This is a genomic window from Devosia salina (genome assembly GCF_019504385.1).
Classification (GTDB): Bacteria; Pseudomonadota; Alphaproteobacteria; order Rhizobiales; family Devosiaceae; genus Devosia; species Devosia salina.
In genome coordinates this window covers 1424676-1536575 of the sequence record NZ_CP080590.1, presented here as the reverse complement: position 1 = coordinate 1536575, position 111900 = coordinate 1424676, and the positions used below count along the sequence as shown (strand labels likewise).

Sequence of the window (111900 nt, the reverse complement as noted above, 5' to 3'; positions counted from 1 at the left end):
ATATCGATGGACTGGCCGACCCGGCGGCCTATCTCGAACGGCTGTCGCAGGCGCTACCCGGCACGCCCATATGGGTCGAAAAAATCCTGGTGGGCGAAGAACGCCTGCCCGCAAACTGGAACACGGTCGGCACGACCGGTTACGAAGCTGCCCGCCTGCTGGCGCGCGCGCTCACGCACAGCCGAGGTATTGAAGAACTGGATCAAATCTGGCGCGATCTGGTCCAGGAGCCGGACAGTTTTCCGCAGGCGCTGACCCGAGCCAAGAAAGAAATCCTCGAGTTCGAACTCGCGGCTGAACTGCACCAGCTCGTCGCCTTGGCTGCCGCTGCGCTCCAGGCCTCACCGCTCGCAGAACCGGGTCCCGAGACGCTGCGGGAAGCTGTCATGGCCCTGCTCGGGGCCGTGCCACGCTACAGGACCTATATAGACAGCAACGGCATCGAGGAAGCTGACCACGCCATCGTCACGCGAATGAGTGAAACGGCAGCAATGGGCCTGCGTTCGGAGGTCGGCGTCAAGGCGGTGGCCTCGCTTATGCTTTCGCCAGATACAGCGCAAGCGCGAGCCTTCGCCTTGCGTTTCCAGCAGGTGTCCGGCGCTCTTCTCGCCAAGGCGCAGGAAGATACCGCCGGCTTCCGGTGGTCACGCTACCTGGCTGCCAACGAAGTTGGCGCCGAACCCGCCGAGCCGACCGTGGATCAACGGGAGGCCGACCAGTTCCTGTCTGGTCGAACCCCTTGGGACATGAACCTGAGTTCGACGCACGACACCAAGCGTTCCGAGGACGCGCGCATGCGCATGGTGGCAATCAGCCATCAGCCGGAGGGGTTCAAGGCCCTCTACCTTCGGGCCTGCGAGCTACGCGAAGCTGCCGAGGTCACCCCGGCCTGGCGCTGGTACATTATCCAGACCTGTCTGGCCATCTGGGACCCAGCCGACGCGCATCTCGACGAGCGTTTGCGCGATCATATCCGCAAGGCGATGCGTGAAGCCAAGCAAGCCAGTTTCTGGACCAGGCCCAACGAGAATGCGGAAAACAAGGCCATCGCTTTTGCCCACGCGGCGGTTGCGCTATGGCGCGACGCTCTGCCGATCGAACTCAAGCAATTGGTGTCGAGCGCTGACACGCTGATCCTCGCCCAGCTTGCCCTTAAGGCCCTCCTGCCGGGCTTTCCCGACATTTACCGTGGCAGCGAAACAGTTTTCCTTGCCCTCACCGATCCGGACAACCGTCGCCCTGTGGATTGGGGCACCCTTGCCGCCGGCACCTTGGACAGCAGGATTGCCACGGCCAAGATGAACCTGACCCGTGAACTGCTTGGGTTGCGCAAGACCGAACGCGAATTCCTCGAGCGGGCAGCGAGCAAGGTCGTTCTCAGCCCGGACAACGTCTTGTTGCGTCGGAGCGACGGGCAGCGGGCTTTGATTGCAGGTTTCTCCACTGATCTGCCTGCCAATATCGAACCGATCTGGCACACCGAGATCGACCGTCAGGTGATCTTTGTCGGATGGGACACCGAAATGTCCGAGGCATAGCCGATCTGCCGGAACTGGCGTGGAGTCACCCACGTTCACAAGCAACTCTCCAGCGGACCCAACCCGCTCCACCCCAGGAACCACTCCAATGCGTAAAGCGCAAAACACCAAGCCGACCTTTGATCATCACGCCGGCCGGCCTGATATCCTGGGCGCGGAATTCATGGGCGAAGGCACCAATTTCGCCCTGTTCTCCGAGCACGCTCAGCGGGTCGAGCTGTGTCTGTTTGACAAATCGGGAGCCAATGAAATCCACCGCCTGGATCTGCCGGCCATGGAAGGCGGCATCTGGTTCGGTTATCTTCCTGGCATCATGCCCGGCCAGGTCTATGGCTACCGCGTTCATGGTCCCTATGCCCCCGAAGAGGGCCATCGCTTCAATCCCAACAAGCTGCTGCTCGACCCCTATGCCCGCGAACTCAAGGGCGAGATCATCTGGGACGATGCTTTGCATGGCTATACAATCGGCGAGGATGACCTGAGCTTTGATGAGCGCGATAGCGCCCCATTCATGCCCAAGGGCGTTGTTGCCGATCCGGCATTCGACTGGGACACCGACCGGGCCCTGCGAATCCGCTGGCAGGACACGGTGATCTACGAAGGGCATGTGCGTGGCCTCACCATGCTGCATCCCGATATCCCGCAAGATCTGCGCGGCACCTTCCAGGGGTTGGCGAGCGATCCCACCATCGAACATTTGCACAAGATCGGCGCAACCACCATCGAACTGCTGCCGGTGCACGCCTTTGCCAATGATCGCTATCTGGTCGAGAAGGGGCTCTCAAACTATTGGGGTTATTCCACCCTTTCCTTCTTCGCCCCGCATGCCCGGTATCTGCACACCGGTCAGATCCGCGAAGTGAAGCAAGCCATCCGAAAATTTCATGCCGCCGGTATCGAGGTTATCCTCGACGTGGTGTTCAACCATACCTGTGAAGGCAACGAACTGGGTTCGACTCTCTCCTTCCGCGGCATCGACAACGCCAGCTACTATCTACTATCGCCCGAAAACCCTCGGCACAGTTTTGACACGACCGGTACCGGCAATACGCTGAATGTCGCCCATCCCATGGTTCTGCGCATGGTGCTAGACAGCCTACGCTATTGGGTGCAGGCCATGCATGTCGATGGGTTCCGTTTCGACCTTGCTTCCACCCTGGGCCGGGAATCGGAGGGCTTCGAGCGGGATGGCTCATTCTTCAACGCCTTGCGACAGGATCCGGTGCTGGCCGGTGTCAAGCTGATTGCCGAGCCGTGGGACATTGGTGACGGGGGCTACCAGGTCGGCGGCTACCGTTGGCCGTTCCGGGAATGGAACGACAAGTTCCGCGACGATACGCGGGCATTCTGGCGCAAGGATCCGGGCCGGATCGCGGCAATGTCCGAACGCCTGTCAGGTTCGCCTGTCCAGTTTAATCACAGCCACCGCCCGGCCACATCAAGCATAAATTTCGTTGCCGCCCACGATGGTTACACGCTTTGGGACACCCTGAGTTTCAACGAGAAGCACAACGAGGCCAACGGCGAAGACAATAATGACGGTCACGACCACAACCTGTCGGACAATATGGGCGCAGAGGGCGAGACCGACGACGAAGCCATCCTGCAAGCCAGGCTGCGCCGAGCAAAGGCCATGCTGGCTACCGTTCTTCTCAGTCAGGGCGTACCGATGATCCTTGCAGGAGACGAATTCGGCAATAGCCAGGGTGGAAACAACAACGCCTATTGCCAGGACAATGAGATCAGCTGGCTCGACTGGAGCAAGGCGCGGCCGGAACTGATTGAAGCCGTTTCGGTCCTGAGCAAGTTGCGCAGGGAGACGGGCCTGTCCCGCGCCCGTTTCGGCGTCGCGCAGAACGATGGCCCTGACGACAATCCGGTGCTGGAATGGCTCCACCCCGATGGCAGAGCCATGGGAGACGCCGATTGGCAAGACGCCGAATTGAGGTGCTTCGGCCTGAAGATCGTCTCCGCGCTCGATCCCGAACTGCTCATCGTGCTCAACGCGGGCGACGACTGCCAATTCCAGTTGCCCGAGGGTAAATGGACAAAGCGACTGGACACCTCGACGGATGATTTTGAAGGGACTGTGGCCGCAGATGGATCGGTGACGGTGCCGTGGCAAGTGGTCCAAGTTTACGGGCGTTGAGCACCATCCATGTGATTATGCACACGGTTTGATTGCGGGGCTGGTGGTGCCTCAGCCGACAGGCCGAACTAAGAAACCACCACCCTACGGCGCCTAAGGGAATCGCGTCATTGCCCTGCTCCGACCTTTGATCTTGTTCGTTTGATGCTTGAGGTCGCACCTGCCGCTTTCTCCAACTTCGTAGGTGGCGGTGAACTGACACAATGCGCGGGGGTTGCACAGCGAGTTCGTAAAGACCTTCGAGCGACCTGTATTGGGGATCAGTTACGCCGCTCCGTCGCGTTTCCTGTTTTCTAACCATGTGATCTGGCGTGATCACAAGCCTCGGGAAAGACCCGAGGAATTAAGCCCTCGGCAAGCATCCACGTGGAAAGTCTGCGGCAAAGAGGAGGCAAACCGTGGAACGGTCGAAGCTTAGTCGGACATACGATCACAGGAATTGTGCTCCCGTCGTATCAGATTGCGCGGTTCCGATCGGACGGAGAACGAATGCATGTAACGGGTCGCGGATGAACAAACCCCTGTGGGAAAGTGGAGCTCACAGGTGACGCTGACTATTTCGCCTGAAGTTCGAAGCGATCTCGACGAAGACGTCGCCACGCTGTCGAGGCTGCTCGATCAAGCACCCTTGCCCAGCTACATTTTGAATCTCAGAGGCGTTGTTCTTTACGCCAATAGACCCGGAGACGCGTTGTTGGGCCGGGGAAAAACAGGATGTTTGGGCATATGTTTGGAACAAGCCGTTTATCCCCCTGATCTTGATGAAGCCAGGTGGCTAGCAGAGGCATTGCTGGAGGGGCGTCGCCCTTCATATCGAGCCGAGCATCGCCTGGTTGATGCCGATGGTCGCTGCTTCTGGGCCAGCATTTCGCTGTCGCTATTGAGCGATTGCTCTGGGCGACCAAAATACCTTTGGCTCCAAGCTGCTGACATTAACGAGCAGAAGAACGCTTTGCTCGAACTGGTAGATGCAGAGAGACGCTGGAACTTTGCGCTGGAAAGTGCCGGCCAAGGGGTCTGGGAGTCTGATCTGGAGCGCGGCACCGTGTTTTACTCTCCTACTTGGAAGAGAATGCGCGGATACGGCGAAGACGAGCATGTTGACAGCTCTCGGGAGGCCTGGATTGAACGCGTCCACCCCTTGGATCGAGAACGCGTGCGCATCCATATCCTTCAGGCCGACCAATTGCCACGCAATGTGTTCGAATACCGCGAGCAGCACCGCAATGGGCATTACATCTGGATTCAAAGTCGGGGCGCCCCGGTCGAATTCAATGAACAGGGTCGTCCTGTTCGCTTCATTGGCACCGATACCGATGTTACCGAACTCAAACGAGCCGAAGCACGTAGCAACAAATTAGCAAAGCGGCTGGAACTTGCCCTGATTGTTTCTCAAATCGGGGTATTTGAAGCCGATATCGCTTCAGGACAGCTGATTTACGATCGACGTCTGCGAGACATCTATGGTTTTGACCAACACAAGCTGCTCTCGATCACGGACTTTCAGGCAGCAATTTTTCCTGACGACGCAGAACAAATCCTATCGGAAAACACGGAAGCTATTCGCCGCAAGGGCGATTTTTCGTCCACGTTTCGCATCGTGCGTACAGATGGTGAGGTGCGCACACTCATGTCCCACGTGACCTATTTTGACGATGACGGAGTGAGCAAGCTTGTCGGGACCAACTGGGACATCACCGACGATGTGAAGCTTCACGAAAGCCTTGTTACTGCCAAACGGCTGGCAGAGACACGAAATGCCGAACTGCAGATCGCAAAGGATCAGATAGAACGCCAGGCGCTAACGGACCCGTTGACGGAATTACCCAACCGCCGGTTCCTCGAGCAAATACTGGGCGATCTCTATCGGGACAAACAGCTTCCCACATCCATCCTCCATATCGATCTCGATCACTTCAAGGAAATCAACGACAGTGCAGGTCATCTTGCTGGTGATGCGGTTCTGAAACACGCAGCCCGGACCATTTCGGACCAAATCACCTCCGCAGAGTTCTTGGCCCGAAGCGGTGGCGATGAGTTCGTTGTTGTATGCCCAGGTGCGGCAGACCCGACCCATCTGAAACGCCTTGCAGGGAACATCCTCTCAAGCCTGGCAATGCCTTTCTATTTCTCGGGTAGGCCCCTGCGCCTCGGCGCGAGCATAGGTATCGCCACCCAAACGTCGGCCTATCGTAGCTTGGATCAGCTTCTGGGCGATGCTGATGCGGCGCTCTATCGCGCAAAAGCCGGAGGTGGTGGCCGGCATGACTACTTCACCGAGGACCTGCGCTCCGAGATCGAGTTAGCAAGGCGCACTGCGGAAGAACTCCTTGAAGCCATAGAGACCAACCAATTCGTGCCCTACTACCAACCAATCGTCGACGCCAAGACGAACCAAGTGGTCAGTTTGGAGGCTCTCGCTCGGTGGCAGCACCCCTCTCGCGGTGTTCTGGCTCCCGCCCATTTCATGAAATTTGCAGAAGAACGTCACGTTCTGAGCACTATCGACGGCATGATCCTTGAGCAGGCGGTGGCGCAAATGCAGGAATGGCGCCATAGGAAAATCACTATTCCTTCAATCTCGGTCAATGTCTCCCTCAACCGCCTAGCCGACGAGCAACTGGTCTGCTCGCTGCAAAAACTGGACTTCGAACCGGGGACGCTTAACTTTGAGCTGCTCGAGTCCATATTCCTTGATGACGAAAAGGACAAGTTCTGCACGAATATCGAGGCTATCAGGAGGATGGGTATCGGCATCGACATCGACGACTTTGGCACCGGTCACGCCTCTTTCCTGAGTCTTTTTCGACTCAATCCACGACGGTTCAAAATAGACCGTCAACTGGTTCAGCCGATCATCGAAAGCCAGGAAAAGCGTGCGGTCATAAAGTCCATCATCGGAATGGGTAAGACCTTGGGTCTTAACGTCGTAGCCGAAGGCGTCGAGACAATCGAGCATGCCAATCTTCTGCGCCGGCTGGGTTGTGATTATCTACAGGGCTATGCCTTTGCCCGACCGATGCCGGCCGACGAGCTCGAAGGCTGGCTCCGTCATTGGGGACATGAAGACCGAAACTAGTGAACTGCAATATCAGTATTGGACAGATCGCGGCAGCTTGCTCGTTTTACGGGTGAGGCTCGCTCTTTGCCCCTCATTATGCAGTTGGCTGGTCAGCGCGGTATGTCGATTATTACCTTCGCGGCCAATGTATTTGGTGTCCGCTCTTGGGATGCCTTCTCGACGACCCCGGTGACCATTTTGGGGCGCGTTACAGACCGGCCGCTCAAGCTTGTCTGGGTTGTCTTGATTGGCCTTCAACGCGCCGGGGCCCAGCGTTCCCGAAGGCTCCGTCAAAGTCCCCTACTCTATTGACTTGCCGGTGGTTCGCTCAAATTGCAGAGCAAAATGTGCGGCCAGAACCTCTTCATGAACTCCCGCCTCGATCGCTTTTTCCCGGATATCGTCAAGAGCCTGAAACAAGCCAATCGAGCGAACCAGCTCGGCCTGTTTGGAAATTTTTTCGCGAAGATCTTCAGGTAGGGCGCCTGCATCAATGTGACCGTGCGTTGTCTTTATCCACCGCTGAACGGTCCGGGGATTCACCTCGAGAAATCGACCAATTCTGCTTGAGGTGAACCTGATGAAGAGGTCCGCCAGATCTCGAATCACTTTGCCATCTTCCGCGGACATATGCGCCCCTTTCGTCCCCTCTCAAGCCCAGGCACCGTTTTACCGAAAAACGCCAAAACCATCAAATCAGATGTTTCGTCGGATTTTTGTTGACAGGATTATCCTGTCGATCTAGGCTCTCAACATCGGCGATGGAACGGCCTTGCCGAAGGACACACGATCCCAAAGCGGTTTTGACTGCAAGGGACAGGAGACAGACATGACGGAAACGTCCAACGCCACCATGGCGGCTTCGCTCGATCTTGGTCGAGGCGTTATCACGGAAAAGCTTCAGTTCATTGGACAGGTTACGGGCGGTGGAGCCCACGGTCCAGGCCACGTTTTGCGGCAGATTGGCTATAGCAGTTCGGTCGCGGTCTATTTCACTACGGATAATCGCTCCGGCTCCAAGCGCTCCGGAAGTTGTATTTGGCAGCTGGACGCGGATGAACTCTACACGCTTGATGGTGTTGCCACTGGCAGTCGTGCTAGCAGCAAGTTCTACGTGAAGACAGACGACGGCGTAGCCGTGGAGCTAAGCCAGTCAGAATTCGAAGAAGAACGGCAGCGACGCTGGCCCCTCCAGCACCAGCAGGCCATTGAGGCACTGGAAAAGCGCAAACGCGACGAGGCATCTCGCATGAAACGGGAGGCCGAGCAGGCCGAGGCCCGGCGCATCGAACTCGAAGCTCTCGCTGAGATTAATGCGGAGCGGGCAGCCCAGATTGACGCCCACGGGCAGCCAATCGAAGGCGAACTCCCGCAATTGAGCGGCACGTCAAAGCAGATTGCATACGCGCTGAACATTCGCAGAGCGTTCGCAGACATTCATCCTGGTCACCGGGCTCTGAAGTCGGCGACCACGGCCAAATACTGGATCGAGAACCATCGCGGTGCGCTCCACGGCCGATAGCAAGAAGGCAACGAAATGATCGAAGTCCCAGTTGGCAAGCCTGGAGATCGGCAACGACGCATTGAACTGGTGGCTATGATCTGCTTCGGCCATGACCCCCTGGACCCAGGTCAACCCATTCGGGGCTGGCAGGCGCGATTGTCCAAAGCGATGGGCATGGGGCGAACGGCTGTGCACGACACTCTCAAGAAGGGTGAGAGCGCAGTGTTCGATCGCAAACTTCGAATCTTCGTTGCTGGCCGGCGGATCGCGATGATGGAAGAGATTGAGGCTCTCAACACGATCGAGCAAATCCTTGGGTCTTCGGACCCAACCTCAAAGCTTGCCTACCGTGACCCTTGGGAGGAAACGAAATGAACGTCAGTATCAGGATCAAGGCCGCCAGAGAGGCCACGACAGCCATTCGCGTCGACTGGTTTAGCGCGGTCGAGGCTTTGCGCACCGGCGGTGACACCAACGGGTACGGCGCTCTGTCAGACCCTTCGGACGCCATATGTCGGTTGCTCGAGGCCAGGTCGTCTCTCGAGAAAGCAATTGCTGCTTTTCGCAGCGTCGATTGGCCGACAGACGACGATTACGACGAACAACAACAGAATGAGAGCGAAGAAGCCCGCAGGCGTCTTGCCGAGACCGGCTTCGAAATTTGACCTGCGCAAGGGGCCCGGTCGCCGGCACCGCCAGCCCTGTTCACCTCGCCGGCTAGTACTACGACAATGGAGTTTTGAAATGAAATCCGCTACCAGAAACGCCCTGAAGGCCGTGAACAACGCGCAGAACGTGCCGGCTCACTATCAGGGACATTATCGCCCATCGCCTCGCCAATGAAACACTGGTGGACGAAGTGGCGCGGTCCGAACTGCCCACCGAACACTCCCCGCTTCCCCTGGAGGTCCGCGCCTTTCGTAGCCGGCTGGACGGCACCGAGCATCTGGCGCTGCTCCGTAGTCCTTTGGGGCGTACACCGCTGGTGCGCCTGCATTCGGAATGCCTGACCGGGGACGCGCTCGGATCATTTCGATGCGATTGCGGGCCGCAACTGCAGGAGGCCCTGCGCCAGATCGCCACCGGTGACGGCGGCGCCCTGATCTACCTGCGCGGTCAGGAAGGCCGCGGCATTGGGCTTGCCAACAAGATCCGCGCCTATGCCCTGCAGGACCTGGGGCACGACACCGTCGAGGCCAATACCGCGCTGGGTTTTCTCGCCGATGCCCGCGACTACGGCATTGCCGGGCAGATCCTGCACTCGCTCGGTATCGACCGTCTGCGGCTGTTGTCGAACAATCCCGACAAAGCCCTGTCCCTCGAAAAATTCGGCATCCACGTCGCCGAGCGCGTGCCGCTCGAAATCCCGGCCAATCCCTATAACTGGCGCTATCTCGCGACCAAGCGGGACAAATTCGGCCACACCTTCACCCACCAGGACCATGAGAACCAGAATGCCTGAAAACGCACCCCGCCTTGCCATCGTCGTCAGCCAGTTTAACTTGGAGGTCACCCATGGGCTGCGCGATGGCGCACTAGCCTATCTCGCCGAGAATGGTGTTTCGGTCGCGCCGGACAACATCTATTCAGCGCCAGGCGCCTTCGAAATTCCGCTCATCGCCAGGCGGCTCGCGCAGTCCGGCTTCGACGGCGTCATTTGCCTGGGCTGTGTCATCAAGGGCGATACGGCCCATTTCGAATATATCAGTGAGGCCACCGCTCATGGCCTGATGCAGGCCGGGCTCGAAACAGGCAAGCCCATCACCTTCGGCATCCTGACCACCTATACCGACGAGCAGGCCATCCTGCGCAGCCGCAAGGACGAGCACAACAAGGGCCGCGAAGCCGCGGCTGCCTGCCTGGAAGCCCTTCGAGCACTCGACGCGATCGGCGACTAGCCTCTAGTATCGAGCGATGCGGCCCTGCCGTTCTTTAAAGTCGGCAGGGCCTGTTGACGGTTCGTTTTTGGACCATGGCCGTGCCCAGCAAGCGGCGCAGATCTTCTTTTCACGCCCGGCGGCAGATTTCGAGACCGTGCCGGTCCTGCAGACCGTGCAGTCATGGCAGGGGTTTCCCTTCCTAGCGCGTCTCTCGACGCGATTCGGCGTGCCGATCTTTGCGTCGCAGCGGCGTCCAGACCATGAGCATGGGCGAGGCCAAGGCCGGCGGTGGCCGGGGCCTCAGCGACATCATCTACGTCAAGCTGGGCCGCTCGATCATCGGCGAAGCTTTCCGGGCGCAGGCGAACTTGTGTTAGCAAGAGAGCTTTTGACCCCGGAAGGAAGGTCTTTTGCCGTGATGCTGGCCGTTGTCGCCAGTCCGCTCCTAGACGCATTCATCAAGGAGCGGACATTGAGCGAACGGACGTCCTGAGCGGATGGATAGCTCGGGAGCAGTGTCGTCGGTCACAGCTTAGCGCTGAAAAGAGGCAGTTCCTATCCGCGCCCGCGATAGGTCGGCACACCTGTCTCGGGAAGCCAGACATGTTGTGGTACAATGCCAGTCTGCCAGAACACATCGATTGGGATGCCACCACGCGGGTACCAGTACCCTCCGATCCGGAGCCATCGGGGCTCCAGCAGGCTCGTCAGCCGGCGTCCGATCGATACTGTGCAGTCCTCATGGAAGGCGCCGTGGTTGCGGAACGACGTCAGGTAGAGCTTGAGCGATTTGGACTCCACCAGCCAGTCGCCCGGAACATAGTCGATGACCAGATGGGCAAAATCTGGCTGACCTGTCACAGGGCACAGAGAAGTAAACTCCGGCACCGTAAACCGCGCGACATAGTCTGTATCGGCCTGTGGATTGGGCACGCGCTCCAGAATGGCGAGTTCGGGGCTGTCTGCCGCCTTGGTCTCACGACCAAGCTGCGTGACTTGAAGAGAGAAGTCGGTCATGCCAGTGCTCCAGCGAGTTGCCGTTCCTGCCGCTCATCATATGAGCGTAGCCAATAGATGAAGGGAATGGCGACCAGAACCATCAAGCCTTTGCCAACGATCTGCCCCCACATCAGCTCAATACTGCCGAATGCCAGCTGCAGGAAGATCAGGGTGTCGAGAAACAAGCCGACCATGCTCGAGGCGACGACAGCCAGCACCAGGCCTCGGCGCTGCAATGGAGTATAAACACCCAGGTCGGCCAGCTCTGAAACAAGAAACGCAACCACTGAGGCAAACACCAAAGCAGGCGGGGCGACCAGCACCGACAATATAGCCCCAAAGGCAATTGCAGTAATGGTCCAAGCCAGGCCGAGGCGCCGCTGCACCAGATCCCGCAGCACAAAGGCGAGTCCTGCCACCATGACACCGCTCGGCGCCAAAAGTCCCGGAGCGACGGGAATCAAGCATGGGCCATCGGGAGGGCAGACAGTTCCCACATTGCCGATCATCCAGTTGGCGAGTGGAACAGTTAAGGCGAAAGCGGCAAACAGGGCAAGGCCCTCGATCCGCCGCCGCGTATCAAGACGAGATAACATTGAGTTCTCCTGCGGTCAGGCAAAACAGACCTGCGCCGGATTGCGATAGCCGCAGCCAGCACCGGAGTGCAAGAGCCTGCGCCGGGACAGGGAGATGCTGGTACTGCCAATATGGTGTCTTGAGAGACTCAAGACAGGCGGCGGGGCCTCCCGTCCCTTGTTGTGGCGGTCCTCGGTTACTTGATGAAGGACGAACGGCCTATCATAGCCCGCACTATGCGTTTATGGCCGTTTCCATCATTGACGTTTACTGGGGCTTTAGGAACCACCGGCGACGCTAGTCAGCCACCCTTCGCATTCCAGCGGTTCTCAAAAACCAGGTCCGCCAGCGGGATACGCATCCGCCATCCCTTCTGCTCTAGTTCAGGTGATGCGAAGAAGCTATCGACTCTGCCGACGCAAAGGTAAGCGACCAGCCGGATCGGCTCGGGGATATCCAAGACCACCTTGACCTCGTGCTCCTTGAGGATACTGACCCAGCCGACTCCCAGACCCTCTGCTCTGGCCGCCAGCCAGAGGTTCTGGACGGCACAGACCGTGCTGAACAGGTCCATGTCGGGCATGTGCGTGGCGCCCAAGACGACCGGGCCGCCGCGTGTGCCATCGCAGGTCACGCAGATATTGACCGGCGCGCTGGTGATTCCCTCAAGCTTGAGGGCCCGATAGGCGTCCTGACGATCCTGGGGGAACATCGATGCCGCTTCGTCATTGGCGCGCGCAAAGATTTCGGCAACCCGCCGCTTCTTCTCGGCATCGCGTATCACGAGGAAATTCCAGGGCTGCATGAAGCCCACGGAGGGCGCATGGTGTGCGGCATCCAGGATCCGCATCAGGACCTCGTCGCCCACTGCATCGGGCAGGAACTGGCCGCGCACATCCCGCCGGCTATAGATGGCGCGATAGACCGCTGCGCGCTCGGCGTCGGAAAATGGTCCGCCCGCGGCAAAGTGTGGTTGAAACGCAGGCTGATCGGTGGTGTCCGGCATGACATTGCCCCTGTTGAAAAAAACACAGGAGCTGGGGTCCAGCCAGCTTCAAGAGGTCATCTGGCCGGTCTTCTGACTTGGGATCATCCCCGGCGGACGCCTTCCCGGCTTGCGCCAGTGGCATATGCCCGACAGGTCCCCCGCACAGCGCTGGGCACGTCGCGGATTTCAACCGCGTTCCCGATTCTCCCGCCGAAGCGGGCACCAGACTCGGTGCGTATACCCCCCGAGCCGCGCTGTTGGCAAGGCGGAGTTGACGGGTTGACATTGGCATGACGATGCCGTCTTCTCGCGGACGTCCGAGGGGTGTCCAGGTTCGCAAGAGTCTGGTCTGAGATGGCTGAGAGGCCGAACCCTTTGAACCTGATCCGGGTAATGCCGGCGAAGGGACGGGATCGTATCCGCCACCAGAGCTGCGCCCGGGTTTCCGTTTTCACGAGAAAACATGGAGACCCATCGTGAACAAGACCATCAACGCCGAGGCGCTGAGCGCCAATGGCATATCCACCACACCGCTTTCCGCGTCGCGTAAGATCTATGCGAGCAGCCCGCTCGCCACCGATATCCGCGTGCCCTTTCGCGAGATCGCCATCGACGATCCCAACGCCCCGGCGTTTCGCGTTTACGACACGTCCGGCCCCTATACCGATCCGGCCATCGCCATAGATCTCAAGCGCGGCCTACCGCGCCTGCGCGGAAACTGGATTGCCGAGCGTGGCGACGCGGAACCCTATGCGGGCCGCGCCATCAGGCCCGAAGACGACGGCCATGTATCCCCGGAACGGGCCGTCGCGCATTTCCCCCTCGCCCATCAGCCGCTCCGCGGCAGGGCCGGGCGGCCGGTCACCCAACTGGACTATGCGCGCGCCGGCATCATCACCAAGGAGATGATTTTCGTCGCCGAGCGGGAGAATCTGGGGCGCCAGCAGATGTTGGAGGGCGCCGAGGCTCGCCTCGCCGATGGGAACAGTTTCGGCGCGGCCATTCCGCCTTTCATCACGCCGGAATTCGTGCGCGACGAGATCGCCCGCGGCCGGGCGATCATTCCGGCCAATATCAACCATCCCGAAATCGAGCCGATGGTGATCGGGCGCAATTTCCTGGTCAAGATCAACGCCAATATCGGCAATTCCGCCGTGTCGTCCTCAGTCGAGGAAGAGGTGGAAAAACTGGTCTGGGCCATCCGCTGGGGCGCCGACACGGTCATGGATCTCTCGACCGGCCGCAACATCCACGCCACCCGCGAATGGATCATCCGCAATTCGCCCGTCCCGATCGGCACGGTGCCGATCTACCAGGCGCTCGAAAAGGTCAACGGCAACCCCGCCAAGCTCGATTGGGACGTGTTCTCCGACACGCTCATCGAACAATGCGAGCAGGGTGTCGATTACTTCACCATCCATGCCGGCGTGCGCCTGGCCCATGTGCCGCTGACCGCCAGGCGCGTCACCGGCATTGTCTCGCGCGGCGGCTCCATCATGGCCGGCTGGTGCCTTGCCCACCACAGGGAAAGCTTCCTCTACGAACGCTTCGGCGACATCTGCGATATCATGGCCAGGTATGACGTGTCGTTTTCCCTGGGCGATGGCCTGCGCCCTGGCTCGATTGCCGATGCCAATGACGCAGCGCAGTTCGCCGAGCTCGAAACGCTGGGCGAGCTGACCAGGATCGCCTGGGACAAGGGTTGCCAGGTGATGATCGAAGGGCCGGGGCACGTCCCGATGCACAAGATCAAGGAGAATATGGACAAGCAGCTGCGCGAATGCGGCGAGGCTCCATTCTATACGCTGGGGCCCCTGACCACCGATATTGCGCCGGGCTATGACCACATCACCTCGGCTATCGGCGCCGGCATGATCGGCTGGTTCGGTACGGCCATGCTCTGCTACGTAACGCCCAAGGAACATCTGGGCCTGCCCAATCGCGATGACGTCAAGACCGGCGTCATCACCTACAAGATCGCGGCGCATGCGGCCGATCTGGCCAAGGGACATCCGGCGGCGCAGTTGCGTGACGATGCGCTGTCAAAGGCCCGGTTTGAATTCCGCTGGCAAGACCAGTTCAACCTTTCGCTCGACCCCGATACGGCACGCAGCTTCCATGACGAGACCCTGCCCAAGGAGGCGCACAAGACCGCCCATTTCTGTTCGATGTGCGGGCCCAAATTCTGCTCGATGAAGATCACGCAGGATATCCGCGACATGGCCGCCCGCGAGGGTGGCATGGCGGAGAAGTCGCGCGAGTTCCTCGACCAGGGGGGGAAGGTCTATGTCCCGCTCGATTAGCCGCGCTCCCCTGCGGGCAACAGTGATCGGGGCAGGCGTCGCCGGGCTGACGACCGCCCTGACCTTGGCCGAGCGAGGCCTTGCGGTGGAGGTGTTCGACCGCAATGCGGGGCTCGGGCCGGGGAGCTGTTCCTGGCATGCCGGGGGCATGCTTGCGCCGTGGTGCGAAATGGCATCGAGCGAGGCCGTGGTCGGCCGTCTTGGCGCCCAATCCATTGACTGGTGGCGTGAACGCTTCCCCGCCACTGTGTCGAAAGGCACGCTGGTGGTTGCGCCTGGGCGCGACCTGGCCGAACTCGATCGCTTTGCCCAGCGCACCGAGCGGTACCGGTGGCTCAACGAGACCGAGATAGCTTCCCTGGAACCTGACCTGGCCGGTCGTTTCCGCAAAGGCCTCCACTTCCCCGGCGAAGCACATCTCGATCCGCGCCTCGCGCTGGCGGAGCTGGTGGAGCGGTTGGCAGCTCTGAGCGTCGCCATCCGGTTCGACACCGAACTCGAGCCCGCAGCGGCGCGGGGCGATCTGGTCTTTGATTGCCGGGGGCTTGGCGGGCGGATCGACATGCCAGCACTGCGCGGCGTTCGCGGGGAGATGGCGCTGATCCGCTCACGCAGTCTGTCGCTGTCCCGGCCGGTGCGCCTTTTGCATCCACGCCTGCCGATCTATCTGGTTCCGCGCGGCGAAGGCGTCTTCATGCTGGGTGCGACCATGCTCGAAAGCGAGGCACGGGGCCCGGTCAGCGTGCGCTCCATGCTCGACTTGCTGGGGGCTGCCTTCACCCTCCATCCGGCGCTGGGGGAGGCGGAAATTCTCGAGCTTGGGGCAGATCTCCGCCCTGCCCTTCCCGACAATCTTCCCCGGGTGGAGCGAACGGGACGCGTCATTCGCGTCAATGGCCTCTTCCGCCACGGCTTCCTGCTTGCCCCGGCCCTCGCGCGGATTGCCGCCGGCGCGGCCTTTGCCCCCCATTTCGACACGGAGCTTCTGCATGCGAATTCGGCTTAACGGCGCCGAGAAGCAGCTTGCCGCCAGCCGCCTCGACGAGGCGCTTGATGCACTGGGCTACAAGGACGCGGTCATCGCCACCGCCGTTAACGGTCGGTTCGTGCCGGCGGCCCGGCGCGCGGACACGCAATTATACGATGGCGACAGTCTCGAAGTGCTCGCCCCTATGCAGGGAGGCTGAGGCATGGAGTTTTATGGTGTCACGCTGTCCTCCCGGCTGCTGCTGGGCACGGCCCGTTATCCCTCGCCCAAAATCCTCGAGGCGGCAGTGCGCGCCTCGGGGGCCGAAATCGTCACTGTGTCGCTCAGGCGCGAAGGCGGCGACCAGCGGGCCGGCCAGGCTTTCTGGTCGCTTATAGGCGAGCTGGGCCTCCGCGTCCTGCCCAATACGGCTGGCTGTCATTCGGTCAAGGAGGCCGTAACCACGGCCCACATGGCTCGCGAACTCTTCGGCACGACCTGGATCAAGCTCGAAGTGATCGGCGAGGCCGATACCCTCCAGCCCGATGTCTTCGGGCTGGTGGAAGCTGCACGTATCCTGGGCGAGGACGGGTTCGAGGTCTTTCCCTACACGACCGAAGACCTGGTCGTGGCCGAACGCCTGCTCGAGGGAGGCTGCCGAGTATTGATGCCCTGGGGCGCCCCGATCGGATCGGCGCGCGGGCTGAACAATCTCTTTGGCTTGCGCGCCCTGCGCGCCCACTTCCCCGATGTACCCCTGGTGATCGATGCCGGTCTCGGCCTGCCCTCGCATGCGGCAGCGGCGATGGAAATGGGCTATGACGCGGTGCTGCTCAATACTGCCGTCGCCGAGGCGGGTGACCCTGTCCGCATGGCCGAAGCCTTTGCCCTCGCCGTGGACGCGGGGCGGCTTGCCCATACCGCATCGCCCCTCGAGCCGCGCGACATGGCGGCGCCTTCGACCCCGGTCCTGGGCAAGGCAGTCCTCGCATGATGCTCGATCGCTTCTATCCCGTCGTGCCCGATGCGGATTGGGTCGAGCGTCTTCTGGCCTCGGGCGCAAAACTGATCCAGCTGCGGATCAAGGATTGTCCCGAACCCGCGCTGCGCGCTGAGATCGAGCAAGCTAGGGCCACATGCATGGCAGCGGGTGCGCAGCTCGTGATCAATGACCATTGGCAGGTGGCCATCGATACCGGGTGCGATTTCGTGCATCTGGGCCAGGAAGACCTCGCCGAGGCCGACATGGGGGCGCTGCGCCGCGCGGGGATACGCTTCGGCATCAGCACCCATGACCATGCCGAATTGGACAGAGCCCTGATTGAGTCCCCTGACTATGTGGCCCTGGGGCCCATCTATCCCACCCAGCTCAAAAAGATGCCCTGGGCGCCGCAGGGGCTGGCGCGGATCGCAGAATGGAAGCGCCTCGTGGGCGCGCGGCCGCTGGTGGCCATTGGCGGGCTGACCGTGGCGCGGGCCGAACTCTGCCTGGCGGCGGGCGCCGATTGCGTTGCGGTCGTTGGAGACATCGTGCGCCACCCCGACCCAGCCGGTCAGGCCGGTGCCTGGCTGGCAGCAACGAGGCTTTGACATGACCGATCGCTACATCCGCCAGATGACGCTGGCCGAAATCGGCGCCGATGGACAGGCGAAGCTGGCCGCTGCCAGCGTCCTCGTGGTTGGCGCCGGGGGCCTTGGTTCGACGGTCCTGCAAATCCTGGCCGGTGCCGGAATCGGCGAAATCGTCATCCTCGACCATGATCGTGTGGACGTCACCAATCTGCATCGGCAGCCGCTCTACGGCATGGACGATATCGGTGCGCCAAAGACGGAGGCGGCGCGAAAGGCGCTGCTTCGAGCCAATCCCGCAATCACCGTAACAGCCAGACCGGAGCGCCTGACGCCACACAATGCCGCCGCGCTCGTCGACAGGGCGACCGTCGTCATCGATGCGGCCGACAATTTCGCCGTGACCTATATCCTGTCCGACCGCTGCCGGGCTGCCGGCAAGCCATTGGTCAGTGCGTCGGTGCTTGGCTTCTCCGGTTATGTCGGCGCCTTTTGCGGCGGTGCGCCAAGTTATCGCGCGGTCTTTCCCGATGCGCCAGCGGTGGCCGGCAGTTGCGCCAGCGTCGGCGTGCTGGGGTCAGCCGTATCGATACTGGGGAGCCTCCAGGCCCATATGGCACTTCACGTGCTGCTCGACCTTAAGCCAGGCATATTAGGCCGGGTTGTCAGCTTCGACGGCCACACCCTGCAATTTGGCGGCTTCAGCTTTGCCGATAGTCCTGAGCCTCTGCACGCCACCGCGTTCATCGGGCTGGCAGACCTCGTGCCCGACGATATTGTCGTCGACCTGCGCGGCGTCGCTGAAGCGCCGACCCTGCCGCGAGCAGATGCGCTTCGTCTGGCCCCAACGGAAATTGACCAACTGGCATCGGCATATGGTGGTGCCCGCATCGTCCTCTGCTGCCGCAGCGGGCAGCGGGCTCTGCGCGCTGCGGGGCGGTTGCAGTCCATGGGCAGGCACAACCTGGCGCTGGTCGCGCTGGAAGGCGATCCGTCGTGATACCCGTTGCTTTGACCATTGCCGGTTCGGATTCGGGCGGCGGCGCCGGAATCCAGGCCGATCTCAAGGTCTTTGCCGCTTTTGACGTCTTCGGGACCAGCGCGATTACAGCGGTGACGGCGCAAAACAGCATGGGCGTGTCTGCGATACACTCGGTCCCTCCAACAGTTGTAGCGTCCCAGATCGAGGCGGCGTTCGCCGATCTGCCGGTGGCGTCTGTCAAGATCGGCATGCTCGGGAATGCCGAGGTCATTGACGCGGTCGCCGAGACCTTGAGCCGGCATGACGCCAACCGGATTGTCCTTGATCCGGTGCTGGTGGCAACCAGCGGCGCGCGCCTGCTCCCGGAGGAGGCTTTGGCCGCACTGGTCACTCTGCTGTTGCCGAGGACCCTCCTGCTCACCCCCAACCTGCCTGAGGCTGCGGCCTTGACTGGCTCGCCACTTGCCATGGACGAGACTGCGAGGATCGTTCAGGCCAGGGCCTTGCTGGCGATGGGGCCCAAGGCTGTGCTGATCAAAGGGGGACACGCTGCGGGACCGCGCAGTACGGACCTGCTCGTCGACGCCGACGGCGTGACACGCTTTTCAGCGCAGCGGCAAGGCGTGGGGGAGATTCATGGCGGGGGCTGCATGTTTTCCTCCGCGGTCGCAGCCGGCCTCGCCAGAGGCTGGCCACTGACCGCCTCGGTCAGCCAAGCCAAAGGCTTTATCTCGAGGGCCATAGCAGCGGCACCAAGCCAGGCCCTCGGCTCCGGTGCCCGGTTATTGCACCCGGCTCGGCGGCCTGGGAGGCGTCTTGGCCACAACGCCGCAGCCCCTTCGAGTTCCATTCACAAGTTGCCATTTCTGGCGTAGAGGGAAGACAGAGCAATCTCCGGTCGCAGCCTTACCCGGTCAAAACAAGGATCAACATTTTGAAAACTCTCGTCATCTGCTCCGGCGGATTGGACTCGGTTTCGCTCGCGCACAAGGTGGCGGCCGAGCAAACTCTCACAGGCCTCGTTTCGTTCGACTACGGACAGCGGCACAGCAAGGAACTCGGCTTTGTCGCGGCCTGCGCACAACGGCTTGGCGTCCCGCACCAGGTCATCGACATCCGTGACATCGGCCGCCAACTCAGCGGTTCCGCGCTCACCGACGATGTTGCCGTTCCCGACGGCCACTATGCCGAAGAATCGATGCGGATCACGGTGGTGCCCAATCGCAACGCCATCATGCTGGCGATAGCCTTCGGTGTCGCTGCGGCGCGACAGGACGAGGCAGTCGGCGTTGCCGTCCACGGCGGCGATCACTTCATCTATCCCGATTGCCGGCCTGATTTCATTGACGCCTTCCAGGCGATGCAGGACCGTGCGCTCGACGGCTATGCCAACGTCCGCCTTTACGCGCCGTTCGTAAACGTGTCCAAGGCCGACATCGTGACCGAGGGCGCACGGCATGCAACGCCCTTCGATCAGACCTGGTCCTGCTACAAGGGCGGGGAGATACATTGCGGACGTTGCGGCACCTGCGTCGAGCGTCGGGAAGCCTTCGACCTGGCCCGGCTGCCGGATCCAACACCCTATGCCGATGCCGACTTCTGGCGTGATGCCGTAGAGGCGAAACGCGCATGACGTTTCGCATCACCAAGGAATTCCATTTCTCGGCATCCCATCAGCTCGCGTCGCTTCCGCCTGACCACCAATGCGCTCGGCTGCATGGGCACAACTACATCGTGGAAGTCGAACTGACCGCCGATGAGCTGAACGAGCATGGCTTCGTGCGCGATTACCAGGACCTGTCAGTCCTCAAACGGCACATCGACGAGGCATTCGACCATCGCCATCTCAACGATGTGCTGGGCCATGATCGGGTCACTGCCGAATATCTCGCCCAATACTTCTATGACTGGTGCAAGCAGCGACTGCCCGAAGCCTCTGCCGTACGCGTCAGCGAGACCGCCAAAACCTGGGCGGAGTACAGGCCGTGAGCGCCGTGGAGCCGCCCGGTATCCGCATCAGTGAGATCTTCGGGCCGACGATTCAGGGCGAAGGCGTATTGATCGGCCAGCCGACCGTGTTCGTGCGAACCGGTGGATGCGACTACCGTTGCGCCTGGTGCGACAGCCTGCATGCCGTAGACAGTCGCTTCCGTGACGACTGGCGGCCAATGTCGATAGAGCAGATCTGGGCACAGGTCCGGGTCCTGTCGGGCGGCGAGCCGCTGATGGTGTCGCTGTCCGGCGGCAATCCCGCGATCCAGCCGCTGGGCGACCTGATCGCACGCGGCCACCAGGACGGCTATCGCTTCGCCCTGGAAACGCAGGGTTCGATGGCCCGGGACTGGTTCTCGATGCTGGACGTCCTGGTGCTGAGCCCCAAGCCGCCATCAAGCCGGATGAGCGTCGACAGGGCACAATTCGAGGCTTGCCTCGACGCCGCGCAAGGCAAGCCGCTGACGGTGCTCAAGTTGGTGGTTTTCGGCGATGCGGATTATGACTTTGCTCGAGACGTCGCAGCCCGCTATCCGCACCTGCCGACCTATCTCCAGCCGGGCAACCACACGCCGCCCTCGGCCGATGCGGTGGACGGCCCCGTAGACATCGATGGCGTCATGCAGCGCATGGAATGGCTGGTGGACAAGGTTACTCAAGACCGATGGTTCCAGGCGCGGGTATTGCCACAGCTTCACGTGCTGCTCTGGGGCAATAAGCGCGGCGTCTAGGGATTTGCAAACAAGTCTGTCCAAGCATGCGAGGATTCAACGTGTCGGCATACGGGTTCGAGTCGCCTGACCATGCGCGACATACAGGTATTACGCGATGCCAGGAAGCGGATCGCGATGCTCACAGCGTACGACCACGTCATGGCAGGTCTGCTCAGCCAATCCGGCATCGACATGATCTGGGTCGGAATGGCAGCTATCGGGACGTCGCAAACGCGGTCTGAATGACCGCTGTGGGGCGCTTAGCGGAAGGTGGAAGCCATTACCTCAACGCGTTGAGCGGCCACTACTTGTGCTCGGTCTCTGGAAGAGCGGCATAACTTGACGGGCTCATGTCAATGAGAAAGAAGTACCTCCACCCCTGCCCCAGCGGCGTTCAAGATGCCTGCTCATCATCGCCATCGGTATAGAGCAAGGGCCCCAGCCAAGCTGGAGCCCCGAACTATTCCACCCGTGCAGCAAACACTAAGCACGAGCAATCTACACCATCATCAAAAAACCGGCCGCCTACGCGGCTACAGATGACACGCCAAATAATCGGCGCTGTCACTTTCCTACCGGCCGCCTGAGCGGCTACACGTGACGCACGAGCATATCGACGCCATCACCATCCTATCAGCCGCCTTCGCGGCTACAAATCAAACACGAGATCGATGTCAAATCGATGTAGTCACGATCCCTTCAGCCGTCTGCGCGGCTACGAAGTGATGCCGAAGAGCTAGAGCTGAAACGTCAGCCACAGTCAGTACTCTCAGCTGCCTACCTGCCGCTCACAAGCGAGATCGTTCTGAATCTCAGGCCCAAGTTTCCCGTCAACAATCTTTGGCGCATGCTCGCCCTGGCCGACGAGAACTACGATCGAGTGCTACCAATTCTCCGATCCTACGAACGGACCAATGCGTCGCCCCCGCACCACATGCTCGCCCGCGGCTTCTGCCACTACCTTCGTCTCATCGTCGATTTAGGACTGGCGCGTGGCTACTACCGGGAGCCGTACACCGGCTTCTTCAAGCCCAAGGTAGAGTTCGGCACGACCGTCGCTCGTCACCTCGCTCGAGGCGACGAACTCAACGTAGCCGGCGCCGTGTTTGCGTTCTCCGCCAATCTGCCAGTAAACGCCGTGCTCAAGTCTGCCTGCATGGACTTTCTGCGGTTGATCCCTCGGGACCAGAAGTGGTCGATCGAGCGAAGGCTGTTTCTCGAGGCGCTCAACGCCCTATACCGAGTACCAGCAGCGCCGATGCGGTTCGGCGAGCAAGTCCTCGCCGAAGGAGTGCCAAGGTGGATTCGCGACCATTACCGCGGTGCCTTGACGGTTTATGCCATGCTGCTCGGCTACACCCAGGTGGGTTTCGGCTACGATGCCCAAGGCAGTGAGATGCCGTCTTTCCTGTTCTCGCTCGACGACATCTTCGAGAGCTTTGTCCGGAACACGCTCCGCGACGGCCTCCGAGAAGCCCATATCTCGGTGGTCGATGGGAACAAGAAAAAGCACCAGCGTCCTCTCTTCAGAGACAACAAGGTATTTCCGATAAAGCCTGACGCTATTATGCGTCGCGACAAGAAGGTGTTGGGCATCGGCGAGGTAAAATACAAGCCGAAAATCGATGAATCTGACCGCTACCAAGTCATCAGTCATGCAGTTTCGTTGGAAGCACCTGTGGCGTTCTGGATTTCACCTGCCTTGTCAGCTGCCCAGGCGGGCATGAATTACGTTGGCGCCATTTCCACTGGCACCAAATTCCACCACTATCGTCTCGACATCTCTGGGGATATCGATGCCTCAAGGCAGGATATGGTCGAAAAGATATCGGCCTTATTGCCGACCTAGGCGGCTCAGATCTCCACCACCAGATCCTCCGTCCACCCCGTCTCCTCATACCAATCGTCCCCTTCATACCCCCTTGGATTGCACACCACCCTTGTGTCGCCGACCATATAGTCCGACGCCCTGTGCAAATGTCCGTGCACCCACAATTCCGGCCGATATCGCTCGATCGTCCCTTCGAGATCGCTCGCAAAAGACGCGTCGGCCACGCCGGGCGTTCGGCCCCGGATCGATTTCGGAGACGGCGCATGATGCGTGACGACGACCGTCGGGCCCGGATGCGGCGTCGACAGCACGGCCTCGATCGTGGCGCGGTGCTGCATGTGCGCGGCGCGAGTGTCCTCCGGCCAGATCGTGTCGCTGCCGTCTGGCTTCCAGACATGCTGGTATTCCGGCATATGCTGCGCGGCCCAGGCTTCGCTCGCATAGCGATCGCCGACAAGTTCGAAATCCGTCCAGAGCGTCGCGCCGACGAAGCGGATGCCGCTGATGACGGCGGCTTGGCCCGACGACAGGATGTGAATGCCGCGAGCCAGCAGGTCTTCATTTCCACGATCCCAGGCATTGATCGCGGCGTCATGGACGTCATGATTGCCGGGCACAAAGATGAGCGGCGTCGGGGACAAGCGCGCCAACATCAGCAGCGTCTGCTCCGTTTCGCCGGCGGACTTATCGACGTCGCCGGCGATGATCATGACATCGTGCTGCGGAACCCGATTGGGAACCCAGTACAAGCTGTCCATGTGAAGATCCGAGACGATCCAGAGCTTGAGCCGCGCACTACTCATACTCGTGGCTCCCACAACGCATCCGATACCAGCCGCTGTCTTTGAGTGTCCGACCCAAGGCGCCGCATTTCTCGCACAGGCACGCGCTCAGGTGCTCGGCCGCGTCGACGATCTGGCCGCCGACGACGCCCTCCAGTCCGTGCGTGTACCAACGTAAGTCCCCGAATTTTTCCTTGATTTGGCTCGTCCGCGGGTCGCCGCCGGTCTCCTCGATCATGTCGACAGCGGCTTCAATGAGATCGCACCAGCCCGACCGGTGCTCCGGCCAAACGCCAAGGCGGTCGTGCAGCCGCGCGTCGACGACTGACCTGACGGGATCGGGGATCGACGCCGTTCGCGGATCATATCGCTGCCACCGCCGGCGCTGAGCCCGCAAGGCCAGATCGACCAGGACTTCCCGGGAGAACGGCGGCGCGGGACTATATTGTGTCCGCCCGATTTTGCCCGGCGGAATCCCCGGGCTGATCGTCGCCGTGAGCGTGTCCGGCGTCCGCCCGACGACGGCGAGCGAAGCCAAGGCGGGGTCGCCCTGGAGCGCGCGTTTGATGAGCGCCCTGGTCTCACTGATGATATCGACAGTCATTCGTCATCTCCTTCATCGTCTGAGCTCCACCGCAGTTCTTCCGGGATCTCGCTGTTCGCGATCGCTTCAAGCTCGTCTTGCGACAGCTCGTCGACGCCGATGACGATCCGTCCGCCGCCGAGCAGATGCCGGCGGCGCTCGTAGTCTTCATCGCTCTCGCCAGGATCTCGCCGGAGCTCGTACTCGACGACATCCGCACCGCCGAGCACGTCTTCGGCAGCGGCAATGCCCGCTTCGGCGAGAGCCTCGATGAGCATGTGCTGCCAAGGTTTGCCGTTACCGGCATGGAGCAGCGCGCGCACTGTGATCGGCCCCGGATGCTCAAGAGCCGCCCGGGCGATGTCGGCGACGTCGGCATGCCGGCGCTCGATGATGCCGACAGCGACGCGGAATGAGCTGCGGGCGATCGCGCGATCGCGTTCACGGATGACCATCAGCACCTCCCCATGATCTGCTCGCGCCCGTTCAAGATGGCCCCCACGATGCGCGTGAGTTGCCTGATCGATCCCCCCTGCCACGCGTCCCGCACGAGGTCCATCTCGTCCTCGGCCAGGGGCGCATACCACCTGCGATCGACGCCCTGCTGGGCGGCGATACGACCAATGATCTGCTGCGTGAGCACATACAAATGCTCCCAGTCGGGGTTCGGCATCTGGAGAACGCGCATTCGATCGCGCACTGGCTCAGGCACGCCTTCGAGCGAATTCGCCGTGGCGAAGTGCGAGACCATGCTGAGATCGACCTCGACTTCCAACGCGAGGTCGCGGTACCTTCGTGCCTGGTCGGCCTCGAGCATGGGCAGCAAAGCGTCCGCGGGTGCCCCGTTGTGCCGGCTTGACGATGCCTTTTCGAGCTCATCCCAGATGATGCCGACGGACGACATGCCCGCCCGCTTGATCAACTGGAGCGGCGCGCTCTCGCGAGCGCTCGACCACTGTGCAGACGTCCCCATCAACGCCGCGTCGTGCAAGCCGGCGAACGACTGCAGCTCACACGGCAGCCCGACAGTCTCGAAGATCGCGCGGGCCAGTGACGACTTCCCGGAGCCCGGGGCGCCGACGAGGAGCGTGGGCCGGAAGCGGATCGATTGCCGCGACGACAGATCGCCCAGGATGACATCGATGATCTCCTCGGAGTGCGGCCACTGAGCGACGAGCGATCGACGATGAGCCGCGATGTCGCCCGTTGCGATGGCAGGCAGCTTCACGCCGACTTTGCCCTGCCAATCCTTCCAGATGTCCTTCCGCCATCCGGTCGTAGGGATCGGCGTCTCAGGGATGACGACGACGCCAGGCGCGAGGGGCGGCCCTTCTTGCTTCTCGATCTCCGAGCGGTCTTCGTAAAGTTCCCTCAGGAATTCTGCATCAGTGTGCGCCGCGGGCTTAATCTCCTCGACGGGCTCCTGGACTTGCGCCGATGCCTTGGCCGCCTCGGAAGCGGCAAGCTTCAGATCGCTAAGCAGGAGGTGATCGCACTCGATGCTGTGGACGCCGAGCGCATGATATTCCTCCATGCTGCTCTTGTTCTTCAGCATCAGCCCAAGAACCGTTGCGTCCGACCAAGCGTCATGGAATCCAGTGCGGAAATACGTGTCTTCGGCGATGTGCTGAGCGAGCGCGTATGCGGCTTCGCGGTCGTCTTGATCGCCGCGATCATCGAGACACGCTTGGTAGCACCGCATCCGCCATTCGTCGTCGTATCCTGCAGCGGCCATCCACTGCCGGACGGGCTCGATGGCCGCCGACGTGCAAGTATTCCGCAGGACGGCGAGGGCCTGGCCGATATCGACGCCGGACTTCGCGGTCGCGTTCTTCACGATGCGCTTGCCGGGCTCTCGAACTGGCTCCGGGAGCGACATCCAGGAATCGCACCATGTCTGGATGTCGGCGACGATGCTGCCCTTGAACCAGGGCGATCCCTCGATGAGATCGTCCAGGGTCGGCAGCAGGCCGTCGCGAATATGCTGATGATGTGCCACGCGCTCAGCGTGAACGCGTTTCGCGGCCCCCGAGGCCGCACGTTTCTCCGATGTCATGTGAGGAATATCTTGAGCGTCGTGGACGTCTGCTCATGCAGTGTCGACCCGACGTGCGCCACCGACGGCTGGGCCCCGGCGTCACAGAATGGGCGTTATAGCGTCGCTGGGGCTGCGTGTCCGGAGGGAATCTTCCGGGGCATTTTCATCAAAGCTCGCGGGGATTGTGTGGACTAGCGGTAGACGCGGGAATGCCTCGGCTGCAAGTGCATGATTTTATTGGCAGATTAGACATAATGTATGCAGGTGCATATTTCTCATTGACGTATGCACCTGCATACTTCATCTTAAGTGCATAGGCAGCGCAGACGCGGTGCCAGCAACATAAAACTGGGGCATGCCGCCCTGATATAGGAACCAAAATGACCAAGTCCAAGACCATCGTCGTCCTCGCGAAGGCCGATCTGAAGAACCCGGCAGCGAAGCCCAGCGAAGAGCTGATCGCCGCCGTCGCCGAGGGCAATGGCCGCGCCCAGAAATTCGTCTACAGCGCCGCCGAGATCGTCGATCTGGCCCGTCGCGCCGAGCGCCGTCTCGAACGCTCGGGCCTGCCCCTGGCCGACCGCGTCGGCTTCGAGGCCTCTTTCGAACCCGAAGGCCCGGGCAAGGCGTACAAGTTCACGGCCACCGGTCGCGGCGTGGCGCTTCGGCGGGCGACCAAAGGCTGGGTGCTGGTTCGCATCTACGAGATCAACGTCTATCCCGGGCAGATCGAGCATATCAGGTACCGCGCGACCCCCACGCAGATCGAGGAAATGCAGCGCCGCGCCGTCGCCGATCTGACCCCCATTGCCGCCTGATCAAACCATGGCGCCGGCAGGACCGGCGCCACCCCAGGAGTGAAATTCATGCATAGCAACACCCTCGAAGCCAATCTGTCGCCGGTCCCCGCCGAGGTCATCGACACCACCGTCTATATCGGCAAGAGCAGAATCACGCAGGATCTGGTCTTCGTCGGTCGGGTCTGCGGCGGCGGCGACTGCGGCCCCGGGCGCGTGATCGAGATCACCGACTATGACCGGCGCACCCAGCTGCGCTGGGAACAGGACCTGCGCAGCGGATCGAAAAAGTCTGGCTGCATCACCGTGCAGCTCGAAGAGGACTCGCTGTATCGTCTTGAATACGTCGCAACATCGCACCAGCACATGGGGACCTTCTTCGTGTGCACCGACGGCGGTATCGCCCGCGTGATGAGTGGCGTCGAATTCAACCGGCTCCGCAAGAGCCGCTGGCCGGAGGCGCACAAGCGCTACCTGGCAACGAAGAGAAGGGAACGCGCCCAATGAGGGGCCATGAAATGAAGGCCATCCGCAAGCGGCTTGGCTTGAGCGCAATCCAACTGGGTCGCGCTTTCGGTTACACGGGCACGGCAGGCACAACGGCTGTCATGATCCGAAAATACGAAAGCGACGCCCGCCCTATCCCCATCTATCTCGAAAGGCTCCTGCACATGTACGAAGAACACGGCATCCCCGACGAGTACATCGATGAACGGCCCTTCAAGCTGGAGGCCCTGAGGAAACAGATCAAGGAGGCCACCAGCATCGTCGGCATGTTCCCCGAGATCAACGAATTCGCGGCCCTGGCGCGAGATCTCAAGAGCGAAGACTTCGACATCGATGACGAGCCCGAACTGCCGGATTTCGATACGAACTCCGCGGTGCACGACATCGACTGGAGCGAATGGGACGGTAGCGGACAAGAGGGCGTAGCAGCCGATGAGACGCACGTGCTGTTTCGGAACCTCGGCGAGAAAGAAGAATACTCATACCGGGAAATTGCGGAGATCATCGAGGACGACAACGCAAGATAGTCGACAGGGGCCCCACGGGGCCCCTTCTCTATTCCGCCGCCAGCATCCTCAGCCCCGATCCCTTGTAACGCCGCTCCGCGATCGCCCCCTTGAGCTCGTCGATGGGCTCCAGGCCTTCGACAGCCCGGGCGACATCCTCCTCCACGGCCGCTGCCCATTTCCGCATGATGGGCCATTTCTCGTGCGTCCCATCGTGAAGGCTATAGTGCTTGCCCGTCACATCCGTCCGCAGCCCACCTTCACTATGATCGAGGATCATTTTCGATGACAGCCGGCTCCAGCCGAGCACGCGCTCGCCATACGTACCAAAGATCCGCCGAACGTCGTGGGGGCTGTTCTCGACACCGGGCATAAAGCCCATGGCATGAGTGAGTGTCGACGGATCGAGATGCGTCAACGGCATCCCGCGTCGACGGGCCCGCGTCTGCGGAAACAGGTATTCTGGTTTTGACGCATCCGGGTCGTCATCGAGGCGACGGTGCCACGCCGCTTCAACAATTGCCATCGCTCGCTTCACGCACGCCCAGGCCGACGCCGGCAAAGGCACGACATGGGCTTCGCCGTCCGACCGTTTCCGATCATCAGCATAGACATACCAAAGGCCTTCTTCGTCGCCATTGAGCGCGCGGAAGTCCTCAATCATAGGCGACGCCACGGCGCGGCGTCGCTGTGCCGTCCAAACGACGAGCTCCACGGCGCAGCCGATAATCGGATCGATGGCACCGCTGCGCGCAATGGCGATGATGCGGCCCAGGTCCTCCAGCGTAGGATCGGCAACCATGCGCTTCGATGGGCGCCGCGTGCGCTCCGGGGCCTTCAGTCCACGCATGACGCCTGGGGTCACGCCCGCCGCATCGATCTGCTGGTCTTTTTCAAGCCAGCTCCACATCGCCGACACCACCCTAGCCGTGTTGGCAGCGTGGGTCTCTCGACCAGAACGATGGATCTTGCCGACGACGCCGGCCATCTCGGCACGTGTGATCGTCGGCAGGGGGCGCTTCAGGAATGGTTCGAATTCGGCGGCGCAGATCTTCTGCCGGTAGTCAGCGGCAGTGATCGGCGATTTCGTGCGCTTCATCTCGCCCAGGAACTCCGCCCGCCCCTGCTCGAAACTCCACTTGAACACGTCGCGGGGCCTCTCGGGCGCCGGTGCCATCGTGGCTTCGGCGATCTTGCCGGTGCGCACCAGCAATCGCTCGATCCACTTCGCATCGGGCATCCCGGATCGATCGCGCAACATCGCCTGCCCTCGGCCAACAATGTCGCGGGCTTCGGCGATGGTCCACGTCTCGATGTCGCCAAGGGCCAGTCGGGTGTCCTTGCCGTTGACGGCGAACCGGAATTGCCAGACTGCGCCACTGGGCCCGACTCGCAGGACGAGTCCCTTGGCACGCGCATCGGAGACCTCATAGCGCTTGGAGCCAGGGCGAGCGTCTGCCTTGGCCTTGGCGACTACGGCGGCGGTAATGGTGGTGGGCATTGGGACGACCTTTCGATCCAATGCGGCCATTGGGACGACATTGGGACGACCGCCAAGAAATACGGCATTCGCCCTGGCTGCAAGGCCTCAGCAGAAATCTTCGTTAATTCACAAGAAGCTATCTCGGATTAGCTTCAAATTGCCGACCGCTCAGAACCCTCGAACATGAGGCGATGTCCGAATTCCTAATCCTGGGGTCGTGGGTTCGAATCCCGCCGGGATCACCAGCCGATTCGGTCCCTCCCGCTCGCACGCTGGTACTCTCGCGGCCATTCTGGTGGCCCCAGCACCCTGCGGCCGGTCGTTCACAAACTTGTTACCGGGCTAATCCGTCTGGTCTAGACGCTGAATCAGCGTCGAGTTAACGAATTGAGGGCTCCAACTATTCGTCGGGGAGAGCACGTCTCTCCGGTCATCCCGCATGGATCACCTGTCGCCCGCGGGCGCAGGAATTCGTTAACAAATGTGTTGGCACACTCAGTCCCGCTTCATTATGGGACACGCCCATGTTTGCTCACGCCTTCAAAGTTTCCCTTGCGGCGGCACTCGCTGCCTTCACGTTTTCAGCCACCCCGACTTCAAGCTATGCAGCATCGGCGGCACCGCTGGGCTTCCAGCTGTTCTGCCTGCAGCAACCTGCGCAATGCCGTGGCGGTGGCAAGTCCCAGGTGGCGCTGACCAGCGAGATGCTCGCGAGCATCCGGCGCGTGAACAGCCAGATCAATCACTCGATCCGTCCCCGAAACGACCCCGGTCCCGATGTGTGGACCCTTGGAGCGACCGCCGGCGACTGCGAGGACTATGTGCTGACCAAGCGCAATGCGCTGATGAATGCCGGCCTGCCATCGAGTGCCCTGCGCCTGGCGCATGTTCGCACCCGGGAGGGCATCGATCACGCCATCCTGATCGTCAAGACCGACCTCGACGATCTGGTGCTCGACAATCTGGTGGGCGATGTGCTGCCACTGAGCAAGGTCTCCTATCGCATACTCGCGGTCTCCAGTGCCGACCCGATGGTGTGGACGCCCTGACTGATACGGGGTCTGCGGACTAGAGCATTCCCGTTCTGATTGAATCAGAACGGGAACTCTATCTCTTTGTTTTGTCACGCTTTCGAACCGCAAAAGTGGTGTCCACTTTTTGCTGAAAGCGCTCTAGGGCAGCACCACGGTCAGATCGTCCGCTGTGAACTGCCAATAATGGGCGGTCCGGAATTCGAGCCGCGTTATCCCGTCGAAATCAGCGGCGAGATAGGTCGGGCCGAGTGCCGAAAGTGTCATCTCCTCGTGATATGCGGGCTGGTCGCCCTTGAATGCGGTGATCAACAGGGTCTCGCCCTCGGCTTCCAGCGATGAGGCGCCGAAATAGCCGCCAACGAAGTTGAAGGGCTTGCTGCTGCTGATCGCGGCCGGATGACCTGACCCATTATAGGCGAGGAATTCTCCCGACATGACGCCGTTCCGGTATCCTTCCGGGTCGTAGAACTTGCGGTGGGTCATGACGAAATTGTCCCAGCCCAGCCCGCCATAGCCCGATGGAATCTTGAGGACACCCTCGCTCTGCAGATCATCAAAGGTGATCTTTTCGCTAGCGCCGACCGGATCGGGCGAAGACCACCAGGCCTGGGCGACCTGGACCGGGGTCGTATTCACGTCGAGGTCGCGCCCCGGGGCCAGCTTGTTGTGCCAGGCCCCCTGCTCGACCGCAACCGCGAAGCGATGCGCGCTATCGGCATGCAGGCGGCGCGTGGCACGATCGGGACCGGCAAGGACGATGTCGGTGGTGCTGGGATCCGGAAAAGTTCCAAGGAGCCGCAGTTCCGGCGCGAGCCCGACAAGGTGCGGCGCGGGGTCAGCAATCAGATCTGCCGGACTACCCGGACGAGACTTGAATTCGGTGGTCTGAACCGCATTGCCGGTCGTGACAAGCCAGTGGGACGGAACCCGAACGGTGAATTCATAGGTCCCCTCGAACATGATCGCGGCATCCGACTGCGTGCCCGACATGGTGAAATTGGCAAAGCCCGCCCCGTTGGACACCGCCCATATGGGCCGTCCCATGCCTTCCGCATCGACGATGATGCCTGACATGGGCTGGTCACCGAGATCGTAGAGGCCGTTTCGGTTGATGTCCCGAAAGACGAAAACCGAGATGTTGAGGTTGCCTTCCCAGTAGCTCGACCAGTCCGTGCGTGGTGGATAGTAATCGTCCTCGGCCAGAGCCGGGACAGCCGCCAGAACGGCCAGGGCAGCCAGACCAAAGGCAAGCGGGGGAAATTTCCCCCCGCCTTCCCGAGGGGGAGAGGGTTTCCCCTCTCCTCGTCCTGCCCCGTTGACGGCGTGAGCTGGCTTGGCCAGCACAGTCGCGTCAGTCCTTGCCATGGCCGCCGTTCCCATGGCCGCCATTGCCATGGCCACCGTTGCCGTGGCCACCGTTGCCGTGGCCGCCATTGCCATGGCCACCATTGCCATGGCCACCATTGCCATGGCCACCATTGCCGTGGCCGCCATTGCCATGGCCACCATTGCCATGGCCACCATTGCCGTGGCCACCATTGCCGTGGCCGCCATTGCCGTGGCCGCCATTGCCGTGGCCGCCATTGCCGTGGCCGCCATTGCCATGGCCGCCATTGTCGTCGCCGCCATTGCCATGGCCACCATTACCGTGGCCGCCATTGCCGTGACCGCCATTGCCGTGACCGCCATTGCCATGGCCACCATTACCGTGGCCGCCATTGCCGTGACCGCCATTGCCATGGCCACCATTGCCATGGCCACCATTGCCGTGACCGCCATTGCCGTGACCGCCATTGCCATGGCCACCATTACCGTGACCGCCATTACCGTGACCGCCATTACCGTGACCGCCATTGCCGTCGCCACCATTGGTGTCGCCGCCATTGGAGTCGCCACCGTTGGAGTCGCCACCGTTGGAGCTACCGCCGTTGTCATCGCCCTCGCCCTCCGAGGCGAGCGACACGGCAGGCGCCGGTGGGGTAGCGGCCGGAATGGCGGCGGTACCCCCGCCCAAGCAGAGACTGTCAGCGATGTCGTTCAGTTGCCGGGCTGTTGCTGCGCTGGCGGCGCCGCGCGCCAGGACACGAATGCCGTCAGCAGTATTGAGGCAGACTGGCATCGGCACGCGCGGGAATTGTCCCGCCTGGGCAAGAGTGAGTGCCAGCGTAGAAATCTCGACATCGCTCCGCGAACTTGCGCCAAGGAAACCACTGGCCGCGGGCGGACAGTCCCTGGCCTGATCCAGGTCAGGGCACACGCCCAGCACTTGAGAAATAGTGGTGAACTGCTGCGCCTGAACTGCAAGAGGGGCAACCAAAGTCCCAAGAGCAAACAGACCGCCAAGAAGATACTTCGATTTCATTTCAATACTCCTGATTTCTGACTAGTTACACTCAAGAGCAAAGCGCATTTACCTGCACAGTCGAAGCGGCTGGCAGCACAGGCACTCGCCTTCAAGTCACTGCAAAAGTATCGATGGGTCGCCCAACACTTTTGACGATGGACAATTTTATGAAAGTTTCGCCCGGGACGTTCTTGCCGCCGGCAGGCCAATGGAACGCACGCGTAAGGAGCGGAGCGTTGGGGGCGAACCGGTGGACCCTCATGGCAAGTCGAGCAGACCTTCTGGGCGGCTCTAGCCGCCGGGCCAGCGAGCGCAAGGCCGGTTTGACCGTCGTCAAATCGCGCCAGGGTCCGGAGCGCTATGGAGGACGCGCATCCTAATCAGGAGGATTCACCATGAGCGACACTCCCACCAAGCTTCCCATTCGAAACGAGAGGAAAGTGCCCACTCGCGCCGAACCGGCCAACTGGCGGCCTTTCGAGGCCTTGCGGCAAGAAGTCGACCGGCTTTTCGACGATTTCTATCGCAATGACTGGTTGCGGCCGTTTCGTGCCCCGCCTGCCGGCGCGCCCGCCAGTATCGGCCGATCCTTCGAATGGTCTGCGCCCGCTGTCGACATCGTCGAACAGGACAAGGCCTTCGAGATCACCGCGGAACTGCCGGGCCTTGATGAAAAGAACATCGAAGTCGTGATGCGTAACGGCAATATTGCCATCAGGGGCGAAAAGCGGGACGAGAAGGAAGAGAAGTCCGGCGACTACTATCTGCGCGAACGCCAGTTCGGATCGTTCGAGCGGACCTTTGCCCTGCCCGACGGGGTCGATGCAGACAAGATCGAGGCGCGTTTCAGCAAGGGCGTCCTGACCGTGACCCTGCCCAAATCGGCCGAGGCGCAGAAACCCGAGCAGAAGGTAACGGTCAAGGCGGCCTGAGTGCATTGGCGGGCCGGGGGCTGCCTGTCCCCGGCCCTGACCTTGGCCAAACTCTGACCTAACTTCGAGCCCCGCCGAGGTTATGGAGGAGCCCGCCGCGAGATGGCGCCATAGCCGAAACTGGAGAAGGCCGCGTGACATGAGCTTTGCGGACAGAACCGATGCCGGACGCCGACTGGCGGCTGCCCTTGAGCGATTTAGAAGCGACGATCCCATCGTGCTGGCCTTGCCGCGTGGTGGCGTTCCGGTCGCGGCCGAAGTCGCCACCGCGCTTGGCGCTCCCCTGGACCTGCTGCTGGTCCGCAAAATTGGCGTACCGGGCCATTCGGAGCTGGCTGCCGGGGCCATTGTGGACGACCCCGAACCCATCGTCGTGCGCAACGAGGGCGTCATCGCACAGGCGCAGATCTCGGAGGCCGCGTTCGACCGCGTCAGGATGGCCGAGAGGGCCGAGCTGCGACGCCGCCGCCAGCACTATCTCGGCGACCGGCCGCCCCTGGACGTCACGAACCGCACGGTGATCGTGGTCGATGATGGCGTCGCCACTGGCGCGACGATGCGGGCAGCGCTGCGCGCACTGCGCCGCCGTCATCCTCGCCGCCTGGTGCTGGCGGTGCCGGTCGGCCAGACCGAGACGATTGCCGAACTCGGCGCGGATGCGGATATCGTGGAATGCCTGGAGGTGCATGAGGTATTCGGCGCCATCGGCAATTTCTACAGCGATTTCCGGCAATTGTCGGATGACGAGGTTATCTCGACCCTTGCGCGGTTCGGCCGACCGGAGGACCCGCCTAGCCCGGCGGGCGCATAGCGGCGAGCTGGTTCTCGATCTCGGCCACCGGGTGATTGACCAAGTCCTTGCCGATCTCGACCGTCGGCGCCGACCATGACGGCGTACCAAGGGCCCGGCGAAGCACACCAAGGGACCGTGGTGGCGCAATGATCGTCAGCTGCGGCGGCCGGCGCTCGGCGACGAGCTGTTCCAGCGACCTTGCGACCCCGACCAGGAAATCGGCCTCGGCCTGTTCATGCCAGTCGGTCTCGTCAGTGCCGCTGCGCGAACCATCCATGCTGTCATAGACACGCGTGGGCCGGTCCGATCCGAGCTCGCGGGTCGGCTTGTGCGGCTCGACCTCGATGACCAGAGGCTTGAGATTGAGGGCCTGGGCATCGCCTGCATTCTCAAAGACGAGCGCCTTGGCGCCATCGCAGACCAGAATGAGTGCCTTGTTGGGAATGATCGTCCGGGACATCGCCACGCCTTTCGTGTTGAACAAGGCGACCCTACCCCGCCGCCGCGCGCGGCAATTGGACCTGGATCAAATCTGCAGCGCGAATTCGGACCCGCGATTGACCTTGGTCAAGGCTCTTGCCGGGCGATCGCGCAGTATCTGCGCACATCAATCCAAGGAGGGCTCCCATGACGATCACTCGTGCCCATGCCGTCTCCCATCCGATGATCTATGTCACGACGCGCATCTCGATGGACCCCGCCGAAATATCGGCGAAGGTCGGCAAAGCGTTCGACATCCTGCAGGGCTTCCTCGTCCAGAACCACATTACGGCGGTCGGCGCGCCACTTGCGATCTATCGGGACTGGAACGGGAAGACCATGGCGATGGACGTCGGATTCCCGGTGACTGCCGTCGATGTCAGCAAGGCCACCGGGGAGGTGCTGGCCGGCAAGAGCCCGGAAGGCCCCGCCGCGCGCGCCGTGCACAAGGGCTCCTATGCCTCGCTCCGGGACACCTATGGCAGCATGGAAGCCGATATTCGCAAAGCCGGCTGGAAATCCACCGGGACGACATGGGAAGTGTATGTCAAGGGTCCGGGCATGGCCGAGGAGGCCGACTACGAGACCGTGATCTATATGCAGCTCGACGCGGCGGACCTGGAGCTGCCCGGAGCCGTGGCCCAATGAAGCGGCGTTCCCGGCCCTCGGTCCGCATCCGACCCAAGCTGCGGCGGCCGTCATGAAGCCGGCTGGATCGACCATCAACAAGACATGGCATGAGGCGCACAAGATGCCGCCCAATGCCAAGATCGATGAGCGCATCGACTGGCACATGGCGCATGCGGCCAATTGCGGCTGCCGGCCGATCCCCGATTCAGTCCTCAAGGCCATGGACAAGCGAGGACTTCTCGCGCCGACACCGCGGAGCCTGCTATGACCATGTCGGAGGCCACCGGCGACGCGACCGCCGAACGGGGGCCGGACGAGGCGCCGGTCTCGTTGGCCCGCGAGGTGGCATTTCTCTCCAGCCCCGACGCCTATCCCGGTCCACCCGCAAGGGTCGATGTCCGCGAAACCCACATGTCATGGGTGTTCCTGACCGAAGACCGGGTCTTCAAGCTGAAAAAGCCCGTACTCTATCCACCCCTCGATTTTACCACGCTCGAGAAGCGATGCCATTTCTGCGCAGAAGAGGTCCGGCTCAACCAGCGCTTCACCGACGACATCTATCTGCGCACCGTCCCCTTGCGGCTTGGCCCGCATCGCAGGCTATCGCTGGGGGGAGCAGGCCGCATCGTGGACTATCTGGTGGAGATGCGGCGCCTTCCCGCCGAGCGTATGCTTGATGAGGTCATTCGGGCTGGCGGCCTGAACTTGGCCTCGGTGCTTGCCGTAGCCCGACGGCTTGCGGCCTACTACGCCGCCGCGCCGCCGCAACCGGAGCTTGGACGGCAATATGCCGGTCACCTTCAGGACGAAATCGAGATCGCACGCGACATCCTGCTGCGCCCTGGTATCACGGTCAGCCCCGATTGGGTGAAACATGTGCTCAAGCGTGTGCAGGCGCTTCTGACCAGATGGCGACCGACCATCGAGGCGAGAGTGGCGGCCGGCCACATCCTGGAAGGCCACGCCGACCTTCGCCCCGAGCATGTCTGCCTGGTCGAGCCGCCGCAGATCTTCGATTGTCTCGAATTCGACCAGAGGCTGCGCCTGATCGATCCCTATGACGAGGTGAACTACCTCGGTCTCGAGTGCGAGCTGCTCGGCGCCGCACTGGTCCGCCCGGTGCTGCTCAACACACTCGAAGACGTGATCGGCGGTCGGCCGGACAAGCGGCTGATCGCGACATATGGCGCGATCCGGGCCCTGCTGCGCGCCCGGATTTCGCTGGCCCACCTGCTCGACGAGCACCCGTCCGACCCCAAGCGGTGGCCGGGCGATACCAGGGCCTATCTGGCCCTGGCCGAGGTCGAGTGTGACCGCGCAGGCGGTTGAAGCTTCGGTCCAGGGAGGAGATGTGCAATGCGATTATTTGCCCTTGGCGGTGCCGGTCCACTGGCCAAATCCATCGCGGGCGCCATCGGCGTCGAGCTCGATCCGGTCGAAGAGCGCGCCTTCTCCGACGGAGAACACAAGTCGCGCCCCCTGGTCAGCGTGCGCAACGAAGACGTCTATGTCCTTGCGCAACTGCACGCCCACGATGGCAAGACGCCGGGCGACCTGCTCATGCGCCTGCTGTTCTTTCTGGCGACCTGCCGCGAAAATGGTGCCGCGCGGGTTACCGCAGTGGTCCCCTATCTCCCCTTCATGCGCAAGGAGCGGCAGACCAAGCCGCGGGACCCTGTGACCAGCCGATATGTCGCGACGCTTTTCGAGGCCGTCGGGACGACCATGGTGGCAACGATCGAGGTGCATAATCCCGCGGCCTTCCAGAACGCCTTTCGCTGCCAGACAAGCCACCTCAACGCGCACCACCTGATGGCACAGCGGATCTGCAGCATCGCCAGGTCGCCCATCGTGGTTGCGTCGCCCGACAGCGGCGGGATGCACCGCGCCGGCCTTGTGCGCGAGGCGGTGCAGCAGGAGACCGGACGGGATGTGGGTTCGGCGATGATGGAAAAGCACCGCAGCCAGGACGTCCTTACTGGAACGCAATTTGCGGGAGACGTCGCCGGCGCCGATGTCTTCATCGTCGATGACATTATCGCCACAGGAAACACCATTGTGCGTGCCGCCGAGGCCTGCCGTGCCCATGGGGCGAACCGGGTCTTCGCCATGGCGACGCATGGCCTGTTCGCGGGCGGCGCGGAGGGCCTGTTTGCCCAGGGCGTGCTCGACGGCATTGTCGTAACCGACAGCGTCGCTCCATTCGTCCTTCCCGCGGAGGCGGAACAACGATTGGAGGTGATCCCGACAGGGGAACTCATGGGGGCGGCCATCGCGCGCCTGCATGGTGGTGGCTCGATCAACCGGCTGCTCAATCCCAGGATGTGAAGATTTGCGACGGCGGACGAACCGGCAGTCGTCCGCCGCCTCCGCACTCAGGCGTGCGGCATGGCCACCGCCTGAACCAGTTCGCCGGACAATTCCCGGCTCGCGTGATGCGATATGTCCGACAGCGAAAGCATGCCGACGAGACGCTTCTTGTCATTGATGACCGGCAGCCGACGGACCTTCTTGTCCTCCATGAGATGGATGGCATCTTCGATGGACTGGTCCGAGCGGCAATAGATGATGCCCTTGGTCATCACGTCCCGTGCCGTCTGGCTCTTCGGGTCCGCCCCGTTGGACAGGAGCCGCAGCGCCAGGTCGCGATCGGTGATCATGCCGATCAGGTGATCGTTCTCGCATACGGGTACGGCGCCGATATCGTCCTTTTTCATCAACCGGGCGATCTCGGCGACGGGGGCATCCGGCGAGACGCAACTCGCCCCCTTATGCATGGCCTGTTCAACGTTCATGGTCCTCTCCTTCCGAAAGTGGGATCAGGCGCTGACAGTAGCCCCGCCGGCTCCGGGTGGTTTGATCGCCGTCAAGCCTGCCTGCGACATCCCAAAACACCCGTCGACCAACCAATTCTGCAAAGGCCCGAAACCGACTACCGCGGCAGGGATTGATGGCGGTCAAGAATGAGTAGCTCTTGACCATCGTCAAAATGGCGATGCGACAAGGTGACACTCTGAAGATCGAATACGGTCCCATGGAGACGACAATGGACGACAGGGATTTGCGCCAGATGGTCATCGACGAACTGGATTTTGACCCTTCCATCGACTCCTCCAATATCGGAGTGGCCGTGACGGGCGGGGTTGTGACGCTCACCGGACACGTCGGCAGCTATGCGGAGAAGATGGCCACCGAAAAGGCGGTGAAGCGCGTCAAGGGCGTCCAGGCCGTCGCCCAGGAGATTGAAATCCGGTACCCGGAAGACAAGAAACTGGGCGACGACCAGATCGCAAAGCGGGCGCTCGACATTCTCGCGTGGAACGTCCAGTTGCCGGCCGGAACCCTGCAGGTCACCGTCAGCGGGGGATGGGTCAAACTCTCCGGGGAGGTCGATTGGTACTACCAGAAGCTTCTGGCAGAGGCCTCCGTGCGGAAGCTTTCCGGTGTAACCGGCATTTCCAACATGATCCGAATTGTCGGCGGCGCCCAGTCGGCCGATGTCAAACAGCGCATCGAATACGCGCTCAAGCGCAGTGCCGAACTGGAGGCGAGGAGCATCCATGTCGATGTGGCAAACGGCAAGGTGACCTTGAACGGTACTGTCCGGGCGTGGAACGAACGACAATTGGCAGAGCGAGCCGCATGGGCCATCCCAGGCGTCCACGAGGTCGAGGACAATCTGCGGGTGAGCTAGCGTTGCGACTGCTCGGTTGACCACAGCCATCTCAAGGGCCAGTTACCGGGCGCGGTCGGCGCCCGGTGTCGTTGGTTGCTAGGCGCCGCTGAGCTCATCGGACGCCGACCAGGCCGCGATGGCGATCGTCGCCAGCCCAACCAGCACATCACTTGCCGTGAACAACCCGTTTGCGTTGAACCCCGTCAGCCAGGGCAAGGCTATCGTCGCGAGGCCGAGCAGGGCCACGGTCCAATCCTCCCAGGCCCTGAACATCAGCAGAGCCGCAATTGCGAGGACACTGATTGCCGCGCCAATGATGATGTGGCTCCAGAGCACCATGGCCCCGTTGGATGCGGACATCTCGGCGGTGCCAAGCAGCCAGGGAGATACCAATATCCAGAGCCCGGCCAGCGCCAGCACCCATTGTTGCCAGTGATTGGTATGCATTTTCCGCTCCTGTGTTGGGCAGGCCCGGCCTGCCTGTGACACAAGACTGGTCCAAGGTTTCCGACGCGCCTTGACTGCGGTCAAATCCGGGCGGTTCACTTTCGCGCCAAGTGAGGGAGCCGCGCTAACGGGTCGACAGCGTCAATCTCGACCGACGCCGTGGCGCCGCTGCCGGGCGAAAAAACGGGGCGGCACTTGCGCCAGGTCAAGGCAGGCGGGTGTCAAAGTCGTGAGAACGCGCCCATCGGATGCAGCCGGAAGGAACCGAAATGACCATTCGCAACCTGGATCGTGCCTTTGCGCCTCGTTCCATCGCCCTGGTGGGCGCCTCGGAGCGCCCCGGCAGCCTGGGCGCCCTGGTCTTGTCCAACATCCTTGCCGGTGGTTTCGAGGGTCAGGTCTACGCGATAAACCCCAAATATCGCAGCCTGTCCGGCCTGCCCTGCTATTCCAGCGTCAAGGACCTGCCGGCGGTGCCTGATCTCTGCATCATTGCGACACCCCCCGGCACAGTCCCAGGCATCATCGAGGAGATCGGCGCCGCCGGTGGCCGCGCGGCCGTCATCATCACGGCCGGCATCGGCGAGAAGGACCAGTTGAAGCAGCGCATCCTGGAGGCGGCGGGCCGGCACGGACTGCGCATCATCGGGCCCAACACGATTGGCATCCTCGCGCCGCGGCTCGGTCTCAACGCCAGTTTCTCCCATCTGGCTGCGCGCGCCGGCTCGCTGGCGCTGCTGTCGCAGTCAGGCGCCATCGTCTCCTCGATCATCGACTGGGCGGAGGCCGAAGAGATCGGCTTCTCCCAGATCGTGTCGTTGGGTGACATGGCCGATGTGGATGTCGGTGACTGCCTCAATATGCTGGCGCTTGATCCCGCGACCTCAGCGATCCTGATGTATCTCGAATCCATTCCCGACGGCCGCAAGTTCATGTCGGCGGCACGCGCCGCGGCGCGCATCAAGCCGGTCTTTGTCGTGAAGCCCGGACGGCATGCCGAGGCGGCGCGGGCTGCCCAGACGCATACCGGAGCCCTGGCTGGCGCCGATGGGGTGGTGGACGCGGCCCTGCGACGGGCGGGCGTCATCCGCGTCGACGACCTGGAAGACCTGTTCTCAGGTGCGGAAATTACTGCCCGCTTCAAGCCGCTCGAGCGGGCGCGGGTGGCCATTGTCACCAATGGCGGCGGGGCCGGCGTGCTGGCCGTCGACCACCTGTTGGACACTGGTTGCGAGATGGCAGCGCTGTCCGCCGATACGATCGTGGCCCTGGACAAGATCCTCCCATCGACCTGGTCCCGCGCCAATCCCGTCGACATTATCGGCGACGCCCCACCCGAGCGCTATGTCGGCGCGGTGACCGCCGTGGCCAATGATCCCAATGTCGATGCCCTCCTGGTCATGAACTGTCCAACCGCGCTGGCGGAGCCCCTGGCAGCTGCTCAGGCCCTGGCCGCAGCCGTCGACAATGGCTATCTCAACGGCAAGCCGGTCATGGCGACCTGGCTCGGCGAGTTTGCCGCGACGCCGGCACGCAAGGCCCTCAATGCAGCCGGCATTGCCAGTCTTGATACTCCCACCAAGGCGGCTGAAGCGCTGAGCCTGCTGCTGCGCTGGCGCCGGCTGGGCACGCAATTGCAGCGCGTGCCGGAAACCTTTGAGTCCCTCCATGTCGATCGCGCCGCCGCGGTCAAGGTGATCGAGACGGCCCTGGCGGCCGGCCGTACCATGCTGACCGAACCGGAGGCCAAGGCGGTCCTTTCGGCCTATGGCATTGCCGTCCCCCGCACCACGCTGGTCACCGAAACGGCCGCGGTGGAGGCAGCGGCGCTGGATCTGCTCACGGATGGCGGCAGGCTGGCGGTGAAAATGGTTTCGTCCACGCTGACCCACAAATCCGACCTTGGCGGCGTGGTGCTCGATATCGACAGCGCGGCGGGTGCCGCAGCAGCGGCGCAGGCCATTGCGGCGCGCCTCGAAGGCAAGGGATTGTCCGGCCAGCTGGAGGGTATTGCGGTCCAGCAGATGATCGTGCGTCCGAAGGCGCAGGAACTCCTGGTCGGGGTCGCGGCCGACCCAGTCTTCGGTCCGGTGCTGATGTTCGGCGCGGGCGGGACATCGGTGGAGGTCGTGCGGGACACCACGATGGAGCTGTTGCCGGTGGATGATGTGCTCGCCGACGACATGATCGGGCGTACGCGGATCAGTCGCCTTCTGGCGGGCTATCGGGACCGGCCCGCGGCTGACCGTGCCGGCATTGTGCAGGTGCTCAAGGCGGTCTCCCAATTGTTGATCGATTGTCCCCAGGTCCGGGCACTCGACATCAATCCGCTGCTTGCTGACGACGCCGGCGTCATCGCCCTTGATGCGCGTATCGAGCTGGACCCGCATGCAAACAGTGCCGGACCCAACTCTGCCCTCGCCATCCGCCCCTATCCGGCGGGCTGGAGTACTCCGGTTACCCTCAACGGCAATGCGTATGACATCCGCCCCATCCGACCAATCGATGCGGCACTTTATCCCAACTTCCTGTCACGCGTGACGCCCGAAGACATGCGCCAGCGGTTCCTGATGCCGGTGCGGGATCTGTCGCGTGAATTGCTCGTGCGGCTGACCCAGCTCGATTATGATCGCGACATTGCCTTCGTTGCCCTGGACCGGCCAGAGGGTGAACTGGCCGGCATTGTGCGCTATGCGGCCGATCCGGACCGCCGCAGCGCGGAATTCGGCCTGCTCGTGCGCAGCGACCTGCAAGGCAACGGGCTGGGCTTCGCGCTGCTGCAGCATCTTATCGGCTATGCCCGCGCGCAGGGCATTGCCGAGCTTACTGGCGTGGTGCTGCGGGACAATCAGGACATGATCGCGCTATGCCGCAGGATGGGGTTTGTGCTCGACGACACGACGCCGGCATCCGAGCCGGCCGTGGTCCGGCTGAACCTGGCGTGATCCATGCCACCAGCGTCGGCCCACTCAGATCGGTTGCGGAGGCGTTACCGATTTCACCGCAACCCGATTATTGCCCATTGACGACAATGACATGGGGAAGATCGGACGGCGTTGCGGGAGGATCGAACTCGGCCACCGATCCGGGAACGGGCATGCGCTCGATCCGCCCGGCCAGGACGACCCCAAGCGCATCGAGTTCTCGCAGTACCATTTCTGGTATCGGCCGGCACGAGCACGCTGCCTCGTGCCGCAAATGCCAACCCAGAAAGGCCGTTCGCGGGTAGATCGGAACGGGGTTATCGCGGTGCCACGCCTGGTTGATCATCATTCCCACTCCCCTTGTTCGGACCATATTGAAACCGTCGAGCGCAGACCGGGCTGGAGCGGCGGCCAAGCGCGGCCCCAGCAGATTGGTGCGATCAGGCGATGCGCAGGTGGTCCTCGACCTGCTTGACGCCGGGCGCAGCCCAGGCCGCGCGTTCGGCAATGCCCCGTTCCCACCAGGCCTTAACCTTGCCTTCCAGCGTCACCTTGCCGTCTGCGACATTGACCTTGATCGCATCGGCCTCGAGTTCGGCATTGCGCTTGAGTGCGTCCTCGATGCGGGTCTTGACGTCGGAGGCACTGACGCGCGGGCGCAGTTCGATCCGGTTATAGACGCCGACCAATCCGTCCATCTGGCTGACGGCACGATAGGCGCTGTCCTTCTGGTACTGCCATTCCACCGCGCCAGTCAGGGTCATGTAGCCCTTCTGGACCTTGACCTTGACCGCATCGGGCGGAACCATGGCGTTCCACTTGATAAGATCGGCCGCGCGCTCTGCAAGCAGGTCATCGGCCATATGCCGTTCGCCGGGAAAGCGAACCTCGATCTCCTCGGCATAGCCGCGCACACCCTTGATGCGCCCCACGATCTCCTCGACCTTGGTCTTCTGCGCATAGTTGGGCACGTGCCCCGACAGCGTTACAATGCCATTTTCCACGGTCACGCCGATGTCGGCGGCATCAATGCTGGGTTCGAAGTCCAGCTCGTCATCGATCAGTCTCTTCAAACTTTTGTCGTCCATTTCACGTCTCCTGATGGTCGTGCCCTCGATTGCCCCGCGAGACCCTAGCGGCACGCCATCGGCGCATATTGATGACCGTCAAATCGCCTAGACCGATGCGCGCCCGCTGATCTCGTGCAGGCAGTCCATGTCGAGGATCTCGACCGAATGGGTGTCGGGGATACGGATGATGCCCCTCTCCTTGAAGCGGCGCAGAATGCGAGACACCGTTTCGAAGCTGACCCCGAGGTAGTCGCCGACGTCGCTGCGGGGCATGGGCAGTCGCACCAGGCACTCGTCACCTTGCCGCTCCGCCATCTCGCAGAGAAAATCTGCCAACCGTTCGTCGACCTTGGTGCCGCCCAGCACCAGCAGATGCTCCTGGATGCGCCGCAGGCTCTTGAGCACCAGCGGAAACAGCGCAATCGATGCTTCGCTGTCACGACCAGGACGCAGGATGCGGATGCCGGTTTCCTCTACGGCTTCAGCAAAGAAGTGGTGCTCGTCATCGCTCTCCCAGCCGAAGACGTCGCCGGCAAAACAGAAGCTGCACAATTGGCGCCGGCCGTCTGCGGTGACCCGGCCGATGCGGACGCAACCGAATTCCACGCGATAGAGCGACCCGGACGGCTCGCCCTGGCCGTAAACTTCACTATTGGTGCGATAGATCGACAGCGCGTCCTGTGCGCGCCTGGCAATGTAGGGCGTCATGCCGCCCGGCTGAGTATCTTCACCTTGCCTGTGGAAATGGAAGTTCATTTCACTCTCCCAAACTTATGGGAGAATTCATTCCAATTTGATTCGAGAAGTTAAATTCAGGTTAACAACCTAGTAGTTTCCCTAGGGGGAATACGGAGTTGCGCCGAGGCCCCCGAACGCTGGAAAATAACGCGCGCGCAGGGCTACGCAGGGCTCAGCGCGAACCGTCCGTGGGTATTCCCGCTGCAATGGCCATGCGCACCAGCTCCGGAAGCGTCTTGGATTGCATCTTTGCCATGACGTTGGCCCGGTACACCTCCACGGTCCGCGGACTGAGATCGTGCTCATAGGCGATGGTCTTGTTGGCCTTGCCCGCCACGATGCCATGAAAGACCTGCCGTTCCCGTTCGCTTAGGCTGGTGATCCGCTCGCGGATGGCATCATGCTCCCGGCTCTGCTCCCACAATTGGGTGGACCGACCCACGATGCGCTCGATCGCGTCCATCAGCAACGTGTCCTCGAACGGCTTCTCGATGAAGTCGAGGGCCCCCTCCTTCATGGCGGCCACCGCCATGGGCACATCTCCATGGCCGGTAATGACGATGGTCGGGATGGGCGGTCCGCATTCCTTCATGCGCCGCAACAGGCCTATGCCGTCAATGTCGGGCATTCGCAGGTCCGTGATCAGGCAATGGCCAGCCGGATAGGGACAGCCATCCAAAAAATCCTGTGCCGCCTCGTGCACCCGCACGGCATAGCCAGCGGCCGAAACCAGAAAAGCGAGGGATTGTCGGACGGCGACCTCGTCGTCGACGATGTGGATAACGGCGTCATTCGGCATCCGGCTCCTCCTCAAGTACCGGCAGGCTGAAATGAAACCTGGTCCCGCCAGTGGGCGTCGACCCGGCAGAAATGGTACCACCATGGGCCTCTGCAATGCGTTTGGCGATCGACAGGCCAATGCCCATGCCACCCCGTTTGCCGGTGACGAAGGGCTGGTACAGCCTTGCCTGAATGTCCGGCGGAATGCCGGGGCCTGTGTCGATGACATCCACGGATACGAAGCCGTCATCGACCGAGGTTCGAACCGTAAGCACCTTGTTTTCGCTCTCGCGCATGGCCTCCATTGCGTTGCGGATCAAATTCAGCAGCACCTGCTGCACCTGAATGCGATTGGCGAGCACCGGCGGCGTATCGGAGAGCTCGAAATAGGTCCTGATGCCGCTTTCGCTGCTCCCGGCCAAGGCCAGGGCGCTGGCTTCTTCCACCAGCGTCTTGACGTCGGATGGTTGCATGTCGGCATCCCCCCGCGTCACGAATTCACGCAAGTGGCGGATGATGTCGCCGGCACGCAGGGTCTGTCGGGTCGCCTCCTGCAAGGCCGCCTGCAGCTGCACCAACTTCGGGTCCGTGGCATCGGTCAGCAGGCGCTGGGCGCCCTGAACGTAATTGACCACTGCGGCCAGCGGCTGGTTGAGTTCGTGGGCCAGGGTGGACGCCATCTCGCCCAGCTCGTTGTATCGCGCCAGTCGCGCCACCTCGTTCTGTGACTGTTGCAGGCGCGAGGCGGTCTCTTCCATGGCCGTCAGGTCGCGGATGAAGCCGATGAAATGCCTATTGCCGTTGAGCGCCATCTCGCCCACCGCCAGTTTCATCGGGAAAGTCGTGCCATCCTTGCGGGCCCCCACCACGACCCGGTCGGTCCCGATGATGCGGCGTTCCCCGGTGCGCAGATAGCGCGCCAGATAGCCGTCGTGGCGGCCCTTGTAGGGTTCGGGCATGAGCATGGAGACATTCTTGCCCACTAATTCCGCCGGTTCGTAGCCGAACTGGCGCCGCGCCGCAGGATTGATACTGCGGATGCGGCCATCGTCCTCGATCACCACCGCGGCGTCGATGACAGTGTTGAGCAGGGTATCGAGCTCCATGCTCCGTTCTGCCAGGTAGTTGGCGGTCCGCCGCTCGCGCTGCCGCGCGGCGTGGAGCTGGCTGCCACCCCAGGACAGACCCAGCCCAATAATGATGAACAAGGCAACGTTCGCAGGAAGAGACGCTGTTGAAGTGTCGGCGCCCAGCTGGAGATAGACTATCGGGGCGGCCAAAGCGGTCGCCAGCATTCCTGGCCCCGCGCCCCCCAGCACAGCGGCCCCAAGGACCGCAGGGACAAACACCGAGGCGACCAGCGACACGTCGAATAACAGGGCGAGCAAAGACAGGATTATCCAGGCCAGCAGAACGAACCCGCCTGCCCAGAGGTAGGGAGCCAACCGCACGCCGACGTCTACACGTTCACTCATGAGCGCCTGGGGACCGTAAAGCCCCAGCTTAACTGACAAACCATCCGCGGGCAATTTGACTACCTCGACACGAGCACAGGGACGGGGCACCGCTCCAGCAGGGCCCGGGTTACGCCACCCAGCAAGCGTTCCTGGAGTCTGGAATGCCCGAAGGCGCCGGCTACAACCAGCTGTGCCTGCGTGGCCTCGATCTCGTTGAGCAGTGCGTCCTGAGCTGCGTGCCAGCCGGAAAGCTCCCTGACCTCGCAGGTGACGCCGTGACGGCTGAGATATCGGGCAATATCTGCGCCGGACGATGCCCGCCGCTCTTCATCCGGCTCGCCGGTCGACAAGACGACCGTAACGGTCCGGGCTTTTTGGAGGAAGGGGATGGCGTCCCTCACGGCCCGGGCACTTTCGCGGGTGTTTTTCCAGGCCACCAGCACGGTCTCGAAGTCGAAGGGAACGACCTGTTCGGGTGGCAGGAGGACGCAGGGGCGGCCGGACTTGAACAGGACCCCCTCCTCGATCCGATGGCCGCGATCGGGATCGCCATAGGGCCTGGTACCGACAAAGAGATCGGAGGTCCGGGCTTCGGCCGCCAATTCGTCGCCAACAGTCCCCCGCAGGCCCGACACTACGCGCAGGTCGCCCGGGACAACCATCTCACTGAAACGCTTGGCGAGTATCGCCCGGCGCTGCTCGGTCTTCTCGAGCGCCTCGGCGACAAGGCTTTGCAGCACATCGGCGTATCCAGCCTCGGGCATGGCCACGATCTCCGGTTCTATATGAACCAGCAGGCCGGTCAGATGCGCATCGAACCGGCCGGCGAGTTTCTCGGCGCAGTCGAGCCGGAACTTGTCCTCGCTCGATCCGGTCAGGTGAACGACGATATCCTTGATCATAATCAATCTATCCGTTGGCGGGTCGCAGTGGTTCACTGAACTTTGACTCGCGCCACCGGCCTCGCATTTGACCGTCGTCAAATTGCATGCGGACGATTGGGACATCGTCATGGGACTTTCTTTCCAGGAGTTGCCCCATGGAGCTGCAGATCAAGCCCGGTCCCTCGAATGTCGGCCTATCGCCGGCGCCTTCTCCTGACCACTGGCCGCGGCGGTCCACGCATCTGGTGCTGGCCGTCACCCGCTATGCCTCGCTTGAGCCGTCATCGCTCAGCGCGGCGATCAGGGACGGGCTGAGCGAATTGCTGCCGGGCCATGCTGCGCCCACGGCTGCGGACCCGGTGAAGGCTTATGTGTATTTCCGTAACCGCCAGGGTTCGACCGTGACCCTCGAAATCGCTATCCCTGCGGGCACCCAACTGGCGGATGCGGCGATCAATGGGTCAATGCGGCGCCACCAGAACGTGCCGAGGCTGGTTCTGGAGACGAGCCCCAGCGGTGGACTGGCCGAGGCCATGGACCGGGCCGTCAAAACGCTCAAGCTGTCCTCGCGCAGCGAGCTCCCCGATTGCTGGCAGGTGCTGGAACTGCCCTTCACCGGGTATGATCCCAGCCTGCCCCTCTCCGTCGGGTTTCCGCGCAACCATGGCGGCCAGCCCTGATCGACGGAGGCGAGGCCGCACAAGCACGCGCGGTCACAAACCGTAATTGACCCCAGTCAAAGTCATGCGAGTGCCCGAGCGGTAGCTTGAGGCGAAACTGGAGGTCTTCATGACGGACGATTTTGCCAACAGGGTTGCCTTGGTTACCGGGGCCGCCTCAGGTATCGGGGCGGCCATTGCTCGCCAACTGGCCGGCCGGGGTGCCGCCGTGATGGTCGCCGACCTCGACGGCCCGGGGGCCGAGGCGGTGGCGCAGGAGATTGAGAAGTCCGGCGGCCGCGCGAATGCCTGGGTGGTGGATGTTTCGGCGGCCTCGGAAGTAGAGGCCATGGTCGAGCAGACACGCCGCCAGTTCGGCGCGCTGCACATGGCCGTCAACAATGCCGGTATCGGCGGTCCCTCTGCCGCCACGGGCGATTATCCCCTGGACGGTTGGGCGAAGGTCATCGACACCAATCTCAACAGCGTCTTCTACGGCCTGCGCTACCAGATCCCCGCCATTCTGGCGTCGGGCGGCGGGGCGATCGTGAACATGTCGTCCATCCTGGGGAGCGTGGGCTTCGCCAATGCTCCCGCCTATGTCGCGGCCAAGCACGCAATGGTCGGGCTAACCAAAACGGCGGCCGCCGAATACGCCAAGCAGGGGATCCGCATCAATGCGGTCGGTCCGGGCTTCATAGACACCCCCCTGCTCTCGCGAAACCTCGACGAACAGGCCCTTGGCTATATCCGCACGCTGCATCCGATCGGCCGCCTCGGCACGGCCGATGAGGTCGCCGCGCTGACGCTTTTCCTACTCTCGCCCGCCGCCAGCTTCATCACGGGCAGCTATCACCTGGTCGATGGCGGCTATACCGCACTCTAGCAATGGGAGGCCACGCCATGCGCAAGGCCCTTTTGACGATCCTGATGTGCATGGCCGCGCTGGTTCCGGCGCAAGCCGAGGATGCCCGGTTCAGCCTGGGCGGCGACAGTTATGCAGCGGGCCAATCCAGCGCGATCGGCCAGGCCGTACCACATGACGCGTTTGTCGCCGGCTTCGACACCTCACTGGGGGGCAAGGTGGGTGGAGACGCCCACATGGCCGGCTTTAACGTCACTGCCGACCAGGCCGTGGACGGTGACCTCTATGCCGCCGGCTTCAGCGTTGTGATTGCCCAGGCTATTGGCGGCGACGTCACCGCCTTTGGCAATAGCGTGACCGTGCAACCGGGCGCGGCCATTGCCGGCAATGCGCGGCTCAGCGGCGCCAGCGTCAACCTGTCTGCCCCCGTCACCGGCGCGGCCCTGGTCTCGGCCGAGACGCTCAACCTCAATGCGGCGGTGGCCGGCGATTTCGAATTCTTCGGCAACAAAATCGTCTTCGGACCCGCGGCCAGGATCGGCGGCATCGTGCGCATCCATGCGCCGGCGGCGATCGAGGTGCCCGGCACCGTTGCAGCGGCCGACAAGGTGACATTCGAGGTGCTCGAAGCCACCGATTATGCCGGGCAGGCCGGCAAGACGGCCGAGCATGTCGTCTCGGGGGTGTGGCCGGCGGTCTGGGCCGTGGTGCTGTGGTGGACCGCCCTGATCGTCTTCGGCGCCCTGGCCCTCGCCCTCCTGCCGCGTGCCACGGCGGCCTTCGAGGAGCGGGCCCGGAGCCGCCCGCTCCGCACAATCGGCCTTGGTATTCTGGGCTTTGCCGCCGCCATCGGCCTGGTGCCGGTTGCCGCGATCACCATTATCGGGATCGTGCTGCTGCCCTTCATTGCCATAGCCGCCTTCATTGCCTGCGTGCTGGCCTATCTCGCCGGGGTCTATCTGCTCGCCGTCCGGGTCGGCAACGCCTTCATGAAGGTGGACTCCCTGCCCAAGCGGCTCGGCCTGCTGGTCGCCGGAGTGATCCTGGCGGGACTGATCGGCATGCTGCCGTTCCTGGGATGGCTGATTTCGCTGCTCCTTCTCACCTATGGCTTCGGAATCTTCACGCGCAGCCTCACCGAGCAGTCTCCGCCGTGGACCCGGCGCGGTCCTGCTCGCTCGGCGACGCCTGAAGCCGTATGATCGGCACCAGGTCGACCGGGCGCGCTGCGCCGTTGGAAGGCGCATCGTCGGGGGAAATATGGGTCGAACATATGTGCTGATCGCCATTGCGCTCGGAGGGATGATCCTAGGCTTCATCCTTTGGGCCCTGGGCCAGCCTGAGCTGGCGCCCTTTGCCTGGACCCTGGCGACCATCCCGGTGCTTGCCGGACTGCTGTTGCAGATCATCAGCTCGTTGCGCCGCGGCGACGTGGGGCTCGACGTGCTGGCCGCCCTGTCGATGACGGCCGCCCTGCTGTTCGGCGAACAGCTGGCCGCCAATGTGGTGGCGGTGATGTATGCCGGCGGCCAGTGGCTGGAAAGCTATGCCCAGCGCCGGGCCGGGCGCGACATGAAGGCCCTGCTCGACCGCGTGCCGCGGTTCGCCATGAAGTATCACGGCCAGGAGGTCCGGCAGATCCCGATCGAGGACATCGTGCCGGGCGATCACCTGCTGATCCGCCAGGGCGACGTCATTCCCGTGGATGGACAGGTCGTCGATGGCCCGGCCACTCTCGATCTGTCGGTCCTGACGGGCGAGTCCCTGCCGGTGACCGCGGCTGCCGGTATGGAAGTGTTGAGCGGCGCGACATTGGCCGGGCCATCATTTCGGCTGGAGGCGCTCCGGTCGGCGGCGGGCAGCACCTATGCGGGCATCATCAAGCTGGTGGAGGCCGCGCAGAACTCGCGGGCGCCGATGACACGGCTCGCCGATCGCTATGCCGTGGGCTTCCTGATCATCGCCGTGCTGGCCGCCCTCGTGGCCTATCTCATATCGGGCGAACCGGTGCGCGCCCTGGCGGTGCTGGTGGTCGCGACGCCCTGCCCGCTGATCCTGGCGGTGCCGATTGCGGTCGTATCTGGCATGTCAAAGGCCGCGCGCCACGGCGTCCTGATCAAGAATGGTGGAACGCTTGAAGGGCTCGCCGCTGTCCACACCGCCATCATCGACAAGACGGGCACCCTTACCCAGGGCCGGGCCGAAGTGGTCGCAATCGGTGTTACTCCCGGGCAGGACCCATCCGAGGTGCTCCGGCTTGCGGCCAGCCTGGATCAGGCCTCGGGGCATGTCGTTGCCGAAGCACTGGTTGCCGCTGCCAGGCACCGCGGATTGAGCCTCTCCGCGCCCCTGGGTGTCGAAGAGGTGCCCGGAACGGGCATTTCCGGGACCGTTGAGGGTCGCGCGGTCATCGTGGGCGGTGCCGGCTTCGTCCGGTCCCGGGCCGCGGGCGTAGAGCCCCGCGAGATCGTGGCCAGCCACGAGCCGGGCCTGCTCAGCGTGGCGGTAGCCATCGAGGGCAGGATTGCCGGCGTCATCCAACTGCAGGACCGGCTCAGACCGGACGCTCCGGAGGCCGTGAGCGGCTTGCGTGCCCTCGGGATCGGGCGGATCGTGCTGGCGTCCGGGGATCGCACAGACATTGCCGAGCATATCGGCGCGGCCATCGGGGCAGATCTGGTCCTGGGCGAATTGCTGCCGGACCAGAAGCTCGCGCTTGTGCGTCGCGAACAGCGCGATGCACCCGTGCTCGTGATTGGAGATGGTGTCAACGACGCGCCGGCCCTTGCAGAAGCCTCTATTGGCGTGGCGATGGGCGCGCGGGGCACGGCGGCATCCTCCGAAGCGGCCGGTGTGGTGCTGCTGGTCGACCGGCTGGCGCCGCTGGTCGAGGGAATCCGCGTGGCGCAGGCGACCCGTCGCATCGCCGTGCAGAGCGTCATCATCGGCATGGGCCTATCCATGCTGGGCATGGGGGCCGCGGCCTTGGGCTACATCACGCCCATTCAGGGCGCGCTGCTGCAGGAGGGCATCGACGTGGCCGTGATCCTCAATGCCTTGCGGGCACTGCGATAGCCTCGGCCTCAGGGCGCCCAATAGGCGCCAAGGAAATATGGCCAGACAATCAGTCCCAGCAGTCCGCGCCAAAAATCGAGATGCAGATAGCCAATGCTGAACAGCCAGCCTGCAAACCAGAGGGCGCCAAGCGAAGTGTGCTGCGTGATGTGAATGCGTTCCATGGTGTGTCCTTTCGCGCCAGGCTGCCTTCATGCCCGTGTACAAGGCCATCCTGCCTTGATCAGGGTCAATTGCATGGCCCACAGGCTGCATCCACAGGCACACAAAAAAGTCGGGAGGCGGCTGCGAACCGCACTCCCGAGTGGGACTATGGAGTTCAGAGGCCACTGCTGATGTGGGGTAACATCGTTCGGCGCTCACGTTGAGACTGTGCCGCAATCGGCGCGAGGAGCTCTTGACCATCGTCAAAAAGCAAAGCGACCAAACCGAGTGCCGTAACCGACGGCGAAAACTTCATTTGCGATTGCCGGGACCGAGGCGTATCGTTTTCTTTATTGCCGGAGGTACGCAAGCGGGTGCCGGTGACTGAGGGACAATGGACGTGCTCTCGCCTGTCAACGGAGCACGGCTATGCAACACCATGTCGATCAATCCACCGCGCGCGCGCCTGACGATGACTGGCACGCAATATCGACTGCGCCTTTCGATCGCGACATCGAACTGGCAGTTATCGATGCGCAGGGAACGCATGCTTTGGTGTTTCCATGCCGAAGAATTGCCAGCGGCTGGGTGAATGCCCAAAGCAATCAGAAGCTTTCGGGCCTGGAGCCCTCGCATTGGCGTGAGTGGCAGCCCTAATCACGCCAGATCGGCAGCGTCCCCGGGAAATGGCTTGCCCATCTCCTCGGCGACCAACACCGAAATGCACTGAAGCGTCTCGTCACGCCCTAAAGCCTCCAGTTCATAGACTGCAGCAATTACGCCGGCGACCCTGGCGCCCCCATCCCTGACCGGCACGGCGGCCACCCGGACTGCGGTCTCGTGCCCATCGTCAGCAATGAATATCGACTCGATTCCGGGATTGACCGGTTCGCCGCGAAGAGCCCGCGCCCCTGGCCAGCGAAAGGGGCTGAGCGGACCATCTCTGGTCTCGAGGCGCCAGCGTCGTAGACGCTCCGGGTCACGGGAGGGAATCTCGCTGGGTACGAACCGCCGCATGCGATCATTGGCCAGGACCAGCTTGCCGTCCCCGTCTGTCAACCCCATGCCAACCGGCACCTGGTCGAAAGTGGCAGACAGTCGACTCTGGTGGCTCTCGATACTAGCGGGCGAAGCGCCATCGAACAGGATGCCAGCGCGCTGGGCCAGAATGTCGATGAGGGCCGAGAGGTCGCGTTCACCCGCGGCGGCCTTGAGCCTGCCCAGCTTGGCTTCCTCCTCGGCCAGCAGGCCGCTGATTGTCCGCCTCTGCGCGTCATCGAGTTCACCTTCCAGCCTCAAGCGAAAGTGTTCGACATTGAGCTTTGCGACGAAGATTTGCTGATCCCATTGCATAGGCTGGTGTGAGCAGAGCTGCTCACCCTCCAGTAACACCCGCGTACGATCGAAAATTTCAGAAGCGTGAAAGTCTGCCAGTATGGCACCTTCACTACACCAGCCACAATAACAACGTACTACCGGCAGCGCTATTTCAGACAAAACAGTGCTCGAATACGCCACGGACAGGTTCGAAGATCGCCGCAATAGAGCTTCGCGGTAAAATTTTCGTGCGTTCAGGGAATGCCGGCCACTATCGCGTCAACTGGGTCCATGACTGCACCGCCGACCGAACTGTGGCGGACATGGACAGGGGTCCGCGCATGGCGACCTTGAGCCGCGCCAGCTCGAAGCCCAATGCAGCAGCGCGCAGCAGGTCACCCGAATGCGCACCATAGGCCCAGAGAAAGGCGCCGCAGAAGGTATCGCCGGCACCGGTCGCATCTACGATATTGGCGGAGGCGGGCAAGGCCCGTGGGGAAAGCGTTGCAACGACCAGGCCGTCCGGGCCGGCAGAAAACACCGTCGCGCCAGAATGCGTGCGCGCCACAATCGCCCCTTCGGGGGCGAGCATGGCCATGGCGGGACCTGGTCCCCCCGCACCGCAAAGTGCGTCAAATTCCTCGTTGTTGAGGTGCAATATGCGCGTCTGGCCGAGCAGGCTTTCCAGACCAGCGCCGCCGGGACCAATCCAGGCCATGCCCGGGTCCAGCGACACGACCAGTGCAGGATTGTGCCTTCGGGCGTGCCGCAACAGTTCGGCGATCAGTCCCGGCGTCGCCGGATCGAGGAAAGAGGTGACGTGGATGATGTCGCAACGCGAGACGCTCAGGGCGAGACCCTCGAAGCTGGATCGGATCCAGTCGGCAACGCCCGCATTCGCGCCGCTGGCCGTCAGCAGGGTGCGCCCGTCGCGTTCGACAATGGCAAGGCAGGTGGCCGGCGGCTGGGGCACCTTGAGCACACCGGATGCGTCAATGCCCCAGTCAAGCAACGCGTCATGATGCGGTGACGCCGCGCCGATGGTGCCCGCAATGCCGAAGAAGGCAAGGTCAAGCGATTGGTCGGCGTTGAGCAAGGCCGCCACGCGCGCGGCGTTGAAAGCGGAGCCGCCGAGGTGGTCCGCTGAACCCTCCTGGCGCAACAGCGTGGCGCCGCGCAGTGCCGTGTCGTCGGAAATGGCGGTTTCGATCAGCGGAGCAGCGTCAATGCCAAGCGTCGCGAGCAGGGTTTCCGCGGTTCCCTGCACAACGATGTCGCGGTTCATTGCGCCCAGAAAGCCAATTCGTGTCATGGCTCGCTGTTAGCGCCCGAACTGCCGGCGCACAAGCGGTCATCGTCCAGCGGCAGACCGCTTCAGAGGCCGAATTTCTCCAGTGTCGCATCATACTCGTCGCGCACCAGTTCCGGATCGCGTCCAGACGACCAGCCGGCCTCGATCGCCGTCTTCACCTCCGCCGGAACAGCATCCCATCGGGCGTCCCACGCCTCGCCGCCATCGATCCAGTAGCCGACGAGCTGATAGCGCTCCGCCGGCATTTTGAGCTGGTGCCGCACATATTTGCGGATGGCGCGCACCACCTTCTGTTCACCGGCCACCCAAATGTAGCCCGGGGTCGCGGGTATCGGGACAGCGTGCATGACCGCCCCCAGCTGGCTGGCTGCAACACCATTCCCGCTACCGTCGAGCCAGGTGACGGTCGCATTGGGATGGGGCGGCAGGGATTGCCGGTGACTGGCCTGAGCGATCTCGACGAACACTCTGGACTGCAAATCCTGCGGGGTGTTCTCAAGGATGCGCGACAGGGCGGGCAGACCCGTGGCGTCGCAGAGCAGCAATTGCCACGCCGTATCCGCCGGCGGGTCGTAGAGGCCGTGCGGGCAGTTCAAGGTCACGACGTCCCCACGCTTCGCCCCCTTGGCCCAATCGCTGGCCAGTCCGCCCTCATGCACAACGTAGTCGATGTCCAGCTCGCCGATGTCCTGGCGAATGTTCCGGATCGTGTAGGTCGAACACCGAATGGCACCCTGGCCGCCATCGGGATAAGTCCAGCGCCCCTGCTCGTCGATATGCGGCAAGTGCAGGCGGCCAGTGGTCTCGTTGGGGAAAAAGAGCCGCACATATTCGTCGGGTCGGCCCGTGCCGGGAAAACCCTTGAGGCCCTCACCGCCAAAAGTCAGTCGCAGCATTCCGGGCGTGAGATAGCGGCTTGAGAGGACCGTCGCCTCATAGAAGCTCTTGTTCATTAGGCCGGTCCTGGCCTGGAGGGCGCCGGCCTTGAGGCTCCCACCGATGAGGAAGGGAGGTCCCGAAAACTGCACATGGCGGGGCGTTGAGCGGCGTCGTCTCTGAAGGACATAATAAACCTGATCAAAAATATCCGGTTAATGCATGCCCCATGACGAGGACCGCTTCAAGCTCAAATATGCCGCCGGCGCTGTCGGTTACCGCTGTGTCGGGTGCCCGTTGACCGCCAGGGCCAGTTCCGCCTCGAAACGCGTGCCCTTATCGCTGAGGAACCGATAGGTACCGCCCATCTGGGAAACGACACCGCGGACCAGCCGCAGGCCCATGCTGCTCGGCGTTTCGGGGATTTCACCCATGCCAATGCCATTGTCGGCGACGATCAGGGAGCATCGGCCCTCACCCAGATCCCGCAACGTGACGGTAATGGTTCCTTCCCTTCCGTCGGCGAAAGCGTATTTCAGCGCATTGGTCACCAGTTCGCTGAGCAGCAGCGAGAGCGGTGTGGCGTGATCGCGATCCACGGGCACATGGTCGAGCACATATTCGACATCGGCGCTTGCGCCATAGGCGTGGACGACCTCGTCAACGACCACACGCACAAGATCGTGGGCATCGATGTCCTCATACCGATCATGCTTGTAGATGTGCTCGTGCATCGCGGCCATGGCGCTCAGGCGGCTCTGCAGGTCGATCTTGGCGCTCGCCGGCATGTCCTGCATGCGGACCAGCGATTGAACCGATTGCAGGTTGTTCTTCACACGATGGTGGATTTCCCGGAAAAGCAGGACATTGGTCTCGTTGGCGGCCTCAAGGTCGGCGCGCCTGCGGGCGTCGCGGCGCAGCAGGCGGACGATCCACACACCGCCACCGACGAGGCCCAGCAGAATGGGTGCGGCAATGATGATGACAGCGACGATCGCGCTGCGCAGACTCTCCCAGGTACGATTGGTGGCGATCGAGGCCAGAGCCAGTATGTCGGTGCCAGGCACGGCGCGGTAGCTGACCACCCGGGCAACCCCGTCTACCGGGGATTGTTCGGAGAAATAGCTGCCCGCCTCGGCCTGCGGCAAATACTGGGTGATAAGGGGATGCTGGGAGAGATCCACCGGCTCGGTTACCCGAGGGTAGCGGGCCATCAACATGCCATCGCGCCGGACGAGGCTGACAGTGGACCCTTCGTCGAGATCCAGTGAAGACCAGAAGGTCTGAACCAGAGCGCCGCTGAAGGACACCATGATGGCGCCGGCAAATTGTCCCTGCCGCGACATGCGCTTTGAGAAGACAAAGATGTTCTCCCCGGTCAACCGGCTGACCAGCATGTCCGAGGTGTAGAATGGGGCGCCCTCGCGCAAGGCAATGAAGTAGTCCCGGTCGGCCACGTTGATGGATTCGGCGCCAGGAACGGTCGAGAAGATTGTGTTGGCCTGGGCATCGATGATGTAGACATCGACATTGGCTGGCAGCCCCTCCACAGCGGCCCGCAGCGTTTCCCGGTCCCCGAGCATTTCCGGTCCGACGGCTGCGTCCACGCGGCGCAGGGTCTGATTGGCCACCTGCGCAACCCAACCCGCATTGGTGGCCACGACCTGAGCCGCAGCGTCCGCGCGCTCTTCGAGCCGGGTCCGCGTCTGGCCCATTGCCTGGGTCACATAATAGGCGAAGACTGAAACAAAAGCTGCAATGCACAGAATGAGAAAGGCAATAGCCACGGTCGTGGCTCGCACTTCCCCGAAACGTATTCCCCTGCCCCCGACCAGCGATGCCTCCCCACAATGCTGCCCCTTTTTGCAGGTTTCCGTTGTCATGCAAGCATTTTGCCAACGAAACGTCCTGCCCGCCACCAACGCGTGGCGCGTCAAATGGCTCCACCGTCCATGCAATGGTTCCCAGTTTCCGTTAAGAGGCGATAAGGCGGACAGTGATATTGGCTGGGTCAAGGGGCGCCCCGAAAGGAACAAGATGACTAAACTTCCCGCAATGCTGGCCATTGGTGCCCTGTCCATCGCGCTGGCCGCCTGTTCGTCCTTTGGCGGCAACACCTCTCCGGCGGCGCTGGCCACGGGTCTGTCGGCACGCATGGACCAGCCAAACGCCACCCTGGACAGCCAGCAGGCAATCGGCCTGATCAACGCCTACCGGGCGACACGCAACATGCCACCCCTGGTGGCGGATGCCGGGCTGAACGGCACGGCGCAGGCGCTGGCCAGCCAGTATGCGCAAACCGGAACGGCCCCCACCAAGCCGCAGGCCCTGGTGCAGATGAAGCTCAGCGCTGGTTATGCCACGTTCGCCGAGACCTTTTCGGGATGGCGGAACAACAGCGCCGACGCAGTTGGACTGGCCGCTCCTGCGAGCAAGGCAGGCGTCGCAGTGGCGTATAATCCCTCGTCAAGCTACGGCGTCTACTGGGTGCTCGTCCTTGGCAATTGATGATGCGGTCATCGACGCAAGGGGGCTCAAATGCCCCCTGCCGGTCCTCAAGATGGAAAAACGGTTGGCCAATGCCGCTGCGGGGACGGTGGTGACCGTGCTGGCCACGGACCCGATGGCGAAGATCGATATCCCGCTCTTTTGCCGGCAACATGACCACGCCGTGACCCAGAAGGAGGCCGATGGCGTCATGTGCTTCGAGGTGACGGCGCTAGGCGCGCCAAGGACCTAGACCCTCAAGGCCTCGTAGTTGCGCGGCTCCACCGCCCCGTCCCTGCGCGCTTCAGAGATCGGCCGGACGGGGGCGCGGCAGTGCAATGTCGAGGCCGCTGACCGAAAGTCCGGGCCGCAGCACGCTTTCAATCGAGGCACTGCCCACCGACGTTGGGGCCGGAATGGCAGGAACATGCGCCGGTCGCGGACGCGGAAGTGCGATGCCGGTGCGTATCCGCCCGAGATCGACCGCCGTATACTCGCTGACCGGGATATCGCCGGTCAGGTAGGACGGCTGGTCCTTCAGCCCCATGGGAAATTCTGCTTCCTGCTCGGCCACATAGGCCTTGGCGTCCTTGCCGCAGATCAGGGGCCGCATGTCGATGGGCTCCACCCCGGCCCTGTTGGCCAGTGACAGCACTGTCTGGCCGGTCGGGCGCAATTGACCGGACAGCGCCTCAAGCATCAGGCCCGCCGCCCGCTCGTTGCGTTCCCGCGCAGAGGACCCGCCAAGCACGACCGCGAGCAGCCGGCGTCCATTGCGATCGACGGTCGCCACGATGTTCAGCCCCGAAGCACAGACATAGCCGGTCTTCATGCCGGTGGTGCCGGGGAAACCCTCGAGCAGGCTGTTGTTGGACTCCAGCCGCGCCTTGCCCAGGTTGATCACGCCGGTGGCGAACATGGGCATGTATTGGGGAAAGGACTGTTCGATATAGAGCGCTATGATCGCCAGGTCGCGCGCGCTGGTCACCTGGCGCGGGTCATGCAGCCCGTGCGGGTTGACGTAATGCGTGGCCGTCAGCCCCATGCGCTGCGCCGTATCGTTCATCATGGCCACGAAATTGGCCTCGCTGCCGCCGACAGTCTCGGCGATCGCCACCGCCATGTCGTTGGCCGACTTGACCACGAGGATATAGAGGGCGTCCTTGAGGGTGACTGCACTATCGACCGGCAGGCCGGACTTGCTCGGCGCCTGGTTGAAGGCATTGCGCGAAATGGTCACCGGCGTATCGAGCGTAACAGTGCCCTTGGCCAGTTCCTCGAAGACGACATAGGCCGTCATCAGCTTGGTCAGCGAAGCGGGATGCCAAGGCTGACCTGCGTCCTCGGCGTAAAGCACATCCAGCGTTGCGCGATCCACCACCAGCAGGGGGTTTGCCCAGGCGTGAACCAAGCCGGTCATGAGAAGGACAAGAGCGAGGGCGAGACGGCGGACGAACGGCAAGGCGGGGCGACTCCGGGGCGGATCGGCATTAAGAACGGCGCCCCTCATAGCAGCCACCCCCCGCGATCTCAAGAAAGCCCGGCCCGGGCTGACAGGCTTTTGAAGGTGCTGACATCCCTTGTCACGACTGGCACCGATGCTCGCCGGGCAATAAGGAGATTGCCATGACCACCTTGCTGACTGTGCTGACGCCCGGCTTTGCGGATTGGGAAACCGCCCTGCTCAATGCCGGCGCGCGCGACTATTATCGCCTCGAAACACGATTTGCGACGCCGGGAGGCGAGCCGGTAACCTCCGCGGGCGGGCTGAAGGTCCTACCGGATATGGCCGTGGAGGAAATCGACATCGGGGCGGTTGATGCCGTGCTCGTCAATGGCGGCCGGATCTGGTCCTCACCCGATGCTCCGGACCTATCCGCGCTGCTCAACACTGCCCATGCGGCCGGGAAAACCGTGGGCGGCATATGCGACGGCGTGATGGCGCTCGCGCGCGCCGGTCTTTTGGATACCACACGACACACGGCCAATGGCCCGGAGAGCCTGCCATCCACCGGCTATGGCGGGGCGGCCCACTATGTCGGGACACCCCGTGCCGTGCTCGACCGGCGCATCGTCACGGCGCCGGGAACGGCGCCGGTGAGCTTCATGAGTGCAGTCTTTGACTCTCTGGGCCTGCGCACCGGAGATCTCGACTTCTATCTCGGCCTCTACGCCGCCGAGCATCAGGCGGCCTAGAGGCCATGTGACCCGCTACGGGCTCCCCAGAGAGTGTCAGACGGGCAGCATCAACGTCGTTGCCCGTGTCAGTGACGCGGACAGCGGCAAATCGCTGGCGGACTGGCCAAGGCTGATGGTGAAGCTACCCGCTTCGACCAGCCAATGCTGGGCCGCCTCGCGATACCAGGCAAAGGCCCGGGCATCGAGCAGCAGTGTGACCGACCGCGTCTCGCCGGGCTGGAGGTGCACTTTTTCGAACGCCTTCAGTTCCTTGGCCGGCCGCGGCTCCGACGATTTCTCGTCGGACACATAGAGCTGGACGACAGTCGATCCGGGCCGGTCGCCTGTATTGGCCACGGCAAGGGAGACCACGACGTTACCATCACTTTCAAAAGCGCTGTCATCGACCACCAGGTCTGACAGGGCGAAGCTGGTGTAACCAAGCCCGAAGCCGAAGGGGTAAAGCGGCGTCATCCCCACGCGGTCATAGTGGCGGTAGCCAACGAAGATGCCCTCCTCGTAGCGCACCTTGCCCTCAAGGCCCGGATAGACTTCGCGATCCTGGCTGTGCGCGGGATTGTCGGCCCAGCGCACCGGGAATGTCTGCGGCAGACGGCCACCCGGTTCGGCAGCGCCAGTCAGGACATCGGCAATGGCATTGCCGGCCTCCTGCCCCGGATACCAGGCCTCGAGAATTGCCGCGACCCGATCAGCCCATGGCATTTCAACCGGGCCACCCGTTTGCAGCACGACGACGGTCCGCGGGTTGGCTGCAGCGACAGCCTCGACAAGTTCATTCTGGCGCCCCGGCAGTACGATGCCTGGCAAATCGCTGCCCTCGGTGTCCCATTCGCCATTGCGGCCGATGAAAATGGTGGCGGTTTCGGCGTTGCGGGCCACTTCGACCGCCTCGGCAATTGCCTCGTCGCCGAGAGGCCGGCCTATACCGCAGGCAAAAGCCGCCAGTCCCAGCGTTGCAAAGTCCTTGGTGGCAAACTCGATGACGACCTCATGGGGCCGCCCGGCCTCAAGTGGCAGCGTGCCAACCACCTCGTCGCACCCCTCCTCGAAGAAGGTGCGCCCCTTGGTCCAACTGCTCCAGGCGTCGGCGATCAGCTTCCCGTCAACAAAGACCTTGGCAAAGCCGGCCGAATAGATGCCGACGCGATGCTCGCCACTGGTCTCGGGCACGAACTGGCCCCGGAGACGGGCGGAAAAATGCAACGGGTCGACCTTGCCCGCGGCGACATTGCCAATCCAGAAGGCCTGGGCACCTTCCATGGTGTCGATGTGAACCGGCTCGCCGGACAATGTCTGATTGGCGAAATATTCGACGCTGAACGGGCCTTGCAGCACCGGCTCAAAACGATGGTTGGTGCACCCGGCCGCGAAGTCGAGGCGCCCCGAGCCCAGGGCCGTTTCCAGCCCCTGCCAGGGTGATATCCGGTAATGAGCGTTGAGCTGGGCGGAGCCCCCGCCCATGATCTGTGCCACCTTGGCATTGGGTCCGATGACGGCAATCTTGCCGCTTCCGGTCAGTGGCAGCACGCCGTTGTTCTTGAGGAGCACCGCGGCTTCGGCGCCGGCGCGACGGATCAGGGCCCGGTGCTCCGGCCTGTCATCGGCGCGCTCCTCGTGGGTGCGGTGGTCGTCCAGCGAGCCGACCCGCTCCATCAAACGCAGCATGGCGAGCACGCGCTTGTCGAGGGTCTCCTGGCTCACCTCGCCGGCATTGACGGCGTCGACCAGCTTCTGGCCCCGATCGCGCGCGGGTCCCGGCATTTCGAGATCGAGCCCGGCATTTACCGTTGGGGCGGTCGAATGTGATCCGAACCAGTCGGACATGACGATCCCGTCATAGCCCCATTCATCGCGCAGAACCGTCGAGAGCAGCCAGTTGTGCTCGGAGGTATAGGTGCCGTTGAGCCGGTTGTAGGAGCTCATGACGCCCCAGGTGCCGGCCTTCTTCACGGCGTGTTCGAACGGCACCAGATAGATTTCGCGCAGTGCGCGTTCGCCGATCTCGCTTGAAATCGTGGTCCGCTCGATTTCGCTCTCATTGCCGGCGAAGTGCTTGATTGTAGCGCCGATGCCCTGTCCCTGCAGACCCTTGATGTAGCCAACTGCCAGTTCCGCAGTGAGGACCGGGTCCTCCGAATAGCATTCGAAATTGCGACCGTTGGTGACAGACCGATGGATGTTGACCGTGGGCGCAAGCAACATATGCGCGCCCTTCGACTTGACCTCGTCGGCGAGAGCGGCGCCGATTTCGGTTACGAGCTCGATATTCCAGGTCGCGCCCAGGGCGATGCCCACGGGAAAGCTCGCAGACTTGACGCCACCGATCAACGAGCCGCCGCCGCGCGCGCCATTGGGCCCATCGGTGACGCGGAGCTTACCTATTCCCAGCCGTGGGATCGCAGGCACGGACCAGAAATCCTCGCCGGAGAGGAGCGATACCTTTTCCTCCAGCGTCATTTCGTTCAGCAATTGATCAATGCGGCTGCTCATCATTGTCTTCCTCCGGCCAGTTCGCCGGAGGAAGACAATGCCGACCGTCATCTGTCAATCGTTATACATACGGTATTTCTACTCAGCGGGCGGTGATCGGCGCCTTGCTTGTACGGCCCCAGGCCACAAACAATGACAAGGCAAGCAGGACCAGATTGAAGGGCAACATGAAATACTCGCCCCTCATGACGTGCAGGCCCATGGCCAGCACCTGGATAACGCAAAACCCCAGAGCAGCGAGAGGGGTCAGACGCGGCGCGATGCGGGTGGCCGCGGGCAGGATCACGCCGAGTGCGCCCAGGACTTCCATCGTGCCGATGAAGCGCGTCAGCAATTCCGGATAGTCGCCGGCATAGCTCATGCCTGATGCGACCAGGCCTTCGATAGGCTGGGTCAGCTTCATGAACCCTGCCATGCCGTAGAAAAGGGCCAGTGCCCCCTGCCCCACCCACAGTCCGATATTCCAACCCCGGCTGCCATTCCCTGCGCTCATGGCTCATTCTCTCCCTGTGATCGACTGTCGCACTAGTCACAACTAGTAACCGTGTCTATATTTGTGCCTGAGTTACCAACGCAAGGAGGCACATCCATGTCACTGACCGATACTTCGCAGCACGCCAACTGCTCGGCCATGTCGGACGTGCTCAATCGCATCGGCGACAAGTGGAGCGTGATGGTGGTCGGCATGCTGGGCCGCAATGGCACGCTGCGGTTCAACGAACTCAAGCGCCTGATCAACGGTGTATCGCAGCGCATGCTGACCCTGACGCTGCGCAATCTCGAGCGCGACGGCCTGGTCACGCGGACCATCTATCCCGAAGTGCCGCCCCGGGTGGAGTATAGCCTCACCGAACTTGGCAAGACCCTTCAGGAGCCGATCAGTGCGCTTTGGGACTGGTCTGCGGAAAATCACCACGCCATCGTGGAGGCGCGCAGCATATACGATGCACGCGAAACCGCCCTGACGGCGGAGGCCAGCCGAAAGGTTGCGTACGCGCGGGGGTAAGCGCTGCTTTCAGGAATCGTTGCTCGCCATGTGGACGAAACGATTGATGTCGCTGGGCGTGCTGGCGAGCACCTCGCGGCGCGCTTCGGCGCGCTGACTTGACGGCAGGTTGAGGGCGTTGACCAGGGCCCGATATTCCTGCCTCGCGCTCATATGCGACATCGAGGGCACCCCGCCGAGCAGGTCGTCGTCCAAAGGATCGAATACGGTCATGCCGGTTGCAAACAGCGAACGGAAGATGACACGCTCGGCTATGCCGTCGGCAACGCGACAGCCCAGTCGCATGGCGATCCGCTCGAGCATGGTCTGAACTTGGCGCATGTTGCGCGAGGACAGCATGGAGATGCGGTTGCGCACCAGGACCCAGTCGATGTTCCTGCCGTCGATCGAGAGCCGCTCGGAGCGGGCGCGCTGCACCAGGCGTGCATAGTGGCTCAATTCCCGCGGCTCGCCAGTCACAGGATCGACCTGGGCCATGACGCTGAGGTCAATCAGGCTGTCATTGACCGGCGTGACAAGCGTATCGGCAAGGGAATGGGCCAAGCGCGCCAGGTTTGTGTCGAAGCCCGGCGTGTCGATGATGATGAAGTCCGAGCGTCCCTCGACCTCTCCGACCGCCTGGCGAAACAGATCGAACTCGATGCGATGGTTCTCGCGCGCCGAGTCTCCGCGCGCCAGAGGCAGATGATAGTGAGTCGTGTGCGGCAGGCTCATTCCCTTGGAGCGCGCCCAATCCCGACGGTTGCGGACATAATGGGTCAGCGTCTGCTGCCGACTGTCGACATCGATCGAGGCCACCTTGTGCCCCTGGTACAATAGATAAATGGCCAGGTGGAAGGCAGTGGTCGACTTGCCCGAGCCACCCTTCTCATTGCCGACAACGATGACATGCGCGCCTTGCCGCACGGTCGACTCCCAAATCAGTTCGCCGGAGTGTGTTGATTTGGCACGCTTCGCACAAGGGAAAACATGGCCGCGAAACGCCAAAGGCGGCCAAGATCGCTCTTGCAGCGCCCTGCAGCAGGACATCGTTGCCGAAATGCGTCAACATGATGAAACATCCATGCAGCAGGCGCATGAACTGCCTTCCGGATGCGGCATAGCGAATGCCGAAAAATCGGCGCATGGTCAGATTGCACCAAAAGAGCCGCAAGGGATTCTGCCCATGTTTGTACGTGCCGTCTGGCGCCTGAAGCGCCTGGTCGATATCAAGCAGACGTTGCGGGAAATGGACGTTCCCTCGACGCGTGATGCCGACATTCTCGGGATTTCCGGCCCGGACTTCTCCAAGATGACGCGGTCGCTCTTCGACCGTTGAAGACCAAACTGCCTTGACCCATCTCCCGTGGCCGCCGCGATACCATCCGGCGGCCACGCTGTTGTCGCAGAGATGAATGCTCAATGAATGGGCACCGCCCAAGCCTTGCACAAGACGCATGGCAAGTTTGACCAATCTCTATCTGCTCACTGGGATTAGTCGCCCCTATATCTCTCCTTGCAAACGACAGGAGACTTCCAAATGGACATTCGCAAGACTTTCAAGAAGTGGGCCGCCTACCAGCAGACCGTCCGTGAGCTTGCCGCTCTCGACAACCGCCAGCTCAACGATCTGGGCATTTCGCGCACCGATATCAGCCGCGTCGCTCGTGATCATGCCGACGCTCTGTAAAACCGGCGACTCAACTTCGACGAACCGAACACCCGCCTCTCTCTGAGATGCGGGTGTTTTCGTATCCGCGGGCCGGTTTCGGATGTGAACGGCCAAGGCGGAACGATAGCGCCCTCCTCCCGTTGCCCGGGCATATGCAACAGGAAGGAGCATTCCAATGGCTCAACTCGACGGCAAATCCATCGCCATCGTCGCCACGCACGGCTTTGAACAGTCCGAACTGGAAGTCCCACTGGCCAGGCTGCGCGAGGCTGGCGCAAATGTTCACGTGGTGTCGCTCGAGGGCGACGAGATCAAGGGCTGGGACAAGAAGGACTGGGGCAATGCAGTGCCGGTCGACAAGCTGATCGGCGAGGTCTCGGCCGAAGACTATGACGCCATCGTGCTGCCCGGCGGCCAGATCAACCCCGATCTGCTGCGCGTGGAGCAAAAAGTGCTGGACCTCATCAAGGCATTCTGGACGCAGAAGAAGATCGTTGCCGCGATCTGCCACGCGCCGTGGCTGCTGGTCGAAACCGGAATCGTGCGGGATCGCAAGGTCACCTCCTACAAATCCATCAAGACCGACGTCGTCAACGCCGGTGGCAAGTGGGAGGACAGTGCGGTGGTCGTCGATCAGGGCCTGGTGACGAGCCGCAACCCCGGAGACCTCGACGCCTTCTGCGCCAAGATCATCGAGGAGATCAGGGAAGGCAGCCACGAGCGTCGAGCCGCATAAACTCTGATTGCCCGGACATGGCGGGCTTGGTATCTGGCTCGCCATGTCAAACGAACCCATTCACATCATCGGCGGGGGCCTTGCAGGCTCGGAAGCCGCCTGGCAGGCCGCCGAGGCCGGTGCCAAGGTCATTCTGCACGAGATGCGCGGCGTCAAAAGCACGGACGCGCACGAGACCGACGCCTTTGCCGAACTGGTCTGCTCCAACAGTTTCCGCTCGGACGACCACGAGCAGAATGCCGTGGGGCTGCTGCACGAGGAAATGCGACGCTGCAATTCGCTGATCATGCGGGCCGCGGACCAGCACAAGCTGCCCGCCGGCGGCGCGCTGGCCGTCGACCGGCACGGCTTTTCCGGCGCCGTCACGGAGGCGATCAGCAGCCACCCCAATGTCACGGTGGTTCGCGAGGAAATCGCCGGCTGGCCGCCGGGGGAATGGCAACACGTGATCATCGCGACCGGCCCGCTCACCTCGCCGGCCCTCGCCGAGGCGGTTCTGGAAAAGACCGGCGAGGATTCGCTGGCCTTTTTCGATGCGATTGCGCCGATCGTGCACTATGACAGCATCAATCACGACATTGCCTGGAAGCAGTCGCGCTACGACAAGGCCGGCCCTGGCGGGACCGGGGCGGACTATCTCAACCTGCCGATGGACAAGGACCAGTATTTCGCCTTTGTCGAAGCGCTGAAGACCGCGCCGCTGCATGAATTCAAGGACTGGGAAAAGGTCCCCTATTTCGACGGCTGCCTGCCCATCGAGGTGATGGCCGAACGCGGCGTGGAGACGCTGCGCCACGGGCCAATGAAGCCGGTGGGCCTGACCAATCCGCGCAATCCGACGGTCAAGCCCTATGCCATCGTGCAATTGCGCCAGGACAATGCGCTGGGCACGTTATGGAACATGGTCGGGTTCCAGACCAAGATGCGCTACGGCATCCAGACCGAGATATTCCGGATGATCCCCGGCCTCGAGAACGCGCAATTTGCCCGTCTCGGTGGGTTGCACCGTAACACGTTCATCAATTCACCCAAGGTGCTGGCGCCCGATCTTAAGCTGAAGGTCGATCCGCGCATCCGCTTCGCCGGTCAGGTGACCGGCGTCGAGGGCTATGTGGAAAGCGCTGCCGTTGGCCTCATCACCGGGCGGATGACCGCGGCCGAGGCACTCGGCGGATCGCTTGCAACGCCACCAGTAACGACGGCGCTGGGCGCGCTGATCGGCCATATTACGGGCGGCCATATCGAGGCCGAGAGCTATAGCGGGGCCCGCAGCTTCCAGCCCATGAATGTCAATTTTGGCCTGTTCCCGGAAGTCAATGTCAGCAAGCCTGAGGGGGTGAAGCGCTGGCGCGGCCCGGAAAAGACGATCGCCAAGCGGCGCGCCATCACCAGTCGTGCCCTCGAAGACCTCAAGGCCTGGGCATGACCCCGGAGGCGCTGGCCGCGTTCCTGCACGACCACATCCCGCTTTCGCGGGCCATGGACGTCCGTGTGGTACAGGCCGGCACTGACGAAGTGGTGCTCGAGGCGCCGCTGGGGCCCAATATCAACGTCCACGGCACCATGTTCGGCGGCAGTGCGGCGACGCTCGGCCTCTTGGCGGCATGGTCGGTGCTGCACCTGCGGCTTCAGGCCGAAGGCGTTGCCAACCAGCTCGTGATCCATCGCACGGAAATGGAATATCTGCTGCCCATAGCCGGTACCGCGCGTGCCGTGGCTCGGCTGGACGGCGTGGATTGGGCAGGCTTTCTCCATACTCTGGAGCGACGGGGCAAGGCGCGGCTGAAGGTCGGCGCGGAGCTGATATTTGACGGCGCAGTTGTGGCGCAGCTGGCGGGCGAGTTCGTGGCGATCGTGGAGCGGTAGCGTCCGCCCTTGGGTCGGGTCACAAGGCGACCCGTTGGTGGGGATGGGCTACCGGTTCCGAAAGCCCCACCAGGCGAGGCGGGCGATCTTGCGCCAGTCGGGGGCATCCGGTGGAGCGGCGAAGGCGCTGGAAGATCTGGTCTTCCATGCGGCGAGCTGAGGCTCGAGCAGAGCAATCGCGGCAAAGGCCGGTCGCAGGGATGTTGGGAGCGCCGCGATTGCGTTGCGGGCCTTGTCGAGATGTCCCTGCGCCAATTCGGCGACCTGGCTGAGGGCTGCATGCAGGCCCTCGCTGTCCTGCCCGGCAAAAATCTCGTTCTCGCGCACGCCATTGGCCGCCAAGATGGTCCAGGGCAGCATGATGCGCCCCTGAGCCGAGACGTAGCCGAAAGCACGCAGGTGGCCAATCATTGCCTGGGCCACGCCCAGATGCCCGGCAGCATCGCCCGGCTCGACCGGTTCGCCTGCGTTGAGGATCATGGCGGAGAGTTGCAGCAAGGTGGATGCGGTTTCACCGGCATAGCCTTCAAAGCTCTCTAGATCCGGCATGGGATCGTCATAGAGATCGAAGCGGCGCGCCCCAAGCAGGCGCTGGAGCGTGCCCACGGGCAAGCCGTGCCGTTCAATCGTATCGAGCAAGGCGTCGGCCAACGGGTTCTGACGGACGGCACCATGGCCTTTGTCGGTCAAAGCGTCGTTCCACCATTGCAGGCGGATTTCGCCCGGCTGTGGGCCGGATACGCGTTCGCGAATAGCCGATACATCGGCGTTGAAAGCGTAGAGCGCGGTGATTCCAGGGCGCGCCGCGGCGGGAAGGACGAGCGTTGCAAGATAGCGGTCAGGATCGCCCGACCGCAGCGCCTGGGCCGCAAAGTCAAAGCTCTCGCTGGCCATTATCGGGCATTCTCGACGGCGATCAGCGCTGCGGCCACGGCACGCTCCTCAGCCAGGAGCACGTTGTAAGTTCGCACCGCGCCGCCGGTCTGCGTCGCCTCGATAATCACCCGACGATCCCTGAAGGCCTGCCGGATGGCCGGATCGATGGCCGAAATATCGGACCCGAGCCCGATCAACAGAACGTCGAGCCGGTCCGCCAGGTCCAGTACCGCCTTGAGGCTATCAAGGGTCAGGTCGGCAACAGCGCCGACCTCCCAGCCCACCATGCCGTCCGGCAGGCAGAGCAAGGACCCCTTGTGCGACATTTCCGCGAAACGGAAGCCGCCATTGCCATAGGCGTCGATCCCGACCTGCTGCGGGAAACGCCCCGCCTGGGCAGTGTTCATGACCGGTCAGCCCGCCGTGCTGTCCGAAGCCTCATCGGCGTCGGCCCGGTCTGTCGCTCCCTCGGCCTGGTCGGCGCGTGTGCTCAGACCGAGATAGATGAGGATCGGCGCGGCAATGAAGATGGACGAGTAGGTGCCCACGAACACGCCCCAGGCCATCGAAATGGTGAAGCTGCGGATGACTTCACCACCGAAGATGACCAGCGCCATCAGGGCCAGGAAGGTGGTGGTCGCGGTCAGGATGGTCCGCGGCAGCGTCGAGTTGATGGCGATATCGATGATCTCGCTGAGGCCGATCTTCTTGTACTTCATCCGGTATTCGCGGATGCGGTCGTAGATCACCACCGTATCGTTGAGCGAATAGCCCACAATGGTGAGGATCGCCGCGATGCTCGAGGCGTTGAATTCGAGCCCGGCGAAGGCGAAGAGGCCAATGGTCAGGATCACGTCATGACCGGTCGAGATGATGGCGCCGACGGCAAACTGCCATTCGAAGCGGAACCAGAGATAGATCAGGATGCCGACTAGAGCCACGCCCAGGCCGATGGCCCCGGTCAGCGCCAGCTCGCTCGATACGGTCGGTCCGACGGTCTCGGTGCCACGCATCGTGTAATCCAGCGCTTCGACCGTGGTCTTGACTTCGTCCACGGCGGCCTGCTGGGCGGCGGCGCCACCATCCTGGGTCTGCACCCGCACGAGCAGGCTATCGGCTTCGCCAAAGCCCTGCACCTGCACATCACCCAGGCCAAGCTGGGACAACGCCTCGCGAATGGTTCCGGGATCGGCCGTGCCGCTATTGGCCTGGATTTCCATGGACGAGCCGCCCCGGAAGTCGATGCCCAGATTGAGCCCGTGAATACCGAACCAGCCCAGGGACAGGATGGAGGTGATGATCGAGAAAGCCAGCGCATATTTGCGGATCGCCATGAAGGGGATCCTGGTGCCGTCCGGAATGATGCGGAGGAACTGGATGCGCAGGGTCTTGGGACGGGCCCAGTGGTACCAGCGCCCGACGATGAACAGCGTCACCAGATAGGCTGTGAACAGCGTGGTGATGATACCGATCGCCAGTGTGACGGCAAAGCCCTGGACCGGACCGGAGCCGAGATAGAACAGAACGACCGCCGCGATCAGCGTGGTGATGTTGGCGTCCAGAATGGTGGACATGGCCCTCTGGAAGCCGGACTCGATGGCCGCAATCTTGCTGCGGCCCGCTGCCAATTCCTCGCGGATGCGTTCGTAGATCAGCACATTGGCGTCCACGGCCATGCCAATGGTCAGCACGATACCGGCAATACCGGGCAGCGTCAGGGTCGCACCCAGCATCGACAGGGCGCCCAGGATGAGGACGACGTTGATGATCACAGCCAGATCGGCAAACACGCCGAACAGGCCATAGGCCAGGACCATGAAGGCGACAACGGCGATGGCGCCGATGATGCCAGCGGTAACGCCGGCGCGAATGGAGTCTGCACCAAGACCGGCGCTAACGGAGCGCTCCTCGACGATATCGAGGCTGGCCGGGAGCGCACCGCCACGCAGCAGCACCGCAAGGTCGTTGGCGGAGGCGGTGGTGAAATTGCCGCTGATCTGGCCCGAGCCACCGGTGATCGGCTGCTGGATGACGGGGGCGGTGATCACCTGATCGTCGAGCACGATGGCGAAACGCTGGCCCACATTGGCCGAAGTGATCTCGCCGAAGGTGATGGCGCCGCGGGTGTCGAACTTGAAGCTGACGACGGGAATGCCGCGCTGCTGGTCATAGGCCGGCTGTGCATCGACCAGGGATTCGCCGCCCAGCGCGATGTCTTCATAGAGCAGTTCGCGCGACCCATCCTGGCTCGAGAGGATCATGGTGCCGGGCGGAAGCCCCTGCGCCTCGGCCTGGTCGGCCGTCATGCCCGGATAGACCATATGGAAGGTAAGGCGTGCAGTCTGGGAAATGATGTTCTTGAGGCGTGCAGAATCGCCAAACCCAGGTACCTGGACCAGCAGGCGATCGCTGCCCTGGCGCTGGATGGAGGGCTCGGTCGTGCCCAGTTCGTCGATACGGTTGCGCACCACTTCGATGGACTGTGCCACCAGGCTCGACATGCGCTGTTCGATGCCTTCCGGCGTCAGCGTGACGGTGATCAGATTGTTGCCGCTGGGCACGATCGTGATCTCGTTGATGCCGCCGACACCTGAAAAGACCTGACCGCCCACCGTATTCTGCAACCCGTTCAGCGCCGTCAGGGCAGCGTCCTGCTGGGTCGGATCAACCAGCTCGATCGTAATCGAGTTGGTCGCGGGGTCGGTGGTGATGATGTTGCCGATGCCATTGTCATTGGCGAGGATGCTGCGCGCATCCCGGCGCAGATCCGCCAGGCGCTCGGTGACGATGCTTTCCTGGTTGACCTGCAGCAACAGATGCGACCCGCCCTGCAGATCGAGCCCCAGCACCACGGTTTCCTGCGGCAGCCAATCGGGCAAGGCATCCCGAACGGACTGCGGCAGCATGCTGGGCAGAGCGAACAGGATGCCGAACAGAATGACGGCAAACATGATGATGGTACGGATGGGCGAGAACTGCATGGAAGTAGGTCCTGAAAGCAGAACCGGAGCCCGTGGGCTCCGGAGGGCAAGCTATGGTGGTCTTAAGCCGGCTTGTTGTCGTTGACCGGCTCGGACTTGGAGCGCACATCGGCAACCATGCCGCGGACCACCTTGACCTTGACGCCCTGGGAGACTTCGACCTCGAGATCTTCGCCGTCGACGGCCTTGGTCACCTTGCCCACAATGCCACCAGTGGTAACGATGGTATCGCCGCGGCGGATGGCGGAGAGCATGGCCTGCTGGGCCTTCAGGCGCTTCTGCTGCGGGCGGAAGATCAGGAGCCAGAAGATGAGCACCAGAAGCGCGATCGGCATCAGCTGGATGAAGATGTCACCCATGCCACCGGTGGCGCCAACCGCATCCTGCGCATAAGCGGGCGTTACAAACATCAAGCGAACTCCTTGTCGATTCTTTTTCTGGGTGTTGGAGGTTAGGGCGGCCCGGACCTGAACATCAGGCGGTGGACGCTATCGGGCTGTCGTGCACTTGCGCCCCGGCCAAAATCGCGCGGACTATACATTTGGGGTCGGATGATTGCAAAGCCAATAAGGACGCGCAGATTGCCGCGCCACGAGCAGGGGACGAAGACGTGAAGACCAGGGACTATCTGGGCAGGATTGCCGAAGCGCTCGAGACAATTGCGCGGTCGATGATGTCTGCGGATGAGCAGGCCGAGGCGTTCACGCTGGGCACGGCAAACGCCTATCACTGGGTGGGTGAGACCGGCACCCTGCTCCCGGTCCCCAAGGTCAGCCGCGTGCCGCTGGGCATGCTGCGTGGGATCGATCAGGTGCGCGACATCCTGCTGGCCAACACGGAGCAGTTCGCACGCGGGCATGGCGCCAACAACGCCCTGCTCTGGGGCGCGCGGGGCATGGGCAAGTCTTCGCTGGTCAAGGCCATTCATGCCGATATCGAAGCGCGGGAAGGCTTCCAGCGGCTGGTGCTGGTCGAAATTGCCCGGGAAGACCTCGAAACCCTGCCCCGCCTGATGCGCGCGATCGCCGGCAACCCGGCGCGGTTCATCGTCTTTTGCGACGACCTGAGCTTTGACAGCGGGGAGACCAGCTACAAGTCGCTCAAGACGATTCTCGATGGTGGCCTCGAAGGACGGCCGGACAATGTGTTGTTCTACGCCACCTCGAACCGGCGGCACCTGATGCCCCGCGACATGATCGAGAATGAGCGCTCGACCGCGATCAATCCCAGCGAGGCCGTCGAGGAAAAGGTCTCACTCTCGGATCGATTCGGGCTCTGGCTCGGCTTCCACAATTCGGACCAGGAGAATTATCTCGCCATGGTGTCGGGATATGCGGACTATTACGGGCTCGAAATTGATGCCGAGACCCTGCGGGCGCGGGCCATAGAATGGGCGGCAACGCGCGGAACCCGGTCGGGCCGCGTGGCCATCCAGTTGGTGCGCACACTCGCGGGTGAAGAGGGCAAGGCGGTCTAGAGGCTGAAGCAAAGGCCCCCTCACCCGCGCTATGCGCGACCTCTCCCCCAAGGGGAGAGGTGAAAAGCAAAAAGGCCGGAGCACCACTTCCGGCCTTTTTCGATTCTGGAGATCAGGCGAAGGACTAGCTGGCCAGCAGCGGCACCGGATCGACGGGGGTCGCGCCCTTGCGCAGCTCGAAATGCAGTTGCGGCCTGGACACCGAACCGGTGGCACCAACGGCGCCGATGGCATCGCCACGGTTGACCACGGCGCCCTTGGCCACACTCATCGACTTGAGGTGGGCATAGGCCGAGACATATCCATTGGGGTGCCGGATCAGGACCAGGTTGCCGTAGCCCTCGACCCCCGAACCGACATAGATGACCGTGCCGTTTTCGGCGGCCTTGACGGTCGAACCCTCCGGCACGTCGATATTGATGCCGGTACCGCGCGAAGCGGCAAAGTCGGTGATGACCCGGCCCGAAACCGGCCAGCGGAACGTGTCGCTACCGGATGCCACGGGCTCCGCGGGCGGCACCGAGGCGACCTGGGTTGGCGCCGGCGCCGGAGTAGCCTGAGCCGGCGTCGTCGCCGGGGTGGGCGTGGCGGACGGGGCCGGCGTTGCAGCCGTTTGCAGGACGTTGCTGCCGGACAGATTGGACGGCCGGGCTGCAGGAAGCGTCGTCGTAGTGGTCTGCGGGCTGGCGCTGGCGACCTGGATGGGCGCGGACGTCATCAGGTCCGAGCGACCTGGAATGACGATCTTCTGGCCCACGATGATCTTGTCGGGCGAACTCAAGCCATTGGCATGCACGATGGCCTGGGTGGTGACATCGTATTTGCGGGCAATGGTATAGAGAGACTCGCCGCTGGCAATGGTGTGCGTGTAGCCATTGGCATTGGCTGCACCTTGCACCGGCACACTGGAATTGACCGGCAGGGCGGCGCTGGAGGGTGAGGTGCCCATGGCGACGGCTGCAGGAGCGGCCGGCAGAGGGGCAAGAGTCTGCTGAGCGGGCATGGCTTGCGTGGTTCCCATAGATGACGACGAACTCAATGCAGGTAGGGCCTGGGTCTGGACCGTCGAGGCAGATGCCCCGATGGGCGAGGTCACGCCGGACGGCTGCATGAAGCCGTTCGAGACGGGCGCCGGTGGCAGCGTGCCGCCGCCAGACCAGGATGCGCCGACATTGGCCGGCGGCAAGAACTCCATGCTGGCGACCTGGACGCTTTGCGGCGCGCCGAGGGTCGGAGGCATGGGCTGATTGAGGGTTGCGGGGGCGGACTGTGCGGTCGAGCCGGTCACCGTGGAGTCGCTGAAAGCGCGGCTCCCGAAACTGGAACAGCCGGACAATCCAACAGCGGCGATCATTACACCGGCAACGGCGACCGCACTTCTATGGGTCCGCGGAAAAACGCGAATACTCATCGGCTTACTCGTACGCAGGTACTCAACAACTGAGTTTGACGCTACGCCGGTAAGGTAAAGACGAGTTTAAGGCCGATGCGATTTGAGCGAAATCGTCGGGCCATGATTCAGAGGTGGGTAAGGTTAAGGCCGGTCCAGGACTGCGTGAATGAACGCATCCTGAACGAAAACACCTATTGCCCCTTGAGCGCGATGCTGCCCAGCCGCTCCAGCGCCCCCCGGTGGGTCTGCTGCAGGGCAAAGGGCGTCACGGTGATGGCATTGCCCCGGCGCAGGACCTCGAAATCGGCCTCCGGGTCCAGCGGCAGCGGCGTTTCGGGGATGGCCATGAAGAAATGGCCGTCATTGTCGCTGGGATAGTAGCGGATGGGTGAGCGCGAAAAGCGCTGATGGGCGACGGCGGTGAGGCCGACGACCTCATCGACAGCGCAGAAGGGGAAATTGACATTGTAGAAGACATCGTCGCCGCTATGGGCCGCGACGATGGCTCGAACCACGTCCGCGCCGAAACGGGTCGCGTTGGACCAGTCGGGCTTGTGGGTGACCTCGTAGTCCATGGACTGACTCATGGCGATGCCGATCGCGCCCTGAAGGACGCCCTCGCGGGCCCCGGCCGCCGTGCCCGAGCAATTGACGATGTCGCCCAGGTTTTGGCCGGCATTGACGCCGGAGAGAACCAGATCGGCCGGACGATCACCCAGGATATGAGTCATCCCGGCCACGACGCAGTCGGCGGGGGAACCCCCTGTCACCGCAAAGCGCCGCTCGCCATGCCTTTCAAAGGACAGCTCGCGGCCAAAGCTGAAGCGGTGCCCTGCCCCGGACTGGTTGCCATCCGGCGCAACGATCCAGACATCGTCGGAGATCGCCTGCGCGATCTCCGCCATGACCCCAATTCCCGGCGCGTCTATGCCATCGTCGTTGGTGATGAGGATGCGCAGGCTCATCCGCGACCGCCAATGGACTTCAACCCGCCCATATAGGGCTGCAGGGCCTCGGGGATCAGCACCGAGCCATCTTCCTGCTGGTAGTTCTCCAGAACCGCGATGAGGCAGCGGCCGACGGCGGTCCCCGACCCATTGAGGGTGTGGACATAGCGTGGCGCCTGCTTTTCGCCAGACGGACGGTAGCGGGCCTCCATGCGGCGGGCCTGGAAATCGCCACAGACCGAAACCGAGGAGATCTCGCGATAGGTATCCTGGCCGGGCAGCCAGACTTCCATGTCATAGGTGCGGCGGGCGCCAAAGCCCATATCGCCGGTGCACAGCTTCATGACGCGATAGTGCAGGCCAAGGCGCTGCAGCACTGTCTCCGCAGCGGCCAGCATGCGCTCGTGCTCGTTCTCGCCCTCTTCGGGCGTGGTGATGGCGACCAGTTCCACCTTGTTGAACTGGTGCTGGCGCAGCATGCCGCGCGTATCGCGCCCGGCCGATCCGGCCTCGGAACGGAAGCAGGGCGTGAGGGCGGTGAAGCGCAGCGGCAGTTCTTCCTCGGCGAGGATGGATTCGCGGACGAGGTTGGTCATTGGCACTTCGGCCGTGGGGATCAGCGCGAGGCGGCCTTCACCATGTGGGGTGAAGAACAGATCTTCCTCGAACTTGGGAAGCTGCCCGGTGCCGAACAGGGCGTCGTCGCGGACCAGGACCGGCGGCTGGACTTCGAGATAGCCGTGCTCATTGGTGTGCAGATCGAGCATGAACTGGCCAAGGGCGCGTTCAAGCCTTGCGATTTGGCCCTTGAGGACGACGAAGCGGCTGCCCGAAAGCTTGGCCGCGAGTTCGAAATCCATGTCCTTCTCGGCCACGCCGATCTCGAAATGCTCCTTGGGCGCAAAGCCGAAGCTGGGCTTGGCGGGGCGGACTTTCGCGGCGGTTTCGGGCGAGCCGTTGAGGCCGAAATATTCGACATTGTCGCTTTCGTCCTCGCCGACCGGCACATCGTCGAGCGCCATATTGGGAATGGCCGACAATGCGTCGCGCAATTCCTTCTCGATGGCACGTTCCTCGGCCTCACCGGTGGGAATGATCTCCTTGAGCCGCGCGACCTCGGCCATCAGCTCGGCCGCCCTGGCCTCGTCCTTCTGCGCCTTGGCCTGGCCGATCTGCTTGGAGAGGCTGTTGCGCTTTTCCTGCGCCTCATTGAGGCGAACGATGATCTGACGGCGGCGCTCGTCGATCGCAATCAGATCGGAGGACCTGACCGACACGTTCCTGCGCTGGCTCATGGCCGCGTCGAAAGCATCGGGATTGTCTCTGATCCACTTGATATCGAACATAGCTGCTACGGGCCTGGCCCGCCTCTTTCTGCTGTGGCAGGCCGGGAAAACATGCCCACGGCGGGCCTGCAGAAGGCCGCGGGCACAGCGTGCTGCGCCCGCATGCGAGCGCAGCTAGTCGGAGGATGAGCCGGAGAGCTCGGCTTCCTGCGCCGCCAGGGCAGCTTCACGGCGCTTCTGCACCATGCGCACCGACAGGATAGCGAGTTCGTAGAGAGCATACATCGGCAAGGCAAGGCCGATCTGCGAGATGGGGTCAGGCGGCGAGACCAAGGCGGCCACGACCAGAATGCCCACGATTGCGTAGCGGCGCCCCTTCTTGAGCATGTCGACATTGACCAGGTCGATCTGCGCCAGCAGCGTCAGCACCACGGGAAGCTGGAAACAGATGCCGAAAGCCAGGATCAGCGTGGTGGCAAGGCCGAGATATTCGGACACCTTGGCCAGTAGCTTGATCTCGTCGGTCTGCATGCCGGCGAAGAAATGCAGCGCCATGGGCAGGACGGCGAAATAGACCATGGCAGCGCCGAGCAGAAAGAAGATCGGCGTGGCAACCAGATAAGGCACCAGCGCCTTGCGCTCGTGCTTGTAAAGGCCCGGCGCCACGAAGCGGTAGATCTGCGTCGCGATATAGGGGAAGCCCAGGAAAATCGCGCCGAACAGGGCCAGGTTGAGCTGGGTGAAGAAGAATTCCTGCGGCGCCGTGTAGATCAACTGCATATCGCCCGGATTGGGATAGATCGAGCGATAGGGGTTGAGCAAGACATCGAAAATCTGCCCGGCAAAGATGAAGCAGACCACCATCAGCACGACCACCGCGATGGCACTGTTGATCAGCCGCTTGCGCAGCTCGACCAGATGCTCGAGCAGTGGCGCTTCGCTCCCGGCCAGTTCGTCTTCGGCCTCGGGCTTGGTCTTGTCTTCGATCTTGGGCTGCGTGTCGGCCATTTACTCGGTCTTTCCGGCCGTTTCGGCAGGTTTTGCGCGCTTTGCGGCGGGCTTGGCGGCGGGCTTGGCCGCGGCCTTACGAGCCGGTTTTCTCGCGGTCGCGCCGGGCTCCGCAGCCTTTACTGCGCCGGTCTTGGGGGCAGCAGGTTTGGGGGCCGCGGATTTGGGAGCGGCGGCTTTGGCTGCAGGCCCTGTGGCCGATTTTGCCGAGGTCTTGGCCGCGGTCTTTGGCGCTGCCTTGGTGGCTGCCTTAGGGGCTGTCTTGGACGCCGCCTTGGGGGTCGCCTTCGTTGCCGAGCCCGACCGTGCGGCCTTTGCGGGCTTGGCGGCAGCGGCGGCCTTTGCCGCCTCGGCCTTGGCCATATCGGTGTCGGCGTAGCTCGGCGGCCCGGACGGCTTGCGCGCCGCCTTGACCGGCTCGTCTGCCTTGCCGGGAACAAAGCCGTATTCGGCCGCCAATTCGGTGCTGGTCTTGGCCGAGGAGGCCATGCCTGCCTGCTTTTCGATCGCTTCGACCACGCTTTCGGTGTTCGGATCGGTGGGCTTCAGCGCGCCGCTTGGCTTGGGCTGGCCGTCAGAACCGATCGCGTTGAATTCCTTGCGGATTTCGTCGGCGGTCTTCTTGAGCGGCGAAGTGATGGAGGTCCGCAGATTGCGCACCTCGTCCAGCCCCGTGGCCTTGTTGATTTCGCGCTGGAACTCGCGGCCCATGCGTTGCACCTGGCCGATAACCTTGCCGATGCGGCCCATGACCACCGGCAGGTCCTTGGGGCCGATGAAGATCAGCGCAACGATGCCGATCACCAGCATCTCTGTCCAGCCAATGCCGAGCATGGATTTAGTCTCCGGTGGGCGGACGAGCCGCCACTAGTGGATCAGAACCAGGGCGCCCTCAGGCGTCCTTGCTCTTGTCCACCTCATTGGCATCGACCGTGCGCGGTGCATCGGCCTGAAGGCGCTCGGCGGGCTTGTCGTCGTCCTTCATGCCTTTCTGGAAGGCTTTGATCCCCTGGGCGACTTCGCCCATCATGCCGGAGATCTTCCCACGGCCGAACAGCAGGATGACAACGACGGCGACAACGAGAAGGCCCCAAATAGACGGCGCGTGCATGATGGTCTCCCTAGAACTCCAGATACGCGTTACACGCGATAGATAGACCGAGAAATAGGTTTAAATGCACCCGAACACAAGAACGTGTTCCTCCGGCGGTGCGAGAAAGCACACCGAACCCTCAAGTTTCGTCATCCGCCGGCTCCGGATCACCCGGATCTGATGGATCGAGTGGGTCTTCGTCGTCCCGCAAGGCGCCGTCGAAAGGCAACGGAATCTGCAGGTCCGGCGGCAAGCGGCCCGAAAGCAGTCCGGCGCCCTTGAGCTCATCGAGGCCCGGCAGGTCCGAAAGCGCTTCCAGCCCGAAATGATCGAGGAACGCGTCGGTGGTGCCATAGGTGACGGGACGCCCAGGCGTGCGGCGCCGGCCGCGCATGCGCACCCAGCCGGCCTCCATGAGCAGGTCCAGGGTGCCCTTGCCGGTGGCCACCCCGCGTACTTCCTCGATCTCGGCGCGGGTGGCCGGCTGGTGATAGGCGATGATGGACAGCGTTTCGAGCGCGGCCCGCGAGAGGGGACGCGTTTCCTGCTCCTCCCGGCGCAGCAGGAAACCCAGGTCCTCGGCCGTGCGGAAGGCCCACCCATCCCCACGGCGCACCAGGTTGACGCCCCGGTCGGCATATTGGGCGGCCAGCACGTCGAGCAGGCCGGCAATGTCGGTTTCCTCGCCGAAATAGGGTGCCATTTCGGGGATCCGGAGCGGTTCGGCCGATGCGAACAGCAGCGCCTCGAGAATGCGCAGATGCCGGCGCAGGACCTCGCCGCTCTGATCGTCGGGAAGCGTGGTCACCCTTGGTCCCTCTGGCGGCGGCGCATGAAGAGGGGACCGAAAGTCTCGGTCTGGCGGATGTCAATTTCGCCCTGGCGCACCAGTTCAAGGCTTGAAGCGAAGGTGGAGGCCCGAACAGTGGCGCGCTCGGTCGGCTTGGCCAGATAGTCGACGAGATAGGCGTCGAGCGATACCCATTCCTGGCTGTCCCCGATCAGCCGCTGGAGAATGTCGCGCGCGTCCTGGAGCGACCAGACGCTGCGCAGGCGTGGAGCATAGTCGGTAACGATGCCGCGCTCGCGCTGCGTAGAATAGGCCTTGAGCAGGTCGTAGAGGCTCGCCTCCCATATAGAGCGCCTTGCGATCTCCATGGGCTCCGGCGCACCGCGCGCATAGATCTGGAAGCCAAGGCGGGGCCGGTTCATCAGGCGGCTGGCAGCGGTGCGCATGGCTTCCAGGCGCTTGAGCCGGGACTGCAGCATGGCAGCCAGCATCTCGCCGCTCGGCTCTTCGTCGCCCGGCGCCTGCGGCACCATGAGGCGGCTTTTCAGATAGGCCAGCCAGGCGGCCATGACGAGGTAATCGGCTGCCACCTCGATGCGGCGCTCGCGGATCGTGTCGATGAAAGCGAGATATTGCTCGGCCAGAGCCAGGACGGAAATGCCGGAAAGGTCGACCTTCTGGCGCCGCGCGAGATCAAGGAGCAGGTCCAGCGGCCCCTCATAGCCGCCGACATCGACACGCAGCACCTCGTCGGCAGGCGGCGGTGCGGGCGTGTCGAACCAATTGGTTTCAGCGCTGGTCATCTGCCGTCTGTCAGGGTGGCCGTCATGCTCCATCCTTGGCCGCTGGCGGCGCCAGCGTCAAGCGAGTGCGTGGACCGGCTAAAGCAGCAGGCAGTCGCCACCCGCCGCCTTGACGTTGGTGCAGATATTGGCCGCGCTTTCGCGCGAAGCCGCCGGCACCAGCACGCGGTAATAAATGCCGCGCTCGCCCAGATCGACGCGCTGGATTTCGGGGCTGACGCCGCTGAATAGCACGCCATAGCGGGTTGCCACGGCCTGGGCGGATTGGCGGGCGGCCTCCTCGCTGCGCTGCGAGGCCATCTGCACATAGGCCGCCGCCGGCGTGACGGCGCTGGTTGCGGCCGGAGCCGGCGCTGCGGCAACGGGCGTGGACGCGGCGGGCGCCGCAGCAAGGGGCGTGGCCTGGGCCGCCGCGATGGCAGAGGCCGCCAAAGCGGCGAAGTCGTCCGGACGCTGCATGGGCATGGTGACGCTGCGACCGGCCACCGGGGCGCCGGCGGCATCGACAACGGGAATCACCGCGCCGGGTTCGGCCACCGCCACATCGAGCACGGGCGTGGTTTCGGCAGACGCGGCCGGCGCTGCCGAGCCGGCATCGGTCGCGGCACTGGCAATGAGGTCAGGCGTGGAGAAGTCCGCGCCCGGCACGTCGGGCACGTTGGGGCGGTCGACCGGCAGGATGGACGATCCGGCCAGGCTGTCCACGCCGCTGACGATGGTGCCATCGGGGCGGACGGTGACGGTGCGGACCTTGCGGTTGACGAGGCCATCCTGATTGGGATCGACGGTGCCGCCATCCGCGTCGGCGATCACGCCGGAGATGGAAACCGGGCTGTTCGCGGCGACAACGGCTTCGGTATCGGCCTGATCACGCGACACGATCTGTTCGTCGGCCGGCGCGTCGGTGCCGGAGATTTCGTTGAAAACCACGGATTGCGCGGTCGTGGCCGAAACGTCGGCTTCGGGCACTTCCTTGGTCGGGGTGGTGTCGGCCACCAGGAGCGGCGCAGGACCGGTGGAGCCGCCACCCTGCCCCAGCGCCCAATAGAGGCCAAAGCCGGCCACGGCGAGCAGGCCGACGGCCACCAATGGCCCCACCACGGCGCGGTTGAGGCGGAAACCGGCGGCGCGCGCCGGCTCGGCGTAAGTCTCGTCCACCGACACCTCGTCGGGCTCGGATGCACCGGCATTGACCCATTCGACATGGGCCCCGGTGGCTGCGGCGGCGGCAAGGATGGCCTCGTCGACCGAATTGACCTGGATGGCCGGATCGGCGGCGGGGGTTGCGGCCTTGGGGGTTGCTTGCGTCTCCGGGGGCGCGGCAGGCGATGGCTCGGGCAGGGTCGGCGTCGCAAGGCTGCGCAGCGCCGGAGCCGGGTTCGCCGCATTCATGCGCACCGCGGGTCCCACGAGGCGTTCAATCTCGTCGAGTGGATCCAGCATGCCATCATCGGGCTTGCGCGGGGGTTCGGGCAGCTCGGGTTCGCTGACCGCGGCGGCCTGCGGTTCAGCCTGAGGCGCAGGGGCGACCGGCGCGGTGACGGCATTGGCAGAGCCGAGGCCAAAGACCGGCGGAACGCCGAAATTGTCGGCATCGGGTGTGGCGTCGGACTGGGCTTCAGCTTCGGGCGCCGCGGGCTCCGGCGCCATGTCGGCAGCCAGCTCGGCAGCGATCAGGTCGGCCAGGCTATCCTGGTCGAGGGCCGCTGGCTCTTCAGCCGGGGGCTTGGGATTTTCGGCACGGGGCGGGGTCGGCGCAGGCCCTGCCGGAACCGGCGAAACCGGCGCCGCGGTGGTGGCGGGCCGGCCGATCTCGAAATCGAAGGCAAAGGGTTCGGCGCCCTGCCCTGCCCCGGCGTCGCCACCGGGGATGCGGACGGGAGAGGATGGCGCCTTCGCCCGGTCATTGGCGGAGAAATCGAAGCGCGGCGCCGGCGTGGCGGGACTGTCGCCCGGTATCCTGACCGGAGCGGCGGGCTCGTTGGCCGGCGGCTGATTCACGCGGGCGTCGTCCGCCATGAGGCGGGCCAGTTCGGCAATAAGATCGTCCGGTGCTTCGGTCTGTGCAGCCATTGCTTGCGGTTTCGCTGACGTCATTTTGGCAGCGCCCCTAGAATGCGGATAGTCCTGTCAAGGACTTGGCCGCGAGTTTTCACACCAATGCGCCCGAATTATGAAAGCTCCTCGGGCGCCGAGACCCCCAGAATCCCCAGGCCGTTGCGAATTACCTGACGAACGGCGTCGACGAGTGCGAGTCGAGCTAGGGTCAACTTCGGGTCCGAAAGGTTAACAAATCGTAACTGCGGGTCATCCTTGCCCTTCGCCCAGAAGCCGTGCAGGGCCCCGGCGAGCTCGTGGACATAGAAGGCGATCCGGTGCGGCTCATGCGCGAGGGTGGCCGCGGCCACTGTCCGCGGCCAGGCGCCGAGCAGGCGGATCAACTCGATATCTGCAGACGAGCCAAGCATTTCCACCTCGGCGGCGGCCAGCGCGGCAGGGGAAATGTCGAGCTCCGGCATGTCCCTTTCCGCGGTCCGGAAGATGGAGCAGGCGCGCGCATGGGCATATTGAACGTAGAATACGGGATTGTCGCGAGTCTGTTCCTTGACCAGCGCAAAGTCGAAATCCATCGATGCGTCATTGCGGCGGAACAGGAGCATGAAGCGGGTGGCGTCGGCGCCCACTTCGTCGACGACGTCGGCCAGGGTGACGAGGTCGCCCGAGCGCTTGGACATCTTGAATGGCTCGCCATTCTTGAGCAGGCGGACAAGCTGGCAGATGCGCACGTCGATGTCGGCTTCGCCATTGGAGACGGCCTTCACGGCGGCGGAGAGGCGCTTAACATAGCCCGAATGGTCGGCGCCCAGCACATTGACCATGTGCTTGAAGCCGCGCAGATATTTGTTGCGGTGATAGGCAATGTCGGCGGCGAAATAGGTATAGGATCCATCCGACTTGACCAGCGCCCGGTCGGTGTCGTCGCCATAATCGGTGGCACGAAACAGGGTCTGCTCGCGATCTTCCCAATCCTCGGGCGTCTTGCCCTTGGGCGGCTCGAGCCGGCCCTCATAGACCATGCCCTCCTCGCGCAGCCAATCGAGCGTGGTCTGGATGTCACCGCCCTGCCCGTGCAGCGTGCGCTCGGAGAAGAAGACGTCGTGGTGAATATTGAGCTGGGCCAGATCGGCCTTGATCAATTCCATCATGGCCGCAAGGGCAGCCTCACGGGCGATCAGGACGGCGTCCTGTTCGGGCATTTCGAGCAGGGTCGTGCCATATTCGGCCGCCAGGGCCTTGCCCACGGGCACCAGATAATCGCCCGGATAGAAGCCGGACGGGATCTCGATGCTTTCGCCCAGTGCCTCGCGATAACGCAGCAGCGCCGACTGACCAAGGATGATGGTCTGCCCGCCCGTGTCGTTGATGTAGTATTCGCGCGTCACGTCATAGCCCGACCACGCCATGAGCGAAGCCAGGGCATCGCCGAACACGGCGCCGCGGGTGTGGCCCACATGCATGGGGCCGGTGGGATTGGCCGAGACATATTCGACATTGACCCGTTCGCCCTTGCCCAGGTTCGAACGGCCATAATTCTCGCCCTGCGCGCCAACCGCCTTCAGGACCTGATGCCAAATGGCGTCAGAGAGACGGAAGTTGATGAAGCCCGGACCGGCGACCTCGACGGCCGTCACGTCCGGCGCAGCCTTGAAGCGCTCGACCAGGCCTGCCGCGACCTCGCGCGGGTTCTTGCCCAGCGGCTTGGCGACGACCATTGCGGCATTGGTGCTCAGGTCGCCATGGGCAGCGTCCCGCGGCGGCTCCACCACAACGCGCGCAAGCAGCCCCTCATCGAGCTCAGGGTAGTCGGCACGCAAGGCCTCGATGACCCGGGTGGTGAAAAGGGCGAAAATGTCCATGGCCTGTAACCAATGTGTCCTGTTTGGGTAAGGCTGACGCGGCCACAACCACCGCTCCGCCCTCGGGCTCGACCCGAAGGTCACCCGCCGCTGCCGCGGTGTTGAGAGAGGTCCTCGGGTCAAGCCCGAGGACGGACCTGAGGAAGGGTGTGGGCCCGGTAAGCCTCACCGATATCCGGTTCGGTTAACGGAAATCCGGTCGAGCGTCAAACAGGCGCTGGTGTTCGTCCAGGGCATAGGGGTCAGTCATGCCGGCGATGAAATCGGCCACGATGCGAGCGCGCGCCGCACCGTGTACCGCCCTGCCCGCCTCGCCCCAGCGACCGGGCATGTCCGCGCTCTCCATATAGAGCGCGAAGAGGCGCTCAACCACGGCCTCGCTCTCGCGCACCGGCACCATGACGGCCTCGTGGCGATAGACACGGCTGAACAGGAAGGCCTTGAGGCCCTTTTCATTTCTGGCCATGACCGGCGAAAAGGTAACGAGCGCCTTACCGGCCAGGCGCACATCCTCGGCGGAAGCGACCCCGGCCGCTGCAATATTGGCGGCGCTGGTGGTGATGACGTCCTCGACGGCGCGGGTAATCATGCGGCGCTGCACTTCATGGGTCTGCCGCTTGGGTGCGACCTGCGGGTAAAGGTCCAGGACTTCGGCGACGATCGGCCCCGCCAAGGGCACGTCGAGAAAATCGGCCAGGGATACCAGCCCGGCGCGCAAGGCATCGTCGATATCATGGGCATTGTAGGCGATGTCGTCGGCGACGGCAGCGACCTGTGCCTCCAGGCTTGCATGTGTATCAAGACGCAGATCGCCAGGCGTCAGGATGGCGTCGAGACCGGCCGGCAGTCCCTCCTCCAGGTAGCGACCTACGGGCGTGCCGGCTGCGTCAACCAGCGGACCATTGTGCTTGAGGATGCCTTCAAGGGTCTCCCAGGTCAGGTTCAGTCCGTCGTGCTCGGCATACCGGTTCTCCAGGAGGGTGACGACGCGCAGGGCCTGCAGATTGTGATCGAAACCTCCAAAGGGCGCCATGGCACGGTGCAAGGCCCGTTCGCCGGCATGGCCAAAGGGCGTGTGGCCCAGGTCGTGGCTCAGGGCGACGGCTTCGGCCAGGTCCTCATCCAGGCGCAGCGCGCGGGCAATGGACCGGGCGATCTGGCTGACCTCAAGGGTGTGCGTCAGTCGATTGCGGAAGTGCCGGCCCTCGTGCGCCAGAAAGACCTGTGTCTTGTGCTGCAGGCGCCGAAAGGCGGTGGAATGGATGATGCGGTCGCGGTCGCGCTGAAATTCGGAGCGCGTCGGGCTGGCGCCGGTACCGTAGAGCCGGCCGCGCGACTGGTCCGACTTGCTGGCATAGGGGGCGGTGTCAGGCATGAGGTGTCGTCCGGGCCTTTGCAATGACGCTCGGAGCGCCTATCTTAGCGTCAGCGTTATGACATTACGATCGATCCAGGGCATACCATGACCGCCGCGCTCGCTGACACTCCTGCCGTAACCCTTTCGGACCGTGCCGCCAAGCGCGTGTCGCGCATCCTCTCCAAGGAGGCGCCGGGCACGGTGCTGCGCATTTCGGTGGCGGGCGGCGGCTGTTCGGGGTTCCAATACGAATACAATCTCGTGCAGGAAAGCCCGAATGACGACGATCTGGTGCTGCAGAAGGGCGACGCGACGGTGCTGATCGATTCGCTTAGCCTCGAATTCATGGGTGGGGCGGAGATCGACTTCGTCGACGACCTGATTGGCCAATCCTTCCAGATCAAGAACCCCAATGCCGTCGCATCTTGCGGCTGCGGGACCAGTTTCGCGGTCTAGCGCCGCAATCCTGCGGTCTTGAACCGCATTCTTTCAGATATTCACCAGGGGGGATGAATGGGCGCGCAAGTCGACGCGGTCATGGATGGGGCCATTGCCGCGCGAAAGATCGTCGGCGCAGAGCTGATTGTCTATCACCATGGACAGATCACACTTCGGCGCACTGCCGGTCATTTCGACCGCGAGGCCGGCGTGCCGATGGCGGAGAACGCCATTTATCGTCTTGCTTCGGTGACAAAGCCAATCGTGGCGGCGACGGCGCTGGCGATGATCGACAAGGGCCTGCTGCGCCTGGACGACCCGGTGTCGCGCCACCTGCCCTATTTCACTCCGGCACTTGATGACGGCAAGCCGGCGCCGATCAGTATCCATCATCTGCTGACCCATACGGCTGGTCTCGCCTATGGCTATCCTGACGATCCGGAGATTTCGACGGGATTGGCGCCCTCGGACAAGGGGTTCGAGGAGAATTTCTCGCGCGTTGCCAAGCAGAAGCTGCTCTTTGCGCCGGGAACCGCCTGGAGCTATTCGGTGGCCATCGATGTGCTGGGGGCAGCCCTCGCGGCCATTCACGGCGGCAGTCTGGAATCGGCAGTGCGGACGCATGTCACAGGGCCACTGGGGCTGGCGGAGACCGGTTTTTTCGTTGCCGACATGGCGCGCCTGGCAAAACCCTATGCGGATGGAACGCCACCAGTGCCAATGGCGGACCCGCATGCCGTGCCCAATGACCGGGGCGAACTGGTGACGTTCTCGCCCTCGCGCATCTTCAGCGACAAGGCCTTCCAGTCCGGCGGTGCCGGCATGGCGGGCACGCCAAGCGATATTGCGCGGTTCCTTGAGGCCATGCGCACCGGCGGGGGTGGCGCCGTGAAGCCCGAAACCCTGGACCTGGCCTTTTCCAACCGCATCGGGTCAGTGCATCGGGACGATGCGGGGCAGCGCTTCGGCTATCTCGGCGCTATTGTCGATGATCCGGTGGCCGCCAATTCCCCCGCCGCCAAGGGCACGATCAATTGGGGTGGCGTGTATGGTCATTCCTGGCTTGTCGACCGGGCCAATGCACTTACGATAGTGTCGATGAGCAATACTGCGCTCGAAGGGTGCACGGGACAATATCCCAAGGACCTGATCCGGGCCGTTTACGCCGACCTGTTCTGAGGAGAGTACGATGACGCTGCGCATTGCCACCTGGAACATCAACGGCATCAAGGCCCGGCTGGAGCTGGTGTTGCGCTGGCTGGAGGAAGAAAAGCCCGACATTGTGGGCCTGCAGGAGATCAAGACGGTCGACGAGGGCTTTCCGCGAGCCGAGATCGAAGCGCTTGGCTACAATGTGGAGACCCATGGGCAGAAGAGCTGGAACGGGGTTGCCCTGCTCTCCAAGCGCCCCTTCGACGAGGTGCATCGCGGCCTGCCCGGCAATACCGAGGATGAGCAGGCCCGGTTGATCGAGGGCGTGTTCTCGGTGGAAGGCGGCATTGTCCGGGTCTGCAACATCTACCTGCCCAATGGGAACCCGGTGGACACGGAAAAATTCCCCTACAAGCTGGCCTGGATGGACCGGCTGAACGCCTTTGTCGAAGAGCGACTGGCGCTGGAGGAACCCTTCATCCTGATGGGTGACTTCAACCTGATCCCGGCGCCGATCGACGCCCATGATCCCCAAGCATGGTGGGGCGATGCGCTTTACCGGCCGGAGAGCCTCGAGAAGTTCCGCATCCTCAAGAACCTGGGCATGACCGATGCGCTGCGCGCCATCACCGCGGAGCAGACATTCACCTTCTGGGACTTCCAGGCGGGGGCATGGCGGCGCAATGCGGGCATTCGCATCGACCACCTGATGCTCTCGCCGCAAGCGGCCGACCGGTTGGACGATGTGGTGGTGCACAAGGATGTGCGCGGCTGGGACAAGCCCAGCGACCATGTGCCCGTGGAAGGCGCGTTCAGCTTCTAGAGCCATTCCCGTTCTGTTTGACTCAGAACGGGAGCTCTATCTCTCTGTTTTGTCACGCTTTCGAACCGCAAAAGTGGTGTCCACTTTTGCTGAAAGCGCTCCATGGGTTCAGAACTCTACGCTGACCACGGCGCCGGAATTGGCCATTTCAGTCGCCGCCGCGCGCGTTTCGGGCGTGGCCACGGACAAGGCCCGGTTGAGCAGCTCGTCGGCTGCGGCCAGATCGCCGGTGCCCAGGCAGGTAACATGAGCGAAATTGAGCCACATCAGCCCCTCGGCCTGGCGCGGCTCATAGCCTTCCATGCCGTTGAACAGCAGGTCACCCAGATGCGCCTGTGCCAGGCAATGGCCCTTATGGGCAGCCGATTGCAGCCAGCGCGCCGACAGCATGGGGCTGACGCCAAGGCCATCTTCCTGCTGGTAGAGCATGCCGATGCGATATTGCGCCTCGGCGTCGCCGAAATAGGTCGCCGCGTGCATCAGCATGCGGTGATATTCAGCGGGATTCTGGCTTACCCCGGCCTCGGGGACGCCCATGCGGAAATAGTCACCGAGCTTGACGAAGGAACTGGCGACGATATCGGCCTCAAGGCCCCGGGGAGCGGTATCGGCATGCTGGTTGGCGATCTGGGCGAAATAGCCGAAGGCCTTGACGGGGTCCTTGTCGACCCCCTCGCCGTTCTCATACATCGTCCCGAGTTGCCAGAGCGCCAGCGGCCGCCCAGCGGCTGCGTCGCTTTCCAGCGCCGAAAGATAGGTGTCGCTCGAGACAATGGACCCGGTGCCGTCAAGCGTCCTGGCAAAATCGAGGGCAGCGTCGGCGGCCGTCTGCGCATGGGCAGACGTGGTCGTGGCCAGCATGGCCAGCACTAGTCCTGACATAGCGCAGGCAAGGGAAACTCCCCTGGAATTGCGCATGATACTCCTTTCGCCCATGAGTCCATGGGCGGATGTGCGTGGCGCCTGCCTCGGAGAGGATGGCGCCGCTGCGGCCGGATGGCCGCGACCTGGCGAAGATGATATTGCCCGGATGACGCGGCCGGACAAAGCGATGTCTGAAGATTTCGTAAACGCGCTTTGTGACAGCATTCAGCCAAACCCATCACAACGACGTGCTGTGAGACGTTCCCGGGCGGGACCGCTTTCGGATCGATTGGTCATCACCATCAGCAAAAGAGCGCTCACAGTCACCGTTTCCGGCGGAACCTTCCGCCAAGTCAATTTGCAGTCACGGGGAGAACACGAGCGCCGGTCAAAGCGCGCCAGCATCCGCCCCCGAATGCCATGCAACCTGCTTTAGGGTCAGATTGTGGCGGGAAACATCGCCAAACCGTTGACGGGGCCGAGGCGTCTCGTGAATCGATGCCGTTGTTGCGGAATCGTCACATTGCGCGAGGCCTGCGCCGGTTCGCATTGCCTTGCGGCCCGGTCGGCAGCATAGTTGCCCCGCTCAACAACCCTGTCCGGGAGACCGAGATGAAAGCCGTTCTGTCCTTCGAAAACCAATTGCACCTGCAACAGGACAGAACAGTTCATGTCTCTTCGCACGTCTTCCCGGGCCCGACGCCCCGAACGCCCTAGCCTTTTCTCACATCTCTTCTTTGCCGCTGCGGCACGCGATGCCGCACCGCACGCCCTCGGGCGCCTGCGGGCGCGCCGTTTCGTCTCGTACTACCGTCCCCACCTGCCGCTGCTTTCGGCCGTACTTGTGTGTGCGGTGTTCGTGGCGGCGACGGCCATCGCGCTGCCCCTGCTCGCCAATCACATTGTCGGCCGGCTGGCCGATCTGCGCACCGAGCCCGATGCGCTGAGCCAATTGCTGTGGCTCGGCGCCATCATGGTCGGGATTTTCCTGGTCCAGGCGCTGGCAACCTATTTCGTCGACTATCACGGCCACGCCATGGGCGCCCGGATCGAGGCCCAGGTGCGCCGGGAACTGTTCGAGCACTGCCAGAGGCTCAGCTTCGGCTTCTACGACCAGCAACGGACCGGACAATTGATGAGCCGGATCAGCAATGATTCCCTGTGGCTGGGCGAATTGTTCCATCACGGGCCCGAGGACCTTGCGATCAGCATCCTCAAGTTCGGCGGGGCAATGGCGGTGCTGGCCTATATCGATCCTGTCATTGCCCTTGCGGTTGCAAGTCTGGTCCCGTTCGCCTGTGGTTACGCGTTGTATTTCAACAAACGCATGAGCGTGGCGCTGCGGACCACCAAGGAGCGGATCGCCGGGATCAATGAGCGCGTCGAGGATGCGCTGGGCGGCATCCGGGTGGTGCAGTCCTTTGCCAATGAAGGCGACGAACTGCGCCGTTTCGATCGCGAGAACCAGCGCTTCCTGGACAGTCGCAAGGCCGGGTACCGCAGCGAGGCGCTGCTGTGGAGCGGCATGGAGGGCTTCGGCCAGCTCGTGACCATCGTGGTCATCGTGGGCGGCGCCATCCGCATCCTGGGTGGGGAACTGACGCCGGCGGACATGCTGACCCTGCTGCTCTGCGTGGGGGTTCTGCTGGACCCCATCAAGCGCTTCGACAATTTCATCCGGCTCTGGCAGGAGGGCCATACCGGCTTTGTCAGGGCCATGGAACTGCTCGAGGAACCGGTCGAGATCGCCGATGGCCCCAAAGCGATGGCGCTGGGTGCCGTCAAGGGCGCGATCCGCTTTGACAATGTCAGCTTTGCCTACGAAGCCGATGGGGCAAAGGTGCTGGACAGGGTTTCCCTCGAGATCGCGCCGGGAGAATTCGTGGCCCTGGTGGGACCGTCCGGGGTCGGCAAGAGTACGCTCTGCAGCCTCATTCCGCGCTTCTATGACGTGCTGGGCGGCAGTGTGTGCATCGACGGACAGGATGTCCGCTCGGTGACCCTGAAGTCGCTGCGGCGCCATGTGGGCGTCGTGCAGCAGGATGTCTACCTGTTCAGCGGCACTGTGCGGGACAATCTGCTCTATGGCCGACCCGATGCGTCGGAAGACGAGGTGATCGCTGCGGCAAAGGCCGCCAATGCGCATGACTTCATCACGGCCCTGCCCCATGGGTATGACACCGATATCGGCCAGCGTGGCGTCAAGCTCTCTGGCGGGCAGAAGCAGCGGTTGACCATTGCCCGAGCGTTCCTCAAGAACCCGCCGATTCTGATCTTCGACGAAGCGACCAGCGCGCTCGATAATGAAAGCGAGCGGGCCATCCAACAGGCGCTTGTGGGGTTGGCGGAGGGGCGCACCACGCTGGTGATCGCGCACCGGCTCTCGACCGTACGCCATGCGGACCGCATCCTGGTCATGACCCGGGGCGGCATTGTCGAGGAAGGCACGCATGACGCGCTGATGGCAAGGAACGGCGTCTATGCCGGGCTGCACTCCGTGCAGGCGCGCATCTAGGCTGTGACTTGCGCCCGAGGTCGGCGCGGTTGGCTCAGAGCCAGCGCCGGCGCCGCATCAGCCAGAGGGCGCCCAAACCGAGGGCAAGCACAACGCCGCAAACAACCCAGAAGGCGGCCGGGTGGTCGGCAAAGGGAATGCCGGTGACGTTCATGCCGAGCAGTCCCGTCAGCAGTGTGAGTGGTGAGAAGATCACCGTGACCGCCGCCAGCACCAGCATGGCGCGGTTCATCTGCTCGGCGCGATCATCGATGATCTCTTCGTGAACCAGCACAGCGCGCTCGGACAGCGCCTGCAACTCGTCGCCGATCCGGGCGGTGCGCAGGGCGGCATCGCGCAGGCGGAGGCGATCGCGGTCGGAGAAGAAGGACAGGTCCTCGATTTCCAGCGTGGAGAGCGCGTCGCGCTGCGGCCAGACCAGACGACGGAAGCCGATCAGTGTGCGTCGAAGCTGTTCGAGATTATCCTGCGCCTTCTCGGTGCGGTGAGTGATCAAGGTTTCCTCGACCTCGTCCAGCCGGTCACCGAGCATTTCGATCAGCGGCTCCAGCCGATCGGTGGCGCGCAAGGCAAGCCGGGCGATGAGGTCGGCCGGTGTCAGCGGAGCGTGTTCGGCCTGCTCCCACTTCGCAAGTCCGAGAAAGTCGAGAATGTTCAACTCGGAGGCAACGATGACGCGCTGTTTCTCGATCCAGATGGTCAGGAACTGCCGACCCACATCGTGCGGCGCCGCCCCGGGCCGCACCACGCGCAAGACGACCAGCGCGCGGTCGTCCATCACGGTGCAGCGGCTGCGCGAGGTTGGCGCCATGATCAGGCCGGAGTTGAACTCTCCCAGTTCACCCTTCAGCCAGAGCTTGAATTCGGGGCCCCTGGAATTGCCGACAATCAGCTTGAAGCCGGTGGGCGCAACCTCAGGCAAGGGATCGCCCGGCTCGTGCCGCGTCATGCCGCCCTTGCCGTCGAAGACCAGCACGGCGCCGCCCCCGACCAGACCGTTGTGCACTGCACGCTCGTTCGGGGTCCCCGGCATGGCTGCGGCCTCGATCAGCTCAGGCGTTTCAGGGCTTCGAGAATGCGTGTCCGGCGCTCCACGGCGGCATCGCGGCGCGACTTCTGTTCCTCGATGACCTCTTCTGGCGCCTTGGAAACGAACTGCTCGTTGCCCAGCTTCTTGTCGACCTGCGCGACCTCGCCGTCGAGTTTTGCGACTTCCTTTTCAAGCCGGGCCTTTTCGGCCGCGATATCGATCACGCCAGCGAGCGGGAGGGCAAAGGTCGCATCGCCCACGACGAACTGCGCGGATTCCCCCGGCACTTCATTTCGTGGCGAAATCTCCTCGAGGCGTGCGAGGCGCGAAATCAGCGAGGTGCCGGCCACAAGCCGGGCAAGCGTCTGCTCCCCTGCCCCGGTGACCACGAGCTGCAATTTGGCGCTCGCCGGCACGTTCATCTCGGCGCGCACCGAACGGACATTGGAAATGACGTCGATCAGCCAGGCCAATTCTGCATCGGCGTCGGCATCGCCGAGGTCCGACAGGTCCGGCCATTCGGTGGTGATCAGCATGCCATCCCGGGCTGGGCCGAACTTGCCGGTCTCGGCCCAGAGCTCTTCGGTGACGAAGGGCATCATCGGATGCAGCATGATCAGGATCTGATCGAGGGCCCAGGCGGCGGTGGCGCGGGTTTCGGCCTTGGCAGCCTCGTCCTCGCCCATGAAGACCGGCTTGGCGAATTCCACATACCAGTCGCAGAACGTGCCCCAGACGAAATCATAGGCACTGTTGGCGGCTTCGTTGAATTTATAGTCCTCGATGCCGGTGCGCACGGACTGGAGGGCGCGGGCGGTGGCGCCGACAATCCAGCGGTTGAGTGCCAGCGTGTTGGCCTTGGGATCGTAGCCGGCGACGCGGCGGCATTCGTTCATTTCGAGGAAGCGCGCGGCGTTCCAGAGCTTGGTGACGAAGTTGCGGTAGCCTTCGACGCGCGAAATGGCGAGTTTCAGATCGCGTCCCTGCGCGGCCATGGCGGCCAGGGTGAAGCGGGTGGCATCAGCACCGTATTCATCGACGAGCTTCAGGGGATCGATCACGTTCCCCTTGGTCTTGCTCATCTTCTGGCCCTTTTCGTCGCGGACCAGGGCGTGCATGTAGACCGTGTGGAACGGTTCCTTGTCGAGGAATTCGAGGCCCATCATCATCATGCGGGCGACCCAGAAGAAGATGATGTCGAAGCCGGTGACGAGGACATCGGTCGGGTAATAGCGCTTTAGCTCGGGGGTCTCATCGGGCCAGCCAAGCGTCGAGAACGGCCAGAGGGCGGAGGAGAACCAGGTGTCGAGCACGTCCGGATCGCGGGTAAGCTCGACCGGCTTGCCATAGTGCTTTTCGGCGAGGGCCTTGGCCTCGGCTTCGTCATAGGCGACGAAGGCCTCATTGTCCGGGCCATACCAGGCCGGGATCTGGTGACCCCACCAGAGCTGGCGCGAAATGCACCAGGGCTTGATGTTTTCGAGCCAGGCAAAATAGGTGTTTTCGTATTGCTGCGGCACGAATTTGGTGCGGCCTTCGCGCACCGAGGCCAGCGCCGGCTGGGCCAGCACATCGGCCTTGACCCACCACTGGTCGGTCAGGAAGGGCTCGATGACGACAAGCTTACTCTTCTCGTCATGCGGGACCATGATCTTCTTGTCTTCGATATGGTCGAGGCCGCGGGTGGGGTTTTCCTCAGCCATTGCGGTGAGATCGGCGACGATGGCCTTGCGGGCCTCGAAGCGATCCATGCCGCGATATCTGGCGGGAATGAAATCGGCGTCGATGATCGCGCCGCGCGTGGTGAAGACATTGATCGGCTCCACGCCGGCACGGGCGCCCACTTCAAAGTCGTTGAAATCATGTGCCGGGGTGATCTTCACGGCACCGGTGCCCAGGGTCGGGTCGGCATATTCGTCGGCCACGATGGGGATGCGGCGACCGACCAGCGGCAGTTCGACGAACTTGCCGATCAACCCCTGATAACGCTCATCGTCCGGATGGACTGCCACGGCGACGTCGCCGAGCATGGTTTCAGGACGGGTGGTGGCGACAATGATGTAGTCGCGCGTTTCGTGGCCGGTGACGTTGCCGTCCTCATCCACGATCGGAAGCTGATAGGTTACGCCATCGGCCAGCGGATAGCGCAGGTGCCACATGTGGCCCTTGACCTCAATGTTCTCCACTTCGAGGTCGGAAATGGCGGTTTCGAGACCCGGATGCCAATTCACGAGGCGCTTGGCGCGATAGATGAGACCACGCTTGTGTAGTTCGACAAAGACCTTGGTGACGGCACGCACCATCTGGTCGTCCGGCTGGCCACGATCGCCCATGGTGAAGCGCTCGCGGGAAAAGTCCGCAGAGGCGCCGAGGCGCTTCAGTTGATTCATGATGGTGCCGCCGCTTTCGGCCTTCCATTCCCAGACGCGGTCGATAAAGGCGTCGCGGCCCATGGTGCGGCGGTCGAGCTGCCTTTCGGCCAGCTGGCGCTCGACGATCATCTGGGTGGCAATGCCGGCGTGGTCGGTGCCGGGCTGCCAGAGCACGTCCTTCTTCAGCATGCGATTGAACCGCACCAGGATGTCCTGGATGGTGTTGTTGAGCGCGTGGCCGATATGCAGCGAGCCCGTGACGTTGGGCGGCGGGATGACGATGGTGAAGGTTTCGGCACCGGGTTTTGCCCCTGCCCCAGCCGCAAAGGCCTTTGCGTCGAGCCAGGCATCGTAGATGCGGCTTTCCACGGCGGCGGGTTCATAAGTCTTTTCAAGCATCACGTCACTCGCGAACAGCAGCGACCCGCCAGGATAGACCGTGGCGGGCCGGAAAGAGGTTGGCAGACTTCAATCAAATGCGGGGTGCGGGGTCAACAGCCCATGATATCGCGGACACGGTGAGCCGCCATTCGAGCGTAGCTCTCATGGCCTTCTTGCCCGGCACGGCTCCACCGGAGCCATGCCTTCGCTCCGCGAACCGTCAGCGAAGTCATTCGCCGCGCGAGACGCGGGCGATTTCCTTTTCGACCATGCGCTCGACGACCGATGGCAGGTTCTCGTCCAGCCATTCCTTGAGCATGGGGCGCAGCATGTCGCGCATCATGGCCTCAATGGTCAGGCTCGGATTGCCGATGCCCAGGGCGGAAAGCTTGCCGATCGAGCCACGGACGGCAGCGCGCGTGGCCGGCTCAAGCAGCTGATCGGCCATGTCCGATGTCAGGGTCGGGTCGGGCAGTGGCGCGGACCGGGCCATTGTGGGTTCCGGTTCCGGCTCGGGTTCGGGCGCCGCCATGAAGACGGGCTCGGGCTCGGGTTCCGGTTCAGGCGCCTTTGGAGCGACGCCTTCGCGCGCCGGGGCCGGATCGAAGCTTGGGAGATCATCGTCGACATCGAAAGTCACGTCTTCGGCCTCGACGAGGCCAGGAGCATCGGCTTCGGGACCCTCGGTATCGGCAAGGATCGAGTCGAAGCTGAAGCCCTCTGCGTCAGCCCCTTCCTCGACGATCTGCGAAGGCGAGAGCGCCAGCGGCTCGATATCATCGAGCATGTCGCTGAGATCGCGGTCGTCCTGTTCCCCCAGCGGGCGGGCCGGCGCTGCCTGCATCGGCGGCGGGGCGGACTGGGCAGAGGGCCGGCGCGGCGCCCCGGCAGCATCATCATCGGCGATGATCTGTCGAATGGACGACAAGATCTCGTCCATGGAGGGTTCTTTGGGTGCCGGCTTGTTCATCAGTGCCTCTTACTCATGCGCCCGAGGGGAAAAGGCATCCGCAGCCACCTCTTCCTGATTCGTAAGCATCAGCTTAGACGCTGGGGCCCGGATTAGGAATCATCCCAAGGGCCGAACTTGTGGTCTTCCACGAAAAGTTGTGGCCGGGACGAGCCCGGCCACAAGATTTTGCGTCAGAGAATGGGGCGTCACTCGGCGACGGTGCGCAATTCCTGCCAGACATCCTCGACAGCCTGCGTATAGGGGACTGCCGTCTTGATCTCGACCTGGAGACCCAAATCCTGTGCGGTCAGGCGCCCCATGGCGCTGAGCAGGGAGAAGGTCGCGATGGTCTTGTTGTTGGACGCATTGATCAGCGCTTCGCGGGCGCTGGTCAGATCGGCCTGGGCGTTGAGCACGTCGAGCGTGGTTGCCGTGCCCAGATCGCGCTCCTGGATGACGCCATCGAGAACCGTGTTGCTGGACGACACGGCCGCCTGGGCAGCGGTGATCTGCGCATTGGCGCTCTGGATGCCGGTCCAGGCGGAAATCACGGATTCACGGATCTGGTCGTAGGCGGACATGGCGTCCACCTCGGACTTGATCTGGTTGAGATTGGCCTGGCGAACGCTCGAGCCCATGCGGCCGCCGGAATAGATGGGAATGCTGATCTGGAAGCCGAGCGAGGCCGACAGACCGTCGCGCGCGCCGCCCGACGGGCCGGTCCAGGACGAGCCCACCTGACCCGAGACACTGGCCGTGGCACCATAATAGCCGGCCTGGGCGGCATCGCTGCCGGCCTGTGCGGCACGAATGGAGGCCTTGGCAAGCAGGATAGCCGGGTGACCGATTTCCGCTTCCGCAATGGCCGCATCGATCGAGCGCGGCAGCAGATTGGCGTAGGCGTGGCTGGTGGACAGCCCCTGCGGGCGCTGCCCCACCAGGCGCTGGAAGGTGGCCTCGGCAGACTGGAGGCTGCCAAGGGCGGCCTGCTGGGCGGCCTGGCCCTGGGCAAGGCGCGCCTGGGCCTGGGCAACGTCGATACGCGTGCCCTCGCCGACATCGAGCCGGTCCTGCGAGGACTGCAGCTGCGCCTGGAAGAAGCTGATATTGTCCTGCCGCAAGGACAGGAGTTCGCGGCCGCTCAACACCGCCATATAGGCCTGGACGACCTGCAGCAGCACGTTCTGCTCGGTGTTGCGGATCTGGTATTCGGCAACTTCGGCGGCAGCGCGGGCGGCCTCGACCTGCGCTGCGGTGCGATTGTTGTCGTAGATGGTCTGGTTGTAGGATAGCCCCGTGGTCAGCGAGGTGCTGGACGTCCAGTTGCCGCCCACAAGGCTACTGCCCTGGCTGCCGTTGATCGAGGCGCCGATGGTGGGAAGCATGCCCGACTTGGCCTGAACGATGTTCTCGGCCGTGGCCTTGGCGTTCAGCAGCGCGGACTGCAGGTCCGGCGCGTGTTCATATGCCGAAGTGAGCGCCTGCGTTATCGACTGGGCGTGGGCCGCGCCTGCGGACGAACATGCCACCAGAATGGCAAGTGAGCTCGCCCTAACAACTGCACGAAAATTCATAGACCAGCCTCCAGACCCCGGCATTCTAGTGCCCGGCAGATGGTGTACACAACCGCCACAGGCAATCCCAAACCAATTCTAAACCCATCGCCAGAGTTCGGCGTGATCAAAACGCAACACCCTGACTAGAATACGAAGACCTCCGGCGCCGCCGCCTGTTCCAGCAATGGCAATGTCGCATTGAAAGACGACCGCGTAACGACACCTGCGGACGTTCTCGTACTCAGCGAAGCAATCCCAGTAGGCCCCTGACGCACAATGCAAACCAGCCGTCCATCTGGGGCCAGAAGGCGAATCAATGCGTCCGGAACCTCATCGACGGCTCCCTCGATGATTATGGCATCAAAAGTATTGAAATGTTGTGCCGAAATATCGCCGGCCCTGATTTCAACATTGGCGATCCCGAGGTCGCGCAAGGTGGTGCGCGCCGCTTGCGTCATTGCGGGGTCCGAATCGAGCGCAACAACTTCGCGCGCCAGACCAGCCAGGACGGCGGTGGAGTAGCCATTGCCCGCACCATGGTCGAGCACGCGATCGGTCTCGCGGATGCCCGCAAGCTGCACAAGGCGCGCGAACACGGCGGGGGCCGGCAAAACGCGCCCATTGCCCACGGGATGGGGCGCGTCGGTATAGGCGAGCGCGCGGCGCGCGGCGGGAACAAACAGTTCGCGCGGAACCCGCCTCAGAACCGAGAGCAGGCGCTGGTCCGTGACCGCGCTCGTTTCGATCTGATTGTCGACCATTGCCCTGCGGGCAGCTGCGTAGTCAGCCAATGGCACACTTCCGTCCGGGTTGGCATATGCTGGACGTGAATATGCTCAAGAGCGGATGAAACGCAACCTCCAAGGCCGGGCCGGGACGAAATCGGCTCTGTCACCCGGTGCCCGGGCGTGACTTATCCCCAGCCGGGTCGCCATCCGCCTCCGCATCGTCCGGCGTTGTCGGCTGGTCCTGCTCCGCGCCGTCAGGGCGGTGGCCAAGATCATCGATATTGTCGTCCTGCTGCTCGCCCGGATCGGTTTCGAGCGGCGCTGGGGTAGATTGCTTGCTGGGCATCGAGTGTCTCCTGCGTGCCAATCGGGCTTGGGAGAGCAACTGCGACCGGGGGCGCGATGTTCCATCACGCTGGCGGTGCATATCAAAAGGCCCCGGAGGCTATTCGCCTTCAGGGCCTCTTATCGGTCTTCGATATGTTTCAATCGCGTTCCGACAAGACTGAAACGCGCGAATAGCCGGCCGGTTCCGGAAATTTCCAGAAAAATGGGCGGGGGAGATGTCGAGGTGGGGAGTTGGAGGCCGCGTCCGGAATCGAACCGGAGTACACGGATTTGCAATCCGCTGCGTAACCACTCCGCCACGCGGCCTCTGGGACGCAGTACCTATTTGACGGCAATCGCTTATGCAATAGGGTGATTGGCACGGGGCGCACTTTCCGGATGGCTTCGCCCCGCGGATCGCTCCGGCAGCGGCCTGCGGCTTCTGCGAACCATGATGATCCCAGGGAGATCGGGACCATAGATGCAGTTCAAGGTGACCTCGGCCTATTATGACGAGGCGAGCAAATACCTGGTCTATACGGCGACCGGTGAACGTGACGGCGCAAAATATACCGTATCGTCGCGCGTCAAATGCCTCAAGGCGCCCACGACACCGGAGCGCCTGCATATGGTGGTGCTGCTGGCGCTGACGGACCAGTTCAAGCGCCCCAGCCCCTCGGGCAAGCGCGGCTAGGACCGGGCTACTCGCCGGTAGCGCAGCGGAGCGCAAGCGACTAGCTTCGCACCACCTCAGTATCCGGGAATCGCCATGACTGCCGACGCCACCAGCCCGCAGCGGGCCGACCTTGCCCAGCCGATCTTTGCAGGCGCGCTGGCAGCGGTCGTGGGTTCGGCCAGCACCTTCACCCTCGTGCTTGCCGCACTGGCCGCGGCCGGTGCATCCCCCCAACAGGCGGGATCGGGCCTGCTGTCTATCTGCATGGCCATCGGCCTGCTCAACATCGTCATTGCCTGGCGCGTGAAGGTCCCGGTGAGCTTTGCCTGGACCACGCCCGGCATGGCGTTCCTGCTTACCGTCGGTGAACCGCCGGGCGGGTTTCCGGCGGTCGCGGGCGCCTTTGTCGTCTGTGCGGGGTTGATCGCGCTGACAGGGCTGATCCGGCCGCTGGGGCGTGCCATCGCGGCGATACCGGCGGCCATTGCCAATGCGATGCTAGCCGGCATGCTCCTTACGCTGTGCCTTGCCCCCATCAATGCCGTGGCGGAAATGCCCTGGCACACGCTGCCGATTCTGGTCACCTGGGGCCTGGCCCTGCGATACGCCCGCCGCTATGCGGTGCCCCTGGCGGTGTGCGCCACCGCGATCGTGCTGGTCACGACGACGCATCTGCCGGCGGGCACATTCGACGGCGCCTGGCCCATGCTGGTGCCCGTCATGCCCGTCTTCACGCTGGATGCAATCGTGCGCATCGCCCTGCCCCTCTATATCGTGACCATGGCCTCGCAGAACCTACCGGGCATAGCGGTCATGCAGAGCAATGGTTTCAGGGTGCAGCCCGCTCCGCTCTTCGTTATCACCGGTCTATCGAGCGCGGCCACGGCCTTCTTTGGCGGTCCGACCGGCAATCTCGCCGCCATCACGGCCGCCATCTGCGCCGGTCCCGAGGCGCACCCTGATCCCGACAAACGGTGGCCGGCACCGGTGGCGGCGGGTTTCACCTATGTCCTGTTCGGCCTCACCGCCAGCCTCGCGGCCGCCTTCATTGCCGCCTCGCCCCCCCTGCTGATCCAGGCAGTGGCGGGACTGGCGCTGTTCTCGAGCCTGGCCGCGGCACTAGGCGCGGCCCTTGCCGAAGAGCAGTCGCGCCTGCCAGCGATCCTTACCTTCGTCGCCACGGCTTCCGGCGTCACCATCCTGGGCGTGGGCGCACCATTCTGGGGGTTGGTCGGCGGCATCGTCCTGCTCCTGCTGCTGAGGAGGACTGGCCGATCGTGAACGCGGTGGGACTGATTCTGGCAGGTGGCAGCGGCAGCCGGTTGGGATCGGTTCGCAAGGCGGACTTGCGGCTTGGTGGCCAGACCCTGATCGAACGCGTCGTGGCGAGGCTGCGCGTGACGGCACCGCCTTTGCTTATTTCGACCGGCAGAGCTGCCGAGGACCTCACAGCGTTCGGAACGCCAGTGGGGGACCTGGAACTGCCGCTCGCCGGACCGCTGGCCGGCCTCGCCGCCGCGGGACAGCTTCTGTCAGGACGGGACCCGGAAACCATTGTCGTTACCGTTGCCGTGGACACGCCCTTCCTGCCGCCCGACTATGTCGAACGCCTGGTCGGAGCCATCGCTGGGGGCGCGCGCGCAGCCCAGGCCGGATGGCAAGGCAATGGCTATCCCACCAATGCCGCCTGGCGTCTGGCAGACCTTGTCGACCTGGCCGCAGGGATCACTGCCGGAACCGCACCCAACAGTCCCAAAGCCCTGCTGCGGGAGCACCACGCCATGATGGTCGATTGGTCCGGCAGCCACGCTGAAGATCCGTTCGCCAATCTCAATACGCTGGCTGACCTGGTGGCCCTTGCGGGGCGGGCCTCCCTCCAACCGGCGTGACAACTTATTCACAAGAGGCGTCATTAGGGGCTTGGCAAACCGGATCGGTTTGGGTACACGGACCTCGCCTTCGCCAAGAGGGCGCACGAAAGTGTTCCGCGATAGCTCAGTTGGTAGAGCGTTCGACTGTTAATCGAATGGTCGCTGGTTCGAGTCCAGCTCGCGGAGCCATTTCCCTCCAAATCACTCCAATGATTGTGCCGCCGAGATTGCTCTTGCGCGCGCGCTGTCGTAGGACGGCAGCAATCCGTTCCCGAAGCGATTTTGCATGACCACCATTGCCGCCGCCCCTGCGCCGGATGCGCAGCGCACCGCCTTGTCCATCATCCTGGCCGTCAGCGGCGCGCATTTCCTCAATGACCTGCTGCAATTCCTGCTGCCGGCGCTCTACCCTTTGTTCAAGGAGAACTATGGGCTGAGCTATCTGCAGATCGGCCTGCTGACCCTGGGCCAGCAGATTACCGCCTGTATCCTGCAGCCAGTCTTCGGGCTTTCGGGTGATGTTCGCCCCAAGCCCTATTGGCTGGCCCTGTCCATGGCGATCGTGGCGGCCGGGGTGGCGATGCTGGCCGCGGCAAACGGGTTCTGGCTGTTGTTCCTCGCCGCTGTCGTGGTCGGCACCGGATCGGCTTTGTTCCACCCCGAAGCGTCTCGCGTGGCCCGGATGGCCTCGGGCGGGCGGTTCGGCCTGGCACAATCATTGTTCCAGGTCGGGGGCAATGCCGGCACCGCACTGGGGCCACTGGCCGCAGCGCTGATCCTGCTCCCCATGGGCCAGACAAGCGTCTTCTGGTTCCTGATCGTGGCCGCGCTGGGCCTGTTGCTGATGACCCATGTGGGGCGCTGGTTTGTGGATCACCAGCGGCAATTGGCCACGCGGCCCGTGATTGCCCTCCGCAAGCCGGCGCTGTCGCGCCAGCGGCTGATCGTGGCCTTTGCGGTGCTCGGCGCGCTGCTGTTGAGCAAGTTCATCTATATCGAGGGCCTCAAGAGCTATTACGCATTCTTTCTCATCGAGAAATTCGGCCTGTCGGCGCAGGAGGCCCAGTTTTATCTGTTCGCCTTCCTCGGCGCTGTGGCGGCCGGGACTTTCATCGGCGGGCCGGTGGGCGACCGGTACGGGCGGCTGGCCGTCATCTGGGTTTCCATCCTGGGCGCCCTGCCCTTCACCCTTGCCCTGCCCTATCTCGACCTGTTCTGGACCTGCGTGATGAGCGTGATGGTCGGCCTGATCCTGTCCTCGGCGTTTTCGGCCATGGTGGTCTATGCCCAGGAACTGGTTCCGGGAAAGGTCGGCATGGTCGCCGGATTCGTCTTCGGCTTCGCCTTCGGCATCGGCGCGCTTGGCGCGGCGGCCATGGGCGCCCTGGCGGACTGGATCGGCATCATCGCCGTGTTCCAGATTTGCGCCTTCCTGCCCATACTGGGTATTCTGACCGTTCTGCTGCCCAAGACGGCCGAACTTCACCCTGAAAGGACGCCAGCATGAGCAATGGCATGGACGCCGACAATGAAAGCCAGATCACCCTGACGCGGACCATTGCGGCCCATGTGTCGGATGTCTTCGCCGCCTGGACCGACCCCGCGCTGATCGAGCAGTGGGAAGCGGACGAGGCCGAGTTCGACGCGTTCGAAGGCGGGCAGTACCGTTTCGTGACCTTTGCGGAAGACGAGGACGAGGCCGACCACGAGGTGAGCGGGGAAGTCCTGACCTTCGTCGAGGACGAGCGGCTGGTCTTGTCCTGGATCCACAAGGGTGACGAGGAGGACGAAGAACTGATCTTCGTGCTCGACATTGCCTTCATGGCGATCAGCGACGACAGCACCCGCATCACGCTGACAGAGCGCGGCCTGCCCCATGCCGATGCCCAGACGCGCATCTTCTCGATGGAAGCCTGGAGTGCGGCGCTGGAAGAACTGGCCGAGTTGATGGAATAGGGCTGAACCACCCGCGTCGCCCAGCCGTAGTGCTGGCGATGTGAGGAGGTTCGCCGTGTCCACTGCCCTGGTCTGGCTGCGCAACGATTTGCGCCTTGCTGACAATCCCGCCCTGGCGGCAGCGTGCCGCGACCATGACAGGGTGATCGCCCTTTACATCCACGAGACCGACCTCGCCCTGCGCCCCATCGGTGCGGCGGCGCGCTGGTGGCTCCACCGGAGCCTTGAGGCCATGGCGCATGCCCTGGCGGGGATCGGCGTCGTGCTCAAGGTGGAGACCGGCGAGGCCGAAGCCGTACTGGCATCGGCGATCAGCGGGAGTGACGCCGGCGCGCTTCACTGGAACCGCCGCTATGGACCGGCGGAGCGCAAGCTCGACGCCGGGATCAAGGCGCGATTGCGGGCAAAGGGCATCGAGGTGGCCTCGCATCCGGGCAATCTGCTGATGGAGCCCTGGCTGATCCAGACCGGTCAGGACAAACCCTATTCGGTGTTCACGCCATTCTGGAAGACGCTAAGGAATCAGGAGATCGCGCGTCCGGTCGCGGCACCGTCGGGCCGGGCCGTGCGCGCCCCTGAGGTCGATTCCGGCTATCGACAGCCGGGCTGGGCGGGCAAGCTGGCGACCCATTGGTCCATTGGCGAGGCGGCCGCTCAAGATCGCCTTGAGAAATTTCTCGAGGATTGCGTTGCCGACTATCCCGATGGCCGCGACTTTCCCGGGCGCGCGGTAACGTCGAAACTGTCGCCGCATCTGCGCTTCGGGGAGATCAGCGCGCGACAAATCTGGCACGCGGCGCAGGCCTTCATCCACGCCCATCCCACCAAGGCGGGTGCCGTGGACAAGTTCCTCTCCGAACTGGCCTGGCGGGATTTCAGCTATCACCAACTCTATCATCGCGCCGATATCGCCACGACGCCGATGCAGCCGAAATATGAAGACCTGAAATGGAGGCATGCCCCGGCACAGCTGAAGGCCTGGCAGGCCGGGCGAACCGGCATTCCCATCATCGATGCCGGCATGCGCGAACTCTGGGAAACCGGCTATATGCATAATCGCGTCCGCATGCTGACCGCATCGTTCCTGACCAAGAACCTGCTGCTCGATTGGCGCAGTGGAGAATGCTGGTTCTGGGATACGCTGGTCGATGCCGACGAGGCCAATAATCCGGCGAGCTGGCAATGGGTTGCCGGCTGCGGCCTGGACGCAGCGCCCTATTTCCGCATCTTCAATCCGGTAACCCAGGGCGAACGCTTCGATCCCGAGGGCGAGTATGTGCGGCGGTGGGTGCCCGAACTGGCCCGCCTGCCTACCAAGTTCATCCATGCGCCCTCGGAGGCGCCTGCATCCACTCTCAAAGAGGCCGGCGTCGGCCTGGACGAGACCTATCCCCGGGCCATCGCAGATCTCAAGCAGACGCGGCAACGGGCGCTCGATGCTTTTGGCGCGCTTTCGGCGGAACCCTGATCGGCGCAAGCCGCGAAAATCTATTCTCTGCAAGGAGCGGCGGGAGACTGCCCCTTGCGCGGTGGTCGCTTCGCGGGAAAAGCACTGCCGAATCCGGCGCTTGGCGCTTGCCGCAGCGGCATCGCCACCCTACGGTAAGGTCCTGTCCTCCCAGAAATAGATCCATGGCCAAGCACGAAGACCTCATCTCCGCAATCGGCAACACGCCGCTGATCCGTCTCAATCGCGTTTCGACCCTGACGGGCTGCGAAATCTGGGGCAAGGCGGAGTTTCTCAATCCCGGCCAATCGGTCAAGGACCGTGCTGCGCTCTTCATCATCCACGACGCGGTCAAGTCGGGACGGCTCAAGCCGGGCGGGACGATCGTCGAGGGCACGGCGGGCAATACCGGCATCGGCCTGACCTTGGTCGCCAACTCGCTCGGCTTCAAATCGGTGATCGTCATCCCGGAAACACAGAGCCAGGAGAAGAAGGACGCGCTGCGCCTCTATGGCGCGGAGCTGATCGAAGTGCCGGCCAAGCCCTATCGGAACCCCAACAACTACATCAAGATTTCCGGCCGGCTGGCGGACAAGCTCAACGCCGAACTGCCCAATGGCGCCGTCTGGGCCAATCAGTTCGACAATGTCTCGAACCGGCGGGCCCATGTCGAAACCACCGGCCCCGAAATCTGGCAGCAGACCAATGGCCGCATTGATGGCTTCATCTGCGCGGTCGGCTCGGGCGGCACGCTGGCCGGTGTTGCCGAGGCGCTGCGGGCGCGCAATCCCGACGTCAAGATCGGCCTTGCCGATCCCGAAGGGGCGGCGCTGTACGAATATTATAAGCATGGCGAACTGAAATCGTCGGGCGATTCCATCACCGAGGGCATCGGACAGGGCCGCATCACGGCCAATCTTGAGGGTCTCAAGGTGGATATGCCCTACCGCATTCCGGATTCGGAGGCCCTGCCCTACATCTTCGACCTGCTCGAACATGAGGGCCTGTGCCTGGGCGGATCGAGTGCCATAAACATTGCCGGTGCGGTGCGCATGGCGCGGGACCTGGGACCGGGGCACACGATCGTCACCGTGCTCTGCGATTACGGCAATCGCTATGCCAGCAAGATCTTCAACCCGGCCTTCCTGCGCGGCAAGAACCTGCCGGTCCCGCCCTGGATGGAGGGCCGTACGCCGATCGATATTTCGAGCGTCATCGAGCCCGAGGCCTAACGGCCGCCCGACAAGACGGCTCGGATGGTCCAACGGTCATTGTCCGCCACAATTGGCCTGCTAGAGTGCGTGCGCAATTGCACTGAAGGACCATCTTGTTCGGCATAGACGATATCCTGCGCGCCATCGTGGCGGACCTGCACCTGTTGGCGCTGATCATGGGCGGCATCTATCTGCTCGCCATTGTCTGCGCCGTCCGCGAGATTCTCAATTCGCGCACGTCGCAGGGCTCGATCGCCTGGCTGCTGTCGCTGCTGCTGCTGCCGATACCCACGGTGCTGCTCTATCTGATCTTCGGCTGGAAGCTGTTCGACGACTATGCCACCGATCGCATGCAGAATGGCCGCGCCGACCGCCCGCTAAGGGCCAAGGACCTGGCGCTGATCGACCGGGAGACGGACGCCAAATGGCCGGTGCAGGTCCACGTCTCGGAATTGCCGTTTCTCAAGGGCAATGATGTGGAGCTGCTGGTCGATGGCCAGGCGACATTCGACTCGATCTTTGCCGGCATCGAGGCGGCCACCGAATATCTCCTGGTCCAGTTCTACATCGTCCGGGACGACCGGCTGGGCCGGGAACTGGCCGAACGGCTGATCGCGAAAGCCAAGGCGGGCGTGGCGGTCTATCTGCTCTATGACGATTTCGGCAGTACCGGCATGCCCAAGACCTATCGCCACCAATTGCGCGAAGCCGGGATCAAGGTCTCGAGCTTCAACCATCGGCACAAGTTCCTGCGCCTGTTCGGACCGACCCGGATCAATTACCGCAATCACCGCAAGATCGTGGTGGCCGATGGCAAGCATGCCTGGGTGGGCGGGCACAATGTGGGCGTGGAATATCTGGGGGAGGACCCAAAGCTGGGGCGCTGGCGCGACACCCATGTGCGCGTGTCCGGCCCCGCTGCCCTAGGCTGCGCCTTGCTGTTCCGGGAAGACTGGCAGTGGGCTACGGGTGAGCGCCTGCCAAACCGGCCGCCCAAGGAACTGGAGACCTTTGGCGACAACTCCGTCCTGGTCATGGGCAGCGGGCCGGCCGACAAGCTCGAGGAATGTGCAATCGCCTTCACCGATCTGATCGGGCGGGCACGCGAGCGGCTGTGGATCGTCAGCCCCTATTTCGTGCCGGACACCGATATCCGTACCGCCCTGTTTGCCGCACGCCTCCGGGGCGTCGATGTGCGCCTCATGCTGCCGGACAATCCCGACCATGCGCTGGTCTGGCTGGCAAGCATGGCGCACGCGGACAGCATGGTGCAGCACGATATCGCGGTCTATCGCTATACTGACGGTTTCCTGCACCAGAAGGTGGTGCTGATGGACGACCAGATGGCCACCGTGGGCAGCGTCAATTTCGACAATCGCTCCTTCGCCATCAATTTCGAGATCACGCTGTGGTTCACCGACAGCGACACCATCGAGACTGTCGAAGCCATGCTGCTCAAGGACTTCGAGTCCTGCAGGCAGGTGGGGCTCTCCGAAGTTGAAGCCCGGCCCTGGCCGCTCTATCTCGCCACCCAGGCCGCCCGGCTGCTCTCTCCCGTATTGTGAGTGAATTGATGACTGAATTCCTGTTTCGCGACGACGCTTATCTCCAATCGGCCAGTGCCAATGTGACGGCAATCACGACCTCAGGCGGCATCGTGCTGGATCGAACGGTGTTTTATGCGACGTCGGGCGGACAACCCGGTGACAGCGGGCAAATGGTGCGGGCCGACGGTAGCGTTATTACGATTGCAACGGCCGTGCATCCCGATGGTGACAAGGCGCAGATCGTCCATGTTCCGGCCGAGGGCGCCAATCTGCCCGAGATTGGCGAGGCGGTGCGCGTGGATATCGATTGGGACCGTCGCCATCGCCTGATGCGCATGCACACGGCCCTGCACCTGTTGTCGGTGGTGTTTCCCTTCCCGGTGACCGGTGGGTCCATTGGCGAGGACAAGGGCAGGCTCGATTTCGACATGCCTGAGGTCCCCGAGGATTTGGCGGCCCTGGAAGCGGCGCTCAACACCATGGTCGAGGCCGACCATCTGGTGACGACCGAATGGATCACTGACGCGGAGATGGAGGCCCAGGCGGATCTCATCAAGACCATGAAGGTCAAGCCGCCCATGGGCCAGGGTCGGGTCCGGCTGGTGCGCATCGGTGATGTCGATCTGCAGCCCTGCGGCGGCACGCATGTTGCCGGGACAGCCGAGATCGGGCGCCTTGCGCTGGGCAAGATCGAAAAGAAGGGCAAGCAGAACCGCAGGGTCAGCCTGCTTTTTGCCTGACCCGGGCCTAGGGTCCCTCAGCGCACCGGGGGAGCGTAGAGCAGACCGCCATTGCCCCAGAGCGCGTTCTGGCCACGCAGCATGGCCGCGCCCGTCTGCGGGCCGAAATGGCGGTCATAGAGCTCGGAGTAGTTGCCAACGGCCCGGATCGCGTCGGCCATGAAGGTGGGGCGCAAGCCGAGCGCGGTGCCGAAATCTCCCTCTATGCCCAGAATGCGTCGTACGGCTGGCGTCCGGGCGGCAGACAGGGAATCGATGTTGAGGCCGGTGACGCCGACTTCTTCGGCATTGATCAGTGCAAATATGGTCCAGCGGACGATCTTGAACCACTGGTCGTCACCATTGCGCACAACCGGTCCCAGCACCTCCTTGGAGATGCGCTCCGGCAGGATGCGATGAAGGTTCGGCTCCGGCAGTTCGCGGCGGATGGCCTGCAATTGCCGGCCCGAGGCCGAAATGGCCTGGCAGAGGCCCGCCCGATAGGCGGTGGCAAGGTCGGCAATGTCTTCATAGACAACGGGACGAAAGCGCGTCTGGTTGGAGAAGAAGAACTCGTCGAGTGCCTCGGGCTCGCCATTGCTATCGGTCACGCAGATGGTGACATCGTCGAGCTCATAGGCCGAGACCACGCCCATCGACTGCGGCACAAGAAATGCCTGGCCGTCAAAAAATGCCGGCGTCACGTAGCGGGCGCCATAGCGGATGTCGCGTCCCGTGGTCCAGGCGCCGTTGCGCATCAACACATCGACAGCACCGGTCTGCAGCGGCGCGAAACGGGCTTCGCCACGATAGGAACGAAATTCGATGAGGTCGGGATTGCCGAACACGGCCGCCGCCAGCGCCCGGCAAAGGTCCACGTCGAAACCGGACCAGCGTCCATCCAGGTCCTGCTGGGAAAAGCCCGCAAGTGGATTGCTGGCCCCACAAATCAGGAAACCACGCTCGCGAACCGTGTCCAGCGTCTGCGCAGCCGCCTGCTGTGTGGCCAGAGCACACAGCATCGCAGCCAGAAACAGCAATGACTTGAGCAGCTTGATCAACAGAACGGCTTCCAGTTCCCCCTGCCCCATATTGGCAGGCGCGAAATGGGGGTCAAGCCGCAGTCCGGCTTGACCCCCATGTTTCAGGTCCTTCGGCCAGGCCACGTCACCGCTCCGCCGGAGCGGCGTGGCCTGCGGCCACGCCGGCGCTAGTGAAGGATCTGGCTGAGGAACAGCTTGGTGCGCTCGTGCTGCGGATTGGAGAAGAAGGCCTCGGGCTCGTTCTGCTCGATGATCTGCCCCTGATCCATGAAGATCACGCGGTTCGCGACCTGGCGGGCGAAGCCCATTTCGTGGGTGACGCAGATCATGGTCATGCCGTCTTCGGCCAGGCTGATCATGACCTCGAGCACTTCCTTGACCATTTCCGGGTCGAGCGCGGAGGTGGGTTCGTCGAACAACATGATCTTGGGCTGCATGCAAAGCGAACGGGCAATCGCCACGCGCTGCTGCTGGCCGCCCGAAAGCTGCCCCGGGAACTTGTTGGCCTGTTCCGGAATCTTGACGCGTTCCAGGTAATGCATGGCCGTCGCCTCGGCTTCCGCCTTGGGCGTGCCACGCACCCAGATGGGCGCCAGCGTCAGGTTCTGCAGGATGGTCAGATGCGGGAACAGGTTGAAGTGCTGGAACACCATGCCCACCTCGCGACGCACCTCATCAATGCGCTTGAGGTCTGCCGTCAGTTCGGTGCCGTTGACGATGATCTGGCCTTCCTGGTGCTCCTCAAGGCGATTGATGCAGCGGATCAGGGTCGATTTGCCTGACCCCGACGGGCCGGCGATGACGATGCGCTCGCCCCCCATCACCTTGAGGTTGATATCGCGCAGGACGTGGAAGTCGCCATACCACTTGTGCATGCCGATCACTTCGATAGCCACATCGGTGTCAGACACCTTCATATGGCTGGTGTCGATCTTCCGCTCTTCGGCGGTCTGGGTAACATGAGACATTTTGGCTACCTCTTGTGGCCGGTATGGAGACGGTGCTCCATGAATATGGAGTAACGCGACATGCCGAAACAGAAGACCCAGAAGACCATGGCCGCAAAGAGATAGCCGGTGGTCGCCGTGTTGGCCGACTGCCACTCAAGGGCGGAGTCGTTCTTGGTCTTGACCGCCTCTAGCAGGTCCTTCATGCCGACGATGTAGACGAGGGACGTATCCTTGAAGAGCGCAATGGCACTGTTCACGATGCCCGGAATCACGTGCTTGAGCGCCTGGGGCAGGATGATGAAGTACATCTGCTTCCAGTAGCTCAGGCCCAGCGACGCCGCCGCCTCATATTGCCCCCGGGGAATGGCCTGAAGGCCACCGCGCACCACTTCGGCCATATAGGCGGAGGTGAACAGGGTGACGCCGACCAGAGCGCGAAGGAATTTGTCCACCGTCGTGCCCTGCGGCATGAACAGCGGCAGCATGATCGAGGCCATGAAGAGCACGGTGATCAGCGGCACCGCACGCACCAGTTCGATGAACGAGATACAAAGCGTCCTGATCACCGGCATCTTGGACTGGCGACCCAGCGCCAGCACAATTCCCAATGGGAAAGAGAGCGTAATGCCGATCACCGAGAGAATGAGCGTGACCAGGAGGCCACCCCATTTTTCGGTATGGATCACCTTGAGGCCGAACACGCCGCCAGCGAGCAGATAATAGCTGACGATCGGGTAGGCGATCAGCAGCAGAAGCGCATTGGCTCGCTTGAAGGGCGCCTGCGGGATCAG

General features: G+C 63.1%; 115 protein-coding genes, 2 tRNA genes and 2 riboswitches (2 of these 119 running past the window's edge). Of the genes, 63 read left to right on the top strand and 54 right to left on the bottom strand.

Annotation, left to right across the window (positions count from 1 at the left end; translation table 11 throughout):
* The 3 genes from treY to K1X15_RS07355 form a co-directional block, all read left to right on the top strand.
* Positions 1–1538 carry the 3' portion of a malto-oligosyltrehalose synthase gene (gene treY / locus K1X15_RS07365; protein WP_220306827.1) on the top strand. 727 nt of this gene lie to the left of the window's left edge, so the window shows 1538 of its 2265 coding nt (coding positions 728–2265); its start codon lies beyond the left edge, outside the window; the stop codon is at positions 1536–1538.
* A gap of 88 nt (positions 1539–1626) precedes the next feature.
* A complete protein-coding gene (gene glgX / locus K1X15_RS07360; protein ID WP_220306826.1) occupies positions 1627–3687 on the top strand; it encodes a glycogen debranching protein GlgX in 2061 nt (686 codons plus the stop codon).
* Between the two features lie 544 nt (positions 3688–4231).
* Positions 4232–6766 carry a sensor domain-containing protein gene (locus K1X15_RS07355; RefSeq protein WP_220306825.1) on the top strand — a complete coding sequence of 845 codons (2535 nt, stop codon included), beginning with the start codon at positions 4232–4234 and terminating at the stop codon, positions 6764–6766.
* A 282-nt stretch (positions 6767–7048) separates the two neighbouring features.
* On the opposite strand, the gene K1X15_RS07350 is transcribed toward K1X15_RS07355, so the two are convergent.
* Positions 7049–7378, bottom strand: coding sequence for a hypothetical protein (locus tag K1X15_RS07350; RefSeq protein WP_220306824.1), 330 nt, complete (start codon positions 7376–7378; stop codon positions 7049–7051).
* A 199-nt stretch (positions 7379–7577) separates the two neighbouring features.
* Between K1X15_RS07350 and K1X15_RS07345 the strand changes: the two genes are divergently transcribed.
* The 5 genes from K1X15_RS07345 to ribH all read left to right on the top strand — a co-directional run bounded on the left by K1X15_RS07345 (position 7578) and on the right by ribH (position 10150).
* A complete protein-coding gene (locus K1X15_RS07345; protein ID WP_220306823.1) occupies positions 7578–8270 on the top strand; it encodes a hypothetical protein in 693 nt (230 codons plus the stop codon).
* Positions 8271–8285: 15 nt separating this feature from the next.
* On the top strand, positions 8286–8627 hold the full coding sequence (locus K1X15_RS07340; protein WP_220306822.1) for a hypothetical protein: 342 nt from the start codon (positions 8286–8288) through the stop codon (positions 8625–8627).
* Entirely contained in the window at positions 8624–8917 is a 294-nt protein-coding gene (locus tag K1X15_RS07335; RefSeq protein WP_220306821.1) for a hypothetical protein, read from the top strand. The genes K1X15_RS07340 and K1X15_RS07335 overlap by 4 nt, the downstream gene beginning before the upstream one ends.
* 185 nt (positions 8918–9102) lie before the next feature.
* Positions 9103–9714 (top strand): GTP cyclohydrolase II, encoded by a 612-nt coding sequence (gene ribA / locus K1X15_RS07330; protein WP_240549684.1) that lies wholly within the window; start codon positions 9103–9105, stop codon positions 9712–9714.
* Positions 9707–10150, top strand: coding sequence for a 6,7-dimethyl-8-ribityllumazine synthase (ribH, locus tag K1X15_RS07325; RefSeq protein WP_157289337.1), 444 nt, complete (start codon positions 9707–9709; stop codon positions 10148–10150). The genes ribA and ribH overlap by 8 nt, the downstream gene beginning before the upstream one ends.
* 537 nt (positions 10151–10687) lie before the next feature.
* On the opposite strand, the gene queF is transcribed toward ribH, so the two are convergent.
* From queF to bluB, 3 genes are all read right to left on the bottom strand, one after another.
* Entirely contained in the window at positions 10688–11149 is a 462-nt protein-coding gene (queF, locus tag K1X15_RS07320; RefSeq protein WP_067458719.1) for a preQ(1) synthase, read from the bottom strand.
* On the bottom strand, positions 11146–11727 hold the full coding sequence (locus K1X15_RS07315) for a VUT family protein (RefSeq protein ID WP_067458722.1): 582 nt from the start codon (positions 11725–11727) through the stop codon (positions 11146–11148). Before K1X15_RS07315 ends, queF begins: the two co-directional genes overlap by 4 nt.
* Before the next feature lie 281 nt (positions 11728–12008).
* Positions 12009–12713 (bottom strand): 5,6-dimethylbenzimidazole synthase, encoded by a 705-nt coding sequence (gene bluB / locus K1X15_RS07310; protein ID WP_157289338.1) that lies wholly within the window; start codon positions 12711–12713, stop codon positions 12009–12011.
* A gap of 45 nt (positions 12714–12758) precedes the next feature.
* Positions 12759–12937, bottom strand: a riboswitch (cobalamin riboswitch).
* 68 nt (positions 12938–13005) lie between these two features.
* A riboswitch (TPP riboswitch) is annotated at positions 13006–13120 on the top strand.
* A 63-nt stretch (positions 13121–13183) separates the two neighbouring features.
* Here bluB and thiC point away from each other — a divergent pair.
* The 12 genes from thiC to K1X15_RS07250 all read left to right on the top strand — a co-directional run bounded on the left by thiC (position 13184) and on the right by K1X15_RS07250 (position 23070).
* Complete coding sequence (thiC, locus tag K1X15_RS07305) at positions 13184–14998, top strand: phosphomethylpyrimidine synthase ThiC (RefSeq protein WP_220307467.1); 1815 nt, start codon at positions 13184–13186, stop codon at positions 14996–14998.
* A gap of 10 nt (positions 14999–15008) precedes the next feature.
* Positions 15009–16004: an FAD-dependent oxidoreductase gene (locus tag K1X15_RS07300; protein WP_220307466.1), complete on the top strand. Its 996-nt coding sequence runs from the start codon at positions 15009–15011 to the stop codon at positions 16002–16004.
* On the top strand, positions 15988–16185 hold the full coding sequence (gene thiS, locus K1X15_RS07295) for a sulfur carrier protein ThiS (RefSeq protein ID WP_157289339.1): 198 nt from the start codon (positions 15988–15990) through the stop codon (positions 16183–16185). Before K1X15_RS07300 ends, thiS begins: the two co-directional genes overlap by 17 nt.
* Before the next feature lie 3 nt (positions 16186–16188).
* On the top strand, positions 16189–16959 hold the full coding sequence (locus K1X15_RS07290) for a thiazole synthase (protein WP_157289340.1): 771 nt from the start codon (positions 16189–16191) through the stop codon (positions 16957–16959).
* Positions 16956–17555 (top strand): thiamine phosphate synthase, encoded by a 600-nt coding sequence (locus K1X15_RS07285; protein ID WP_157289341.1) that lies wholly within the window; start codon positions 16956–16958, stop codon positions 17553–17555. The genes K1X15_RS07290 and K1X15_RS07285 overlap by 4 nt, the downstream gene beginning before the upstream one ends.
* A gap of 1 nt (position 17556) precedes the next feature.
* Positions 17557–18534 carry a HesA/MoeB/ThiF family protein gene (locus tag K1X15_RS07280; RefSeq protein WP_220306820.1) on the top strand — a complete coding sequence of 326 codons (978 nt, stop codon included), beginning with the start codon at positions 17557–17559 and terminating at the stop codon, positions 18532–18534.
* Positions 18531–19391 (top strand): bifunctional hydroxymethylpyrimidine kinase/phosphomethylpyrimidine kinase, encoded by an 861-nt coding sequence (gene thiD, locus K1X15_RS07275; protein WP_220306819.1) that lies wholly within the window; start codon positions 18531–18533, stop codon positions 19389–19391. The genes K1X15_RS07280 and thiD overlap by 4 nt, the downstream gene beginning before the upstream one ends.
* A 59-nt stretch (positions 19392–19450) precedes the next feature.
* Complete coding sequence (gene queC, locus K1X15_RS07270; RefSeq protein ID WP_220306818.1) at positions 19451–20149, top strand: 7-cyano-7-deazaguanine synthase QueC; 699 nt, start codon at positions 19451–19453, stop codon at positions 20147–20149.
* Positions 20146–20505 (top strand): 6-carboxytetrahydropterin synthase QueD, encoded by a 360-nt coding sequence (gene queD, locus K1X15_RS07265; RefSeq protein ID WP_157289344.1) that lies wholly within the window; start codon positions 20146–20148, stop codon positions 20503–20505. Before queC ends, queD begins: the two co-directional genes overlap by 4 nt.
* On the top strand, positions 20484–21239 hold the full coding sequence (gene queE / locus K1X15_RS07260) for a 7-carboxy-7-deazaguanine synthase QueE (protein ID WP_157289821.1): 756 nt from the start codon (positions 20484–20486) through the stop codon (positions 21237–21239). The genes queD and queE overlap by 22 nt, the downstream gene beginning before the upstream one ends.
* A gap of 72 nt (positions 21240–21311) precedes the next feature.
* Positions 21312–21467 (top strand): 3-methyl-2-oxobutanoate hydroxymethyltransferase, encoded by a 156-nt coding sequence (locus tag K1X15_RS21585; protein WP_082903549.1) that lies wholly within the window; start codon positions 21312–21314, stop codon positions 21465–21467.
* A 601-nt stretch (positions 21468–22068) separates the two neighbouring features.
* Positions 22069–23070, top strand: coding sequence for a 5-methylcytosine restriction system specificity protein McrC (locus tag K1X15_RS07250; RefSeq protein WP_220306817.1), 1002 nt, complete (start codon positions 22069–22071; stop codon positions 23068–23070).
* 5 nt (positions 23071–23075) lie between these two features.
* Here the strand turns inward: K1X15_RS07250 and K1X15_RS07245 are convergent, their stop codons facing one another.
* Genes K1X15_RS07245 through K1X15_RS07230 form a run of 4 tightly spaced genes read right to left on the bottom strand, consistent with a single transcriptional unit; the run spans position 23076 to position 26473 of the window.
* A complete protein-coding gene (locus K1X15_RS07245) occupies positions 23076–23855 on the bottom strand; it encodes a metallophosphoesterase (protein ID WP_220306816.1) in 780 nt (259 codons plus the stop codon).
* A complete protein-coding gene (locus K1X15_RS07240; protein WP_220306815.1) occupies positions 23848–24438 on the bottom strand; it encodes a hypothetical protein in 591 nt (196 codons plus the stop codon). The genes K1X15_RS07245 and K1X15_RS07240 overlap by 8 nt, the downstream gene beginning before the upstream one ends.
* Positions 24435–24872 (bottom strand): hypothetical protein, encoded by a 438-nt coding sequence (locus K1X15_RS07235; RefSeq protein ID WP_220306814.1) that lies wholly within the window; start codon positions 24870–24872, stop codon positions 24435–24437. The genes K1X15_RS07240 and K1X15_RS07235 overlap by 4 nt, the downstream gene beginning before the upstream one ends.
* On the bottom strand, positions 24872–26473 hold the full coding sequence (locus K1X15_RS07230; protein WP_220306813.1) for an AAA family ATPase: 1602 nt from the start codon (positions 26471–26473) through the stop codon (positions 24872–24874). Before K1X15_RS07230 ends, K1X15_RS07235 begins: the two co-directional genes overlap by 1 nt.
* A gap of 362 nt (positions 26474–26835) precedes the next feature.
* On the opposite strand from K1X15_RS07230, the gene K1X15_RS07225 reads away from it, so the two are divergent.
* The 3 genes from K1X15_RS07225 to K1X15_RS07215 are packed head-to-tail and all read left to right on the top strand — an operon-like array spanning position 26836 to position 28286.
* A complete protein-coding gene (locus tag K1X15_RS07225) occupies positions 26836–27273 on the top strand; it encodes a hypothetical protein (protein ID WP_220306812.1) in 438 nt (145 codons plus the stop codon).
* A 48-nt stretch (positions 27274–27321) separates the two neighbouring features.
* Positions 27322–27759 carry a hypothetical protein gene (locus tag K1X15_RS07220; RefSeq protein ID WP_220306811.1) on the top strand — a complete coding sequence of 146 codons (438 nt, stop codon included), beginning with the start codon at positions 27322–27324 and terminating at the stop codon, positions 27757–27759.
* Positions 27760–27770: 11 nt separating this feature from the next.
* A complete protein-coding gene (locus K1X15_RS07215; RefSeq protein ID WP_220306810.1) occupies positions 27771–28286 on the top strand; it encodes a helix-turn-helix domain-containing protein in 516 nt (171 codons plus the stop codon).
* A gap of 28 nt (positions 28287–28314) precedes the next feature.
* Here K1X15_RS07215 and K1X15_RS07210 read toward each other — a convergent pair whose 3' ends face one another.
* Entirely contained in the window at positions 28315–29766 is a 1452-nt protein-coding gene (locus K1X15_RS07210) for an integrase family protein (RefSeq protein ID WP_220306809.1), read from the bottom strand.
* A 506-nt stretch (positions 29767–30272) separates the two neighbouring features.
* On the opposite strand from K1X15_RS07210, the gene K1X15_RS07205 reads away from it, so the two are divergent.
* Positions 30273–30797, top strand: coding sequence for a transglutaminase-like cysteine peptidase (locus tag K1X15_RS07205; RefSeq protein ID WP_220306808.1), 525 nt, complete (start codon positions 30273–30275; stop codon positions 30795–30797).
* 123 nt (positions 30798–30920) lie between these two features.
* On the opposite strand, the gene K1X15_RS07200 is transcribed toward K1X15_RS07205, so the two are convergent.
* Positions 30921–32147: a hypothetical protein gene (locus K1X15_RS07200; protein WP_220306807.1), complete on the bottom strand. Its 1227-nt coding sequence runs from the start codon at positions 32145–32147 to the stop codon at positions 30921–30923.
* On the opposite strand from K1X15_RS07200, the gene K1X15_RS07195 reads away from it, so the two are divergent.
* The 3 genes from K1X15_RS07195 (at position 32146) to K1X15_RS07185 (ending at position 34869) form a co-directional block, all read left to right on the top strand.
* Positions 32146–33165, top strand: a complete 1020-nt coding sequence (locus K1X15_RS07195; RefSeq protein WP_220306806.1) for a hypothetical protein — start codon at positions 32146–32148, stop codon at positions 33163–33165. The genes K1X15_RS07200 and K1X15_RS07195 overlap by 2 nt on opposite strands.
* 356 nt (positions 33166–33521) lie before the next feature.
* Complete coding sequence (locus K1X15_RS07190) at positions 33522–34058, top strand: Hsp20/alpha crystallin family protein (RefSeq protein ID WP_220306805.1); 537 nt, start codon at positions 33522–33524, stop codon at positions 34056–34058.
* A gap of 139 nt (positions 34059–34197) precedes the next feature.
* Positions 34198–34869: a phosphoribosyltransferase gene (locus K1X15_RS07185; RefSeq protein ID WP_220306804.1), complete on the top strand. Its 672-nt coding sequence runs from the start codon at positions 34198–34200 to the stop codon at positions 34867–34869.
* On the opposite strand, the gene K1X15_RS07180 is transcribed toward K1X15_RS07185, so the two are convergent.
* Positions 34850–35311, bottom strand: coding sequence for a host attachment protein (locus tag K1X15_RS07180; protein WP_220306803.1), 462 nt, complete (start codon positions 35309–35311; stop codon positions 34850–34852). The two genes, K1X15_RS07185 and K1X15_RS07180, sit on opposite strands and share 20 nt — an antisense overlap.
* Positions 35312–35478: 167 nt before the next feature.
* On the opposite strand from K1X15_RS07180, the gene K1X15_RS07175 reads away from it, so the two are divergent.
* From K1X15_RS07175 to K1X15_RS07160, 4 genes are read left to right on the top strand one after another with little or no spacing between them, the layout of a single operon-like run.
* Complete coding sequence (locus tag K1X15_RS07175) at positions 35479–35979, top strand: GyrI-like domain-containing protein (protein ID WP_220306802.1); 501 nt, start codon at positions 35479–35481, stop codon at positions 35977–35979.
* A gap of 52 nt (positions 35980–36031) precedes the next feature.
* A complete protein-coding gene (locus K1X15_RS07170) occupies positions 36032–36229 on the top strand; it encodes a hypothetical protein (RefSeq protein ID WP_220307663.1) in 198 nt (65 codons plus the stop codon).
* The gene (locus tag K1X15_RS07165) at positions 36226–37290 is read left to right on the top strand and encodes a hypothetical protein (protein ID WP_220306801.1); all 1065 of its coding nucleotides are present in this window, start codon (positions 36226–36228) and stop codon (positions 37288–37290) included. Before K1X15_RS07170 ends, K1X15_RS07165 begins: the two co-directional genes overlap by 4 nt.
* A 27-nt stretch (positions 37291–37317) precedes the next feature.
* The gene (locus tag K1X15_RS07160) at positions 37318–38289 is read left to right on the top strand and encodes a ribose-phosphate diphosphokinase (protein WP_220306800.1); all 972 of its coding nucleotides are present in this window, start codon (positions 37318–37320) and stop codon (positions 38287–38289) included.
* Positions 38290–38336: 47 nt separating this feature from the next.
* Here the strand turns inward: K1X15_RS07160 and K1X15_RS07155 are convergent, their stop codons facing one another.
* Entirely contained in the window at positions 38337–38756 is a 420-nt protein-coding gene (locus K1X15_RS07155; protein WP_220306799.1) for a CBS domain-containing protein, read from the bottom strand.
* Between the two features lie 251 nt (positions 38757–39007).
* On the opposite strand from K1X15_RS07155, the gene K1X15_RS07150 reads away from it, so the two are divergent.
* On the top strand, positions 39008–39655 hold the full coding sequence (locus K1X15_RS07150) for a BON domain-containing protein (RefSeq protein ID WP_220307465.1): 648 nt from the start codon (positions 39008–39010) through the stop codon (positions 39653–39655).
* Between the two features lie 78 nt (positions 39656–39733).
* Here K1X15_RS07150 and K1X15_RS07145 read toward each other — a convergent pair whose 3' ends face one another.
* Positions 39734–40084: an SPW repeat domain-containing protein gene (locus K1X15_RS07145; RefSeq protein ID WP_220306798.1), complete on the bottom strand. Its 351-nt coding sequence runs from the start codon at positions 40082–40084 to the stop codon at positions 39734–39736.
* Between the two features lie 269 nt (positions 40085–40353).
* Here K1X15_RS07145 and K1X15_RS07140 point away from each other — a divergent pair, with 269 nt between their 5' ends.
* Positions 40354–43029: a bifunctional acetate--CoA ligase family protein/GNAT family N-acetyltransferase gene (locus K1X15_RS07140; RefSeq protein ID WP_220306797.1), complete on the top strand. Its 2676-nt coding sequence runs from the start codon at positions 40354–40356 to the stop codon at positions 43027–43029.
* Between the two features lie 67 nt (positions 43030–43096).
* Here K1X15_RS07140 and K1X15_RS07135 read toward each other — a convergent pair whose 3' ends face one another.
* From K1X15_RS07135 to K1X15_RS07110, 6 genes are all read right to left on the bottom strand, one after another.
* A complete protein-coding gene (locus K1X15_RS07135) occupies positions 43097–43240 on the bottom strand; it encodes a hypothetical protein (protein ID WP_220306796.1) in 144 nt (47 codons plus the stop codon).
* Positions 43241–43448: 208 nt separating this feature from the next.
* Positions 43449–44096 carry a BON domain-containing protein gene (locus tag K1X15_RS07130; protein ID WP_220306795.1) on the bottom strand — a complete coding sequence of 216 codons (648 nt, stop codon included), beginning with the start codon at positions 44094–44096 and terminating at the stop codon, positions 43449–43451.
* Between the two features lie 87 nt (positions 44097–44183).
* The gene (locus K1X15_RS07125) at positions 44184–44834 is read right to left on the bottom strand and encodes a helix-turn-helix domain-containing protein (protein ID WP_220306794.1); all 651 of its coding nucleotides are present in this window, start codon (positions 44832–44834) and stop codon (positions 44184–44186) included.
* A 154-nt stretch (positions 44835–44988) separates the two neighbouring features.
* Entirely contained in the window at positions 44989–45615 is a 627-nt protein-coding gene (gene fixJ / locus K1X15_RS07120; RefSeq protein WP_220306793.1) for a response regulator FixJ, read from the bottom strand.
* Positions 45605–47071 (bottom strand): PAS domain-containing sensor histidine kinase, encoded by a 1467-nt coding sequence (locus tag K1X15_RS07115; protein WP_240549681.1) that lies wholly within the window; start codon positions 47069–47071, stop codon positions 45605–45607. Before K1X15_RS07115 ends, fixJ begins: the two co-directional genes overlap by 11 nt.
* Positions 47072–47130: 59 nt before the next feature.
* Positions 47131–47955, bottom strand: coding sequence for a universal stress protein (locus tag K1X15_RS07110; RefSeq protein WP_220306792.1), 825 nt, complete (start codon positions 47953–47955; stop codon positions 47131–47133).
* A gap of 137 nt (positions 47956–48092) precedes the next feature.
* Between K1X15_RS07110 and K1X15_RS07105 the strand changes: the two genes are divergently transcribed.
* The 4 genes from K1X15_RS07105 (at position 48093) to K1X15_RS07090 (ending at position 52536) form a co-directional block, all read left to right on the top strand.
* Complete coding sequence (locus tag K1X15_RS07105) at positions 48093–48617, top strand: hypothetical protein (RefSeq protein ID WP_220306791.1); 525 nt, start codon at positions 48093–48095, stop codon at positions 48615–48617.
* 109 nt (positions 48618–48726) lie between these two features.
* On the top strand, positions 48727–49482 hold the full coding sequence (locus tag K1X15_RS07100; protein WP_220306790.1) for an SDR family NAD(P)-dependent oxidoreductase: 756 nt from the start codon (positions 48727–48729) through the stop codon (positions 49480–49482).
* A 17-nt stretch (positions 49483–49499) separates the two neighbouring features.
* Entirely contained in the window at positions 49500–50663 is a 1164-nt protein-coding gene (locus tag K1X15_RS07095; RefSeq protein WP_220306789.1) for a DUF8173 domain-containing protein, read from the top strand.
* Positions 50664–50721: 58 nt separating this feature from the next.
* Entirely contained in the window at positions 50722–52536 is a 1815-nt protein-coding gene (locus tag K1X15_RS07090) for a heavy metal translocating P-type ATPase (protein ID WP_220306788.1), read from the top strand.
* An 8-nt stretch (positions 52537–52544) separates the two neighbouring features.
* On the opposite strand, the gene K1X15_RS07085 is transcribed toward K1X15_RS07090, so the two are convergent.
* Entirely contained in the window at positions 52545–52700 is a 156-nt protein-coding gene (locus K1X15_RS07085) for a hypothetical protein (protein ID WP_220306787.1), read from the bottom strand.
* A 409-nt stretch (positions 52701–53109) separates the two neighbouring features.
* On the opposite strand from K1X15_RS07085, the gene K1X15_RS07080 reads away from it, so the two are divergent.
* Positions 53110–53337 (top strand): hypothetical protein, encoded by a 228-nt coding sequence (locus tag K1X15_RS07080; RefSeq protein ID WP_220306786.1) that lies wholly within the window; start codon positions 53110–53112, stop codon positions 53335–53337.
* Here K1X15_RS07080 and K1X15_RS07075 read toward each other — a convergent pair whose 3' ends face one another.
* From K1X15_RS07075 to K1X15_RS07060, 4 genes are all read right to left on the bottom strand, one after another.
* Positions 53338–53979: a PAS domain-containing protein gene (locus K1X15_RS07075; protein ID WP_220306785.1), complete on the bottom strand. Its 642-nt coding sequence runs from the start codon at positions 53977–53979 to the stop codon at positions 53338–53340.
* 289 nt (positions 53980–54268) lie between these two features.
* On the bottom strand, positions 54269–55309 hold the full coding sequence (locus K1X15_RS07070) for a carbohydrate kinase family protein (RefSeq protein WP_220306784.1): 1041 nt from the start codon (positions 55307–55309) through the stop codon (positions 54269–54271).
* 62 nt (positions 55310–55371) lie between these two features.
* A complete protein-coding gene (locus K1X15_RS07065) occupies positions 55372–56262 on the bottom strand; it encodes a siderophore-interacting protein (protein WP_220306783.1) in 891 nt (296 codons plus the stop codon).
* A gap of 198 nt (positions 56263–56460) precedes the next feature.
* Positions 56461–57972: a sensor histidine kinase gene (locus tag K1X15_RS07060; protein WP_220306782.1), complete on the bottom strand. Its 1512-nt coding sequence runs from the start codon at positions 57970–57972 to the stop codon at positions 56461–56463.
* 250 nt (positions 57973–58222) lie between these two features.
* Here K1X15_RS07060 and K1X15_RS07055 point away from each other — a divergent pair, with 250 nt between their 5' ends.
* Both K1X15_RS07055 and K1X15_RS07050 read left to right on the top strand, forming a co-directional pair.
* Positions 58223–58693, top strand: coding sequence for a CAP domain-containing protein (locus K1X15_RS07055; RefSeq protein ID WP_220306781.1), 471 nt, complete (start codon positions 58223–58225; stop codon positions 58691–58693).
* A complete protein-coding gene (locus tag K1X15_RS07050; RefSeq protein WP_338033492.1) occupies positions 58683–58925 on the top strand; it encodes a sulfurtransferase TusA family protein in 243 nt (80 codons plus the stop codon). The genes K1X15_RS07055 and K1X15_RS07050 overlap by 11 nt, the downstream gene beginning before the upstream one ends.
* A 51-nt stretch (positions 58926–58976) precedes the next feature.
* On the opposite strand, the gene K1X15_RS07045 is transcribed toward K1X15_RS07050, so the two are convergent.
* Positions 58977–60134, bottom strand: a complete 1158-nt coding sequence (locus K1X15_RS07045) for a D-alanyl-D-alanine carboxypeptidase family protein (RefSeq protein WP_220306780.1) — start codon at positions 60132–60134, stop codon at positions 58977–58979.
* Positions 60135–60298: 164 nt separating this feature from the next.
* Between K1X15_RS07045 and K1X15_RS07040 the strand changes: the two genes are divergently transcribed.
* Positions 60299–60868 carry a DJ-1/PfpI family protein gene (locus K1X15_RS07040; RefSeq protein WP_220306779.1) on the top strand — a complete coding sequence of 190 codons (570 nt, stop codon included), beginning with the start codon at positions 60299–60301 and terminating at the stop codon, positions 60866–60868.
* 36 nt (positions 60869–60904) lie between these two features.
* Here the strand turns inward: K1X15_RS07040 and K1X15_RS07035 are convergent, their stop codons facing one another.
* Entirely contained in the window at positions 60905–63364 is a 2460-nt protein-coding gene (locus K1X15_RS07035; RefSeq protein WP_220306778.1) for a beta-glucosidase, read from the bottom strand.
* A 79-nt stretch (positions 63365–63443) separates the two neighbouring features.
* On the bottom strand, positions 63444–63854 hold the full coding sequence (locus tag K1X15_RS07030; RefSeq protein WP_220306777.1) for a DoxX family protein: 411 nt from the start codon (positions 63852–63854) through the stop codon (positions 63444–63446).
* Positions 63855–63950: 96 nt separating this feature from the next.
* Here K1X15_RS07030 and K1X15_RS07025 point away from each other — a divergent pair, with 96 nt between their 5' ends.
* Entirely contained in the window at positions 63951–64367 is a 417-nt protein-coding gene (locus tag K1X15_RS07025; protein WP_220306776.1) for a winged helix-turn-helix transcriptional regulator, read from the top strand.
* A gap of 9 nt (positions 64368–64376) precedes the next feature.
* On the opposite strand, the gene K1X15_RS07020 is transcribed toward K1X15_RS07025, so the two are convergent.
* Positions 64377–65273 (bottom strand): division plane positioning ATPase MipZ, encoded by an 897-nt coding sequence (locus K1X15_RS07020; RefSeq protein ID WP_240549680.1) that lies wholly within the window; start codon positions 65271–65273, stop codon positions 64377–64379.
* Between the two features lie 37 nt (positions 65274–65310).
* Here K1X15_RS07020 and K1X15_RS07015 point away from each other — a divergent pair, with 37 nt between their 5' ends.
* The 5 genes from K1X15_RS07015 to K1X15_RS06995 all read left to right on the top strand — a co-directional run bounded on the left by K1X15_RS07015 (position 65311) and on the right by K1X15_RS06995 (position 68620).
* The gene (locus K1X15_RS07015) at positions 65311–65685 is read left to right on the top strand and encodes a hypothetical protein (protein WP_220307662.1); all 375 of its coding nucleotides are present in this window, start codon (positions 65311–65313) and stop codon (positions 65683–65685) included.
* Positions 65686–65886: 201 nt separating this feature from the next.
* On the top strand, positions 65887–66036 hold the full coding sequence (locus K1X15_RS07010) for a DUF1127 domain-containing protein (RefSeq protein WP_220306774.1): 150 nt from the start codon (positions 65887–65889) through the stop codon (positions 66034–66036).
* A 157-nt stretch (positions 66037–66193) separates the two neighbouring features.
* Positions 66194–66754: a type 1 glutamine amidotransferase domain-containing protein gene (locus K1X15_RS07005; protein ID WP_220306773.1), complete on the top strand. Its 561-nt coding sequence runs from the start codon at positions 66194–66196 to the stop codon at positions 66752–66754.
* Between the two features lie 43 nt (positions 66755–66797).
* A complete protein-coding gene (trmFO, locus tag K1X15_RS07000; protein ID WP_220306772.1) occupies positions 66798–68180 on the top strand; it encodes a methylenetetrahydrofolate--tRNA-(uracil(54)-C(5))-methyltransferase (FADH(2)-oxidizing) TrmFO in 1383 nt (460 codons plus the stop codon).
* Positions 68177–68620, top strand: coding sequence for a YiiD C-terminal domain-containing protein (locus K1X15_RS06995; protein ID WP_220306771.1), 444 nt, complete (start codon positions 68177–68179; stop codon positions 68618–68620). The genes trmFO and K1X15_RS06995 overlap by 4 nt, the downstream gene beginning before the upstream one ends.
* 48 nt (positions 68621–68668) lie before the next feature.
* On the opposite strand, the gene K1X15_RS06990 is transcribed toward K1X15_RS06995, so the two are convergent.
* The 4 genes from K1X15_RS06990 to yajC form a co-directional block, all read right to left on the bottom strand.
* Complete coding sequence (locus K1X15_RS06990; RefSeq protein WP_220306770.1) at positions 68669–69514, bottom strand: phytoene/squalene synthase family protein; 846 nt, start codon at positions 69512–69514, stop codon at positions 68669–68671.
* A complete protein-coding gene (locus K1X15_RS06985; RefSeq protein WP_220306769.1) occupies positions 69514–69903 on the bottom strand; it encodes an Mth938-like domain-containing protein in 390 nt (129 codons plus the stop codon). Before K1X15_RS06985 ends, K1X15_RS06990 begins: the two co-directional genes overlap by 1 nt.
* Before the next feature lie 6 nt (positions 69904–69909).
* Positions 69910–72477, bottom strand: a complete 2568-nt coding sequence (gene secD / locus K1X15_RS06980; RefSeq protein WP_220306768.1) for a protein translocase subunit SecD — start codon at positions 72475–72477, stop codon at positions 69910–69912.
* Between the two features lie 62 nt (positions 72478–72539).
* Entirely contained in the window at positions 72540–72887 is a 348-nt protein-coding gene (gene yajC / locus K1X15_RS06975; protein ID WP_220306767.1) for a preprotein translocase subunit YajC, read from the bottom strand.
* A 200-nt stretch (positions 72888–73087) separates the two neighbouring features.
* On the opposite strand from yajC, the gene K1X15_RS06970 reads away from it, so the two are divergent.
* Positions 73088–73954 carry an ATP-binding protein gene (locus tag K1X15_RS06970; protein WP_420828364.1) on the top strand — a complete coding sequence of 289 codons (867 nt, stop codon included), beginning with the start codon at positions 73088–73090 and terminating at the stop codon, positions 73952–73954.
* A 124-nt stretch (positions 73955–74078) separates the two neighbouring features.
* On the opposite strand, the gene K1X15_RS06965 is transcribed toward K1X15_RS06970, so the two are convergent.
* Positions 74079–74903: a M23 family metallopeptidase gene (locus tag K1X15_RS06965; RefSeq protein ID WP_220306766.1), complete on the bottom strand. Its 825-nt coding sequence runs from the start codon at positions 74901–74903 to the stop codon at positions 74079–74081.
* A 52-nt stretch (positions 74904–74955) separates the two neighbouring features.
* Here K1X15_RS06965 and K1X15_RS06960 point away from each other — a divergent pair, with 52 nt between their 5' ends.
* Positions 74956–75201 (top strand): hypothetical protein, encoded by a 246-nt coding sequence (locus tag K1X15_RS06960; protein ID WP_220306765.1) that lies wholly within the window; start codon positions 74956–74958, stop codon positions 75199–75201.
* Positions 75202–75538: 337 nt separating this feature from the next.
* On the opposite strand, the gene surE is transcribed toward K1X15_RS06960, so the two are convergent.
* From surE to K1X15_RS06910, 10 genes are all read right to left on the bottom strand, one after another.
* Positions 75539–76312: a 5'/3'-nucleotidase SurE gene (surE, locus tag K1X15_RS06955; protein ID WP_220306764.1), complete on the bottom strand. Its 774-nt coding sequence runs from the start codon at positions 76310–76312 to the stop codon at positions 75539–75541.
* The gene (serS, locus tag K1X15_RS06950) at positions 76309–77640 is read right to left on the bottom strand and encodes a serine--tRNA ligase (RefSeq protein ID WP_220306763.1); all 1332 of its coding nucleotides are present in this window, start codon (positions 77638–77640) and stop codon (positions 76309–76311) included. Before serS ends, surE begins: the two co-directional genes overlap by 4 nt.
* A 114-nt stretch (positions 77641–77754) precedes the next feature.
* Positions 77755–78588, bottom strand: a complete 834-nt coding sequence (tatC, locus tag K1X15_RS06945; protein ID WP_220306762.1) for a twin-arginine translocase subunit TatC — start codon at positions 78586–78588, stop codon at positions 77755–77757.
* Positions 78589–79422 carry a Sec-independent protein translocase protein TatB gene (tatB, locus tag K1X15_RS21415; RefSeq protein WP_220306761.1) on the bottom strand — a complete coding sequence of 278 codons (834 nt, stop codon included), beginning with the start codon at positions 79420–79422 and terminating at the stop codon, positions 78589–78591.
* 58 nt (positions 79423–79480) lie between these two features.
* The gene (locus K1X15_RS06935; protein WP_220306760.1) at positions 79481–79699 is read right to left on the bottom strand and encodes a twin-arginine translocase TatA/TatE family subunit; all 219 of its coding nucleotides are present in this window, start codon (positions 79697–79699) and stop codon (positions 79481–79483) included.
* Between the two features lie 121 nt (positions 79700–79820).
* Positions 79821–80489, bottom strand: a complete 669-nt coding sequence (gene scpB / locus K1X15_RS06930; RefSeq protein ID WP_220306759.1) for an SMC-Scp complex subunit ScpB — start codon at positions 80487–80489, stop codon at positions 79821–79823.
* On the bottom strand, positions 80486–81274 hold the full coding sequence (locus K1X15_RS06925) for a segregation and condensation protein A (RefSeq protein ID WP_220306758.1): 789 nt from the start codon (positions 81272–81274) through the stop codon (positions 80486–80488). Before K1X15_RS06925 ends, scpB begins: the two co-directional genes overlap by 4 nt.
* Before the next feature lie 78 nt (positions 81275–81352).
* On the bottom strand, positions 81353–83347 hold the full coding sequence (locus K1X15_RS06920) for an SPOR domain-containing protein (RefSeq protein ID WP_220306757.1): 1995 nt from the start codon (positions 83345–83347) through the stop codon (positions 81353–81355).
* Positions 83348–83445: 98 nt separating this feature from the next.
* Positions 83446–85191 carry an arginine--tRNA ligase gene (gene argS / locus K1X15_RS06915; RefSeq protein WP_220306756.1) on the bottom strand — a complete coding sequence of 582 codons (1746 nt, stop codon included), beginning with the start codon at positions 85189–85191 and terminating at the stop codon, positions 83446–83448.
* Positions 85192–85375: 184 nt separating this feature from the next.
* Positions 85376–86566, bottom strand: a complete 1191-nt coding sequence (locus tag K1X15_RS06910) for a deoxyguanosinetriphosphate triphosphohydrolase (RefSeq protein WP_220306755.1) — start codon at positions 86564–86566, stop codon at positions 85376–85378.
* A gap of 87 nt (positions 86567–86653) precedes the next feature.
* Here K1X15_RS06910 and K1X15_RS06905 point away from each other — a divergent pair, with 87 nt between their 5' ends.
* Genes K1X15_RS06905 through xth form a run of 3 tightly spaced genes read left to right on the top strand, consistent with a single transcriptional unit; the run spans position 86654 to position 88961 of the window.
* Positions 86654–87004, top strand: coding sequence for a HesB/IscA family protein (locus K1X15_RS06905; protein ID WP_220306754.1), 351 nt, complete (start codon positions 86654–86656; stop codon positions 87002–87004).
* 57 nt (positions 87005–87061) lie between these two features.
* Positions 87062–88165 (top strand): serine hydrolase domain-containing protein, encoded by a 1104-nt coding sequence (locus tag K1X15_RS06900; protein ID WP_220306753.1) that lies wholly within the window; start codon positions 87062–87064, stop codon positions 88163–88165.
* Between the two features lie 16 nt (positions 88166–88181).
* A complete protein-coding gene (gene xth / locus K1X15_RS06895; RefSeq protein ID WP_220307461.1) occupies positions 88182–88961 on the top strand; it encodes an exodeoxyribonuclease III in 780 nt (259 codons plus the stop codon).
* 108 nt (positions 88962–89069) lie between these two features.
* Here xth and K1X15_RS06890 read toward each other — a convergent pair whose 3' ends face one another.
* A complete protein-coding gene (locus K1X15_RS06890; protein ID WP_220306752.1) occupies positions 89070–89822 on the bottom strand; it encodes a tetratricopeptide repeat protein in 753 nt (250 codons plus the stop codon).
* Between the two features lie 673 nt (positions 89823–90495).
* On the opposite strand from K1X15_RS06890, the gene K1X15_RS06885 reads away from it, so the two are divergent.
* Complete coding sequence (locus tag K1X15_RS06885; RefSeq protein ID WP_220306751.1) at positions 90496–92340, top strand: ABC transporter ATP-binding protein; 1845 nt, start codon at positions 90496–90498, stop codon at positions 92338–92340.
* A 34-nt stretch (positions 92341–92374) separates the two neighbouring features.
* Here the strand turns inward: K1X15_RS06885 and K1X15_RS06880 are convergent, their stop codons facing one another.
* From K1X15_RS06880 to K1X15_RS06850, 7 genes are all read right to left on the bottom strand, one after another.
* Positions 92375–93346, bottom strand: coding sequence for a CorA family divalent cation transporter (locus tag K1X15_RS06880; protein ID WP_220306750.1), 972 nt, complete (start codon positions 93344–93346; stop codon positions 92375–92377).
* Between the two features lie 41 nt (positions 93347–93387).
* On the bottom strand, positions 93388–96141 hold the full coding sequence (locus tag K1X15_RS06875; RefSeq protein ID WP_220306749.1) for a valine--tRNA ligase: 2754 nt from the start codon (positions 96139–96141) through the stop codon (positions 93388–93390).
* Positions 96142–96352: 211 nt separating this feature from the next.
* Positions 96353–97093 carry a DUF2497 domain-containing protein gene (locus tag K1X15_RS21410; RefSeq protein WP_220306748.1) on the bottom strand — a complete coding sequence of 247 codons (741 nt, stop codon included), beginning with the start codon at positions 97091–97093 and terminating at the stop codon, positions 96353–96355.
* Positions 97094–97281: 188 nt separating this feature from the next.
* Positions 97282–98649 (bottom strand): TolC family outer membrane protein, encoded by a 1368-nt coding sequence (locus K1X15_RS06865; protein ID WP_220306747.1) that lies wholly within the window; start codon positions 98647–98649, stop codon positions 97282–97284.
* A 125-nt stretch (positions 98650–98774) separates the two neighbouring features.
* Positions 98775–99422, bottom strand: coding sequence for a protein-L-isoaspartate O-methyltransferase family protein (locus K1X15_RS06860; RefSeq protein ID WP_220306746.1), 648 nt, complete (start codon positions 99420–99422; stop codon positions 98775–98777).
* A 100-nt stretch (positions 99423–99522) separates the two neighbouring features.
* On the bottom strand, positions 99523–99705 hold the full coding sequence (locus K1X15_RS06855; protein WP_220306745.1) for a hypothetical protein: 183 nt from the start codon (positions 99703–99705) through the stop codon (positions 99523–99525).
* 234 nt (positions 99706–99939) lie between these two features.
* Positions 99940–100013: transfer RNA gene (locus K1X15_RS06850), tRNA-Cys, on the bottom strand.
* A 154-nt stretch (positions 100014–100167) separates the two neighbouring features.
* Between K1X15_RS06850 and K1X15_RS06845 the strand changes: the two genes are divergently transcribed.
* The 10 genes from K1X15_RS06845 (at position 100168) to K1X15_RS06800 (ending at position 109137) form a co-directional block, all read left to right on the top strand.
* The gene (locus tag K1X15_RS06845) at positions 100168–100380 is read left to right on the top strand and encodes a hypothetical protein (protein ID WP_220306744.1); all 213 of its coding nucleotides are present in this window, start codon (positions 100168–100170) and stop codon (positions 100378–100380) included.
* 75 nt (positions 100381–100455) lie between these two features.
* Complete coding sequence (locus K1X15_RS06840) at positions 100456–101643, top strand: benzoate/H(+) symporter BenE family transporter (protein ID WP_220306743.1); 1188 nt, start codon at positions 100456–100458, stop codon at positions 101641–101643.
* Positions 101640–102251 (top strand): molybdenum cofactor guanylyltransferase, encoded by a 612-nt coding sequence (gene mobA / locus K1X15_RS06835; RefSeq protein WP_220306742.1) that lies wholly within the window; start codon positions 101640–101642, stop codon positions 102249–102251. Before K1X15_RS06840 ends, mobA begins: the two co-directional genes overlap by 4 nt.
* 95 nt (positions 102252–102346) lie before the next feature.
* Positions 102347–102422, top strand: a tRNA-Asn gene (locus tag K1X15_RS06830).
* Positions 102423–102519: 97 nt separating this feature from the next.
* On the top strand, positions 102520–103740 hold the full coding sequence (locus K1X15_RS06825; protein ID WP_220306741.1) for an MFS transporter: 1221 nt from the start codon (positions 102520–102522) through the stop codon (positions 103738–103740).
* Positions 103737–104189, top strand: a complete 453-nt coding sequence (locus K1X15_RS06820) for an SRPBCC family protein (protein WP_220306740.1) — start codon at positions 103737–103739, stop codon at positions 104187–104189. Before K1X15_RS06825 ends, K1X15_RS06820 begins: the two co-directional genes overlap by 4 nt.
* Before the next feature lie 55 nt (positions 104190–104244).
* A complete protein-coding gene (locus tag K1X15_RS06815) occupies positions 104245–105657 on the top strand; it encodes a cryptochrome/photolyase family protein (RefSeq protein WP_220306739.1) in 1413 nt (470 codons plus the stop codon).
* Positions 105658–105821: 164 nt separating this feature from the next.
* Positions 105822–106868, top strand: a complete 1047-nt coding sequence (locus K1X15_RS06810) for a cysteine synthase A (protein WP_220306738.1) — start codon at positions 105822–105824, stop codon at positions 106866–106868.
* 95 nt (positions 106869–106963) lie between these two features.
* Positions 106964–108415 carry a cardiolipin synthase gene (cls, locus tag K1X15_RS06805; RefSeq protein WP_240549679.1) on the top strand — a complete coding sequence of 484 codons (1452 nt, stop codon included), beginning with the start codon at positions 106964–106966 and terminating at the stop codon, positions 108413–108415.
* Positions 108416–108423: 8 nt separating this feature from the next.
* Positions 108424–109137: an alanyl-tRNA editing protein gene (locus tag K1X15_RS06800; protein WP_220306737.1), complete on the top strand. Its 714-nt coding sequence runs from the start codon at positions 108424–108426 to the stop codon at positions 109135–109137.
* A gap of 17 nt (positions 109138–109154) precedes the next feature.
* On the opposite strand, the gene K1X15_RS06795 is transcribed toward K1X15_RS06800, so the two are convergent.
* The 3 genes in view from K1X15_RS06795 to K1X15_RS06785 are tightly spaced (at most 44 nt apart) and all read right to left on the bottom strand, a layout consistent with a single transcriptional unit that may run on beyond the window.
* The gene (locus K1X15_RS06795; protein ID WP_220306736.1) at positions 109155–110282 is read right to left on the bottom strand and encodes an amino acid ABC transporter substrate-binding protein; all 1128 of its coding nucleotides are present in this window, start codon (positions 110280–110282) and stop codon (positions 109155–109157) included.
* Positions 110283–110326: 44 nt separating this feature from the next.
* Entirely contained in the window at positions 110327–111127 is an 801-nt protein-coding gene (locus K1X15_RS06790; protein WP_220306735.1) for an amino acid ABC transporter ATP-binding protein, read from the bottom strand.
* A gap of 5 nt (positions 111128–111132) precedes the next feature.
* Positions 111133–111900: the 3' portion of an amino acid ABC transporter permease gene (locus K1X15_RS06785; RefSeq protein WP_220306734.1), read on the bottom strand. 360 nt of this gene lie beyond the right edge of the window; 768 of the gene's 1128 nt are visible here — the last part of the coding sequence; its start codon lies off the right edge, out of view; the stop codon is at positions 111133–111135.

Bases quoted from the DNA above. Each gene is read 5' to 3' on its own strand.
- glgX (WP_220306826.1), top strand. From the start codon at position 1,627: ATGCGTAAAGCGCAAAACACCAAGCCGACCTTTGATCATCACGCCGGC.
- K1X15_RS07350 (WP_220306824.1), bottom strand. From the start codon at position 7,378: ATGTCCGCGGAAGATGGCAAAGTGATTCGAGATCTGGCGGACCTCTTC.
- K1X15_RS07345 (WP_220306823.1), top strand. From the start codon at position 7,578: ATGACGGAAACGTCCAACGCCACCATGGCGGCTTCGCTCGATCTTGGT.
- K1X15_RS07340 (WP_220306822.1), top strand. From the start codon at position 8,286: ATGATCGAAGTCCCAGTTGGCAAGCCTGGAGATCGGCAACGACGCATT.
- K1X15_RS07335 (WP_220306821.1), top strand. From the start codon at position 8,624: ATGAACGTCAGTATCAGGATCAAGGCCGCCAGAGAGGCCACGACAGCC.
- ribH (WP_157289337.1), top strand. From the start codon at position 9,707: ATGCCTGAAAACGCACCCCGCCTTGCCATCGTCGTCAGCCAGTTTAAC.
- queF (WP_067458719.1), bottom strand. From the start codon at position 11,149: ATGACCGACTTCTCTCTTCAAGTCACGCAGCTTGGTCGTGAGACCAAG.
- K1X15_RS07315 (WP_067458722.1), bottom strand. From the start codon at position 11,727: ATGTTATCTCGTCTTGATACGCGGCGGCGGATCGAGGGCCTTGCCCTG.
- bluB (WP_157289338.1), bottom strand. From the start codon at position 12,713: ATGCCGGACACCACCGATCAGCCTGCGTTTCAACCACACTTTGCCGCG.
- thiS (WP_157289339.1), top strand. From the start codon at position 15,988: ATGCGAATTCGGCTTAACGGCGCCGAGAAGCAGCTTGCCGCCAGCCGC.
- K1X15_RS07290 (WP_157289340.1), top strand. From the start codon at position 16,189: ATGGAGTTTTATGGTGTCACGCTGTCCTCCCGGCTGCTGCTGGGCACG.
- K1X15_RS07285 (WP_157289341.1), top strand. From the start codon at position 16,956: ATGATGCTCGATCGCTTCTATCCCGTCGTGCCCGATGCGGATTGGGTC.
- K1X15_RS07280 (WP_220306820.1), top strand. From the start codon at position 17,557: ATGACCGATCGCTACATCCGCCAGATGACGCTGGCCGAAATCGGCGCC.
- queD (WP_157289344.1), top strand. From the start codon at position 20,146: ATGACGTTTCGCATCACCAAGGAATTCCATTTCTCGGCATCCCATCAG.
- K1X15_RS21585 (WP_082903549.1), top strand. From the start codon at position 21,312: ATGCGCGACATACAGGTATTACGCGATGCCAGGAAGCGGATCGCGATG.
- K1X15_RS07250 (WP_220306817.1), top strand. From the start codon at position 22,069: ATGCTCGCCCTGGCCGACGAGAACTACGATCGAGTGCTACCAATTCTC.
- K1X15_RS07245 (WP_220306816.1), bottom strand. From the start codon at position 23,855: ATGAGTAGTGCGCGGCTCAAGCTCTGGATCGTCTCGGATCTTCACATG.
- K1X15_RS07240 (WP_220306815.1), bottom strand. From the start codon at position 24,438: ATGACTGTCGATATCATCAGTGAGACCAGGGCGCTCATCAAACGCGCG.
- K1X15_RS07235 (WP_220306814.1), bottom strand. From the start codon at position 24,872: ATGGTCATCCGTGAACGCGATCGCGCGATCGCCCGCAGCTCATTCCGC.
- K1X15_RS07230 (WP_220306813.1), bottom strand. From the start codon at position 26,473: ATGACATCGGAGAAACGTGCGGCCTCGGGGGCCGCGAAACGCGTTCAC.
- K1X15_RS07225 (WP_220306812.1), top strand. From the start codon at position 26,836: ATGACCAAGTCCAAGACCATCGTCGTCCTCGCGAAGGCCGATCTGAAG.
- K1X15_RS07220 (WP_220306811.1), top strand. From the start codon at position 27,322: ATGCATAGCAACACCCTCGAAGCCAATCTGTCGCCGGTCCCCGCCGAG.
- K1X15_RS07215 (WP_220306810.1), top strand. From the start codon at position 27,771: ATGAAGGCCATCCGCAAGCGGCTTGGCTTGAGCGCAATCCAACTGGGT.
- K1X15_RS07210 (WP_220306809.1), bottom strand. From the start codon at position 29,766: ATGCCCACCACCATTACCGCCGCCGTAGTCGCCAAGGCCAAGGCAGAC.
- K1X15_RS07205 (WP_220306808.1), top strand. From the start codon at position 30,273: ATGTTTGCTCACGCCTTCAAAGTTTCCCTTGCGGCGGCACTCGCTGCC.
- K1X15_RS07195 (WP_220306806.1), top strand. From the start codon at position 32,146: ATGGCCGCCGTTCCCATGGCCGCCATTGCCATGGCCACCGTTGCCGTG.
- K1X15_RS07200 (WP_220306807.1), bottom strand. From the start codon at position 32,147: ATGGCAAGGACTGACGCGACTGTGCTGGCCAAGCCAGCTCACGCCGTC.
- K1X15_RS07190 (WP_220306805.1), top strand. From the start codon at position 33,522: ATGAGCGACACTCCCACCAAGCTTCCCATTCGAAACGAGAGGAAAGTG.
- K1X15_RS07185 (WP_220306804.1), top strand. From the start codon at position 34,198: ATGAGCTTTGCGGACAGAACCGATGCCGGACGCCGACTGGCGGCTGCC.
- K1X15_RS07180 (WP_220306803.1), bottom strand. From the start codon at position 35,311: ATGTCCCGGACGATCATTCCCAACAAGGCACTCATTCTGGTCTGCGAT.
- K1X15_RS07175 (WP_220306802.1), top strand. From the start codon at position 35,479: ATGACGATCACTCGTGCCCATGCCGTCTCCCATCCGATGATCTATGTC.
- K1X15_RS07170 (WP_220307663.1), top strand. From the start codon at position 36,032: ATGAAGCCGGCTGGATCGACCATCAACAAGACATGGCATGAGGCGCAC.
- K1X15_RS07165 (WP_220306801.1), top strand. From the start codon at position 36,226: ATGACCATGTCGGAGGCCACCGGCGACGCGACCGCCGAACGGGGGCCG.
- K1X15_RS07160 (WP_220306800.1), top strand. From the start codon at position 37,318: ATGCGATTATTTGCCCTTGGCGGTGCCGGTCCACTGGCCAAATCCATC.
- K1X15_RS07155 (WP_220306799.1), bottom strand. From the start codon at position 38,756: ATGAACGTTGAACAGGCCATGCATAAGGGGGCGAGTTGCGTCTCGCCG.
- K1X15_RS07150 (WP_220307465.1), top strand. From the start codon at position 39,008: ATGGACGACAGGGATTTGCGCCAGATGGTCATCGACGAACTGGATTTT.
- K1X15_RS07145 (WP_220306798.1), bottom strand. From the start codon at position 40,084: ATGCATACCAATCACTGGCAACAATGGGTGCTGGCGCTGGCCGGGCTC.
- K1X15_RS07140 (WP_220306797.1), top strand. From the start codon at position 40,354: ATGACCATTCGCAACCTGGATCGTGCCTTTGCGCCTCGTTCCATCGCC.
- K1X15_RS07135 (WP_220306796.1), bottom strand. From the start codon at position 43,240: ATGGTACTGCGAGAACTCGATGCGCTTGGGGTCGTCCTGGCCGGGCGG.
- K1X15_RS07130 (WP_220306795.1), bottom strand. From the start codon at position 44,096: ATGGACGACAAAAGTTTGAAGAGACTGATCGATGACGAGCTGGACTTC.
- K1X15_RS07125 (WP_220306794.1), bottom strand. From the start codon at position 44,834: ATGAACTTCCATTTCCACAGGCAAGGTGAAGATACTCAGCCGGGCGGC.
- fixJ (WP_220306793.1), bottom strand. From the start codon at position 45,615: ATGCCGAATGACGCCGTTATCCACATCGTCGACGACGAGGTCGCCGTC.
- K1X15_RS07115 (WP_240549681.1), bottom strand. From the start codon at position 47,071: ATGAGTGAACGTGTAGACGTCGGCGTGCGGTTGGCTCCCTACCTCTGG.
- K1X15_RS07110 (WP_220306792.1), bottom strand. From the start codon at position 47,955: ATGATCAAGGATATCGTCGTTCACCTGACCGGATCGAGCGAGGACAAG.
- K1X15_RS07105 (WP_220306791.1), top strand. From the start codon at position 48,093: ATGGAGCTGCAGATCAAGCCCGGTCCCTCGAATGTCGGCCTATCGCCG.
- K1X15_RS07100 (WP_220306790.1), top strand. From the start codon at position 48,727: ATGACGGACGATTTTGCCAACAGGGTTGCCTTGGTTACCGGGGCCGCC.
- K1X15_RS07095 (WP_220306789.1), top strand. From the start codon at position 49,500: ATGCGCAAGGCCCTTTTGACGATCCTGATGTGCATGGCCGCGCTGGTT.
- K1X15_RS07090 (WP_220306788.1), top strand. From the start codon at position 50,722: ATGGGTCGAACATATGTGCTGATCGCCATTGCGCTCGGAGGGATGATC.
- K1X15_RS07085 (WP_220306787.1), bottom strand. From the start codon at position 52,700: ATGGAACGCATTCACATCACGCAGCACACTTCGCTTGGCGCCCTCTGG.
- K1X15_RS07080 (WP_220306786.1), top strand. From the start codon at position 53,110: ATGCAACACCATGTCGATCAATCCACCGCGCGCGCGCCTGACGATGAC.
- K1X15_RS07070 (WP_220306784.1), bottom strand. From the start codon at position 55,309: ATGACACGAATTGGCTTTCTGGGCGCAATGAACCGCGACATCGTTGTG.
- K1X15_RS07065 (WP_220306783.1), bottom strand. From the start codon at position 56,262: ATGAACAAGAGCTTCTATGAGGCGACGGTCCTCTCAAGCCGCTATCTC.
- K1X15_RS07055 (WP_220306781.1), top strand. From the start codon at position 58,223: ATGACTAAACTTCCCGCAATGCTGGCCATTGGTGCCCTGTCCATCGCG.
- K1X15_RS07040 (WP_220306779.1), top strand. From the start codon at position 60,299: ATGACCACCTTGCTGACTGTGCTGACGCCCGGCTTTGCGGATTGGGAA.
- K1X15_RS07035 (WP_220306778.1), bottom strand. From the start codon at position 63,364: ATGATGAGCAGCCGCATTGATCAATTGCTGAACGAAATGACGCTGGAG.
- K1X15_RS07030 (WP_220306777.1), bottom strand. From the start codon at position 63,854: ATGAGCGCAGGGAATGGCAGCCGGGGTTGGAATATCGGACTGTGGGTG.
- K1X15_RS07025 (WP_220306776.1), top strand. From the start codon at position 63,951: ATGTCACTGACCGATACTTCGCAGCACGCCAACTGCTCGGCCATGTCG.
- K1X15_RS07010 (WP_220306774.1), top strand. From the start codon at position 65,887: ATGGACATTCGCAAGACTTTCAAGAAGTGGGCCGCCTACCAGCAGACC.
- K1X15_RS07005 (WP_220306773.1), top strand. From the start codon at position 66,194: ATGGCTCAACTCGACGGCAAATCCATCGCCATCGTCGCCACGCACGGC.
- trmFO (WP_220306772.1), top strand. From the start codon at position 66,798: ATGTCAAACGAACCCATTCACATCATCGGCGGGGGCCTTGCAGGCTCG.
- K1X15_RS06995 (WP_220306771.1), top strand. From the start codon at position 68,177: ATGACCCCGGAGGCGCTGGCCGCGTTCCTGCACGACCACATCCCGCTT.
- K1X15_RS06990 (WP_220306770.1), bottom strand. From the start codon at position 69,514: ATGGCCAGCGAGAGCTTTGACTTTGCGGCCCAGGCGCTGCGGTCGGGC.
- K1X15_RS06985 (WP_220306769.1), bottom strand. From the start codon at position 69,903: ATGAACACTGCCCAGGCGGGGCGTTTCCCGCAGCAGGTCGGGATCGAC.
- secD (WP_220306768.1), bottom strand. From the start codon at position 72,477: ATGCAGTTCTCGCCCATCCGTACCATCATCATGTTTGCCGTCATTCTG.
- yajC (WP_220306767.1), bottom strand. From the start codon at position 72,887: ATGTTTGTAACGCCCGCTTATGCGCAGGATGCGGTTGGCGCCACCGGT.
- K1X15_RS06965 (WP_220306766.1), bottom strand. From the start codon at position 74,903: ATGGGCACCTCACCCTCCAGCGCCGCCCTGCCGGTCAATTCCAGTGTG.
- K1X15_RS06960 (WP_220306765.1), top strand. From the start codon at position 74,956: ATGGCTTGCGTGGTTCCCATAGATGACGACGAACTCAATGCAGGTAGG.
- surE (WP_220306764.1), bottom strand. From the start codon at position 76,312: ATGAGCCTGCGCATCCTCATCACCAACGACGATGGCATAGACGCGCCG.
- serS (WP_220306763.1), bottom strand. From the start codon at position 77,640: ATGTTCGATATCAAGTGGATCAGAGACAATCCCGATGCTTTCGACGCG.
- tatC (WP_220306762.1), bottom strand. From the start codon at position 78,588: ATGGCCGACACGCAGCCCAAGATCGAAGACAAGACCAAGCCCGAGGCC.
- tatB (WP_220306761.1), bottom strand. From the start codon at position 79,422: ATGCTCGGCATTGGCTGGACAGAGATGCTGGTGATCGGCATCGTTGCG.
- K1X15_RS06935 (WP_220306760.1), bottom strand. From the start codon at position 79,699: ATGCACGCGCCGTCTATTTGGGGCCTTCTCGTTGTCGCCGTCGTTGTC.
- K1X15_RS06925 (WP_220306758.1), bottom strand. From the start codon at position 81,274: ATGACCAGCGCTGAAACCAATTGGTTCGACACGCCCGCACCGCCGCCT.
- K1X15_RS06920 (WP_220306757.1), bottom strand. From the start codon at position 83,347: ATGGCTGCACAGACCGAAGCACCGGACGATCTTATTGCCGAACTGGCC.
- argS (WP_220306756.1), bottom strand. From the start codon at position 85,191: ATGGACATTTTCGCCCTTTTCACCACCCGGGTCATCGAGGCCTTGCGT.
- K1X15_RS06910 (WP_220306755.1), bottom strand. From the start codon at position 86,566: ATGCCTGACACCGCCCCCTATGCCAGCAAGTCGGACCAGTCGCGCGGC.
- K1X15_RS06905 (WP_220306754.1), top strand. From the start codon at position 86,654: ATGACCGCCGCGCTCGCTGACACTCCTGCCGTAACCCTTTCGGACCGT.
- K1X15_RS06900 (WP_220306753.1), top strand. From the start codon at position 87,062: ATGGGCGCGCAAGTCGACGCGGTCATGGATGGGGCCATTGCCGCGCGA.
- K1X15_RS06890 (WP_220306752.1), bottom strand. From the start codon at position 89,822: ATGCTGGCCACGACCACGTCTGCCCATGCGCAGACGGCCGCCGACGCT.
- K1X15_RS06885 (WP_220306751.1), top strand. From the start codon at position 90,496: ATGTCTCTTCGCACGTCTTCCCGGGCCCGACGCCCCGAACGCCCTAGC.
- K1X15_RS06875 (WP_220306749.1), bottom strand. From the start codon at position 96,141: ATGCTTGAAAAGACTTATGAACCCGCCGCCGTGGAAAGCCGCATCTAC.
- K1X15_RS21410 (WP_220306748.1), bottom strand. From the start codon at position 97,093: ATGAACAAGCCGGCACCCAAAGAACCCTCCATGGACGAGATCTTGTCG.
- K1X15_RS06865 (WP_220306747.1), bottom strand. From the start codon at position 98,649: ATGAATTTTCGTGCAGTTGTTAGGGCGAGCTCACTTGCCATTCTGGTG.
- K1X15_RS06855 (WP_220306745.1), bottom strand. From the start codon at position 99,705: ATGCCCAGCAAGCAATCTACCCCAGCGCCGCTCGAAACCGATCCGGGC.
- K1X15_RS06845 (WP_220306744.1), top strand. From the start codon at position 100,168: ATGCAGTTCAAGGTGACCTCGGCCTATTATGACGAGGCGAGCAAATAC.
- K1X15_RS06840 (WP_220306743.1), top strand. From the start codon at position 100,456: ATGACTGCCGACGCCACCAGCCCGCAGCGGGCCGACCTTGCCCAGCCG.
- K1X15_RS06825 (WP_220306741.1), top strand. From the start codon at position 102,520: ATGACCACCATTGCCGCCGCCCCTGCGCCGGATGCGCAGCGCACCGCC.
- K1X15_RS06820 (WP_220306740.1), top strand. From the start codon at position 103,737: ATGAGCAATGGCATGGACGCCGACAATGAAAGCCAGATCACCCTGACG.
- K1X15_RS06810 (WP_220306738.1), top strand. From the start codon at position 105,822: ATGGCCAAGCACGAAGACCTCATCTCCGCAATCGGCAACACGCCGCTG.
- K1X15_RS06800 (WP_220306737.1), top strand. From the start codon at position 108,424: ATGACTGAATTCCTGTTTCGCGACGACGCTTATCTCCAATCGGCCAGT.
- K1X15_RS06790 (WP_220306735.1), bottom strand. From the start codon at position 111,127: ATGTCTCATGTTACCCAGACCGCCGAAGAGCGGAAGATCGACACCAGC.